Source organism: Delftia sp. WSY_12, assembly GCF_043104645.1.
Classification (GTDB): Bacteria; Pseudomonadota; Gammaproteobacteria; order Burkholderiales; family Burkholderiaceae_C; genus Comamonas; species Comamonas tsuruhatensis.
The window spans coordinates 166,283-278,013 of the sequence record NZ_JBICKW010000024.1 but is presented as its reverse complement, the minus strand read 5'-3'; the positions used below and the strand labels follow the sequence as shown (position 1 = coordinate 278,013).

Annotated in this window: 103 protein-coding genes and 1 pseudogene (1 of these 104 cut by a window edge); 54 read left to right on the top strand and 50 right to left on the bottom strand. The window is 68.7% G+C overall.

Annotated features, from left to right (window positions below; genetic code table 11):
- Positions 1–44: 44 nt before the first annotated feature.
- On the top strand, positions 45–1,334 hold the full coding sequence (locus ACF8LI_RS16190; protein ID WP_012202000.1) for a M20/M25/M40 family metallo-hydrolase: 1,290 nt from the start codon (positions 45–47) through the stop codon (positions 1,332–1,334).
- Between the two features lie 446 nt (positions 1,335–1,780).
- On the opposite strand, the gene ACF8LI_RS16185 is transcribed toward ACF8LI_RS16190, so the two are convergent.
- Together ACF8LI_RS16185 and ACF8LI_RS16180 are read right to left on the bottom strand one after the other, a co-directional pair.
- Positions 1,781–2,782, bottom strand: a complete 1,002-nt coding sequence (locus ACF8LI_RS16185) for a tripartite tricarboxylate transporter substrate binding protein (RefSeq protein WP_013799975.1) — start codon at positions 2,780–2,782, stop codon at positions 1,781–1,783.
- A 71-nt stretch (positions 2,783–2,853) separates the two neighbouring features.
- Positions 2,854–4,062: a CaiB/BaiF CoA-transferase family protein gene (locus ACF8LI_RS16180; protein WP_013799976.1), complete on the bottom strand. Its 1,209-nt coding sequence runs from the start codon at positions 4,060–4,062 to the stop codon at positions 2,854–2,856.
- Between the two features lie 129 nt (positions 4,063–4,191).
- Between ACF8LI_RS16180 and ACF8LI_RS16175 the strand changes: the two genes are divergently transcribed.
- Entirely contained in the window at positions 4,192–5,097 is a 906-nt protein-coding gene (locus ACF8LI_RS16175; protein WP_016447304.1) for a LysR family transcriptional regulator, read from the top strand.
- Here the strand turns inward: ACF8LI_RS16175 and ACF8LI_RS16170 are convergent.
- Together ACF8LI_RS16170 and ACF8LI_RS16165 are read right to left on the bottom strand one after the other, a co-directional pair.
- Complete coding sequence (locus tag ACF8LI_RS16170; protein WP_013799978.1) at positions 5,087–6,511, bottom strand: FAD-binding oxidoreductase; 1,425 nt, start codon at positions 6,509–6,511, stop codon at positions 5,087–5,089. The genes ACF8LI_RS16175 and ACF8LI_RS16170 overlap by 11 nt on opposite strands.
- Before the next feature lie 82 nt (positions 6,512–6,593).
- Positions 6,594–6,953 (bottom strand): EF-hand domain-containing protein, encoded by a 360-nt coding sequence (locus ACF8LI_RS16165; RefSeq protein WP_043789497.1) that lies wholly within the window; start codon positions 6,951–6,953, stop codon positions 6,594–6,596.
- Positions 6,954–7,132: 179 nt separating this feature from the next.
- Here ACF8LI_RS16165 and ACF8LI_RS16160 point away from each other — a divergent pair, with 179 nt between their 5' ends.
- The 4 genes from ACF8LI_RS16160 to ACF8LI_RS16145 all read left to right on the top strand — a co-directional run bounded on the left by ACF8LI_RS16160 (position 7,133) and on the right by ACF8LI_RS16145 (position 10,399).
- Positions 7,133–7,705, top strand: a complete 573-nt coding sequence (locus ACF8LI_RS16160) for a cob(I)yrinic acid a,c-diamide adenosyltransferase (protein ID WP_047472321.1) — start codon at positions 7,133–7,135, stop codon at positions 7,703–7,705.
- 18 nt (positions 7,706–7,723) lie between these two features.
- A complete protein-coding gene (locus ACF8LI_RS16155) occupies positions 7,724–8,629 on the top strand; it encodes a LysR substrate-binding domain-containing protein (RefSeq protein WP_016452275.1) in 906 nt (301 codons plus the stop codon).
- Positions 8,630–9,075: 446 nt separating this feature from the next.
- Entirely contained in the window at positions 9,076–9,729 is a 654-nt protein-coding gene (locus ACF8LI_RS16150; RefSeq protein ID WP_047472320.1) for a hypothetical protein, read from the top strand.
- A gap of 49 nt (positions 9,730–9,778) precedes the next feature.
- Entirely contained in the window at positions 9,779–10,399 is a 621-nt protein-coding gene (locus tag ACF8LI_RS16145) for a hypothetical protein (protein ID WP_392413339.1), read from the top strand.
- Between the two features lie 19 nt (positions 10,400–10,418).
- Here ACF8LI_RS16145 and ACF8LI_RS16140 read toward each other — a convergent pair whose 3' ends face one another.
- Positions 10,419–11,654 carry a D-amino acid dehydrogenase gene (locus tag ACF8LI_RS16140; RefSeq protein ID WP_392413405.1) on the bottom strand — a complete coding sequence of 412 codons (1,236 nt, stop codon included), beginning with the start codon at positions 11,652–11,654 and terminating at the stop codon, positions 10,419–10,421.
- A gap of 222 nt (positions 11,655–11,876) precedes the next feature.
- Between ACF8LI_RS16140 and ACF8LI_RS16135 the strand changes: the two genes are divergently transcribed.
- On the top strand, positions 11,877–12,758 hold the full coding sequence (locus tag ACF8LI_RS16135) for an amino acid ABC transporter substrate-binding protein (protein WP_012202010.1): 882 nt from the start codon (positions 11,877–11,879) through the stop codon (positions 12,756–12,758).
- 14 nt (positions 12,759–12,772) lie between these two features.
- Positions 12,773–13,534: an aspartate/glutamate racemase family protein gene (locus tag ACF8LI_RS16130; RefSeq protein WP_160851031.1), complete on the top strand. Its 762-nt coding sequence runs from the start codon at positions 12,773–12,775 to the stop codon at positions 13,532–13,534.
- Here the strand turns inward: ACF8LI_RS16130 and boxA are convergent.
- From boxA to ACF8LI_RS16110, 4 genes are all read right to left on the bottom strand, one after another.
- The gene (gene boxA, locus ACF8LI_RS16125; protein WP_392413336.1) at positions 13,528–14,859 is read right to left on the bottom strand and encodes a benzoyl-CoA 2,3-epoxidase subunit BoxA; all 1,332 of its coding nucleotides are present in this window, start codon (positions 14,857–14,859) and stop codon (positions 13,528–13,530) included. The two genes, ACF8LI_RS16130 and boxA, sit on opposite strands and share 7 nt — an antisense overlap.
- A gap of 26 nt (positions 14,860–14,885) precedes the next feature.
- Positions 14,886–16,313 (bottom strand): benzoyl-CoA 2,3-epoxidase subunit BoxB, encoded by a 1,428-nt coding sequence (boxB, locus tag ACF8LI_RS16120; protein ID WP_043823400.1) that lies wholly within the window; start codon positions 16,311–16,313, stop codon positions 14,886–14,888.
- Between the two features lie 38 nt (positions 16,314–16,351).
- Positions 16,352–18,022 (bottom strand): 2,3-epoxybenzoyl-CoA dihydrolase, encoded by a 1,671-nt coding sequence (boxC, locus tag ACF8LI_RS16115; protein ID WP_278534300.1) that lies wholly within the window; start codon positions 18,020–18,022, stop codon positions 16,352–16,354.
- Positions 18,023–18,216: 194 nt separating this feature from the next.
- Positions 18,217–19,131, bottom strand: coding sequence for a helix-turn-helix transcriptional regulator (locus ACF8LI_RS16110; RefSeq protein WP_012202015.1), 915 nt, complete (start codon positions 19,129–19,131; stop codon positions 18,217–18,219).
- Positions 19,132–19,305: 174 nt separating this feature from the next.
- On the opposite strand from ACF8LI_RS16110, the gene ACF8LI_RS16105 reads away from it, so the two are divergent.
- Genes ACF8LI_RS16105 through ACF8LI_RS16080 form a run of 6 tightly spaced genes read left to right on the top strand, consistent with a single transcriptional unit; the run spans position 19,306 to position 25,562 of the window.
- Positions 19,306–20,862, top strand: coding sequence for a benzoate-CoA ligase family protein (locus ACF8LI_RS16105; protein ID WP_392413334.1), 1,557 nt, complete (start codon positions 19,306–19,308; stop codon positions 20,860–20,862).
- Positions 20,863–20,920: 58 nt separating this feature from the next.
- Positions 20,921–22,084 carry an ABC transporter substrate-binding protein gene (locus tag ACF8LI_RS16100; RefSeq protein WP_392413333.1) on the top strand — a complete coding sequence of 388 codons (1,164 nt, stop codon included), beginning with the start codon at positions 20,921–20,923 and terminating at the stop codon, positions 22,082–22,084.
- A gap of 50 nt (positions 22,085–22,134) precedes the next feature.
- Positions 22,135–23,007 carry a branched-chain amino acid ABC transporter permease gene (locus ACF8LI_RS16095; RefSeq protein WP_013799989.1) on the top strand — a complete coding sequence of 291 codons (873 nt, stop codon included), beginning with the start codon at positions 22,135–22,137 and terminating at the stop codon, positions 23,005–23,007.
- A gap of 3 nt (positions 23,008–23,010) precedes the next feature.
- The gene (locus tag ACF8LI_RS16090) at positions 23,011–24,105 is read left to right on the top strand and encodes a branched-chain amino acid ABC transporter permease (RefSeq protein ID WP_392413332.1); all 1,095 of its coding nucleotides are present in this window, start codon (positions 23,011–23,013) and stop codon (positions 24,103–24,105) included.
- Positions 24,098–24,856 carry an ABC transporter ATP-binding protein gene (locus ACF8LI_RS16085; protein WP_126311553.1) on the top strand — a complete coding sequence of 253 codons (759 nt, stop codon included), beginning with the start codon at positions 24,098–24,100 and terminating at the stop codon, positions 24,854–24,856. The genes ACF8LI_RS16090 and ACF8LI_RS16085 overlap by 8 nt, the downstream gene beginning before the upstream one ends.
- Entirely contained in the window at positions 24,849–25,562 is a 714-nt protein-coding gene (locus ACF8LI_RS16080; protein ID WP_392413329.1) for an ABC transporter ATP-binding protein, read from the top strand. The genes ACF8LI_RS16085 and ACF8LI_RS16080 overlap by 8 nt, the downstream gene beginning before the upstream one ends.
- Before the next feature lie 32 nt (positions 25,563–25,594).
- Here ACF8LI_RS16080 and ACF8LI_RS16075 read toward each other — a convergent pair whose 3' ends face one another.
- The 5 genes from ACF8LI_RS16075 to ACF8LI_RS16055 all read right to left on the bottom strand — a co-directional run bounded on the left by ACF8LI_RS16075 (position 25,595) and on the right by ACF8LI_RS16055 (position 30,786).
- Complete coding sequence (locus ACF8LI_RS16075) at positions 25,595–26,440, bottom strand: nucleotidyl transferase AbiEii/AbiGii toxin family protein (protein WP_392413328.1); 846 nt, start codon at positions 26,438–26,440, stop codon at positions 25,595–25,597.
- Positions 26,437–27,051 (bottom strand): type IV toxin-antitoxin system AbiEi family antitoxin domain-containing protein, encoded by a 615-nt coding sequence (locus tag ACF8LI_RS16070; protein WP_016447321.1) that lies wholly within the window; start codon positions 27,049–27,051, stop codon positions 26,437–26,439. The genes ACF8LI_RS16075 and ACF8LI_RS16070 overlap by 4 nt, the downstream gene beginning before the upstream one ends.
- 101 nt (positions 27,052–27,152) lie before the next feature.
- Positions 27,153–27,626 (bottom strand): hotdog fold thioesterase, encoded by a 474-nt coding sequence (locus ACF8LI_RS16065; protein ID WP_012202024.1) that lies wholly within the window; start codon positions 27,624–27,626, stop codon positions 27,153–27,155.
- A gap of 130 nt (positions 27,627–27,756) precedes the next feature.
- Complete coding sequence (locus ACF8LI_RS16060) at positions 27,757–29,271, bottom strand: acetyl-CoA hydrolase/transferase family protein (RefSeq protein WP_012202025.1); 1,515 nt, start codon at positions 29,269–29,271, stop codon at positions 27,757–27,759.
- A gap of 207 nt (positions 29,272–29,478) precedes the next feature.
- Positions 29,479–30,786: a solute carrier family 23 protein gene (locus tag ACF8LI_RS16055; RefSeq protein WP_392413326.1), complete on the bottom strand. Its 1,308-nt coding sequence runs from the start codon at positions 30,784–30,786 to the stop codon at positions 29,479–29,481.
- Between the two features lie 195 nt (positions 30,787–30,981).
- On the opposite strand from ACF8LI_RS16055, the gene ACF8LI_RS16050 reads away from it, so the two are divergent.
- The 7 genes from ACF8LI_RS16050 (at position 30,982) to minE (ending at position 38,252) form a co-directional block, all read left to right on the top strand.
- Positions 30,982–33,045, top strand: coding sequence for an acetoacetate--CoA ligase (locus ACF8LI_RS16050; protein ID WP_392413324.1), 2,064 nt, complete (start codon positions 30,982–30,984; stop codon positions 33,043–33,045).
- A gap of 88 nt (positions 33,046–33,133) precedes the next feature.
- Positions 33,134–34,291, top strand: coding sequence for an acyl-CoA dehydrogenase family protein (locus ACF8LI_RS16045; protein ID WP_392413322.1), 1,158 nt, complete (start codon positions 33,134–33,136; stop codon positions 34,289–34,291).
- Between the two features lie 84 nt (positions 34,292–34,375).
- Positions 34,376–35,392: an acyl-CoA dehydrogenase family protein gene (locus tag ACF8LI_RS16040; protein WP_392413320.1), complete on the top strand. Its 1,017-nt coding sequence runs from the start codon at positions 34,376–34,378 to the stop codon at positions 35,390–35,392.
- Between the two features lie 24 nt (positions 35,393–35,416).
- On the top strand, positions 35,417–36,205 hold the full coding sequence (locus ACF8LI_RS16035) for a crotonase/enoyl-CoA hydratase family protein (protein ID WP_126311557.1): 789 nt from the start codon (positions 35,417–35,419) through the stop codon (positions 36,203–36,205).
- Positions 36,206–36,373: 168 nt separating this feature from the next.
- Complete coding sequence (minC, locus tag ACF8LI_RS16030; RefSeq protein ID WP_392413318.1) at positions 36,374–37,120, top strand: septum site-determining protein MinC; 747 nt, start codon at positions 36,374–36,376, stop codon at positions 37,118–37,120.
- A gap of 49 nt (positions 37,121–37,169) precedes the next feature.
- On the top strand, positions 37,170–37,982 hold the full coding sequence (minD, locus tag ACF8LI_RS16025) for a septum site-determining protein MinD (RefSeq protein ID WP_016452260.1): 813 nt from the start codon (positions 37,170–37,172) through the stop codon (positions 37,980–37,982).
- Between the two features lie 6 nt (positions 37,983–37,988).
- Entirely contained in the window at positions 37,989–38,252 is a 264-nt protein-coding gene (gene minE / locus ACF8LI_RS16020; RefSeq protein WP_016447328.1) for a cell division topological specificity factor MinE, read from the top strand.
- A 19-nt stretch (positions 38,253–38,271) separates the two neighbouring features.
- Here minE and ACF8LI_RS16015 read toward each other — a convergent pair whose 3' ends face one another.
- The 3 genes from ACF8LI_RS16015 to ACF8LI_RS16005 are packed head-to-tail and all read right to left on the bottom strand — an operon-like array spanning position 38,272 to position 40,989.
- On the bottom strand, positions 38,272–39,609 hold the full coding sequence (locus ACF8LI_RS16015) for a sensor histidine kinase (RefSeq protein ID WP_392413316.1): 1,338 nt from the start codon (positions 39,607–39,609) through the stop codon (positions 38,272–38,274).
- Complete coding sequence (locus tag ACF8LI_RS16010) at positions 39,599–40,279, bottom strand: response regulator transcription factor (protein ID WP_013800000.1); 681 nt, start codon at positions 40,277–40,279, stop codon at positions 39,599–39,601. Before ACF8LI_RS16010 ends, ACF8LI_RS16015 begins: the two co-directional genes overlap by 11 nt.
- Entirely contained in the window at positions 40,279–40,989 is a 711-nt protein-coding gene (locus ACF8LI_RS16005) for a PepSY domain-containing protein (protein ID WP_392413314.1), read from the bottom strand. The genes ACF8LI_RS16010 and ACF8LI_RS16005 overlap by 1 nt, the downstream gene beginning before the upstream one ends.
- 148 nt (positions 40,990–41,137) lie before the next feature.
- Between ACF8LI_RS16005 and ACF8LI_RS16000 the strand changes: the two genes are divergently transcribed.
- Positions 41,138–42,337 carry a DUF5666 domain-containing protein gene (locus ACF8LI_RS16000; RefSeq protein ID WP_099735020.1) on the top strand — a complete coding sequence of 400 codons (1,200 nt, stop codon included), beginning with the start codon at positions 41,138–41,140 and terminating at the stop codon, positions 42,335–42,337.
- On the opposite strand, the gene ACF8LI_RS15995 is transcribed toward ACF8LI_RS16000, so the two are convergent.
- The 18 genes and pseudogenes from ACF8LI_RS15995 to ACF8LI_RS15910 form a co-directional block, all read right to left on the bottom strand.
- Positions 42,334–43,749 (bottom strand): amino acid permease, encoded by a 1,416-nt coding sequence (locus ACF8LI_RS15995; RefSeq protein WP_216294548.1) that lies wholly within the window; start codon positions 43,747–43,749, stop codon positions 42,334–42,336. The genes ACF8LI_RS16000 and ACF8LI_RS15995 overlap by 4 nt on opposite strands.
- Positions 43,750–43,958: 209 nt before the next feature.
- The gene (locus ACF8LI_RS15990) at positions 43,959–44,462 is read right to left on the bottom strand and encodes a flavin reductase family protein (RefSeq protein WP_016452255.1); all 504 of its coding nucleotides are present in this window, start codon (positions 44,460–44,462) and stop codon (positions 43,959–43,961) included.
- A 190-nt stretch (positions 44,463–44,652) separates the two neighbouring features.
- Positions 44,653–45,288, bottom strand: a complete 636-nt coding sequence (locus tag ACF8LI_RS15985; RefSeq protein ID WP_016447334.1) for a PolC-type DNA polymerase III — start codon at positions 45,286–45,288, stop codon at positions 44,653–44,655.
- A 44-nt stretch (positions 45,289–45,332) separates the two neighbouring features.
- Positions 45,333–45,821 (bottom strand): homoprotocatechuate degradation operon regulator HpaR, encoded by a 489-nt coding sequence (hpaR, locus tag ACF8LI_RS15980; protein ID WP_016447335.1) that lies wholly within the window; start codon positions 45,819–45,821, stop codon positions 45,333–45,335.
- 86 nt (positions 45,822–45,907) lie between these two features.
- A complete protein-coding gene (locus tag ACF8LI_RS15975) occupies positions 45,908–46,729 on the bottom strand; it encodes an aldolase/citrate lyase family protein (RefSeq protein WP_012202038.1) in 822 nt (273 codons plus the stop codon).
- Between the two features lie 18 nt (positions 46,730–46,747).
- The gene (locus tag ACF8LI_RS15970; RefSeq protein WP_016452253.1) at positions 46,748–48,202 is read right to left on the bottom strand and encodes an NAD-dependent succinate-semialdehyde dehydrogenase; all 1,455 of its coding nucleotides are present in this window, start codon (positions 48,200–48,202) and stop codon (positions 46,748–46,750) included.
- Positions 48,203–48,247: 45 nt separating this feature from the next.
- On the bottom strand, positions 48,248–49,081 hold the full coding sequence (gene hpaH / locus ACF8LI_RS15965; protein ID WP_392413311.1) for a 2-oxo-hept-4-ene-1,7-dioate hydratase: 834 nt from the start codon (positions 49,079–49,081) through the stop codon (positions 48,248–48,250).
- A 173-nt stretch (positions 49,082–49,254) separates the two neighbouring features.
- On the bottom strand, positions 49,255–49,683 hold the full coding sequence (locus ACF8LI_RS15960; protein WP_097204787.1) for a 5-carboxymethyl-2-hydroxymuconate Delta-isomerase: 429 nt from the start codon (positions 49,681–49,683) through the stop codon (positions 49,255–49,257).
- Positions 49,684–50,502: an extradiol ring-cleavage dioxygenase gene (locus ACF8LI_RS15955; protein ID WP_392413308.1), complete on the bottom strand. Its 819-nt coding sequence runs from the start codon at positions 50,500–50,502 to the stop codon at positions 49,684–49,686.
- A gap of 1 nt (position 50,503) precedes the next feature.
- Entirely contained in the window at positions 50,504–50,830 is a 327-nt protein-coding gene (locus ACF8LI_RS15950) for an aromatic ring-opening dioxygenase subunit LigA (RefSeq protein WP_203400213.1), read from the bottom strand.
- Between the two features lie 22 nt (positions 50,831–50,852).
- Positions 50,853–51,848, bottom strand: a pseudogene (locus ACF8LI_RS15945) (tripartite tricarboxylate transporter substrate binding protein); the annotation flags it as partial.
- Between the two features lie 42 nt (positions 51,849–51,890).
- Positions 51,891–53,348 (bottom strand): 5-carboxymethyl-2-hydroxymuconate semialdehyde dehydrogenase, encoded by a 1,458-nt coding sequence (gene hpaE / locus ACF8LI_RS15940; RefSeq protein WP_016447341.1) that lies wholly within the window; start codon positions 53,346–53,348, stop codon positions 51,891–51,893.
- 27 nt (positions 53,349–53,375) lie between these two features.
- Positions 53,376–54,137 carry a fumarylacetoacetate hydrolase family protein gene (locus tag ACF8LI_RS15935; RefSeq protein WP_392413306.1) on the bottom strand — a complete coding sequence of 254 codons (762 nt, stop codon included), beginning with the start codon at positions 54,135–54,137 and terminating at the stop codon, positions 53,376–53,378.
- Positions 54,134–54,814, bottom strand: a complete 681-nt coding sequence (locus ACF8LI_RS15930) for a fumarylacetoacetate hydrolase family protein (RefSeq protein ID WP_392413304.1) — start codon at positions 54,812–54,814, stop codon at positions 54,134–54,136. The genes ACF8LI_RS15935 and ACF8LI_RS15930 overlap by 4 nt, the downstream gene beginning before the upstream one ends.
- A gap of 174 nt (positions 54,815–54,988) precedes the next feature.
- Positions 54,989–58,666, bottom strand: coding sequence for an IPTL-CTERM sorting domain-containing protein (locus ACF8LI_RS15925; protein ID WP_392413302.1), 3,678 nt, complete (start codon positions 58,664–58,666; stop codon positions 54,989–54,991).
- Between the two features lie 216 nt (positions 58,667–58,882).
- Positions 58,883–59,305: a universal stress protein gene (locus tag ACF8LI_RS15920; RefSeq protein WP_016447345.1), complete on the bottom strand. Its 423-nt coding sequence runs from the start codon at positions 59,303–59,305 to the stop codon at positions 58,883–58,885.
- A 63-nt stretch (positions 59,306–59,368) separates the two neighbouring features.
- Complete coding sequence (locus ACF8LI_RS15915; protein WP_016447346.1) at positions 59,369–60,259, bottom strand: metallophosphoesterase; 891 nt, start codon at positions 60,257–60,259, stop codon at positions 59,369–59,371.
- A gap of 49 nt (positions 60,260–60,308) precedes the next feature.
- Positions 60,309–61,268, bottom strand: coding sequence for a LysR family transcriptional regulator (locus ACF8LI_RS15910; RefSeq protein WP_016452246.1), 960 nt, complete (start codon positions 61,266–61,268; stop codon positions 60,309–60,311).
- A 147-nt stretch (positions 61,269–61,415) separates the two neighbouring features.
- Here ACF8LI_RS15910 and ACF8LI_RS15905 point away from each other — a divergent pair, with 147 nt between their 5' ends.
- On the top strand, positions 61,416–61,835 hold the full coding sequence (locus tag ACF8LI_RS15905) for a hypothetical protein (RefSeq protein WP_016447348.1): 420 nt from the start codon (positions 61,416–61,418) through the stop codon (positions 61,833–61,835).
- Positions 61,836–62,128: 293 nt separating this feature from the next.
- Here the strand turns inward: ACF8LI_RS15905 and ACF8LI_RS15900 are convergent, their stop codons facing one another.
- Positions 62,129–63,994, bottom strand: coding sequence for a phosphoenolpyruvate carboxykinase (GTP) (locus ACF8LI_RS15900; RefSeq protein ID WP_016447349.1), 1,866 nt, complete (start codon positions 63,992–63,994; stop codon positions 62,129–62,131).
- Here ACF8LI_RS15900 and ACF8LI_RS15895 point away from each other — a divergent pair.
- Entirely contained in the window at positions 63,978–64,229 is a 252-nt protein-coding gene (locus ACF8LI_RS15895; protein WP_126311565.1) for a hypothetical protein, read from the top strand. The two genes, ACF8LI_RS15900 and ACF8LI_RS15895, sit on opposite strands and share 17 nt — an antisense overlap.
- Before the next feature lie 92 nt (positions 64,230–64,321).
- Here ACF8LI_RS15895 and ACF8LI_RS15890 read toward each other — a convergent pair whose 3' ends face one another.
- Together ACF8LI_RS15890 and ACF8LI_RS15885 are read right to left on the bottom strand one after the other, a co-directional pair.
- Complete coding sequence (locus tag ACF8LI_RS15890) at positions 64,322–64,471, bottom strand: hypothetical protein (RefSeq protein ID WP_016447350.1); 150 nt, start codon at positions 64,469–64,471, stop codon at positions 64,322–64,324.
- A 90-nt stretch (positions 64,472–64,561) separates the two neighbouring features.
- A complete protein-coding gene (locus ACF8LI_RS15885; protein WP_016447351.1) occupies positions 64,562–65,761 on the bottom strand; it encodes a threonine ammonia-lyase in 1,200 nt (399 codons plus the stop codon).
- A 135-nt stretch (positions 65,762–65,896) separates the two neighbouring features.
- Between ACF8LI_RS15885 and ACF8LI_RS15880 the strand changes: the two genes are divergently transcribed.
- Both ACF8LI_RS15880 and ACF8LI_RS15875 read left to right on the top strand, forming a co-directional pair.
- Complete coding sequence (locus ACF8LI_RS15880; protein ID WP_133074117.1) at positions 65,897–66,925, top strand: AraC family transcriptional regulator; 1,029 nt, start codon at positions 65,897–65,899, stop codon at positions 66,923–66,925.
- Positions 66,926–67,032: 107 nt separating this feature from the next.
- Positions 67,033–68,145 carry a siderophore-interacting protein gene (locus ACF8LI_RS15875; RefSeq protein WP_392413300.1) on the top strand — a complete coding sequence of 371 codons (1,113 nt, stop codon included), beginning with the start codon at positions 67,033–67,035 and terminating at the stop codon, positions 68,143–68,145.
- A gap of 45 nt (positions 68,146–68,190) precedes the next feature.
- Here the strand turns inward: ACF8LI_RS15875 and ACF8LI_RS15870 are convergent, their stop codons facing one another.
- Complete coding sequence (locus ACF8LI_RS15870) at positions 68,191–69,711, bottom strand: class I adenylate-forming enzyme family protein (protein ID WP_016452243.1); 1,521 nt, start codon at positions 69,709–69,711, stop codon at positions 68,191–68,193.
- Between the two features lie 45 nt (positions 69,712–69,756).
- The gene (locus ACF8LI_RS15865; protein WP_310040446.1) at positions 69,757–71,451 is read right to left on the bottom strand and encodes an acyl-CoA dehydrogenase family protein; all 1,695 of its coding nucleotides are present in this window, start codon (positions 71,449–71,451) and stop codon (positions 69,757–69,759) included.
- Between the two features lie 45 nt (positions 71,452–71,496).
- Between ACF8LI_RS15865 and ACF8LI_RS15860 the strand changes: the two genes are divergently transcribed.
- The gene (locus ACF8LI_RS15860) at positions 71,497–72,150 is read left to right on the top strand and encodes a TetR/AcrR family transcriptional regulator (RefSeq protein ID WP_016452241.1); all 654 of its coding nucleotides are present in this window, start codon (positions 71,497–71,499) and stop codon (positions 72,148–72,150) included.
- A 26-nt stretch (positions 72,151–72,176) separates the two neighbouring features.
- Here ACF8LI_RS15860 and ACF8LI_RS15855 read toward each other — a convergent pair whose 3' ends face one another.
- From ACF8LI_RS15855 to ACF8LI_RS15845, 3 genes are all read right to left on the bottom strand, one after another.
- The gene (locus tag ACF8LI_RS15855) at positions 72,177–73,355 is read right to left on the bottom strand and encodes a cell wall metabolism sensor histidine kinase WalK (protein WP_016447357.1); all 1,179 of its coding nucleotides are present in this window, start codon (positions 73,353–73,355) and stop codon (positions 72,177–72,179) included.
- The gene (locus ACF8LI_RS15850) at positions 73,340–74,065 is read right to left on the bottom strand and encodes a response regulator (RefSeq protein ID WP_016447358.1); all 726 of its coding nucleotides are present in this window, start codon (positions 74,063–74,065) and stop codon (positions 73,340–73,342) included. Before ACF8LI_RS15850 ends, ACF8LI_RS15855 begins: the two co-directional genes overlap by 16 nt.
- 132 nt (positions 74,066–74,197) lie before the next feature.
- A complete protein-coding gene (locus tag ACF8LI_RS15845; RefSeq protein ID WP_392413297.1) occupies positions 74,198–75,202 on the bottom strand; it encodes a fimbrial protein in 1,005 nt (334 codons plus the stop codon).
- A 348-nt stretch (positions 75,203–75,550) separates the two neighbouring features.
- On the opposite strand from ACF8LI_RS15845, the gene ACF8LI_RS15840 reads away from it, so the two are divergent.
- From ACF8LI_RS15840 to ACF8LI_RS15800, 9 genes are all read left to right on the top strand, one after another.
- Entirely contained in the window at positions 75,551–77,020 is a 1,470-nt protein-coding gene (locus ACF8LI_RS15840) for an efflux transporter outer membrane subunit (RefSeq protein WP_061287509.1), read from the top strand.
- Complete coding sequence (locus ACF8LI_RS15835) at positions 77,017–78,171, top strand: ABC transporter permease (RefSeq protein WP_016447361.1); 1,155 nt, start codon at positions 77,017–77,019, stop codon at positions 78,169–78,171. The genes ACF8LI_RS15840 and ACF8LI_RS15835 overlap by 4 nt, the downstream gene beginning before the upstream one ends.
- A 15-nt stretch (positions 78,172–78,186) precedes the next feature.
- Positions 78,187–78,945, top strand: coding sequence for an ABC transporter ATP-binding protein (locus ACF8LI_RS15830; protein ID WP_016447362.1), 759 nt, complete (start codon positions 78,187–78,189; stop codon positions 78,943–78,945).
- The gene (locus ACF8LI_RS15825) at positions 78,942–79,886 is read left to right on the top strand and encodes an HlyD family secretion protein (RefSeq protein ID WP_392413295.1); all 945 of its coding nucleotides are present in this window, start codon (positions 78,942–78,944) and stop codon (positions 79,884–79,886) included. Before ACF8LI_RS15830 ends, ACF8LI_RS15825 begins: the two co-directional genes overlap by 4 nt.
- The gene (locus tag ACF8LI_RS15820; protein ID WP_016452236.1) at positions 79,879–80,583 is read left to right on the top strand and encodes an MtnX-like HAD-IB family phosphatase; all 705 of its coding nucleotides are present in this window, start codon (positions 79,879–79,881) and stop codon (positions 80,581–80,583) included. The genes ACF8LI_RS15825 and ACF8LI_RS15820 overlap by 8 nt, the downstream gene beginning before the upstream one ends.
- 174 nt (positions 80,584–80,757) lie before the next feature.
- Entirely contained in the window at positions 80,758–81,699 is a 942-nt protein-coding gene (locus ACF8LI_RS15815) for a carboxylesterase (RefSeq protein ID WP_016447365.1), read from the top strand.
- Positions 81,689–82,057, top strand: a complete 369-nt coding sequence (locus tag ACF8LI_RS15810) for an EamA family transporter (protein WP_012202070.1) — start codon at positions 81,689–81,691, stop codon at positions 82,055–82,057. Before ACF8LI_RS15815 ends, ACF8LI_RS15810 begins: the two co-directional genes overlap by 11 nt.
- A gap of 1 nt (position 82,058) precedes the next feature.
- Complete coding sequence (locus ACF8LI_RS15805) at positions 82,059–82,553, top strand: multidrug efflux SMR transporter (protein ID WP_016452234.1); 495 nt, start codon at positions 82,059–82,061, stop codon at positions 82,551–82,553.
- Positions 82,546–83,775 (top strand): DegT/DnrJ/EryC1/StrS family aminotransferase, encoded by a 1,230-nt coding sequence (locus ACF8LI_RS15800; RefSeq protein WP_392413293.1) that lies wholly within the window; start codon positions 82,546–82,548, stop codon positions 83,773–83,775. The genes ACF8LI_RS15805 and ACF8LI_RS15800 overlap by 8 nt, the downstream gene beginning before the upstream one ends.
- Before the next feature lie 36 nt (positions 83,776–83,811).
- Here ACF8LI_RS15800 and ACF8LI_RS15795 read toward each other — a convergent pair whose 3' ends face one another.
- The 3 genes from ACF8LI_RS15795 to ACF8LI_RS15785 are packed head-to-tail and all read right to left on the bottom strand — an operon-like array spanning position 83,812 to position 87,153.
- Complete coding sequence (locus tag ACF8LI_RS15795) at positions 83,812–84,717, bottom strand: arginase family protein (RefSeq protein ID WP_016447368.1); 906 nt, start codon at positions 84,715–84,717, stop codon at positions 83,812–83,814.
- Positions 84,699–85,772, bottom strand: coding sequence for a GNAT family N-acetyltransferase (locus ACF8LI_RS15790; protein ID WP_133074028.1), 1,074 nt, complete (start codon positions 85,770–85,772; stop codon positions 84,699–84,701). The genes ACF8LI_RS15795 and ACF8LI_RS15790 overlap by 19 nt, the downstream gene beginning before the upstream one ends.
- A gap of 7 nt (positions 85,773–85,779) precedes the next feature.
- A complete protein-coding gene (locus ACF8LI_RS15785; protein WP_016447370.1) occupies positions 85,780–87,153 on the bottom strand; it encodes an aspartate aminotransferase family protein in 1,374 nt (457 codons plus the stop codon).
- A 280-nt stretch (positions 87,154–87,433) separates the two neighbouring features.
- On the opposite strand from ACF8LI_RS15785, the gene ACF8LI_RS15780 reads away from it, so the two are divergent.
- The 5 genes from ACF8LI_RS15780 (at position 87,434) to ACF8LI_RS15760 (ending at position 92,091) form a co-directional block, all read left to right on the top strand.
- On the top strand, positions 87,434–89,851 hold the full coding sequence (locus tag ACF8LI_RS15780; RefSeq protein ID WP_252653093.1) for a TonB-dependent hemoglobin/transferrin/lactoferrin family receptor: 2,418 nt from the start codon (positions 87,434–87,436) through the stop codon (positions 89,849–89,851).
- A gap of 172 nt (positions 89,852–90,023) precedes the next feature.
- Entirely contained in the window at positions 90,024–90,512 is a 489-nt protein-coding gene (locus tag ACF8LI_RS15775) for a hypothetical protein (protein WP_012202078.1), read from the top strand.
- A 6-nt stretch (positions 90,513–90,518) separates the two neighbouring features.
- Positions 90,519–91,328: a DUF4198 domain-containing protein gene (locus ACF8LI_RS15770; protein ID WP_343740362.1), complete on the top strand. Its 810-nt coding sequence runs from the start codon at positions 90,519–90,521 to the stop codon at positions 91,326–91,328.
- Between the two features lie 80 nt (positions 91,329–91,408).
- Positions 91,409–91,771 carry a type II toxin-antitoxin system RelE/ParE family toxin gene (locus ACF8LI_RS15765; RefSeq protein ID WP_016452228.1) on the top strand — a complete coding sequence of 121 codons (363 nt, stop codon included), beginning with the start codon at positions 91,409–91,411 and terminating at the stop codon, positions 91,769–91,771.
- Entirely contained in the window at positions 91,771–92,091 is a 321-nt protein-coding gene (locus ACF8LI_RS15760) for a helix-turn-helix domain-containing protein (protein WP_016452227.1), read from the top strand. Before ACF8LI_RS15765 ends, ACF8LI_RS15760 begins: the two co-directional genes overlap by 1 nt.
- Positions 92,092–92,098: 7 nt before the next feature.
- Here the strand turns inward: ACF8LI_RS15760 and ACF8LI_RS15755 are convergent, their stop codons facing one another.
- From ACF8LI_RS15755 to ACF8LI_RS15745, 3 genes are all read right to left on the bottom strand, one after another.
- Entirely contained in the window at positions 92,099–94,030 is a 1,932-nt protein-coding gene (locus tag ACF8LI_RS15755) for a RecQ family ATP-dependent DNA helicase (protein ID WP_017405658.1), read from the bottom strand.
- A gap of 220 nt (positions 94,031–94,250) precedes the next feature.
- On the bottom strand, positions 94,251–95,402 hold the full coding sequence (locus tag ACF8LI_RS15750) for an acyl-CoA dehydrogenase family protein (protein ID WP_392413289.1): 1,152 nt from the start codon (positions 95,400–95,402) through the stop codon (positions 94,251–94,253).
- A gap of 9 nt (positions 95,403–95,411) precedes the next feature.
- Positions 95,412–96,668: a CaiB/BaiF CoA transferase family protein gene (locus tag ACF8LI_RS15745; RefSeq protein WP_392413287.1), complete on the bottom strand. Its 1,257-nt coding sequence runs from the start codon at positions 96,666–96,668 to the stop codon at positions 95,412–95,414.
- A gap of 94 nt (positions 96,669–96,762) precedes the next feature.
- Here ACF8LI_RS15745 and ACF8LI_RS15740 point away from each other — a divergent pair, with 94 nt between their 5' ends.
- From ACF8LI_RS15740 to hutG, 13 genes are all read left to right on the top strand, one after another.
- Positions 96,763–97,653, top strand: coding sequence for a LysR substrate-binding domain-containing protein (locus ACF8LI_RS15740; RefSeq protein WP_046240486.1), 891 nt, complete (start codon positions 96,763–96,765; stop codon positions 97,651–97,653).
- A 272-nt stretch (positions 97,654–97,925) separates the two neighbouring features.
- The gene (locus ACF8LI_RS15735; protein WP_013800043.1) at positions 97,926–98,900 is read left to right on the top strand and encodes an ABC transporter substrate-binding protein; all 975 of its coding nucleotides are present in this window, start codon (positions 97,926–97,928) and stop codon (positions 98,898–98,900) included.
- A gap of 18 nt (positions 98,901–98,918) precedes the next feature.
- Complete coding sequence (locus ACF8LI_RS15730) at positions 98,919–99,803, top strand: ABC transporter permease (protein WP_016447378.1); 885 nt, start codon at positions 98,919–98,921, stop codon at positions 99,801–99,803.
- Positions 99,803–100,582 carry an ABC transporter ATP-binding protein gene (locus ACF8LI_RS15725; protein WP_012202086.1) on the top strand — a complete coding sequence of 260 codons (780 nt, stop codon included), beginning with the start codon at positions 99,803–99,805 and terminating at the stop codon, positions 100,580–100,582. The genes ACF8LI_RS15730 and ACF8LI_RS15725 overlap by 1 nt, the downstream gene beginning before the upstream one ends.
- 26 nt (positions 100,583–100,608) lie before the next feature.
- Positions 100,609–101,379: a histidine utilization repressor gene (gene hutC, locus ACF8LI_RS15720; RefSeq protein WP_026062963.1), complete on the top strand. Its 771-nt coding sequence runs from the start codon at positions 100,609–100,611 to the stop codon at positions 101,377–101,379.
- A 113-nt stretch (positions 101,380–101,492) separates the two neighbouring features.
- Positions 101,493–103,064, top strand: coding sequence for a histidine ammonia-lyase (gene hutH / locus ACF8LI_RS15715; RefSeq protein WP_133072620.1), 1,572 nt, complete (start codon positions 101,493–101,495; stop codon positions 103,062–103,064).
- Between the two features lie 39 nt (positions 103,065–103,103).
- A complete protein-coding gene (gene hutU, locus ACF8LI_RS15710) occupies positions 103,104–104,837 on the top strand; it encodes a urocanate hydratase (RefSeq protein WP_016447381.1) in 1,734 nt (577 codons plus the stop codon).
- 23 nt (positions 104,838–104,860) lie between these two features.
- Positions 104,861–105,421: a HutD family protein gene (locus ACF8LI_RS15705; protein WP_046982624.1), complete on the top strand. Its 561-nt coding sequence runs from the start codon at positions 104,861–104,863 to the stop codon at positions 105,419–105,421.
- A gap of 29 nt (positions 105,422–105,450) precedes the next feature.
- A complete protein-coding gene (gene hutI / locus ACF8LI_RS15700) occupies positions 105,451–106,746 on the top strand; it encodes an imidazolonepropionase (protein WP_392413284.1) in 1,296 nt (431 codons plus the stop codon).
- Positions 106,747–106,757: 11 nt separating this feature from the next.
- Entirely contained in the window at positions 106,758–108,146 is a 1,389-nt protein-coding gene (locus ACF8LI_RS15695; RefSeq protein ID WP_392413282.1) for an FAD-binding oxidoreductase, read from the top strand.
- Positions 108,143–109,288: a histidinol-phosphate transaminase gene (locus ACF8LI_RS15690; protein WP_392413280.1), complete on the top strand. Its 1,146-nt coding sequence runs from the start codon at positions 108,143–108,145 to the stop codon at positions 109,286–109,288. Before ACF8LI_RS15695 ends, ACF8LI_RS15690 begins: the two co-directional genes overlap by 4 nt.
- Positions 109,285–110,685: a formimidoylglutamate deiminase gene (locus tag ACF8LI_RS15685; protein ID WP_392413278.1), complete on the top strand. Its 1,401-nt coding sequence runs from the start codon at positions 109,285–109,287 to the stop codon at positions 110,683–110,685. Before ACF8LI_RS15690 ends, ACF8LI_RS15685 begins: the two co-directional genes overlap by 4 nt.
- Positions 110,686–110,699: 14 nt before the next feature.
- On the top strand, positions 110,700–111,563 hold the full coding sequence (gene hutG / locus ACF8LI_RS15680) for an N-formylglutamate deformylase (protein WP_016447387.1): 864 nt from the start codon (positions 110,700–110,702) through the stop codon (positions 111,561–111,563).
- On the opposite strand, the gene soxR is transcribed toward hutG, so the two are convergent.
- On the bottom strand, positions 111,564–111,731 hold the 3' end of the coding sequence (gene soxR / locus ACF8LI_RS15675) for a redox-sensitive transcriptional activator SoxR (RefSeq protein ID WP_012202096.1). The gene runs 336 nt beyond the window's last position; the window shows 168 of its 504 coding nt (coding positions 337–504); the start codon falls outside the window, past its right edge — the gene reads right to left on this strand; it ends in the stop codon at positions 111,564–111,566.

The following is a 111,731-nucleotide window of genomic DNA, read 5'->3' as shown; positions in this document are numbered from 1 at the left end:
TGCTATCGTGCAGGCACAACTTTTTCAACACAGGAGACCTGTCCATGCGTTCCGCCTTCGCACCGCTTTCCCTCATGTTCCGCAGCGCCCCGCTGGCGCTGGCCCTTGCCATGGCCGGCCTGTCCGGCAGTGCCCTGGCTGCGCCCAAGGCCGATATCCAGGCGCTGGCGCAAAAGCACCAGCAGCCCTTGCTGGACACGCTGCGCGACCTGGTGCACATCGAGTCGGGCAGCAAGGACATGGAGGGCGTGGAGCAGATCGCCAACTACGTGGCCGGCAAGCTGCGCGAGCAGGGCGGCAAGGTCGAGATCCTGCAGCCCACCGACGTCTACCGGCTGGGTGACACGCCCGAGAAGATCGGCCCCATGGTGCATGCCGAGTTCAAGGGCAAGGGCACCAGCCGCATCATGCTGATCGCCCACATGGACACGGTCTACCTGCGCGGCATGCTCAAGGACCAGCCGTTTCGCATCGACGGCGAGCGCGCCTACGGCCTGGGCATTGCCGACGACAAGCAGGGCGTGGCCCTGATCCTGCACACCGTGGCCATGCTGCGCCAGCTGGGCTTCGACAACTACGGCACGCTGACCGTGCTGATGAACAGCGACGAGGAAATCAGCTCGCCCGGCGCGCGCAGCACCATCACGCGCATGGGCGCCGAGCAGGATGCGGTCTTCTCGTTCGAAGGCGGCGGCACCGACGGCGGCGTGCGCCTGGCCACCAGCGGCATCGGCGCGGCCTACCTCAAGGTCGAGGGCAAGGCCTCGCACGCGGGCGCCAAGCCCGAGGACGGCGTGAACGCGCTGTACGAGCTGTCGCACCAGCTGCTGCAGATGAAGGACCTGTCCAAGCCCGAGACCGGCCTCAAGCTCAACTGGACCGTGGCCAAGGCCGGCACCAACCGCAACGTCATTCCCGCCGAGGCCACGGCCCAGGCCGACGCCCGCGCGCTGCGCGTGGCCGACTTCACGGCGCTGGAGCAGGCCATGCAGGCCAAGGTGGGCCACAAGCTGCTGGACGCCAGCAAGGTGCAGCTCAAGTTCGAGGTGCGCCGCCCGCCGCTGGAGGCCAACGAGGCCTCGCGCAGCCTGGCCAAACAGGCGCAGACCATCTACAGCGATGAGCTGGGCCTGAAGATGAGCGTGATGGAAAAGGCCACGGGCGGCGGCACCGACGCGGCGTTTGCGGCGCTCAAGGCCAAGGGTGCCGTCATCGAGGGCTTTGGCCTGAGCGGCTACGGCGCGCACTCCAATGATGCGGAGTATGTGCAGCTGAACACCATCGTGCCCCGCCTGTACCTGGCCACGCGCATGATCATGGATCTCTCCAAGTAAGGGTCGGCTATCAGGCTGCACTCCTGCGTTAAGCCAAAGCCAGACGGTGGCTTGAGTCGCTTTTTCTGACCCTGCCGGGTGGTTGTTTTTCGAGGCCGGGTTTCGGCCCGGCAGCCGACTGCCCTTTCTTGTTTCGCCAAGAAAGGTCAGGTCAAAGAAGGCGACCGAATGTCCGCGACCCCTTCGCTTCGCTGCGGGGCAACCTGCGTCGTGGCGGTTGCGGGGTTCGCCGTGAAACTCTCTTCGCGCTACGCGCTACGTTCAAACATCACGGCGAGTCAGATCACGAAGCAGTCCTGTCCTTCGGCAGGACTGCAACCCCGCAACCGCCACGACGCAGGCGCGGCCACACGGGAGTGAACAGCGGGCGCCGAGCCTTGTGGACGTAAAAAAGGGCATGCCTTGCGGCATGCCCTGAAGGCGCATCGTGGGGCGCTCTGTGTTCTTTACTGCGAAGAGATGTTCTTGTCTTTCGCGATCTTGCTCCAGCGCGTGAAGTCGGCATTCAGGCGTGCCTTCATGGCCGCGCCGTCCTGGTAGGTGGCGATGGCGCCTGCGGCCAGCATCTTCTTTTGCAGCTCGGGCTCGGCCAGGATGAGCTTGAGTTCCTGGTTCAGGCGCTGGACCACGGCGGGCGGCGTGTTCAGCGGGGCGATCAGGCCGCCCCAGGTGTCGGCGTCGAAGCCGGGGAAGCCCTGCTCGGCCACCGACTTCACGTTCGGCAGCAGCTGCTTGGCCTTTTGCGAGCTGACGGCAATGGCGCGCAGCTTGCCCGCCTGGATGTGGGGCAGGGCCGCGACCACGTCGGCGAACATCACGGCGATCTGGCCGCCGATCAGGTCGGTCACGGCCGGCGCGCTGCCGCGGTAGGGCACGTGCTGCATGTCGAAGCCGCCCAGGTCCTTGAGCTGCTCCATGGACAGGTGGCCGAAGCTGCCCGTGCCCGAGCTGGTGTAGTTCAGCGCCGGCTTGGCCTTCTTGGCGTGCTCGATCAGCTGCTGCAGGTTGGTCACGTCCGGCAGCTCGCGCGGGTTGATGACGATGGCCATGGGCAGGTCATAGACCGTGGCCACGGGCAGGAAGTCCTTGCGCACGTCGTACAGGTTGTTGTTGAACAGCATGGGCGCCAGCAGCGCGGGCATGCCGAACATGGACAGCGAATAGCCGTCGGGCTGCGACTTGATGAAGGCCGCCGTGCCCACCGAGCCCGAGGCGCCGGGGCGGTTGTCGATGACGATGGTCTGGCCCAGGCGCTCGGTCAGGCGCTGCGCGACGATGCGCGCGGCCGTGTCGGTGGGGCCGCCGGGCGGGAAGGCCACGGTCAGCTTGATCAGCTTGTCGGGCCACTGGCTCTGGGCCCGTGCGGCGGGGGCCAGCGTGGCGATGGCGGTGGCGCAGGCGGCGGAAAGGATCTGGCGGCGCGAGGCCTGGAAGGGGGTGGAAGTCATATGTCTCCTCAAGCGGGAAGGGGTGGAAATGAGAGCCGTGGAGCGGTCTGGGTGGGAACGTCTGCGCGCTCTCAGATGATGTTTTTGGCGCGCAGCGCGGCGCGGGCCTGTTCGTCCAGGCCCAGGCGCTGCTGCAGCACCTCGTCGGTGTGTTCGCCTTGGTGCGGCGGCGGGCGGCGCACGGGCAGGCGCTGGCCGTCCAGCGCATAGGGCGGGGCCAGCACGGACTGGCTGCCGGCCTCGCTGTCCTCGAAGCGGTGCAGCAGGCCGGCGTCGGCCGTGCGCTGCGAGTTCAGGGCCTCGAACAGGCCCAGCACCTCGCCGCAGGGAATCTGCGCGGCCGTCAGGCATTCGAGCAGTTGGGCGCGCGTGAAACGCAGCAGCTCGGCCTGCACCAGCGGCATCAGCAGATCGCGGTTTGCCGAGCGTGCGGTATTGGTGGCAAAGCGCTCGTCGGCGGCCCACTCGGGCTTGGCGATGACGTCGGTGCAAAAGCGCTGGAACTGGCCGTTGTTGCCCACGGTGATGACCAGAGGGCCGTCGGCCGCCTCGAACACGCCGTAGGGCACGATGGACGGATGGGCGTTGCCGAACTTGGGCGGGTCGCCGGCCTTGAGCAGGGCCTCCATGCCGTAGTAGCTGGTGATCATCAGGCCGCAGTCGTACAGGGCCATCTGCACATGGCGACCGCGCCCGCTGCGCTCGCGCTCGTAGAGCGCGGCCAGGATGGCCTGGGCCGAGTACATGCCCGTGAACATGTCCACGGCGGCCACGCCGAACTTCAGCGGGCCCTGGCCCTGCTCGCCGTTCATGGCCATGATGCCGGACTCGCCCTGCACCACCAGGTCGTAGCCGGGCCGCGTGGCCTCGGGGCCGCTGCGCGAGTAGCCCGAGATGGAGCAGTACACCAGGCGCGGGTTCAGCTGCGACAGCTGCTCGTAGCCCAGGCCCAGCTTCTCGGCGCCGCCGACCTTGAAGTTCTGGATGACCACATCGCTGTCGGCCGCCAGCTCGCGTGCGATGCGCAGGCCCTCTTCGGCCTGCAGGTCCAGCGTGACCGAGCGCTTGTTGCGGTTGGCGCTGTTGAAGTAGGAGGTGTTGCGCTGGCCCACGCGCACGCCCCAGTCGCGCGTGTCGTCGCCGCGGCCCGGGTGCTCGACCTTGACGACATCGGCACCCAGGTCGGCCAGCGCCATGGCACACATGGGGCCGGCCAGCACGCGCGAAAGATCCAGGACGCGCACGCCGTCCAGCGGCAGGGAAGAGGGGAGAGCACTCATGCGAAACCTTGTCGAACCACGAAAACCGCAACGGGCCGGTGATGCCCGGGCAGGCCCGCATTCTTCATTCGTTTATTGACTTTGACAATCGTGCTAAAAAATGGACATTGTGTGTACTGAGGTTTGACAATGGATCTGGGCGGACTGTCCCTGCTGGTGGACATCATCGAAGCCGGCAACCTGAGCCGCGCCGCCGTGCGCCTGGGCATGAGCCGCGCCAACGTCAGCCACCGGCTCAACCAGTTCGAGCGCCAGATCGGCCAGCAGCTGCTGCGCCGCACCACGCGCCAGGTCGAGCCCACCGAGCTGGGCCTGCGCCTGTACGCGCATGGCCGCGCGATACGCCAGGAGGTCATGGCGGCGGCCGAGTCGGTGGACAGCCTGGGCCAGAGCCTGCAGGGCACCGTGCGGCTGAGCGTGCCCAGCGGCTACGGCCAGCTGCAGATGTCGGGCTGGCTGACGGAGTTCATGCGCATGCACCCGGGCATCACGCTGGAGGTGATCTTCGACAACGACATCGAGGACCTGATGCAGGGCGCGGTGGACTTCGCCGTGCGCGTGATGACCGAGCCGCCCGAAAGCCTGGTGGCCTGCAAGCTTGGCGATGTGCTCTACGAGGCCTGCGCCACGCCGCAGTTCCTGGCGCAGCATGGCCACCCCGACTCGCTGCTGGCGCTCAAGCGCGTGCCGCTGATCACCTCGGCGCTCACGGGCCAGAAGCTGCGCACGGCCGGCATGAACGGCGCCCGGCCCACCGAGCTGCGCATACGCCCGCGCCTGATGTCGCCCAACTTCCACTTCCTGCGCGATGCCGTGCTGCAGGGCCTGGGCGTGGCCGTGGTGCCGCGCTACATGGTGGCGGCCGAACTGGCCAGCGGCGCGCTTGAGCGCCTGCCGCTGCCGCCGGGCAGCCTGGACTTTCTGGCCACGCGCCAGTACCTGCTGTACATGCCGTCCCACTACCAGACGCGGGCCATCACCACGCTGATCGACTTCCTGCGCGAGAAAGCCGCGGCGGAGGGACTCAGAGGCTGAAGATTTTCCCGGGATTCAGGATGTTCTTCGGGTCCAGCGCCTGCTTGATGGAGCGCATCATCTGCACCGCGCCGTCGCCGGCTTCCTCGCGCAGGAAATCCATCTTGTGGATGCCCACGCCATGCTCGCCCGTGCAGGTGCCGCCCAGCGCAATGGAGCGCGACACCAGCTGGTGGTTGAGCTGCTCGGCGCGCGAGCGCTCGTCCTCGTTGTCCGGGTCGATCAGGTAGCCGAAGTGGAAGTTGCCGTCGCCCACGTGGCCGACGAGGAAGTAGGGAATGCCGCTGTCGTCGGCCTCGCGCACCGAGTCCAGTAGCGCATCGGCCAGGCGGCTGATGGGCACGCAGGCGTCGGTGGTGATGCAGCGGCAGCCGGGGCGGCTGGAGACAGCTGCGAAATAGGCGTTGTGGCGGGCCGTGAACAATCGCGTGCGGTCCTCGGGACGCTCGGCCCATTCGAAGGCGTTGCCGCCGAACTCGCCCGCAATGTCCTGCACCATCTCGGCCTGCTCCTTCACGCCCGTGGGCGAGCCGTGGAACTCCATCAGCAGCATGGGCTCCTCGCGCAGCGTGAGCTTGCTGTAGGCATTGACCATGCGCACCGAGTTCACGTCCACCAGCTCCACGCGGGCAATAGGCACGCCCATCTGTATTGTCTGGATCACCGTGCGCACGGCGGCCTCGATGCTGGGGAAGGAGCAGATGGCCGCGCTCACGGCCTCGGGCAGCGGGTACAGGCGCACCGTGATCTCGGTGACCACGCCCAGCGTGCCTTCGCTGCCCACGATCAGGCGCGTGAGGTCATAGCCCGCGCTGCTTTTCTTGGCGCGCGTGCCGGTGCGCATCAGCTCGCCGCTGGCCGTGACCAGTTCCAGCGCCAGCACGTTCTCGCGCATGGTGCCGTAGCGCACGGCATTGGTGCCGCTGGCGCGCGTAGCGGTCATGCCGCCGATGGAGGCATCGGCGCCGGGATCGATGGGGAAGAAGAAGCCCGTGTCCTTGATGGCATCGTTGAGCTGCTTGCGCGTGATGCCGGGCTGCACGGTGACCGTCAGGTCCTCGGTGTTGACCGAGAGAATGCGGTTCATGCGGCTCAGGTCCAGGCTGATGCCGCCCTCGACGGCCAGCAGATGGCCTTCGAGCGAGGAGCCTGCGCCGTAGGGGATGACCGGCACGGCATGCTGGTCGGCCAGCTTCAGCGCGTCCTGCACGTCCTGCGTGCTTTCGGCAAAGACCACGGCCGCAGGCGGGGGCGCCTGGATGGCGCCCTCGTCGCGGCCGTGCTGTTCGCGCACCGCCAAAGCCGTGGAGCACTGGGCGCCGAAACGCTGGGCCAGGGCTTGGAGAAAGGCTTCGGGGATGGGGCGCTGAGCGAAGTCAGGCTGCAGGCGGACGGGGGCGACAGGGGCGTTCATCGGTGTTCTCCAGGGGCAACCGGAAAGAATACCACCGGCCCTGTCGCCCAACCGTGTGGGTCAGCCGCCAGGCATCCGGGTGTCAGCGCGGCTGGACAGCCTTGCTGAATTCATCGCGCGACAGCGATCCGTTCTTGTCGGCATCGATCTGGGCGAAATTGCTGCTCACGGCGGGCAGGGCCTCGGCCTCCTTCTTGCTCAGCTTGCCGTCCCGGTTGGTGTCGGCGCGATCGAATGCGGCTTGCACCTCGTTGGCGCCGCCCGCTGGTGCTGCGGGTGCTGGCGCAGATTGCACGCCTGCTGCCGAGCCGCCGCCAAACGTCGGCTGCGGTGCCGTGGACGGAGCCTGCGCCATGGCAGCAACGCTGCCCAGCGAAATGGCCGCGAACAACATCACGCTGCGGATTTCAAAACCGGAGACTTTGCGCAGTTGAGAGGTCATGTGTCGAACTCCTTGTCGAACGTGGAACATGACTGCATTCCACCTGCTGCAGCGCAGCAGGGCCAGCACTTTTGCCGGCTGTTGCCTGCTACAACATTTGCGTGCCGGCTGTAACGCACAATCAGGTGATGGGCCGTCACGGGTCCTGTTTTTCACCCCGCATCGCCAAGGAGAACCCCATGGGCAACCGTTTGACACAGATCGCCACGCGCACCGGAGACGACGGCAGCACGGGCCTGGGCGACAACACGCGCGTCTCCAAGAACAGCGGCCGCCCGCACGCCATGGGCGATGTGGACGAGCTCAATTCCCACATCGGCCTGCTGCTGTGCGAGGCCCTGCCCGAGGACGTGCGCGAGCTGCTGGTCGATGTGCAGCACCAGCTGTTCAACCTCGGCGGCGAGCTGTCCATTCCCGGCTATGAACTGCTCAAGGACGACGCCCTGCTGCAGCTCGATGAAGCGCTGGCCCACTACAACGCGCAGCTGCCCCGGCTGCAGGAATTCATCCTGCCGGCTGGCAGCCGCGCAGCGGCCCAGGCCCATGTCTGCCGCACGGTGGCACGCCGTGCCGAGCGCATGGTGGTGGCGCTGGAGCAGGGCGAGGCCATGCGGCCCGCGCCGCGCCAATACCTGAACCGCCTGTCCGACCTGCTGTTCGTGCTGGCACGCGTGCTCAACCGCATGGATGGCGGCGACGACGTGTACTGGAAAAGCGAGCGGCTGGCGCGCGCGCAGTCCGCTCAAGAGTGACCGTGCTGAGGACGGCCCATGCGCCTGCGCCACATCGAGGTCTTCAATGCCGTCATGCAGACCGGCAGCGTCAGCGCTGCCGCACGGCTGATCAACATCACCCAGCCGGCCGTCAGCCGCACCCTGCAGCATGCGGAGCTGCAGCTGGGCTTTGCGCTGTTCCAGCGCGCACGCGGGCGGCTCACGCCCACCAATGAGGCGCTGGCGCTGTTCCCCCACATCGAGAAGCTGTTCGAGCAGCTCGACGAGGTCCAGCGTCTGGCCGACAACCTGCGCCATGGCCGGGCAGCGGACCGGCTCACCGTGCTCACCGTCTTCGCGCTCAGCCGCGAGGTGCTGCCGCGCGCCGTGGCCGGCTTTCGGCGCCGCCACCCGCAGGTGCAGGTCCATGTGCAGGCGCTGCACACGCCCCAGGTGGTCTCGGCCCTGCTGCTGCAGGAGGCCGACGTGGGCTTCGTCATCAGCTCCGTGGGCCAGCCCGCGCTGGAGCATGAGCTGCTGGCCGAGGTGGACATGTTCTGCGTGCTGCCCAAGGGCCTGCTGCCGCCCTCGCGCGTGCGCGAAGAGGGGATGGAGCTCAAGGACCTGGCCGAGCTGCCCGTGGTCGCTCTCGATGCGCGCGACCCGCTGGGCATGCGCCTGGGCCAGGCCTGCCGCGAGCATGGCGTGGGCCTGTCGCCCGTGGTCACCGTGCAGACCTACCACGCGGCCCTGTCCATGGCCGAGTACGGCCTGGGCGCCGCCATCATGGACGGCTGCACCGCCCTGGCCGCCGACCGCCGCAAGGTCCATGTCGTCCCCCTGCTGCCGCGCATCACCGTGGGGGTGAATGCACTCAGCCTGCCCCAGCGGCCAGGGTCGGTGCTGGCACGGGCAATGACCGAGGAAATGCGCAAGGCCTTGCGCGAGTTGCTGGCTGGTTGAGGCCGTTCATACAAGCATGCCTGCTGGACTGCGGCTGGTGCGCCGTGGTCATTGGCACGATCGATTGTCAAATTCAACTGAATTCTCATGATCGATTGATTTGTTAATGAGAATTATTCACAATCATTACCCGGGATCTGACAACTGCATCGTCATGAAGGGGGGTCATGAGAAATTCAGGAGCTTTGCTTCCGCGCTGGCAGGTCGTTGCCTGGGCATGCGCTACTCTTGCCTTTGCCGGTGGGCTGGCGCTCATCTTTTTTGCCGAGCCAGCGCCTGAGGTCAGGCATGCACAGGTGAGTGCAACCAAGCCACCTGCGCAAGCTTCCGGGCCTGCTGCGCCAGCACCTGAAACTCCCGCTCCACCGGCGATCGCTTCCGTACCGGCGCCCGTGCCGGTGGCGCCCCCCACGGCACCTCGAGCCAAGGCGTTTCCTGCCGTTGTCGTGGATGCATCGGCGGAGATTCTGTACAACCGGCTTGCCCGCAGCGAGGTCACGCTGGACCAGGCCGGCGAAGTCGCCAAACTCCACAAGGCATTGGAGCGTTGCTGGATGGTGTCCCTCTACGGGCGCATGGCGCAGTGGGCTTCCCCGGCTTCCGATCCTGCAGGACATGCGATGGCCCAGACTCTGCTGCGTGAGGAAGGGGCCAAGGCGCGGCCCGGCTGCGGTGAGCTTCCCGAGGACGCATATGCCAGGGCAGATGGATGGACCGCCCTGCTAGCGGCCCAGGGCGATCCCCAGAGCATGATGAATTACGGGGGGGCCTACTGGACCCGGGATCTGGAGCATGTGATGAAGGACCCAGAGCGCCTCGACGAATTCCGGCGCACCACCCTGGCCTACCTCAATGCCCTGATCGACCGAGGCTATGTCGATGCGCTGATCATGATGGCCTCCATCCGATACAACCCCACATGGGGAGAGCCGCGGCCGGCCGAGGTATGGGCCTACTTATATGCCAATGCCAAAGCCAGCGGCGATGTGTCCTTGCAAGCCAATTTGCTTCAGAGCATAGACCAGCGGGTGCCGCCGGAAGGGCGCCAGCGTGCGACTGATATGGCTCAGGAGCTAGTGAGGAGATGCTGTGGTGGCTAGTCAGACAACATCAATCTCACCACGCCTCTCCGAAACGTGGCGCTCACTGGTGATCATCGCGCTTGCCGCATTGCTCATTGCCGCGAGTTGGCGTGGCGTATCCGACACCCAAGAAGATCCGCGCGGTTGGAACGATGCCGATATTGCTAAATTTATCTTGGGGACGGTCAACTCATCGTTGTCGATTGGACAATGGAAGCGTGGAGATACGGTGACCATCTGTCAGGCAGGATCCAGCAGATGCATTTTGGTGGTCTACGCCAACATAATGTCTCACGACGCTTGGCTTAAAGCACGCGACACCGACTCACGGAATGCGCCGCCCGATGTTTCGCTTTGGGAGCGCTTTCTCAAGTGGTTTTTGGGTCGAGGCGGCGTGCCTTCAACGGTTTCGCTGGACACGCTTATCGCTGAGTGGGGCGAAGTGCCACCCGGGACGGTCACGGTCGAACCACTGCGGCCTGATGACACGCTGACAAAGTGCACTGGCTGCCATGGTTCGGATTGGCAGCAAATAGCCCAGCGGCCGTCATGGGAGCCGTTGCGAAGTGTGAAGGCCAGCGGTTGGCTTGCCTTGATTGGCGCCGCAGCCATGTCGGTGGATGCCCGACATGGCTGGTCCAAGGACGACTGGCAACTCGTACGGAGATTGAGTGGCGACATGACATAGGTGGCTGCGGGACCGGGTTCTACAGATCGTCCGCCTCCATCTGCCCCACCAGCCTCTGCGCCGAACCGAACGCCAGCGTCAGCCCCAGCGCGCCATGCCCCGTCTGCAGCCACAGGTTGCGCGGACCGCCGCGCTGGCGGCCGGTGAGGGGCAGGCCGGTGGGTGTGGCGGGGCGCATGCCGGTCCAGGGGTGGAGGTTGCCGTCCAGCGGCAGGTCGGCGAAGACCTCCTGCGTGGAGCGGCGCAGGCTGGCGATGCGGCGCGGGTCGGTGCGCGTGTCCCGGCCCACGATCTCCACCATGCCGGCCACGCGCAGGCGTTCGCCGATGCGTGCGAAGACGACCTTGCGTGCGGTGTCGGTGACGCTGACCCGGGGCGCGGCGTGCGGCAGCTGCGCGGCGGCATCGGCGGTGATGCTGTAGCCCTTGAGCGGGTAGACGGGAATGCGCAGGCCCAGCTGGCGCGCGTGGACCGCGCTTTCCCAGCCGCTGGCCAGCACGTAGTGGTCGGCATGCAGCGGCAACGGGCCTGCGGCGGTGCGCAGGCCGGTGATGGCGTCGCCTTCGCGCTCGAAGCCCTGCAGCTCCACGCCGTAGCGCAGTTCGGCGCCGCGTGCGGTGAGCCGGGCGGCCAGTTGTTCGCACAGCAGGCGGCAGTCGGCGGCGGCCTCGCTGGGCGTGTGTACGGCGCCTGCAATGCGCTGCGCGTAGCCGGCGAGCGCGGGTTCGATGCGCGCCACTTCGGCGGCGTTGACGATGCGCTGCGGCGCGCCGCCCAGGCCCGCTTGCAGTGCCACCTGCTGCGCGGCGGCATCCAGCGCCTGCTGGGTGGGGTAGAGCACCAGCTTGCCCGGCGTGTGCAGGTCGCAGGCCAGTGCCTCGTCGGCCTGGAGCGACTCGAAGGCCTGGCGGCTTTCGGCGGCCAGGGCCAGCAGGGCGCGCGTGCCTTCGGCCGAGGCATGGGCATTGCAGGCGCCCAGGAAGCGCAGTCCCCAGGCCCATTGCGCGGGGTCGGCGCGCAGGCGGAAGGCCAGCGGCGAATCCTTTTGCAGCAGCAGGCGGGGCAGCATCTTCCAGATGCCGGGATCGGCCAGCGGCTGCACGTAGGAATAGCTCAGCTGCGCGCCATTGCCGCCGCTGGCGCCCTGGGCGGGGCCCGGTGCGCGGTCCAGCACGGTGATGCGATGGCCGGCCCGCTGCAGCGCCCAGGCCGTTGCCAGGCCGACGATGCCGGCGCCCACGATGCAGACATGCATTGATCGTTTCTCCATGCAGCCGCACTGTAGGCCGCGCGCGGCAGGCCGGGCCATGGCATTTGGCACAGGGGGTATGCATGCAGGTTATGGCTGCGGGCCGCTGCCCAGTGCAGGGGGACCACCCATAACCGGCGGGCATGGACCGGCCCGATATTGTCATTCCGCAAAGGCCGCCGCCCTTCCTACACTGGCCGCACATCCACCAAAGACGAGGAGACAAGCATGCAACTTCACACCACCGCGCTGTGCGCGGCCCTGGCCCTGGGAGGCCTGGCTGCGGCCCATGCCGACACGCTGGCCAAGGTGCGCGACAGCGGCCGCATCACGCTGGCCTACCGCGAGTCCTCCGTGCCCTTCAGCTACCTGGACAACGGCAAGCCCATCGGCATGACGGTGGAGATGTCCCAGGCCGTGGCCGAGGCCGTGAAGAAGGCGGTGAACCGGCCCGATCTGAAGGTGCAGTGGCAGGCCGTGACCTCGCAGAACCGCATGCCGCTGCTGGCCAACGGCACCATCGATCTGGAATGCGGCTCGACCACCAACAACACGGTGCGCGGCAAGGAGGTGGCCTTTGCCATCAACCATTTCTACACGGGCACGCGGCTGCTGGTGAAGAAGAGCTCGGGCATCAAAAACTACGCCGACCTCAAGGACAAGACCGTGGCCATCACCACGGGAACCACCAACCTGCAGGTGCTGCGCAAGGCCAATGCCGACAAGGCCTGGGGCATGAACATCGTCATGGCCAAGGACCATGCGGACGGCTTCCTGCTGGTGGAGAACGACCGCGCCGCGGCCTTCGGCATGGACGACATCCTGCTCTTCGGCCTGATCCCCACGGCCAAGAACCCCGGGGACTTCGAGGTGGTGGCCGACTCGCTGCAGGTCGAGCCCTATGCCTGCATGCTGCGCAAGGACGACCCCCAGTTCAAGCAGCTGGTCGATGGCGTGATCGGCGACATGATGAAGTCGGGCGCGTTCGCCAGGCTTTATGACAAGTGGTTCATGCAGCCCATTGCCCCGAGGAACGTGGCCCTGGGCTTGCCGATGAGCGAGCAATTGCAGAAAAACCTGCAGGACCTCAGCGACAAACCTGCTTTTTGATTTCGGATCGCAGCATGCAGCAGCAGCTTCAGCCCCCGCGCGCGGTGGGCATTCTCGGGGGCATGGGACCGGCCGCAGGCGCGGATTTCGTGCGCCTGTTCGTGCAGGCCTGCACGGCGCACCTGCAGCAGCAGGGCCTGCCCGTGCATGACCAGGCCTATCCCGAGCACTGGCTGGTGCAGTTGCCCATGCCCGACCGCAGCGCGGCGCTGCGCGCGGACCCGCAGTCGCCCACGGGGCCGGCCCAGCACCTGCTGCAGGGCGTGGGCCGCATGGCGGCGCTGGGCGTGCGCAGCGTGGCCCTGGCCTGCAACACGGCCCATGCCTGGCATGGGCAGCTGCAGGCGCTTTTTCCGCAGCTGCATGTGCTGCACATTGCGCGCCAGGCCGCCCTGCACCTGCAGGCCGGCGGCGCGCAGCAGGCCATCGTGCTGGCCACGCAGGGCACCTATGACAGCGGCCTGTACGACGCGGCACTGGCCGAGTGCGGCATCACCGCGCTGCAGCCCGATGCGCAGGGCCGCGCGCGGCTCATGCAGGGCATCTACGACGGCGTCAAGCAGGGCGACATGGACCTGGCCGCGCGCTGCTTCGGCGAGGTGCTGGCCCCGCTGCTGCAGCGCCATGGCGATGTGCCCGTGATCATGGGCTGCACCGAGATCCCGCTGGCCCTGCCGCAGTCGCCGCTGGCGCGCGGTGCCGAGTTGGTGGACCCTGCCTGGATACTGGCCCAGGCCCTGGCCAGCGATGCGTATGGGCCTGTAGCGATTCAATAAGTCTCCAGATGCAGCCGGCCTTCGCGCTTGAGGCGTGTACCGATCTGTTCCCAGTCCAGCCCGGCTTGCTGCGCCACGTCGCGCAGTGCCAGCACCACGCCTTCCTCCATGCTCTTGAGCCCGCAGACGTAGAAGTGCGCGTTGTCGTCGCGCAGCAGGGCTGCCAGGTCGGCCGCACGTTCGCGCAGCAGGTCCTGCACGTAGCGCTGGGGCTGGCCGGCCACGCGCGAGAAGGCCAGGTTGTTGTCGATGAAGTCGCGCGGCAGGCTTTGCAGCGGGCCGAAGTAGGGCAGCTCCTGCGGCGTGCGTGCGCCGAAGAACAGCATGAGCTTGCCGCCCTCGAACCTGCCGCTCTTGCGCAGCCGCCTGCGCCATTCGGTCATGGCGCGCATGGGGGCGCTGCCCGTGCCCGTGCAGATCATCACGATGTGCGAGCGGGGATGGTTGGGCATCAGGAACGACTGGCCGAACGGGCCTATGACCTGGACCCTGTCGCCGATGCGTGCGTCGCACAGGTAGTTGCTGGCCACGCCGCGCACGGGGCGGCCCTGGTGGTCCTGGGTGACGCGTTTCACGGTCAGCGCCAGGTTGTTGTAGCCGGGCCGCTCGCCATTGCGCGCACTGGCCACCGAGTACTGGCGCGCCACATGCGGGCGGCCCTGGGCATCGGTGCCGGGTGCAATGACGGCGATGGACTGGCCTTCGAGCACGGGGAACGGCTGGCTGCCGAAGTCCAGCACGATGTGGTGGGTCTCGCTGTCGAAGCCCGCCTCCGTGCAGTTGAGGTTGCCGACCACGGTGGCCGTGACGGGGCTCCTGGGGCCATGCAGGTTGGTGTACGGATGGGCGGCCGACCAGGGCGGCACGGTGGCGCCGTAGCTGGCGCTGCGCAACACCTGGGTATCGGCCTTGTCGTCGGGCCGGGCCGCATCTGCACCGCGCGTGGCGGCCGCCGCGATCACGGCCTGGGCCTGGCTCAGGTCCTCGGCGGCAGGTGCGTCCCCTGTGTCCTGTGCCTGGGCCCGTGCCTGGACCAGCGCCTCAGGCGGCAGCTCCTCGGGCAGCTCGTCCCAGAGCAGCTGCTCGGCCACGGGATAGGCGCTTGCCAGCGGCACCTTGCGCCAGTTGTCGATGGCGCCCGTGGGGCAGGGCGAGACGCAGTCCATGCAGCCGTTGCACTGCTCGGCCAGTACCACGTAGTTGCGGTCATCGTGCGTGATGGCGCCCACGGGGCAGGTGGCCTCGCAGGTGTTGCAGCGGATGCAGATCTCCGGGTCGATCAGGTGCTGCGTGAGGATGCCGTGTTCTACCAAGGCGACTGTCATGGGCGACTCCCTGCTGGCGCGGCGCTTCAGTTGAAGCGCACGTATTCGAAATCCACGGGCTGGCGGTTGATGCCCATGACCGGCGGCGCGATCCAGCCCGCGAACTGGCCCGGCTCCACGCAACGGCCCATGAGCGAGGCGACGAAGGCGCGGTCGGCGTCCGAGGGCAGCCATTCGGCCTCGCGCATGCGCCATTCCTGCTCGCTGACCACGCGGCCGTCGGGGCTCATGCGCACGCCGGCCAGCGCGCCGATCTGGCGGTTGAAGGCCTTGTGCGGCACGGTGAGGCGGAAATCGATGCCGGCCTTTTCCATGACCTTGTTCCAGCGGCCCACGCCCGCGTTGGAGTCCTTGATGTAGTCGTCGCGCAGCACCTCGTTGAGCGCGTTGAGCATGGGCACTTCCTTTTCCTGCAGCCTGCCGTCCACCACTTCCAGCACCTTGTAGTGCTGGTCGTGCAGGCGGTGGTCGTCCGCGCGCTTGCCTTCCTCGTAGCGGCCCTTGAGGCCACTGCTGTAGAAGGTGGCGGCATTGCTGGACTGGTCGGCGCCGAACAGGTCGATGGTCACGCTGTAGTGGAAGTTCAGGTAGCGCTGCAGCGTGGGCAGGTCGATCACGCCGGCCGCGCGCAGGCGGCCCACGTCGTCGGTACGCAGCTCGTTCATGACCTGGCAGGTGCGCTGCAGCACGCGCGAGACGCCGGACTCGCCCACGAACATGTGGTGGGCCTCCTCGGTCAGCATGAACTTGGTGGTGCGCGCCAGCGGGTCGAAGGCGCTCTCGGCCAGCGCGGCCAGCTGGAACTTGCCGTCGCGGTCGGTGAAGTAGGTGAACATGAAGAAGGACAGCCAGTCGGGCGTCTTCTCGTTGAAGGCGCCCAGGATGCGCGGGTTGTTCTCGTCGCCCGACTGGCGCTCCAGCAGGGCCTCGGCCTCCTCGCGGCCGTCGCGGCCGAAGTGCTTGTGCAGCAGGTAGACCATGGCCCACAGGTGGCGGCCTTCCTCCACGTTGACCTGGAACAGGTTGCGCAGGTCGTACATGGACGGCGCGGTCAGGCCCAGGTGGCGCTGCTGCTCCACCGAGGCGGGCTCGGTATCGCCCTGGGTGACGATGATGCGGCGCAGGTTGGCGCGGTGCTCGCCGGGCACGTCCTGCCAGGCCTTCTCGCCCGCGTGGTCGCCGAAGTGCACCTTGCGGTCGGCCTCGGCAGGGTTGAGGAAGATGCCCCAGCGGTAGTCGCGCATCTTCACGTGGCCGAACTGGGCCCAGCCCTGGGGGTCCACGCTGATGGCGGTGCGCAGGTAGACGTCGTAGTCGGTGGAGCCTTCGGGGCCCACGTCGCCCCACCAGTTCAGGAAGTTGGGCTGCCAGCTCTCCAGCGCGCGCTGCAGGGTGCGGTCTTCGCCGAGGTTGACGTTGTTGGGGATCTTCTCGCTGTAGTTGATGGCGCTCATGGTGGGGTCTCCGTGGATGTTTCGGGGCGTGCCTGCGGTCAGACGCGGTTGAAGTCGAAGCCGGCCTTCTGGCCCGTGCCGTAGAGCTTGAGAGCGCCCTTGTCGCCCACGGCATTGGGGCGGTTGAAGATCCAGTTCTGCCAGGCCGACAGGCGCCCGAAGATGCGCGTGACCATGTTCTCGCGGCTGGCAAAGCGCAGGTTGGCCTCCAGGCCCGTGAGCGCATCGGGCGACATGGCGGCGCGCTCTTCCATGGCGATGCGGATCTCGTCGTCCCAGTCGATGTCGTCGGGCGCGGCCGTGACCAGGCCCAGGGCCAGGGCCTGGTCGCCGTCCAGCGCGCGGCCCGTGGCGGCGCGCGCGGCCTCCAGCGGTGCGGCCTCCTCGTAGAAGCGGCGCTGCAGGCGCGACTGGTCGTTGACCAGGGGCAGCAGGCCGAAATTGAACTCGTCCAGCTGGATGCGCGGGGCGCGCTCGGTGTCATCGGGCAGCACCAGCATGTAGGCGCGATCGGCCGCGAATGCCAGCTCGGCCAGCATGCCCACGAAGCAGGAGCCGGGCTCGATCAGCGCGAACAGCGTGCGCGAGGACACATCCAGCCGCGCAAAGCTGCGGCGCAGCAGGCCCAGCGTCTCGCGCGCCAGCCAGTGGTCCTGGTGGGCCAGCAGGGCTGCGTCTGCGGCCAGCACGGCGGCGGCATCGCCTTCGGTCTTGAGCAGCCAGGTGCCCACGTCCAGCTCGTTGGTGCGCAGGTGCAGGATGGCGTCGTCCAGCTCGCGGCCCATGGCCAGCGGCCACCAGGCGTCGCCGGCCTGCTCGATGGCTTCGAGGGTGGCGGGCTGCGGACCCTGCCCAAGCGTGGGCGCCTTCACGGTCAGCGTGGCGCTGCGGCGCGCGCGGTCGATCTGCACGCTGACATGGCGGTAGTGCAGCGCGTCGTCCGTGGCCTCGCGCTCCAGGCGCGTGAGCGTGATGCCCTGCGCATTGGCGGGGCGCGTGCTGCCTTCGGCCAGGCGCTGCGCGCGTTCGGCCACCACGGCCTCGAACTGCGCGGGCTTGGCCACGGCATCGACCAGGCGCCAGTCCACGGCGCGCTGGCCGCGCACGCCTTCGACGCTGGTGCAGAAGATGTCGGCCAGGTCATGGCGCACATGGCGCTTGTCGGTCACGCGCGTGAGGCCGCCCGTGCCGGGCAGCACGCCCAGCAGCGGCACCTCGGGCAGGGAGACGGAGGAGGAGCGGTCGTCGATCAGCACGATGTCGTCGCAGGCCAGGGCCAGCTCGTAGCCGCCGCCCGCGCAGGCGCCGTTGACGGCGGCCAGGAACTTCAGGCCCGAGTGGCGCGAGCTGTCCTCGATGCCGTTGCGCGTCTCGTTCGTGAACTTGCAGAAGTTCACCTTCCAGGCATGGCTGGACACGCCCAGCATGAAGATGTTGGCGCCCGAGCAGAAGATGCGGTCGCGCCCGCTGGTGACGATGACGGTGCGCACCTGCGGATGCTCGAAGCGGATGCGGTTGAGCGCGTCGTGCAGCTCGATGTCCACGCCCAGGTCGTAGCTGTTGAGCTTGAGCTTGTAGCCGGGCCGTATGCCGCCGTCCTCGGCGATGTTCAGCTGCATGCGGGCGATGGCGCCCTCGACGGTGAACGACCAGTGGCGGTACTGGGCGGGCTCGGTGCGGTAATCGACAGTGGGGCTGGACGGGTGCATGGACGGCCTCCTGGATGAAAAATAGTGCAGTCGCAGATACGGTGCAGGCACAATTATGCAGATTCATTCGGAAAATGCACGCAACAACACGCACGATAGTGCGTGTTTTGGCCATATCCAGGGTAAACACCAGCCAGCACAGGCGAAAAAAATCCAGGCCTGGGGCCTGGATGCCGTGGGTTGCTGCCGCCGTCTCAGCGTGCGGGCAGGAACAGTGCCTTCAACTGATCGAAGCTCTGCTCCAGCGTCTGGCCGCTGGTATCCACCACATGGTCGGCCTTGGCATAGAAGCCGGCGCGGCCTTCGAGGATGCTGCGCAGATCGTCCATGGCCTCGGGATTGGCGGCCATGGGGCGGGTGTCGCCCTGGGCCACGACGCGGGCCATGTGCTCCTCGGGCTGGGCCTTGAGCCAGACCGTGGTGCAGTGCGACAGCAGCTCGTTGAAGGTGGCCGGGTCGGAGACGATGCCGCCCGGCGTGGCGATGACCACGTCGCTGTAGATCTGCACGGCTTCCTCCAGCGCGCGGCGCTCGTAGCGGCGGTAGGCGTTGGCACCGTACAGGTCGTGGATGGCGCGCACGCTGCAGCCCGCAATGCGCTCGATTTCCTGGTTGAGTTCGAGGAAGGGCACGCCCAGCTGCTCGGCCAGCATGCGGCCCAGCGTGGACTTGCCCGCGCCGCGCAGGCCGATCAGGGCGATGCGCGTGTGGCGCTGGCGGTCGCTGGGCGCCGTGCCCAGCAGCTCGCCCGCGGCCAGGCGCACGCGGCGCAGGTCCTCTTCATTGCGGCCTTCCAGCAGTTCGCGGATCAGCAGCCATTCGGCGCTGGTGGTGGTCACGTCGCCCAGCAGCTCGGCCATGGAGCATTGCAGGGCCTGTGCAATATGGTGCAGGACCAGCACCGACACATTGCCCGTGCCGTATTCGAGGTTGGCCAGGTGGCGCTCCGAGACATCGGCCGCCGCCGCCAGGGCGCGCCGCGTCATGCCCCGGCGCGAGCGCAGGCTGCGCACACGCTCGCCCAGCGCCTGCAGCACCTGGTTCCTGGGGGCTTCTGAGAGGGAATCCGCCGCCCCGGCGGACTGGGCTGCCGTCTCGAACTGGTCCATAGAGTTTCCTTGAAGAGGGCGTGAATGATAAACAGTCGGGGTTAACACCAGCCATGCAATATAGTGCTTGACGCTCGATGGTGTTCTAACTATCTTTCTGATGCACGCACAATATTGCATGTTGTGCGGAAGATCACAAGTCGGGCCGGATGCCCGATGTCGAAGGAGACCCCGATGATCGACTTCACCCAGCCCTTCAATTTCGCCGCGCACCTGTTCGCGCTCAATGAGGGGCGGCCCGGCAAGATCGCCTACATCGACGACCACGGCACGCTGAGCTACGGCCAGCTGCAGCAGCAGGCGCAGCGCATGGCCAGCGGCCTGCTGGCGGCAGGCATCCACCGCGAGGAGCGCGTGCTGCTGCTCATGCACGACCGCCATGAATGGGCCGTGGCCTTTCTGGGCGCGCTGTATGCGGGCGTGGTGCCGGTGGCGGTGAACACCTTGCTCACGGCCGACGACTACGCCTACATGCTGGGCCACAGCCGCGCCCAGGCCGTGCTGACCTGCGATGCGCTGCTGCCCCTGCTGCGCCAGGCGCTGGACCGGGCGCCCAACGAGGTGCGCCATGTCTGGGTGGCCGGCGATGAGGCGGCGGCGCGCGCCGCAGGCTTTGCGCCGATGCAGCCCTGGCTGGCGGCGCAGCCGCCGCTGCCCGCACCGGCGCCCACGCTGGGCGATGACCCGGGCTTCTGGCTGTATTCCTCGGGCTCCACGGGCAAGCCCAAGGGCGCGGTCCACACGCATGCCAATCCGTACTGGACGGCCGAACTCTATGGCGGCCCGGTGCTGGGCCTGGGCGAGGGCGACATCTGCTTTTCCGCCGCCAAGCTCTACTTCGCCTACGGCCTGGGCAATGCCCTGAGCTTTCCGCTGAGCGTGGGCGCCACCGTGCTGCTGATGGCCGAGCGGCCCACGCCCGAGGTCACCTTCGCGCGCTGGGTGCAGCACCGGCCCACGGTGTTCTTCGGCGCGCCCACGGGCTTTGCGGGCATGCTGGCCTCGCCGCTGCTGCCCGCGCGCGAGCAGGTCAGCCTGCGCATGTGCTCCTCGGCCGGCGAGGCGCTGCCGGCCGAGATCGCCCAGCGCTTCAAGGCGCATTTCGGCGCCGACATCGTGGACGGCATCGGCTCCACCGAGATGCTGCACATCTTCCTGTCCAACCGGCCCGGCGACATCCGCTACGGCACCACGGGCAAGCCCGTGGACGGCTATCGCGTGGAGCTGCGCGGCGAGGACGGCCGCCCCGTGGCCGATGGCGAGGTGGGCGACCTGTTCATCCAGGGCCCCAGCGCCGCCCTCATGTACTGGGGCAACCGCGACAAGACGCGCGAGACCTTCCAGGGCGGCTGGCTCAAAAGCGGCGACAAGTACGTGCGCGACGCCGATGGCTACTACACCTATGCCGGGCGCAGCGACGACATGCTCAAGGTCAGCGGCATCTATGTCTCGCCCTTCGAGGTCGAGGCCACGCTGATGCAGCACCCGGCCGTGCTGGAGGCCGCCGTGATCGGCAAGACCGACGCCGACGGCCTGCTCAAGACCAAGTCCTTCGTCGTGCTCAAGGACGGCTGCAGCGCCACCGAGGCCGAACTCAAGGCCTTCGTGAAGCAGCGCCTGGCCGCCTACAAGTACCCGCGCTTCATCGAGTTCGTGGACGAACTTCCCAAGACCGCCACCGGAAAGATCCAGCGCTTTCGCCTGCGTGAACGCGAGGCCAGCGTCGGCTGAACAGCCCCTTCCGATTCCCCTGACAAAAGCAAGACCCATCGACCACAAGGAGACACGCATGAACACCGATCGCAAACACTGGGCAGCCCTCGCCCTGACGGCCTCCCTGTCCTGCGGCGCATATGCGCAGGACAGGATCAAGGTCGGCTTCATGCTGCCCTACAGCGGCACCTATGCGGCACTGGGCTCGGCCATAGAAAACGGCTTTCGCATGTTCGTGAACGAGCAGAGCGGCAGGCTGGGCGGGCGCGAGATCGAGTTCTTCAAGGTCGATGACGAGTCCGATCCGGCCAAGGCCACGGACAACGTCAACCGCCTGATCAAGCGCGACAAGGTCGATGTGCTGGTGGGCACCGTGCATTCGGGCGTGGCCATGGCCATGGCGCGCGCGGCCAAGGAAAGCGGCACCGTGCTCATCGTGCCCAATGCGGGCGCCGATGCGGTCACGGGCGCCATGTGCGCGCCCAACATCTTCCGTTCGTCCTTCTCCAACTGGCAGTCCTCCTATCCCATGGGCGTGGTGGCGGCCAGGCAGGAAGGCAGGAAAACCGCCATGACCATCACCTGGAAATACGCGGCCGGCGAGGAGATGACCAATGCCTTCAAGGAAGGCTTCGAGAAGGAGGGCGGCAAGGTCAGCAAGCAGCTCACCGTGCCCTTTCCCAACGTGGAGTTCCAGGCCCTGCTGACCGAGATCGCGGCTGCCAGGCCCGATGCGGTGTTTGCCTTCTTCGCGGGCGCGGGCGCCGTCAAGTTCGTCAAGGACTACCACGCGGCCGGCCTGCACAAGACCATCCCGCTGTACGGCTCGGGCTTTCTGACCGACGGCACGCTGGAGGCCCAGGGCGAGGCCGCCCAGGGCGTGCTGACCACGCTGCACTACGCCGACGAGCTGGGCACGGAGCGCGACCGGCGCTTTCGCTCCGCCTATGCCCAGGCCTACAAGCTGATGCCCGATGTGTATGCCGTGCAGGGCTACGACGCCGCCCAGATGCTGGGCGTAGGCCTGAAGGCGGCGGGCGGCGACATCGCGAAGAAGGCCGAGTTCCGCCAGGCCCTCGAGAAGGCCACCATCCCCAGCCCGCGCGGCGACTTCACCATCAGCAAGTCGCACAACCCCGTGCAGGACATGTACCTGCGCAAGGTCGTGGGCAAGGAGAACCAGCGCATGGGCGTGGCCATCAAGGCCCTGGGCGATACCGGCCGCGGCTGCCGCATGTGAGGCGCGGGGCGCACTCATACGGACGAATACGCACGCATACGGACATCGCCATGGACCTTGCCACCTTTCTCGTGCAGTGCCTGAACGCCGTCCAGTACGGGCTGCTGCTGTTCCTGCTGGCCTCCGGCCTGACGCTGATCTTCGGGATCATGGGCGTGATCAACCTGGCCCATGGCAGCTTCTACATGATCGGCGCCTACATGGCCTTTGCGCTGTCCCCGCTGCTGGGCCAGCACTTCATCACCATGCTGCTGGCGGGCGTGGCGCTGACCGTGGTGCTGGGCTATGCGCTGGAGTGGGCCTTCTTCAGCTACCTCTACGAGCGCGAGCACCTGCAGCAGGTGCTGATGACCTTCGGGCTGATCCTGGTGTTCGAGGAGCTGCGCTCGCTGCTGGCGGGCAACGACGTGCATGGCGTGCCGCTGCCCGGCTGGCTGTCGGGCAGCTTCTCGCTGGGCGGGCTCATGAGCTATCCGTGGTACCGGCTGTTCGCCTCGGGCGTGTGCCTGCTGGTGGCGCTGGCGCTGTACTGGGTGGTCAACCGCACGCGCCTGGGAATGATGGTGCGCGCGGGCGCCAGCAACCGCGACATGGTGCGCGGCCTGGGCATCGATGTGAAGCGCCTGTACCGCATCGTCTTCGCCATCGGCGTGGCGCTGGCGGCACTGGCGGGCATGATCGCCGCGCCCATGAGTTCGGTCTATCCGGGCATGGGCGGCAACGTGCTCATCATCTGCTTCGTGGTGGTGGTGATCGGCGGGATCGGCTCGATCACGGGCGCGCTGCTGGCCTCGCTGCTGGTGGGCTTTGTCGATACCTTCGGCAAGCTGTTCTTCCAGGAGCTCAGCGGCATGAGCGTCTACCTGCTGATGGCGGTGGTGCTGGTGTGGCGGCCCCAGGGCCTGATGGGGCAAAGGAGCTGAACAATGGCCGTATCCAATCCTTCTCCTGCCCTCCTGGCGGCCGCCGTGCAGCCCCTGCAGCCTGTGCAGCCTGTGCAGCCCGTAGAGATGCCGCAGCGCGCCTGCCGATGGCAGGCCTGCGCCGTGCCGCTGGCCTGCGTGGCGCTGCTGGCGCTGGCCGGCCCCTGGTGGTCGGACTATCTGTCGGGCCTGGTGGTCAAGACCATGATCCTGGCCATCTTCGCGCTCAGCCTGCAGCTGCTGGTGGGCGGCACGGGCCTGGTGAGCCTGGGGCATGCGGCCTTCATGGGCCTGGGCGCCTATGCCGCCGTGCTGTCCGCAGGCAACGAAGGCGGCAGCCTGTCGGCCATGCTGGGCTGGGCGCTGCTGGCCTCGGGCGGCTATGCGCTGCTGGTGGGCCTGCTGAGCCTGCGCACGCGCGGCATCTACTTCATCATGGTGACGCTGGCCTTCGCACAGATGGCCTACTTCGTGGTCCACGACACGGGCATCGGCGGCGGCAGCGATGGCATCTACCTGATGGCCCGGCCCGCGCTGGGCGCCATCGACATGGAAATCCCGCGCGTGCAGTACTACCTGGTGCTGGCGGCCCTGGTGCTGGTCTATGCCTTCCTGGCCGGGCTGCGCCAGTCGCGCTTCGGCGCGGCGCTGGCGGGCATACGCGTCAACGAGCAGCGCATGCGTGCGGCCGGCTTCACCACCTACGGGTACAAGCTCGCGGCCTTCGTGCTGGCCGGCATGCTGGCCGGCGTGGCCGGCTTTCTGCTGGCGGTGCGCGATGCCGTGGTCAACCCCGAGCTGCTGTCCTGGCACCACTCGGGCGAGGTGCTGCTGATGGTCATCCTCGGCGGCCTGGGCTCGCTGCGCGGCGCCGTGCTGGGCACGGTGGCCTTCATCGCGCTCAAGGAGGTGCTGTCCACGCATGCCATCGTCGGCCCCATGGCCGACCACTGGCAGCTGAGCCTGGGCCTGGCCATCATCGTGCTCGTGGCCCTGCTGCCGAAAGGACTGATGGGGCTGATCGGGCTGGCGGGCCTTGCACGGCAACGCGCTGGAGTGCACAACGAGGTCCATCACAAGGAGGCCGGACATGGCTGATGCGGCACTGCTTTCGGTGCGCGGCCTCACGCGCCGCTTCGGCGGGCTCACGGCCGTGGGCGGCGTGGACCTGGACCTGCACGAGGGCGAGGTCCATGCCGTGATCGGCACCAACGGCGCGGGCAAGTCCACCCTGGTCAACATGCTCTCGGGCGAACTGGCGGCCAGCGCGGGGCGCATCGCGCTCGCGGGCCAGGACGTCACGCGCATGCCCCAGCCCCGGCGCGCGCGTGCCGGCGTGGGCCGCAGCTACCAGCGCACCACCATCTTTCCCGAGTTCTCGGCGCTGGAGAACTGCCGGCTCGCGGCCCAGGCGCAGATGGCGCTCAGGCCCTGGCAGCTGGGCCTGTCCGCACAGCGCTGCGCGGACAGCCTGCGCCAGGCCCATGCGGCCCTGGAGCGTGCGGGCCTGGCCGGGCAGGCGCTGGCCGTGGCCGGCACGCTGAGCCACGGCGCCAAGCGCCAGCTTGAAGTGGCCATGTGCCTGGCCACCGGCCCGCGCGTGCTGCTGCTGGACGAACCGCTGGCCGGCATGGGCGCCGAGGAGACCGAGCGCATGCTGGCCCTGCTGCAGGAGCTCAAGCGCGGCCACGCGGTACTGCTGGTCGAGCACGACATGGACGCCGTGTTCCGCATCGCCGACCGCATCACCGTGATGGTCAATGGCAGCGTGGTGGCCACGGGCACGCCAGCGCAGATCCGTGTCGATCCCGTGGTCCGTACTGCGTATCTGGGAGAAGACCATGACTGAGCCCATGTTCGCCATCGACGAGCTGCATACCTACTACGGCGACAGCCACATCCTGCAGGGCGTGAGCCTGGCGCTGGGCGCGGGCCAGGCCGTGGGCCTGCTGGGGCGCAACGGCATGGGCAAGACCACGCTGATCCGCACGCTCATGGGCTATGTGCCCGCGCGCCGCGGCCGCCTGCGCGCCGATGGCCGCGACTGCACGGGCGCGCCGCCCGAACGCATGGCGCGGCTGGGCATTGGCTATGTGCCAGAGGGGCGCGGCATCTTCCCCAATCTCAGCGTGCGCGAGAACCTGGTCATGAGCGCCCGGCCCGGCTTGCAGGGAGAGCGCCACTGGACGCTGGAGCGCGTGCTCGACACCTTCCCCCGGCTCGCGGAGCGCTTGTCCAACGGCGGCGACCAGCTCTCTGGCGGCGAGCAGCAGATGCTGTCCATAGGCCGCGCGCTGATGACGCACCCGCGCCTGCTCATCCTCGACGAAGCCACCGAAGGCCTGGCCCCCCTGGTCGTCGCCGAAATCTGGCGCGTGATCGCCGCCATCCGCAGCACCGGCATCTCCACCCTGATCGTGGATCGCGACTACAAAAAGGTCCTGGCCCACACCGACCGCGCCGTGGTCATGGCCAAGGGCCGGCTGGCGCTGCAGGCCGATTCGCGGGAGCTGCTGGCGCAGCCGGAGCGCCTGTCGGAGTTGCTGGGGGTTTGAGATGGTGGTGGGCGGAGGACTTCCAGGCGGTATCAGAAGATGCCGCATTGCTGGAATTCCTCTCGCAGCCTTGCCACGACAGGGGCCAGTTCCAGCGCTTCAAGCCGGTTCTTCTTCAGGAAGGCGGCCCACTGCGCCTGCTTGGCCGCATCGCTGCTGAAACCATCGCTCAATCCGGCAGGCAGGCCTGCGGGCAGCGCGAGTTGGCGGCGCTCGAAGGTCGCTGCCGTGGCACGCCGCAGTTCGGCAGGGTCCAGCGTGCCTTCGGTCATCAACACCCAGAGATCGAAGTAGTCCTTCATCCGGGTATTGGCCATGCCCAGCAGGCATATCGCGTGGAGTTTTTCGGCCACCACGGTGTACTTGGGGTAGCTGCGCAGTTGCGGTGCGGGCAGGCCGTCGAGCAGCACGGGGTAGCGGATGGTTTGTGGCGATGGTGTCACGGCATCGCCGAAGCCTATGTCCACCTGCAGCGTGATGCGTGCACCGTCCAGCGTGGCGCGCAGGTCAATTCGTACTCCGCCATAGCCTGCTTCCTTGCGGATGGCGGTTCCACGCACCGATGCGGCATCGAAGGCAATGCCGTCGTCCACGGCAATCCCGCAGATCTCGCGGAAAGCGCTCACCGCCGAGTCAACGTCGTCCAGGCCAAAGCCCAGCAGATCGGCGTCGCGGGTCGGCCTGTGCGGCTGCTCGTACCAGATGGCAAACAGCAGTGCACCCTTGAGCAGATAGCTATCCGCATGGGGCGAGATGGACAGGCGGTACAGCAGACGCTCCAGGCCATAGTGGGTGAGCGTGAGGTTGAAGTCCTGCCGGCGGGCGTCCGCGCATTGCTTCAAACGTGCACGGATCGAGGCTGCGATATCGCGGCTCATGCGGCGATGCTTTCAAGGTAGGGGCGCATCACATTGCTGACGCGGTCGATGGCGGCGTAGTGCCAGAGCGCGTCGGCCGTCAGCTTGCGCTGCGCCCATCCGTCGCGCAGTGCTTCCAGCGCCACATCCAGGCCGATCTTGTTGCGGTACTTGAAGCAATCGGCCACGGTCTTCGATGCGTTGAAGACGGCGACACCGACGCCATCGATCTGCAGGGTTTCCACGCCTTCGGACAGTGCCGCACCGGACATGCGGATGGCGCGCAACGCAGGCTGGTCTATGCGAGGCGTGGGCGAGTGATGGGGAATGGCCATCCACACCTCGAAGGGTGCCTGCGTTCCTATGCCGTGGACCCGCAGCGCGGACAGCAGGCAGACCACGCCCTGCGGCACGCGCAGGGCCACTTCCGCCAGCGAGCGGTGCTCGCTGAGCGGCCGGCCCGGCAGGCTGTACAGGCCGCGTGCAACGCGTTCAAGGCGGCCTGCCGCGACCAGCCGGCTCAGCGCCATGGTCGGCAGGCCAAGCGCGGCAAGGTCGCGTGCGCGCAGCAGCGGCCGTTGTTCGGCCAGTGCCAGAACGGCTTGTTCGAGCGCGGAGCCAGGAGCGGGCATGCCGGAGTCTGTTGTATTGATTAGGCAATTATCAATAACTGAAGAAGAAATACAACGGACAACAGCAACGTGACCGAGACGGTTCCCGGTCCATCAAGCGGTCAGGGCTGGGCCGCCACCGGCGGCTGCGCCGCGAGCTTGACGTTCTGCGCATGCGTGGGCGGCAGCAGCGCCATGGTCAGGCTGCAGGTGCAGGTCAGGCGGCCGGTTTCGTCATGCAGTTCGATGGCCCAGACATGGGTGGTCTGGCCCAGGTGCACGGGGCGGGCCGTGCCCGTGACCCAGCCCTGGCGCGCGGCGCGCACATGGTTGGCCGAGACGTTCAGGCCCACGCTGCGCCAGCCCTCGGGGATGGAGCAGGCCGCGGCCACCGAGCCCAGGGTCTCGGCCAGCACCACGTTCACGCCGCCGTGCAGGATGCCGTAGGGCTGGCAGGTGCGCTGGTCCACGTGCACGCGGCCGCGCAGGAAGTCGTCACCGATCTCGGTGAACTCGATGCCCAGGTGCGAGACGGCCGTGTCGGCGCTCAGCGAGGTGATGTCTTCAAGGGTGAAGCTGCGCTTCCAGATCGGCATGGGAGAAGTCCTGTGGGTGCAACGAAAAAGACGGCGCCGGGGGCCGTCCTTGCATGCTACGCCAGTCCAGGCAGCCATGCCGATGGCTGCCTGTAGCCCAGGAGACTGCACGCTAGCGCGCTTGCGCGGTTCAGGCGCGCATGTCGCCCGTTTCGACAAAGCGCTGGTGCCAGCTCAGCGCTTCGCCCAGGATGTGCGGCGTGTGCAGCGCGCCCTGGCGCTGGGCGCGGTCGAAGTAGTCCTGCAGCTGGGGGCGGAAGTCGGGATGGGCGCAGCGGTCGATGATGACCTGGGCGCGCTTGCGCGGCGACAGGCCGCGCAGGTCGGCCAGGCCCTGCTCGGTGACGATGATCTGCGTGTCGTGCTCGGTATGGTCCACGTGCGAGCACATGGGCACGATGCAGCTGATCTTGCCGCCCTTGGCCACCGAGGGCGTGACGAAGAAGGACAGGTAGCCGTTGCGCGCGAAGTCGCCCGAGCCGCCGATGCCGTTCATCATCCCCGTGCCCATGACGTGGGTGGAGTTGATGTTGCCGTAGATGTCGGCCTCGATCATGGAGTTCATGGCGATCACGCCCAGGCGGCGCACCAGCTCGGGGTGGTTGCTGATCTCCTGGGGGCGCAGGATGATGCGCTCGCGGTAGAAGTCGATGTTCTCCTCGAAGTCCCTGTAGGCGCTGCCGGACAGCGAGATCGAGGTGGCCGAGGCGCGGCTCATCTTGCCTGCGCGCAGCAGGTCCAGCATGCCGTCCTGCAGGACCTCGGTGAAGCCCAGCAGGTTCTCGAACGGCCCCGTCAGCAGGCCGGCCAGCACGGCGTTGGCCACGTTGCCCACGCCCGACTGGATGGGCAGCATCTCCTTGGGCAGGCGGCCCATCTTCATCTCGTGCGCGAGGAAGTCGATGATGGACGCGGCGATCAGGTTGGAGTTGGCGTCGGGCTGGGCGAAGACGTTGTCGCGGTCGCCCTTGTGGGTCTCGACCACGGCGACCACCTTGGCCGGGTCCACGCGCAGGTAGGGCTCGCCGATGCGGTCATCGGCATGGGTCAGGGCAATGGGCACGCGGCGCGGCGGGATGGCCGTGCCGTAGTAGATGTCGTGCATGCCTTCCATCTTGGCCGGCGGCTTGGTGTTGACCTCCAGGATCACCTTGTCGGCGATCTCCAGCCAGGTCTTGTTGTTGCCCACGGCGGTGGAGGGGATGAGGCGTCCGTCCTCGGTCACGCCCAGCACCTCGACCACGGCCACGCTCATGGGGCCCAGGAAGCCGAACCACGCATGCTGGGCCACGTGGGACAGGTGCATGTCGATGAAGTCGATCTCGCCGGCATTGATCCTGGCGCGGCAGGTCGGGTCGGTGTTGAAGGGCAGGCGCTGGCCCAGTGCGCCGGCCTCGGCCAGGGCGCCGTCCATCTCGGCGGCCGTGGAGGCGCCGGTCCAGACATTGATCTTGTAGGGCCGGCCGGCCGCGTGTTCGCTCTTGGCGTGCTGGGCGATGGCCTGGGGCAGGGCCTTGGGGTAGCCCGCGCCCGTGAATCCGCTCATGCCGACGTTGACGCCGTGGGGGATCAGGGCGGCGGCCTGCTCGGCCGTCATGGTGCGCGAAAGGAATTCTGGGAAACGTACGCGGTCTGCGAGGGACATCTATGGCTCCGGCTGACGGCTCGCGCCAGCCGGCAGGGTGCCGCAGCGCTGGCTTGCAAGCCTAAAAAAAACCGCCCCATGCAAGAACGCAAGGGCGGTATATCTCCGGAAACCGATGGTAGCAGCGCTGGCAGCGGCCCTCGGGTTTCCCCGTAAAGGCCCTGCCGCGCAGTCAAAGGCTCAAAGAATGTTTGCGTGTGCTCACATTCAACGAATCAGTGGCTGATCGTCGCGTGCGTGATCCAGCAGCGCGTACAGGATGATGGCGCCGAAAGTCGCGGTCCCGATGCCGCCCAGCGCGAAGTCGCCGAACTTGAGCGTGAAGTCGCCCGTGCCCAGGATCAGGGTGATGGCCGCCACGATCAGGTTCTTGTTCTGCGAGAAGTCCACGCGGTTGTCCACCCAGATCTTGGCGCCGGCCACGGCGATCAGGCCGAAGACCACGATGGACACGCCGCCCATCACGGGCAGCGGGATCGCTTGGATCAGCGCGCCGAACTTGGGCGAGAAGCCCAGCAGCACGGCCAGGACGGCGGCCACGAAGAACACGGCCGTCGAGTAGATGCGCGTGGCGGCCATCACGCCGATGTTCTCGGCATAGGTGGTCACGCCGGTGCCGCCGGCCGCGCCGCTGACCATGGTGGCCACGCCGTCGCCGATGAAGGCCCGGCCCATGTACTGGTCCAGGTTCTTGCCCGTCATGGCGGTCACGGCCTTGATGTGGCCCAGGTTCTCGGCCACCAGGATGATGACCACGGGCACGATGAGCACCATGGCCGGGCCGCTGAACACGGGCGCGTGGAACTGGGGCAGGCCGAACCAGGCGGCATTGGCCACGCCCGACAGGTCCACGGGCTTGCCCATGCCCAGCACATTGGTGAACAGGCCGTACAGCAGGCTGGCGGCGATCAGGCCCACCAGGATCAGCAGGCGCTGCACCATGCCGCGCGTGAACACGGCCACCAGGCCCACGCAGACGAAGGTCAGGGCCTGCATCCACGACTCGAAGTTGTTGGCCGCCATGTTCTTGACGGGGATGGCCGCCAGGTTCAGCCCGATCACGGCCACCACGGCGCCCGTGACCACGGGCGGCATGAAGCGCTCGATCCAGCGCGTGCCCACCATCTGCACCACCAGGCCGATCAGCGCATAGACCGCGCCGCAGGCAATGATGCCGCCCAGCGCCACTCCGATGTTGCCGTTGGCGCCCTTGCCGCCATAGGCCGTGGCTGCGATCACCACGCCGATGAAGGCAAAGGACGAGCCCAGGTAGCTGGGCACCTTGCCGCCCGTGATCAGGAAGAAGATCAGCGTGCCGATACCGCTCATGAGCACGGCCACGTTGGGGTCGAACCCCATGAGGATGGGCGCCAGCACGGTGGAGCCGAACATGGCGATCACGTGCTGTATGCCCATCAGCCCGGTCTGGGGCCAGGGCAGGCGCTCATCGGGGCCGATCACGCCTCCCCGTTGCAGCTGGTCGGCGGATTTCTCCGTCCATTGGAAAAGGCCCATGTGGCATCGCTCCTTGTAAAAAATTGGCGCGATATTAGAGGCATTTGTTTTCTGGCAGGAGGGGGCGAGCGGAAATTTTTTCCCAGTGTTTGTGCGCAGATACGCGATCCGGCCCGCAGACTTTGTCGCCCAGGTGCCAGGCTAATGGCTTTCCCGTCTGGGCTCGCGGGCAGCGCGCGCGTACCGTGGCCGGTCATGAGCCATACCCCTGCCTTCATCCCCCAGATCCGCCTGTACCAGGACTGGCTGCGCGAGCGCCACGGCCTGCAGTTCGACAGCTACGACGCGCTGTGGCGCTGGTCGGTGACCGACCTGGACGCCTTCTGGCAAAGCGTCTGGGACTACAACGCGCTGCAATCGCCTACGCCGCACACGGCCGTGCTGGAGCGCAACACCATGCCCGGCGCCCAGTGGTTTCCGGGTGCCCAGATCAACTACACGCGCCAGGCGCTGCGCCATGTGGATGCCGCCCATGCGGCCGGCATGCCCGCCGTGGTCAGCCGCAACGAGACGGGCCGCCACCGCGAACTGTCCTGGCCCGAGCTGCGCCGCCAGGTCGCCGCCCTGGCCCTGCACCTGAAGGCCCAGGGCGTGGGCCGCGGCGACCGCGTGGCTGCCTACCTGCCCAACATCCCCGAGGCCATGGTCGCCCTGCTGGCCACGGCCAGCCTGGGCGCCGTCTGGAGCATTTGCGCGCCCGACATGGGCACCAACGCGGTGCTGGACCGCTTTCGCCAGATCGCGCCCAAGGCGCTGATCGCCGTCGATGGCGTGCACTACGCCGGGCGCGATATCGACCGCATGGCCGTGCTGGCGGAGCTGCGCGCAGGCCTGCCCAGCGTGGAGCATGTGGTCCTTGTGCCCAACCTGGACCTGCAGGCCAGCCTGGCCGATGCCGCCGACTACGGCCAGGTCACGGCCCGCGACGACGCGGCCACGGCGGCCTTCGAGCCCGAATGGCTGCCCTTCGACCACCCGCTGTGGATCGTCTACTCCAGCGGCACCACCGGCCTGCCCAAGCCCATCGTCCACGGCCATGGCGGCATGGTGCTGGTGGCCCTGCAGCTCAAGGCCCTGCACAACGACGTGGGCTGCAGCTACCGCCCCAACAGCTGGGGCGAGCGCTACCACTGGTACAGCTCCACGGGCTGGGTGATGTGGAATGCCCAGGTCTCGGGCCTGCTGGGCGGCACCACCTGCGTGATCTTCGACGGCAGCCCCGGCGGCAGCAAGGACAGGCCCGACTGGGGCGTGCTGTGGCGCTTCGCGGCCGAGACCGGCGTGACCAGCTTCGGCTCGGGCGCGGCCTTCTACGCCAACTGCATGAAGGCCGGCGTGGACCTGGCCCAGTGCGGCGACCTGTCGCGCATCCGCAGCCTGGGCACCACGGGCTCGCCCCTGTCGCCCGAGGTGCAAAGCTGGGGCACGGCGCAGTTCGCAGGCATGGGGCGGCCTGACATCTGGTGGAACAACATCTCGGGGGGCACCGACTTCGCGGGCGCCTTCATCGGCGGCCACCGCGAACTGCCGCAGCAGCCGGGCATCATGCAGTGCCGCCAGCTGGGGGCGGCCGTGGAGGCCTGGAACGAGCAGGGCCAGCCCGTCATCGACGAGGTGGGCGAGCTGGTCTGCACCCAGCCCATCCCCTCCATGCCTCTGTACCTGTGGGGCGATGCGGACGGCAAGCGCTACCTGTCCAGCTACTTCGACATGTACCCGGCCGGCCATGGCCGCGCGCCCGGCGGCGGTGACGGCCCCGCCGCCATGGGCCCGGTCTGGCGCCACGGCGACTGGATACGCATCCTCCCGGACGGCGGCTGCATCATCTACGGCCGCAGCGACGCCACCATCAACCGCCACGGCCTGCGCATGGGCACCAGCGAGATCTACAGCGCCGTCGAGGCCCTGCCCGAAGTGCTGGACTCCATGGTCGTGGACCTCGAATACCTGGGCCGCGAAAGCTACATGCCGCTGTTCGTGGTGCTGCGCCCGGGCGTGGATCTGGACGACGCCCTGCGCGCGCGCCTGCAGGACGCCATCCGCCAGGCCCTGTCGCCGCGCTTCGTGCCCGACGAGATCGTGCAGGTGGCCGAAATCCCGCGCACGCTCAGCGGCAAGAAGCAGGAGCTGCCCATCAAGAAGCTGATGCTGGGCCAGCCGCTGGACAAGGTGGTCAACAAGGAGGCCATGGCCAACCCGGGCTGCCTGGACTGGTACGTGGGCTTTGCGGCGCAGCATGCCAAGGCACAGGCTGCCTGATATTCAAACGGTATCAGTGGCTCGGTTTTTAATATTGGACTGCGACAGACCGGCTGCCTAGAGTGGGGTCCAACCATGGAGCCCTGCAATGAGCGTGCTTGATTCCCTTGCCCTGACCCGCATCCCCGCCGAGGACGAAGCCCTGCGCGCCGAGGTGCGCGCCTTCCTCGCCCAGGCCATAAGCGGCCTGCCGCCCCATGTGCGTGCGCGCTCCTGGGGCGGCTACAGCGCCGAATTGAGCCGGCAACTGGGCGAAAAGGGCTGGATAGGCGTCACCCTGCCGCGCGAGTACGGCGGTGGCGGGCGCAGCGCCTTCACGCGATACGTGCTGGTGGAGGAATACCTGGCCTGCGGCGCGCCCGTGGGCTCGCACTGGATTGCCGACCGCCAGAGCGGCCCGCTGATCCTCAAGTACGGCACCGAGGCGCAAAAGCAGTTCTACCTGCCGCGCATCTGCCGGGGCGAGGCCTTCTTTTGCATCGGCATGAGCGAGCCCGGCGCGGGCTCGGACCTGGCCAGCGTGAAGACGCGCGCCGTGCCGAACGGCAAGGGCTTCGTGCTCAACGGCCAGAAGATCTGGACCACCAACGCCCACCACTGCCACTACATGATCGCCCTGGTGCGCACCTCGGGCGAGGCGGGTGACCGGCACAAGGGGCTGTCCCAGGTCATCGTGGACCTGTCGCTGCCGGGCGTGACCGTGCGGCCCATCACCGACCTCTCGGGCGACAGCCATTTCTGTGAAGTCTTCTTCGACAACGTGCAGCTGCCGCCCGGCGCCCTGATCGGCCAGGAAGGCCAGGGCTGGGAGCAGGTCACGGCCGAGCTGGCCTTCGAGCGCAGCGGGCCCGAGCGGCTGTTCTCCAGCATCGTGCTGTTCGACGAATGGCTGGCCTGGCTGCGTGCAACGGGCGAGCGCAGCGAAGGCGCGCTGCGCCTGGCCGGCCGCGTGTTCACCGAGCTGGCCCCGCTGCGCGCCATGTCGGTGGCCGTGCAGGACAAGCTGGTGCGCGGCGAAAGCCCCATCGTCGAGGCGGCCCTGGTCAAGGAGCTGGGCACGACGCTGGAGCAGTCCATTCCCGCCGCCATTGCCGACGACCTGTTCGCACGCGAGGCGTCCGAGGTTCCGCTGGAGCTGCTGCGCACCCTCAACTACGTGACGGAGGTGGCACCTTCGTACTCGCTGCGCGGCGGCACGCGCGACATCCTGCGCGGAATGATCGCGCGTGGCCTCGGCCTGCGTTGAATAAGGTTCCCCCTGAGTTGGGGCGCGCCAGTTTCAAACGGAACGCCCAAGGCCTGGCGTCATGTGTCATGAATGGAGAGAGACATGGAAGACGATTTGTTTGCCGATGCCGCACGCCAGCTGCTGCAGGGCGAGTGCACGCCCGCGCGGGTGCGCGCCATCGAGGCCGGGGGCTCGCCCCGGGCGCTGTGGCAATCGCTGGAGCAGGCCGGCTTTGCCGATGCCCTGGTGCCTGAGCACGCGGGCGGCGCGGGGCTGGCGCTGGCGCAGCTGTTCGATGTGTGGTCGCTGGCCGGCGCCCATGCGCTGCCCGTGCCGCTGGGCGAGACCATGCTGGCGCGCGCGCTGCTGGCTGGCGCGGGGGCGGAGCGTCCACCAGGCGCCATCGCGTTGGCGCAAGGCCTGCTCCAGCCGGATGGCAGCCTGCACTGCGCACCCGTGCGCCTGGGCGCGGTGGCGGACAGCGCGCTGGTGCAGCATGCGCAGGGCTGGAGCCTGCTGCCCGTGGCGCAGGCGCAGTCCGAGCCGGCGGCCTTCTGCCTGGACGTGAACCTGCGCTGGAGCGCCGATCAGGTCCGCGCAGCACCTGCTCCCGCTATCGCCCTGCCGGATGGGCTGGACCTGCGCACGCTGCAGGCCGGCCTGGTGGCGGCGCAGCTGGCGGGCGCGCTCATGGAGGTGTTCCAGCGCACGCTGCAGTACGCGAACGAGCGCCAGCAGTTCGGGCGCCCCATCGGCAAGTTCCAGGCCATACAGCACCAGCTGGCGGTGATGAGCGAGCATGTCTTCGCCGCGCGCATGGCGGCCCGGCTGGGCTGCGCGGGGCAGGGCATCTTCCCCGATCGGCTGCGCGTGGCCGTGGCCAAGGCGCGCTGCAGCCAGGCCGCGCTGGTCGTGGCCGAGGCGGCCCACGCCATCCACGGCGCCATGGGCTTTACCGAGGAATACGACCTGCAACTGTTCACGCGCCGCCTGCATGCCTGGCGCCAGACGGCCGGCTCCGAGTCGTACTGGCACGGTGTGGCAGGCGCCGCGCTGGTCCATGGCCACGCGGGCAGCACGCTGGACCTGATCCGTTCGACCACCGACATCACCGCATAAACCCTTGCTCAAGGAGTCTTCTCCATGTCCTTTCTGAACATCGCCCGCGACGGCGCCATCTGGACCCTCACCATGAACCAGCCCGAGACGCGCAATGCGCTCACGGGCAACACGGCCGTGGAGGAATTCGTGCAGGTCTGCGACGAGATCCGGCGCGACGCCTCGGTCAAGGCCGTCATCCTCACGGGCGCCGGCCCCATCTTCAGCTCGGGCGGCAACGTCAAGGACATGCAGCGCTTCTTCGACGACGCGCTCACGCCCGACGCCATCCGCGAGGAGTACCGCCAGGGCATACAGCGCATTCCGCGCGCCCTGACCCAGCTGGACGTGCCCGTGATCTGCGCCGTCAACGGCCCGGCCATCGGCGCGGGGCTGGACCTGACCTGCATGTGCGACATCCGCATCGCCAGCGAGACGGCCACCTTTGCCGAGAGCTTCGTGCGCGTGGGCATCGTCCCCGGGGACGGCGGCGCCTGGCTGCTGCCGCGCGCCGTGGGCCGCGCCAAGGCGGCCGAGATGGCGTTCACGGGCGAGGCCATCGACGCGCAGGAGGCCCTGGCCTGCGGCCTGGTCAGCCGCGTCGTGCCGGCCGACCAGCTGCTGCCCACGGCACGCGCGCTGGCCGACAAGATCGCCGCCAACCCCGGCGCCGTGATGCGCATGACCAAGCGCCTGCTGCGCGAGGGCGAGCACAGCACGCTGGAATCGCTGCTGGAGCTGTCCGCCGGCTACCAGGCCCTGGCCCACAAGACCGCCGACCACCGCGAGGCCGTGATGGCCTTCGTGGAGAAGCGTAAGCCCCGGTTTCAGTGACCGGGCCCGCCCGGCCCCCGCCACGGGGGCATGGGCCGTGTGTGACACAACACAAATGGACACTCCCCGGTGCCGGCCTCCCGGCGGGAGTGGGCGCCCATGTACTGCACACACAGTACACTTTGCGCGTCGAGAGGCAACTCTCCCATCCACCGCACTCCCAGTCCCATGGCCGTTGAAACGACGAGTACTGCCCGCCCCAGCTTCGACTTCAAGAGCGCGCAGCTGCCCGTGGTGGCCGTGACCCTGCGGGATACCGACGTACGTGCGCTCGTGGCCGACCTGGCCCAGCGCCTGGCCGACGACCCGGATTTCTTCGACAACGACCCCGTGCTGATCGACCTGGCCCATGTGCGCGAGGCCGAGGAGTCCATCGACTTCGCCGTGCTCGTGGAGGCGCTGCGCTTTCACCGCACCGTGCCCGTGGCCGTGCGCGGCGGCAGCCCCGCGCAGATGGAGGCGGCGCGTGCCGCAGGCCTGGCGCCCGCGCCCGAGGCCGCACCCGTGCGGCCCTCGGTGCCCGAGATCGAGATCCAGGAAGTCGTGCGCGAGATCGAGGTGGTGCGCGAGGTGCCTGCTCCCCAGGCCGACGCCCTCATCGTGGACAAGCCGCTGCGCTCGGGCCAGCGCGTCTATGCGCGCGGCACCGACATCGTGGTGCTGGCCATGGTCAGCTATGGTGCCGAAGTCATCGCCGACGGCAACGTCCATGTCTACGCGCCGCTGCGCGGCAGGGCCATCGCCGGGGCGCGCGGCAACACCGAGGCGCGCATCTTCAGCACCTGCATGGAAGCACAGCTGCTGTCGATTGCCGGCATCTATCGCACAATCGAGACCGATCTCCCCGCGGATGTGGCCGCCAGGCCCGCCAAGGTGCGTCTCGACGGCGAGAAAATCCTCATCGAGCCGGTATGACACCGGACCCTTCTTCTTTGCTCTCCAGTCTTTAAGGAACCGTGCAAACATGGCCAAAATAGTCGTCGTGACCTCCGGCAAGGGTGGCGTGGGCAAGACCACCACCAGCGCCAGCTTCGCATCGGGCCTCGCATTGCGCGGGCACAAGACCGCCGTCATCGATTTCGACGTGGGCCTGCGCAACCTGGACCTGATCATGGGCTGCGAGCGCCGCGTGGTCTACGACCTGATCAACGTCATCCAGGGCGAGGCCAACCTCAACCAGGCCCTGATCAAGGACAAGCAGTGCGACAACCTCTTCGTGCTGGCCGCCTCCCAGACGCGTGACAAGGATGCGCTCACGCAGGACGGCGTCAAGAAGATCCTGGACGACCTGGCAGGCATGGACTTCGAGTACATCGTCTGCGACTCGCCGGCCGGCATCGAAAGCGGCGCGCTGATCGCCATGCACTTCGCCGACGAGGCCCTGGTCGTGACCAACCCCGAAGTCTCCTCCGTGCGCGACTCCGACCGCATCCTGGGCATGCTCAGCTCCAAGACCGCGCGCGCCATTGCGGGCGAGAGCGTCAAGGAACACCTGCTGATCACGCGCTACAACCCCAACCGCGTGCAGGACGGCCAGATGCTGTCGCTGGAGGACATCCAGGACATCCTGCGCATCGAGCTGATCGGCGTCGTGCCCGAGTCCGAAACCGTGCTGCAGGCCTCCAACCAGGGCATTCCCGCCGTGCACATGCAGGGCTCGGACGTGGCCGAGGCCTACCAGGACGTGGTGGCACGCTTCCTGGGCGAGGAAAAGCCCATGCGCTTCACCGAAGCGCAAAAGCCCGGCTTCTTCAAACGCATGTTCGGGGGGAGGTAAGCGGCCATGTCCATGCTCTCTTTCCTGCTCGGAGAAAAGAAGAAGACGGCCTCGGTGGCCAAGGAGCGCCTGCAGATCATCCTCGCGCGTGAGCGCGTGGGCGGCAACGGCGGCGGTCCCGACTACCTGCCTGCGCTGCAAAAGGAGCTGATGGCGGTGATCTCCAAGTACGTGGACATCGACGTCAACGACATCAAGGTGCACCTGGAGCGCCAGGAAAACCTGGAAGTGCTCGAAGTCAAGATCGAACTGCCCGACGCCGCGCGCTGAGCGCCGCCCGGCGCCGTGCTCAGCCCAGGCGCAGCGTGCAGCGCAACCCGCCCAGCGGGCTCGGCCCCATCTCCAGCGATCCACCATAGGTCTCGGCGATGTCGCGCACGATGGCCAGGCCCAGGCCGTGGCCCTGGGCCTGTTCGTCGAAGCGGACACCGCGCTCCATGGCCTGCGCGAGATGCTCCGGCGCCAGGCCTGGGCCGTCGTCATCGATCTGCAGCAGCGTCGTCGTGCCATCCTGGCACACGGCCAGCGTGACGCGGCTGCGCGCCCACTTGCCGGCGTTGTCCAGCAGGTTTCCCGCCATCTCCTCCAGGTCCGAGGCCGCGCCGCGCCAGCGCAGCCCATGGCCGGGCAGCGGCGTGGAGGTCTGGATGGACCAGGACAGGCGCCGCTGGGCGTGGATCTGGCGCATGGCATCCAGCAGCCGGGCCAGCACCTCATCCAGCGCCACGCTGCCCGCGCTGCCGGCGCCGCTGGCGAAGCGCGCCAGATGGCGGTCGATGGTGTGGGACATGGCCTGTACTTGGTCACGCAGCCACGGGCCATCGACCTGATGGCCGCGTGCCTGGATGCCGAGCACGGCCAGCGGCTTCTTGAGCGCATGGCTCAGGTCGGCCGCCTGGTGGCGCGCGCGCTCCACGACCTGGGCATTGCGCTGCAGCACCTGGTCCACGGCCTCGGCAATCGGGTCCAGGTCGGGGCCGAAGTGCCGCCCCAGTTGCGTGCGTGTGCCGTCTTCCATGTCCTGCAGCGCCTGCTGCAGGCTGCGCAGCGGCTGCAATCCCAGGCGCACCAGCGCCACCGTGCACAGCAGCAGCGCGGCGACCAGGCCCAGCTCGGTGACCAGCAGGATGCGGTCGATGCGGCGCCATTCCTGGCGCGTACCGTCCAGCGGGCCGAAGACGTGCAACTGCACGCGCTGGCCCGCGACATCGAAGCTGCGGCGCAGGCCCAGCAGTTCGCGCCCCTGCGGCCCGCGCAGCGACAGCAGCGTCTCGCTGCCCTTGTTCCGGGGCCAGGGACGGGCGTCGTCCAGCTCCAGGCTGTCGTCCCAGACCGAGCGCGACTGCTGCAGCCGCCCGTCCTGCTCCAGTGTCCAGTACCAGCCCGAGAAAATGCGGCCGAACTCGCCGCGATTGAGCCGCGTGCCCTGCCCGGTCAGGGGCCCCGGGGACTGCAGCTCGGCCTGCAGCCGCTCGGCGCGGTCCTGCAGGCCGGCCTTGAAGCTGCGCAGCACCGCATCGTGCAACTGCTCGCGCAGCAGCCAGCTGGCGGCCGTGCCGCAGGCCAGCGTGGCCACCAGGCTCAGTGCCAGCAGGCGCTCCGACAGGCCCCAGTGCCTAGGACGCATGGTCGCCGCTGGCCTGCTGCAGGCGAAAGCCCCGTCCGCGCTCGGTATGGATCAGGCCATGCGGGGACAGTTTGCGGCGGATGCGGCCGACCAGCACGTCCACGGTGTTGGAGTCCGGGTCCAGGTCGCGTGCGTAGACATGCTCGCTGATGTCGGCGCGGCTGACGAGCTGTCCATGCCGGTTGGTCAGAAAGCTCAGGATGCGTTGCTCCTGCGCGGTCAGCGCAAGCGGCCGACCTTCGAGCGTGAAGCGGTCTGCCATGGTGTCGTAGGCCAGCGGGCCTATCTGCACCAGGGGCCGGCTGCCGCCTGCTGCGCGCCGGTGCAGCACGCGCAGCCGCGTGACGACCTCCTCGTGCAGAAAGGGCTTGGTCAGGTAGTCGTCCGCGCCGGCCTGGAAGGCCGTGAGCTTGTCGCTCCAGCGGTTGCGGGCCGTGAGCACCAGCACGGGAAAGGAGCGGCCCTGCTCGCGCCAATGGCGCAGCACCGAGACGCCGTCCTGTCCTGGCAGCCCCAGGTCCAGCAAGGCGGCGTCATAGTGTTCGACGCTGCCCAGTTCCTGGGCAAGGCGGCCGTCCGCGCAGCACTCGGCCAGCATGCCGGCCTCCTGCAGGATGGCCTGCAGGCCTGCAGCAAGATCGGCGTCGTCTTCGACGATGAGCACCCGCATCAGCGCAGTCCGTCCTCTTCGATGGGCTGGCCGCTGTACGCATCCACATGCACTTCGATGCTGCGGCCGGCGCTCAGCTGCAACTCGACCTCGTAGTAGGCGCGCTGCCGGACGTCGATCTTGAGCTCGGCCTCTGTGGCGCGGGCCTGGTACTTGCGCTCCAGTTCCTCAAGAATGCGCGGCAGCGGTTGCAGCGTGGCGGCCTGCTCCCGGCTCAGGACAGGCTCCGCCAGGATGCGGCCCGTCTGGGCGTCGGCGCGCAGCAGCTGCTCACGGCCTTCGCGCGTGAGCAGCTGGATCTCGTAGTAGGGCCTGGGGCTGCGCGTTTCCTCCAGCTCGATCTGCAGCACGGTGCCGGGATGCAAGCGGGTGACGGCTGCCGCCACGGCGGACATGGGTATCAGCACGGCGGTGGTCGCGCCCGGCCGGGGGATGTCCTGTCCCGTGACTGCATCGATATAGATCTCCGTGCGCTGGCCATTGGCGAGCTTGATTTCGTACCAGCGCCGGCCGTCGGCGCCGCGCTCGAGTTCGATGTCGATGACGCGCCCTTTGTGGCGCTGCTGCACGTCCTGGAGGATTTCCGCCAAGGGCCGCAGGCGCTTGGACTGCACCTCGCGGCGCACGCTTTCATGCTCCGCTGGCGTGGTGGCAGAGGCGGGCGCCAGCGGCAGGGCCAGCAAGGCAGCAATTGCGAGGCGGAGTTTCACGGCCACGCATCTTATGTGCACGTTCTTAAACAGTGCATGAACGCGCCATTCATGCGCGGTTTAGGCGCCTTTGCCGACACTGCAGGCGGTTGCACCGATGGCCCCGCCGCGGTGCCTTTTCATCTGTTTCTTTCTGGCATCGAACACCATGCATTTTCTTCGCTTTTCCCGCTCCGCCCCGCCATTGCACCGGGCCCTGGGCGCTGGCGCGCTCTCGCTGTCCGTGCTGCTGGCCGCCTGCGGCGGTGGCGGCGGCGGGGCTGACAAGCCCGCCCCCACGCCGGTCACTCCCAGCGCCAGCTATGCGTCGGGCACCATTGACGGCTTCGGCTCCATCCTGGTCAATGGGGTGCGGTATGACGAGCGCCAGGCCCGGATCACCGATGGCGATGGCGTCCTGCTGGCCAGCGATGCGCTCAAGCTGGGCATGGCGGTCCATGTCACGGCTGACCCCGTGACCACCGGCAGCGATGGTGTGGCGCGCGCCATGGCCCGCCAGATTCTTGTGCGCAGCGATCTGGAAGGTCCGTTGAGCGCGGTCGTGGGCGACCGGCTGACCGTACTGGGCCAGACCGTGATCGTCGATGCGGCCACGGTGTTCGAGGACGGCCGCGCGGCGGCGCTGCAGGTCGGCCGTGTGCTGGAAGTCCACGGCCTGCGCGATGCGCAGGGCCGCATTCTTGCCAGCCGCATCGAGATCGAGGATGACGCCGACGAGCCCTGGCGCCTGCGCGCGCCTGTGGATGCCGTTGACATGTCGCGCCGCACCCTGCGCATCGGCGAGGCCGTCGTCAACTGGAGCGGCGTGCAGGTTGCCGCCGCGCTGGCTGCCGGCGACGTGGTCAGCCTGCGCCTGGCGCGCCAGCCCGATGCCGCCGGCCTGTGGGTGGCCACCGCACTGTCGGTGCAGCGTCCCACGCTGCCCGAACAGGCGGGCGTGGAGGCCGACGTCACCGGCCATATCACCCGCATGGACTCGCCGACCCGCTTCGTCGTGGACGGCCTGAGCGTGGACGCGGGCAGCGCCACACGCCTGCCCGCCGGCCTTGCCGTGGGCGACCTGGTCGAGGTCGAGGGCATGTTCCAGGACGGGGTGCTTCGCGCCTCCGAGGTCGAGCGCAAGCTGCGGCTGGACAGTGACGATGGCTTCGAGATCGAGGGCCGCATCACCGCTGTCGACAGCCTGGCCGGCATCTTCGAGCTGCGCGGCGTGCGCGTGGACTATCGCAATGCGCGCTTCGAGGATGGCAGCGCTGCCCAAATTGCCGTGGGGCGCGTGGTCGAGGTCAAGGGCCGGCTCTCGGTCGATGGCGCGATGGTGGTGGCCACCGAGGTCGAGTTCGACTAAGGGTTCGCGTTCGCCGCAGGCCGCATCGCCTCGCTCTGCGCACGCGCGGCGGCGGGGCGTACCCACAGCAGGTAGGCAGCGCCCAGCAGCACGATCCACAGGCCGCCCACGACCAGGGCTGCACGGGTGTGGGGGAAGTAGCCGAGCACGCCCAGCACCAGCAGCATGAAGCCGATGGCCGCCAGCGGCGCGGCGGGCCACAGCGGGACCGGGAACTTCAGCGCGGCCACCTGCTGCGGGCTCATGCGGCGGCGCGCCGCGAACTGCGACAGCAGGATCATCAGCCAGACCCAGACCGTGGCGAAGGTGGCGATGGAGGCGATCAGCAGGAACACGTCCTCGGGGATCAGGTAGTTCAGCACCACGCCGGCCAGCAGCGCCACGGCCATCACCACCACCGTCATCCAGGGCACGCCATGGCGCGAGACACGGCCGAAGCCGGCGGGGGCCTGGCCCTGGTGCGCCATGCCGTAGAGCATGCGGCCGGCGCCGAAGATGTCGCTGTTGATGGCCGACACGGCCGCCGAGATCACCACGATGTTGAGAATGGTGGCGGCCGAGGAAATGCCCAGGCCGCTGAAGATCTGCACGAAGGGGCTGCCCTGGCTGCCGATCTGCGGCCAGGGGAAGATGCTCATCAGCACGAACAGCGTGAGCACATAGAACAGCAGGATGCGCAGCGGCACGGCGTTGATGGCGCGCGGGATCACGCGCGCCGGGTCCTTGGCCTCGCCGGCCGAGATGCCGATGATCTCGATGCCTCCGAAGGCGAACACCACCACCGCCAGCGAGGCAATCAGGCCCGAGACGCCATTGGGCATGAAGCCGCCGTGCACCCACAGGTTCTGCACGCCGGTGGGTGCCTGGTCGGCCGCCATGCCGAAGCCGAACACCATGATGCCCAGGCCGCCGCCGATCATGGCGATGATGGCCGCCACCTTCAGCAGGGACAGCCAGAACTCCATCTCGCCGAACACCTTGACCGAGCACAGGTTGAGCGCGCCGATGAAGCAGACGATGGACAGCACCCAGATCCAGCGCGGCACCTCGGGAAACCAGAACCCCATGTAGATGCCGAAGGCCGTCACGTCAGCCAGGCAGACGATGACCATCTCGAAGGTATAGGTCCAGCCCGTGACGAAGCCGGCGAACGGCCCCAGGTAGTCGCTGGCGTACTGGCCGAAGGAGCCGGGCACGGGGTTGTGCACGGCCATCTCGCCCAGCGCGCGCATCACCATGTAGACCGCCGCGCCCGCCAGCAGGTAGGCGATCAGCACCGAGGGCCCCGCCTGCTGTATGGCCTTGGCCGAGCCGTAGAACAGCCCCGTGCCTATGGCCGAGCCCAGTGCCATGAAGCGGATATGGCGGGCCGACAGCCCTCGGTGCAGGCTGCCTGCAGATGGTGAACTCATGCGCTGTCTCCCCCCGTCATTGGTGAAATGGCTGCCGCATCCACAGGCTTCATCAGCCTGCGGATGGGTCTGCGATCAGATGTATAAGCCTGTATATACAATATGCGCAGACACCGATTTCCCGGACCGGGGATTACCCGGAGGCGGGAAGGAACGGGAATGGGGGAGTGGCCGAAAGAGGCGAAGAGAGTGCCGCCGCGGGCCCGGGCTCAGCCCAGGCCGCCCGTGTGCATGCGGCCTGCGTGGTACAGCAGCGGCGTGTGGCCGGCCTGGTGGCTGCACTGCTCGACCTCGCCGATGAAGATCACATGGTCGCCCTCTTCATGGCGATGGCGGTTGCGGCACTCGAAGACGGTGGTGGCTTCGGTCAGCAGCGGCACGCCTTGTGCCGAGCTGCGCCAGGCAGTGTTGGCGAAGCGGTCCACGCCCTTGCGCGCGAACAGCTCGGCCAGGGGCTTTTGCGAGGCCGACAGCACATGGATGGCGTAGTGCGAGCAATGCTGGAACACGGGCAGCGAGGCCGCCGACAGCGCCATGCTCCACAGCACCAGCGGCGGTGTGAGCGAGACGGAGTTGAACGAGCTCACGGTGACGCCCACCGGATGGCCCTGCGGGCTGCGCGCGGTGACGATGGTCACGCCCGTGGCGAACTGGCCCAGCGCGTCGCGGAACTCGCGCGACGAGAACGGGGCCTGAGGGGCCAGGTTGGCCATGGCGGCAGGAGGCAGGGCGGAATTCACGGGTGCGAGAACCAGGCGGCAGCAAGGCGGCAGCAGGGCTGCCGCGTTTGGGACGGGCGCCCGTAGCCGGGCAGCAACCGTGCATTATGGGTGCGGATGCCGGCAGATGCGGCCGATGGGGATTTGGCCAGGGAGGTCTTTGCCTTGCGTGCGCCGTGCCGGCTCACAGCGCCATGCGCATCTGGGCGGGCGCGGCGTTCTCCTGCAGCCAGCCTGCCATGCGGGCGCGCGCGCAGCGCTGCAGCCGCATCAGCAGGGCATGCTCGGGCCAGGCCAGCGCATAGCGCCGGCACAGGTCCTGCTGCATGCGCGCCAGCAGGGCGGCGGCCATCTCGGCATCGGCCAGCGCCCGGTGGGCACGCTCGGCCACGGGCAGGCCCAGGTGGGCGGTGAGCCGGCTCAGGCTGTGGCTGGGCGCGTCGGGATAGATGCGGCGCGACAGCAGCACGGTGCAGGCAAAGGGCTGGGGCGCGGCCTCGCCGGCCAGGGCCAGTTCGGACTGCCAGAACTTGCTGTCGAAGGCCGCGTTGTGCGCCACCATGGGCGCGCTGCCCACGAAGCGGGCGGCATCGCGCATCACCTCCTCGGCGGGCGGCGCGGCTGCGACCATGGCATTGGTGATGCCGGTCAGCCGCGTGATGAAGGGCGGTATCCAGGCACCCGTGCGCATCAGGCTCTGGAAGCGGTCCACGACCTGGCCGCCCTCGATCAGCACGATGGCGACCTCGGTGGCACGCGCGCCCTGGGCGGGCGCCATGCCCGTGGTTTCAAAGTCGATGACGGCAATCGGCTGCGGCATGGGGCGATTGTGCCCGGCAGTGCCCGACCGGCGTGCCGGGGCGGCTATTCCTCGGCCTGGCTGCCGTCGGCCGCGCCCAGGCGCTGCACGACCTGGTCGAGCAGGGCGTAGAGCTGCTCGATCTCTTCATGGCCCACCAGGCGCTCGATCTCGGCATAGGTCTCGGAGGAATGCGGCGCGATCTCGGCCACGATGGCGTGGCCGGCCGCCGTGAGCTCGAACTCGGCGCCGCGCATGTCGCTGGCGTGGCGCGAGCGCTCCACCAGCTGCCGGCCTTCCAGCGTCTTGAGCAGGCGCGAGAGGCTGGGCATGCTGATGTAGGTGGCCTGCGACAGCTCCATGGGCCGCAGCCTGTGCGTGACCGCCGCCATGGCGCGCAGCACGCGCCACTGCTGTTCGGTCAGGCCATGGGCGCGCAGCATGGGCCGAAAGCGCACCATGACCGATTCGCGTGCGCGCAGCAGCGCCATGGGCAGGGAGCGCGAGAAGGCGCGCAGCGGCTCGGGGGCAAAAGAGGTCGTGGTCTGGGGCATGTTCGGCAGCATCTGTCGGCTGGATTCTATGCAGCCGCCGCTCCCTCCTCGGAGCGGCGTTGCGCGCGCCTTGTCAGGCCGGGGCCTCAATAGGTCTGGCTTTTCGGCGCGGGGGCCGCTGCCTGCTTGAAGCGCGCAGCCAGCGCGCTGGTGGCCTGCACCAGCACGCTGGTGTCCAGGCCCACGGCCGTGAAGGTGCAGCCCAGCTCCAGGTACTTGCGCGCCAGGGCCTCGTTGGGCGTGAGGATGCCGGGCGCCTTGCCGGCGCGGCGTATGCGCGCGATGGCGTCGGCAATCGCCTCCTGCACCTCGGGATGGCCGGGGTTGCCGATGTGGCCCATGGAGGCCGACAGGTCGGCCGGGCCGATGAAGACGCCGTCCACGCCCTCGGTGGCGGCAATGGCGTCCAGGTGGGCCAGCGCCTGGCGCGTCTCCACCTGCACCAGCACGCAGACCTGGGCGTTGGCTTCATGGGCGTAGTTGGCGCGCCGGCCCCAGGCCGATGCGCGTGCGCCGCCCATGCCGCGGATGCCGCCCTGGCCGTCGGCCTGCGGATAGCGCGCGGCGCGCACGATGCGTGCGGCCTGCTCGGCCGTGTCCACCATGGGCACGAGCAGGGTCTGCACGCCGATGTCCAGGTACTGCTTGATCAGCATCTCGCCGACCTCGCCGTGTCCCATGGGCACGCGGGCAATGGCATGGCTGTCGGGATAGGCCGCGATGGCCTGCAGCTGCGCCAGCAGGGTGCGCGTGTCGTTGGGCGAATGCTCGCCGTCGATCAGGAGCCAGTCGAAGCCGGCGCCCGCGCAGATTTCCGCCGAATAGGCGTCGGCCAGGCCCAGCCACAGGCCGATCTGGGGTTGGTCGGCCGCAATGGCGGCCTTGAAGCGGTTCACAGGTGTCTGCATGGTGTGATTGTCCGGGCCTCAGTGGCCCATGCACAGGTACTTGGTGCTCAGGTATTCCTCTATGCCGGCGGCGCCGCCCTCGCGGCCCATGCCCGACTGCTTGACGCCGCCAAACGGCGCCACGGCCGTGCTGATGATGCCGCTGTTGATGCCCACCATGCCGTACTCCAGCGCCTCGCCCACGCGCCACACGCGGCCCACGTCGCGGGCGTAGAAGTAGGCGGCCAGGCCGTACTCGGTGTCGTTGGCCATGCGGATGGCCTCTTCCTCGGTCTTGAAGCGGAACACGGGCGCCACGGGGCCGAAGACCTCTTCCCTGGCAATGCGCATGCGGTCCGTGGCGTTGGCCAGGATGGTGGGCTCGTAGAAGGTGCCGCCCAGCGCATGGCGCTTGCCGCCCAGCACGACCTCGGCGCCGTTCTTCACGGCGTCGGCCACCAGCTCCTCGACCTTGTCCACGGCGGCCTGGTCGATCAGCGGGCCCTGGCCCACGCCGGCCTCCAGCCCGTTGCCCACCTTGAGGGCCTGCACGGCGACCTTGAGCCTGGCCATGAAGGCGTCGTACACGCCGTCCTGCACCAGCAGGCGGTTGGCGCACACGCAGGTCTGGCCGGTGTTGCGGTACTTGGAGGCCATGGCGCCTTCCACGGCGGCATCGAGGTCCGCGTCATCGAAGACGATGAAGGGCGCGTTGCCGCCCAGCTCCAGAGACATCTTCTTGAGCGTGGGCGCGCATTGCTCGGCCAGCACGCGGCCCACTTCGGTGGAGCCCGTGAAGGTCAGCTTGCGCACGGCCATGCTGGCCGTGAGCACGCCCCCGATGGCGCGCGAGGAGCCCGTGATCACGCTGAACACGCCTTCGGGAATGCCGGCGCGCTGGGCCAGCTCGGCCATGGCCAGGGCCGACAGCGGTGTCTGCTGCGCGGGCTTGACGATGATGGTGCAGCCCGCCGCCAGGGCGGGCGCGACCTTGCGCGTGATCATGGCGGCCGGGAAGTTCCAGGGCGTGATCGCGGCGCAGACCCCCACGGGCTCCTTGGTCACGATGATGCGCTTGTCGGCCCAGGGCGCGGGCACGGTGGAGCCGTAGATGCGGCGCGCTTCCTCGGCAAACCACTGCACGTAGGAGGCCGCATAGGCGATCTCGCCGCGCGACTCGGCCAGGGGCTTGCCCTGCTCGCTGGTCATGATCAGGGCCAGGTCCTCCTGGTTCTCCATCATCAGCTCGAACCAGCGATGCAGCAGGCGCGCGCGGGCCTCGGCGGTCTGCTGCTTCCAGAGGGCGAAGGCGCGCTCGGCGGCGGCGATGGCGCGCTGCGTCTCGGCCTCGCCCATGCGGGGCACATGGCCGACGGCTTCGCCCGTGGCGGGGTTGTGGACGTCGATGCGGCTGCCATCGTCGGCGGCCAGCCATTGGCCGTCGATCAGGCAGAGGTTCTTGAGCAGGCTGGGGTCGCGCAGTGCAAGCGGCATGGGAAATCTCCAATAAGGGCGGGGCAGGCGTCGGGACGACGGCGCCTAGACAAAACGGAACTGCAGCCGGCCCAGCGGGCCGTAGTCGGCATCGAACAGGTCGCCAGGCTTGGCGGCCACGGGGCGCGTGAACGAGCCCGCCAGCACGGTCTGGCCGGCCTCCAGGGCTTCGCCCCAGGGCGAGAGCTTGTTGGCCAGCCAGGCCACGCCGATGGCGGGATGGCCCTGCACGCCGGCAGCCAGGCCGGTCTCCTCGACCACGCCGTTGCAGCGCAGTATGGCTCCGCACCAGGGCAGGTCTATCACCTGGGGGTCAGCGCGGCCGGCGCCGGTGACGATGCCTGCATTGGCTGCGTTGTCGCTGATGGTGTCGTAGACCTTGCGCATGGCCTTGGTGTGGCGGTCGAACTGCTCGATGCGCGCGTCGATGATCTCGATGGCCGGCGTCACATGGTCGGTGGCGTCCAGCACGTCCTGCAGCGTGATCTCCCTGCCGCCGGGCAGGCCCGGGCCGCGCAGCGGCGCCTTGAGCACGAAGGCCAGCTCCACCTCCACGCGCGGCGCGATGAAGTGGGCGGCCGGGATGTCCAGCACCTGGCCCGGCGTGCAGCGGTAGAGCATGCTGTCGAGCAGGGTGCCGTAGTCGGGCTCGTCGATCTGGCTCGATATCTGCATGGCGCGCGAGGTCAGGCCGATCTTGTGGCCTATCACCTTGCGCCCCGCCGCGATCTGCAGGCGCACCCATTCGCGCGAGACGCGGTAGCCATCCTCCACGGTCATGCCGGGAAAGCGCTTGGAGAAATGCTCGACCTGCACGCGCGTCTTCTCGCTGCGGTCCAGCTCCTGGGCCAGTTGGGTCAACAGTTCTTGGGTAAACATTTTTTCAGTTATTCAGTACGTTGTTGCTTCACTTGAGGCGTTTGATACTGGCGCGCTCCAAAGGAGGGACACCGAGGAAGGGCCGTCCCGCACCGAGGGTGTCGTCCCCCTCCCGCGAAGCGAGAGAGGGCGCCGTGCAACGGGGGAAGGCGCGAAGCGACTCAGGGGGTGGCTCACCCGAACAGAGGGTGGAGGGTGCTGTGCTTGCCGTCATACACCTGGCCCGGGCTTTCATCGACCTGCACGGTCAGGCCCAGGTGGCGCTGCGCGAACAGCGGCTGCAGATGGCGGCGCGCGCAGGCCAGCAGGGCGTCGCCGGCCTGCTGCTGCACGGCGGCCGAGCGGCCCCGGCCCATGCGCAGGTTGATGTAGATGAAGCCGTAGTCGCCATCGCCGCCGGCCGCACGGCCCGCGGCCCCGCCATCGGCCACGGCGCTGTGCGGCGCGGGGTAGGCCAGCACGCGCGTGCCGCCCGTGGGAAAGACCTGGGCGCCGTCTTCGGCACGCACGGTGAGCATGGTGTCGGCCAGGGCGCGGCACAGCTGCGTCATGTCGGTGTGCGCGTCCAGGCTGGCCGTGTAGAGGATGACCACGTGCGGCATTCAGGCCACCTCCATGGTGGCGGCCGTGCAGCTCACGGCGAAGATGGGAATGGGCTGGCAGTACAGCACCTGGCCCGCGCCGCGCGCGGCGGCGGCCACGGCGATGAAGCTGCGGATCTCGAAGCCGCCATGGCCGCCGTCGCGGTAGGTCTCGGCGTCGGTGTACGACAGCAGCGCGTCCCGGTCGTTGCGGCACCAGCGGTCCATGAACTGCTGGTCCCACTCCCAGTTGACCTTGCCCGAGTCGGGCGTGGCCGGCCAGTGCGAGATGCCGCCCGTGCCCACGATGGCGATGCGCTCGGGCGCCTTGTCGCAGGCGCGGCGCAGGGCCTCGCCAAAGGCCCAGGCGCGGTGCAGCGGCGTCAGCGGCGGGCCCTGGCAGTTGATGTTGACGGGGATGATGTCCTTGTCATAGGCCGGCGTCAGAAAGTGCAGCGGGACCATGATGCCGTGGTCGAACTTCCACTCCTCGGCAAAGGCCACGTCCACGGTCTGCATGACCTCGGTGATCAGGCGCCGCGACAGCTCGGCATTGCCGGGAATGCGGTGGCGCTCTATGCCCAGCCAGGCCGGGTCCTCGATGGGCCCTTCGTAGTGGTCCGCCATGCCGATGGCATAGGCCGGCATGTTGTTCATGAAGAAGTTGGCGAAGTGCTCGGCCGCGATGACGATCACGGCGTCGGGCCGGGCCGCCTCCAGCCGTGCGCCCATGTCGCGGAAGGCGGCATGGAAGGCATCCCTGGTGGCCGGATCGGCCAGGTGTGCGCGGCCCGTGATGCCGGGCGCGTGGCTGCAAACGCCTGCAAATACCAGACTCATCTCAAACTCCTGCGATCTTTTCGTTGGTTCCGGTGGTCATGGCGTAGACGCCCGCGCGCACCGGTCCGTGCTTTTGCACGCCGTCGCGCATGGCCTGCAGGTAGTCGGCCCAGGGCATGCCCAGCAGCGGCGCGAAGTGCATCAGCAGCTGGCCGTTGCAGCCCAGCACGTAGAGCTTGCCGATGTCGCCGTGGAACATGGCTTCGTACTCCTCGGGCTCCAGCGCGTACTCGGACAGCAGCGCGGCGCGGTCCTCGGCAAAGCGCCGCTGCACCTCTGGCTCGCGGTTGAGCTGGAACAGGAATTTCTGCATGGTGTACAGGCTCATGGCGTCTCCCGGTGATCCGGCCTCAACCCAGCGTGATGTTGGCGCGGCGGATGATGGCTTCGTACTTGGCGATTTCGCTGGTGACGAAGGCTGCGAACTGCTGCGCCGTGCCGGCCTGCGAGACGATGCCGCCGCGCGCGAAGGCATCCACCACGGCGGGCTCGGCCAGGGCCTTGACCACGGCGGCGTTGATGCGCTGCACCAGCGCATCGGGCGTGGCGCCGGGTGCCAGCAGACCCTGCCAGGAGTTGGATTCCAGCGCCACGCCCTGCTCGGCCAGCGTGGGCACCTGGGGAGCGAACTGCGAGCGCTGGCGCGTGGCCATGCCCAGGGCCACCAGCTTGCCGCTTTGCACATGGCCACGGAACTCGGGCCAGTTGCCGAACATCACGTCCACCTGGCCGCCCAGCAGGTCGGCCAGCGCCGGACCCTGGCCCTTGTAGGGGATGTGGACCATGTCGATGCCCATCTCCTGGCACAGCAGCGCGCCCGACAGATGGGCCGAGGTGCCGTTGCCGAACGAGGCATAGCTGAGCTCGCCGGGCCTGGCCTTGGCGCGGCTGCGCAGGTCCGCCAGCGTCTTCAGGCCGCTGCCCGGGTGGGTGGCCAGCACATGCTCGGACAGGCCCATCAGCGCCACGGGCTTGAGGTCGCGCGTGGTGTCGTAGGGCAGGTTCTTCACCAGCGTCTTGTTGGCCGTGAAGCTGTTGGCCACGCACACCAGGGTGTAGCCGTCGGCCGGCTGCTTGGACACATAGTCCACGCCGATCACCGTGCCCGCGCCGGGCTTGTTCTCCACGATCACAGGCTGGCCCAGGGACTTGCCCAGCTCGGTGCCCACCAGGCGCGCCACCAGGTCGGTGGTGCCGCCCGGCGTGAAGGGCACGATGATGCGCAGCGGCTTTGCGGGCCAGGTGCCGGACGCGCTGCCGGGCTGGGCCTGGGAAAGGCCCGGGAGCATCAGCGCTGCGGCCGTGGTGGCTGCGGTGGATTGCAGGAAATGGCGGCGTTGCATGTCTTGTCTCCTCGGTTCTCTTTGTCGTTGTCGCTGGTCGCCCGTTCAGACGCCCCAGTGCGGAATATGGTGCGAGCCCAGCGAGACGGCCACGTTCTTGGGCTCGCAGAAGACCTCGTAGCTCCAGCTGCCGCCCTCGCGGCCCGTGCCCGAGGCCTTGGTGCCGCCGAAGGGCTGGCGCAGGTCGCGCACGTTCTGGCTGTTGACGAAGCACATGCCGGCCTCGATGGCGGCGGCCACGCGGTGGGCTCGGCCCACGCTCTCGGTCCAGACATAGCTGGACAGGCCGTACTGGATATCGTTGGCCAGGCGCACGGCCTCGGCCTCGTCGCTGAAGGGGATGATGCAGGCCACGGGGCCGAAGATCTCGTCCTGGGCGATCTGCATGCGGTTGTCCACGTCGGCAAACACCGTGGGCAGCACGTAGTTGCCCTTGCGCACGCGCTCGGGCAGCACGGGCGCGTCCAGGCCGCCGCACAGCATGCTGGCGCCTTCCTTCTGGCCCAGCTCGATGTAGTGGCGCACCTTGGCCAGGTGGCTGGCGCTGATCATGGGGCCGACGATGGTGGACTCGTCCAGCGGGTCGCCCACGGTGATCTTCCTGGCGCGCTCCACGAAGCGGTCCACGAACTTCGCATAGATGCCCTTTTGCACCAGGATGCGGCTGCCGGCCGTGCACCGCTCGCCGTTGTTGGAGAAGATCATGAACACGGCCGCATCCAGCGCGCGCTCGAAGTCGGCGTCGTCAAAGATCACGAAGGGGCTCTTGCCGCCCAGCTCCATGCTGAACTTCTTGAGGCCGGCGGCCTGCACGATGCGGTTGCCGGTCTGGGTCGAGCCCGTGAACGAGACGGCGCGCACATCGCGGTGGCGCACCAGGGGCTCGCCCGCGTCCTTGCCGTAGCCGTGCACCAGGTTGAGCACGCCGGGCGGAATGCCGGCCTCCAGCGCCAGCTCGCCCAGGCGCGCGGCCGTCATGGGCGACAGCTCGCTCATCTTGAGCACGGCCGTGTTGCCGAAGGCCAGGCAGGGCGCCACCTTCCAGGTGGCCGTCATGAAGGGCACGTTCCAGGGCGAGATCAGCGCGCACACGCCCACGGGGTGGAACAGGGTGTAGTTCAGGTGCGTGGGCGTGGGATAGGTATGGCCGTCCACGCGCGTGCACATCTCGGCAAAGTAGTAGAAGTTGTCGGCCGCGCGCGGCACCAGCTGCTTGCCGGTCTGGGCGATGACCTGGCCGCAGTCGTTGGTCTCGGTCTGCGCGATCTCGGGCACATGGCGGGCGATCAGGTCGCCCAGCTTGCGCACGATCTTGGCGCGTTCGGTGGCGGGCGTGTTGGCCCATTTCGGGAAGGCGTTCTTCGCGGCGGCGACGGCGGCCTGCACCTCGGCCTCGCCGCCAGCGGCAACCTCGGCCAGCACCTCCTGGGTGGCGGGGTTGACGGTCTCGAAGTAGTCCTTGCCGGCGACGGCCTTGCCGTCGATCAGGTGGTCAATGCGCATGGGGATTCCTTGGCGTGTGCGATGGGTTCAGGAGGCGGCCGGCGCGTCGCCGACGATGGTGTTGACCAGGCGGCCCAGGCCTTCGATCTCGGTGACGATCTCGTCGCCCACGCGGGAGTCGGCCACGCCGTCGGGCGTGCCGGTGAGGATGAGGTCGCCGGGGTTCAGCGTCATGAAGCCCGACAGATGGGCGATCAGCGAGGGGATGTCATGCACCATGTCGCGCGTGCTGCCGTCCTGCTTGAGCTCGCCGTTGACCCAGCTGCGCAGGCGCAGGTTCATGGGGTCGGGCACATCGGCCGCATCGACGAACCACGGGCCCACGGGCGTGGCGCCGTCGCGGTTCTTCACGCGCAGGTTGGGCCGGTAGAAGTTCTCCAGGTAGTCGCGTATGGCGTAGTCGTTGGCCGTGCAGTAGCCGGCGACCACGCCGTAGGCGTCTTCGCGGCGCACGTTGCGGCAGGTCTTGCCTATGACCACGCCCAGCTCGCACTCGAAGTGCATGTAGGTCACGTCGGCGGGCCGGTACGTGCGGCCGTGGTGGCCGTTCAGCGTGTTCGGGCCCTTGAGGAAGACCAGCGGTTCCTCGGGCGCCTTGTTGAAGGCGATTTCCTTGGCATGGTCCGCATAGTTCAGGCCCAGCGCGAAGACCGTGCCGAACTGCAGCGGCGGCAGCCACTGCACGGCGGTCTCCGCCACCAGGCGGCCATCGGGCAGCTGCACCTGTCCGTGCGGGCCTTCGGTGACCTGCAGGGTCTGTCCTTCGAGGATGACGCGTCCGTGCTTCATGCTGCTGCTCCCTGTTCTGCCGCCACCGAATGCGTGAGCCGGCCCAGGCCGGGCACCTCGATGACCACGCGGTCCCCGGGCCGCGCCAGCGGCGCGCCCTCGCCCGGGCCCAGCAGCAGCACGTCGCCGGGCGACAGCGTCATGAATTCGGTCACGTCGGCCAGCAGCCTTGCGGGCGGGCGCACCAGGTCGGCAAAGCCGCGCTGCCAGACCTGTTCACCATTGATGGACACCGTGAGCGTGGCCGCCTGTGCGTCAAAGCCTGTGCCGCGAACGAGGGCGCCCAGCGGGCAGAAACCGTCGCGGCAGCGCTGGCGGATGGCGGGGCGGTAGTAGTTCTCGTGCGGCAGCGTGAGGTCGCTGGCGATCAGCCAGCCGGCCACATGGTCCAGGGCCGTTGCTTCGCTGACGCGCGTGGCGCTGCGGCCGATCACCAGGCCGATGCTGGCATCGACGCGGACCTCGCCGGGATCGGCCGGCACGGCCACCGCAGCGCCATCGCGCGCCCAGGTGTTGCGCGGCTTCAGGTAGAGCACGGGGGCGCGCGGAGCGGCCTTGTAGGGCGCGCTGTCGAACTGCGGCGACAGGCGCTGCACGGTGGCCTGCTGGTTGAGCAGCGTGCCGTAGACCGTGCCCAGCGCAAGGCCGTCATCCAGGAGAAAGGGCTGAATCTGCATGGTGTGGATTTAGTTAACGTGGTAATTATTGTTTTTGCAACAAGCCCCGTCAACACGGTGGATTCAGGGTTTTCCCAGGCCGCAGCAAAAAGCCCCTGCGCGGCGAACCGTGCAGGGGCTTGAAGGGGCACCGGGCGCTGCCGGTGTTGGCGGGGGGGCTGGCCGGTGCTGGCGTCAGCCGCGGCGGCGGCGCAGTGCGGCCATGCCGCCCAGGGCCAGCGCCAGCAGCGCCTGGGCCAGTGTGGACAGGCCGGGCACGGGGGTGGCCGTGGCGCCGGGCGGCAGGGCCGCAGGCGCGGCCACCGCCACGGGGTCCACGATGACGCCGTTGACGGCTAGGTCGCTGTCGCCCGTCTGCCCGTCGGTGATGTCGAAGCTTACCGAGCGGCGGTCGGGTGCGAAGCGGTAGGCCGACGCGGCCAGCTCATACCAGTGCGCCGTGGGCGTGGCGGCCGTGGGGCCGTACTTCCAGAGCGTGGCCTGGGCGGGCGCGGCTTCAGGCAGGTCCATGCGGATGGTGGCCATGGAGCCCGGCGTGCCGCCCATGAGCACGAAGCTCAGGCTGCCGTAGGGCAGGCGCAGGTTGCCCGGCAGCGGGCTTTGCGAGGGCGCAGGCTGAAAGCCTGCCGAGTTCGAGGCGAACTGCCATTGGTCCGCACCCACATTGCCCGTGCCGTTGCTCACGCCCGCCGTGTTGCTGCCCGTGCCGATCTGCGTGCCGATGGGCACAGGCTTGCTCAGGGCCAGCACAGCCGGCGCGCTGGCCGTGCCCGATGCCGGCAGGTTGACCGCATGCACGCGGTAGCTCACGGCGGGGTCCAGGCCGGTGAAGGACAGCGTGGCAGCGGTATTGGCCGCGGTGCTGACCGTGTTGCTGGCAGGGGCCGGCAGGCCGGCGGCATCCAGGCCGGCCATGACCTGTTCCCAACTGGGGACGGGCGCATTGGCAGGCAGGGCCACGGCGCGCAGGCTGCCGGCCACGCTGGGCGTGGCCTGGACCACGGCCGATGTCTGGTCCACGGCCTGGGCGGACAGGGCCACGGTGGACAGGGCGGGTACCGCCAGGCTGTCCAGGCGCGCCTTTTTCCAGGCGGCATGGGGCAGGTCCTTGGCCACGGTGCCATCGCCGTAGAAATCGGCATCGCCGCAGTCGCTGAGGATGTCCACGCTGCCGCCCGCATCCAGGCTGGCGGGCATGGCGCCTATGCCTTCGGCCGAGCAGGCGGTGTGGGGCGCGGTGATGGCGGCCAGGTCGGCAGCGCGCGGGCGCAGGTTCAGGGCCAGGCCTGCGCCGTTCACGCGGCCATCCCAGGAATAGAGCTGGAAGTTGCGCGGCGCGGTACCCGTGGCGCTGGCCGAGGGACCGGCAATGATCAGGTACTCGCCAGCCGCGTTCTTGCGGATTTCGCGGATGCCGCGGCCGCCCAGGTCCAGGCGAATCGGCTGGCCCATGGACGCGCTGCCCTTGCTGCCGCCATCGGCCGCAGGCAGGGCCGCGAAGTTGGTCACGGGCACGATCAGCGCATGCGTGCGGCCCGTGGCGTCGTCGGCCGTGACGGCGGGCGCGCCCGGCGCCGGCACCAGCGGCGCGCGAAAGCCCAGCCATGCGGCGCCGTCGTCGGGGCTGGTGGACATGCCTTCGATGGAAAAGCCGCTCATCGTCTCGGCCTCGGGCGCCTTGGTTGCACCGCCGTCCGAGCTGGCCACCAGGCCCAGGTAGTTGGCGGCAAGGCCGTCATGCGCGGCCGCGTCCCAGCTGCGCAGGTCCTCGCGCAGCCAGCGGTAGTAGCCACTGGCGGTCAGCGCCGTGGAGGCGCCGGAGCCGGTCACATCCATCGCCGCCAGGCGCCAGCGGTCGGTGCGCGACTTGCCGCTCTTGTTGTTGGAGTGCGAGCCCGCCACGTACACGCGGCTGCCCAGGGCAAAGCTGGCCTCGATGTCCATTTCCTCGTCGCTCTTGCAGCTGTCCAGGCCCGTGAGGCCGGGGGCGGTGCAGGCGGCGGCATCGGCCAGGCCCAGGGCGGTCCTGTCCAGCATCAGCGGCTGGATGGGCAGCCCGCCGGCCGGGCCATAGGCCGAGAAGGAGTTGCCGGCCGGCAGCGCATTGCCCGAGGCATCCTGGGCAGGCGCCTCGTCGTCGCCCACCAGCATGGTGGCGGCATCGATGACGATGGCCGTCGATGCGTCCGAGCGCCCGGCCAGCCAGCGCGGGCTGGTGTTGGCTGCGGTGTTGGCCGAGGCCGCGTACTTGATGGTGCGGCTGACGGAGGCGCCGCCCGCGTTGGTCAGCGTGACGGTGATGTCGGCATAGCCCACGCCCGTGGGCGTGATCCTGAGCACGGCGTTGCCGGCCTGGTTGGACGCGGCCAGGCCGGCGTCGGCCACCACGGCCTGGTTGCTCGAACGCGCAGTGACCTGTACGCCGCCAGCGCCCCCCGCATCCTGCACCGTGAAGCCGATGCCTGCCGAGGCCAGCGGGTCGTTGGCGTCGCCGACCACGCCGGAAAACGCGGTCAGTTCGGGCAGCGAGGCCGTCGGCGGGGCCGAGGCCATGAAAGGCACGCTCACTGCAGCCGTGCTCCCGCCGAGGCCGTTGACGGCGCGCACGCGCAGCGTATAGCTGCCGGGCTGCAGGCCTTCCAGCGCCTGGCTGTTGCCCAGGGCCACGGCCGTGGAGGCTACCGATGCAAAGCTGTCCTGCGACAGCTCCACCACGTAGTAGGCTGCGCCCGGCACGGCGTCCCAGGCGGCCGTCACGCGGTTGCCGGCCGGGGTGGCCGTCAGGTTGGAGGGGGCGGCGGGCACGGTCGCCGGCACGGTCTCCAGCGGGGCCCAGGCCACGCCATAGAACACGCCGTCCTGCGGCGCGGCGATGGACTCGGCCGTGCCCGACAGCGTGCCGGCGTAGCCGCCGTGATCGAAGGCGCGGTACAGGCGGCCCGTGGTGTCGGTGGCCATCAGCATCACATTGCCGCCGCCGGTATCGAAGGCGGCCAGGCCGTGGACCTTGGACAGGCCGGCAATGGAGCCTGCGGGCTGCCAGCTGGTGCCGTCCATCGAGAGGCGGAATTTCCGGATGGCGCCGGTATCGTTGTCCGCCACGTAGACGGTGTTCGCCAGGGCGGGGCCGCCATCGAGTTGCAGGAAGGCGATGCCGCGGTAGGTGGAGGGCGTCAGGCCCGCCAGGGGCAGGGCCGTCTGGATGCCCGTGGTCGGCAAATTCGTGCCGATCTGGTTGAGCGAGCCGCCGTTGATGGCGGCGATCAACTGGCCGCCGGCGACCGCCAGGCCCTGGACATTGCTGCTGTTCAGTTGGGAGATGCCCGTGCCGTCGGCAGCCACATGCCAGATGCCGTTGTTGGCCGTGGCCGTACCCTTGCCGCTGGCCCAGACGGCGCCGCAGTCGCTGCTGGCTGCTGCGCGGATGGTGTCCTTGCTGAAGGCCGTGGTGCCGAGCGGGCGCAGGCTTTTCACGTCGGAGTCGAACCCCACCACGGCCACGGCGCGCGGGGCCGCCGCTGCCGTGACGCCGTTGGGCTCGGTGCCGCCGGTGGCCACGGCATAGCCGGGAACCACCAGGCACAGGCCATTGTCCGAGCGGTTGAGCAGGCCTTCCGAGCCCTTGCTGCTGGCCGTCAGCGGCGTCGCTCCGCCTGACAGCGGCAGCGATTGCACCAGGGTGCCGTCCACGCGGTACTCATCCAGGAACACGGGCAGCGCGCCTGTGCCCGTGCCCACGCGGTAGGCCACCAGGTTGCCCGGGGTGAAGGGCGCGGACCATGCAGCGCCACACAGGGCCAGGCAGGCCGTTGCAATCGCCTTGTGCCGCCAATCCAAAGTACTCGCGCGCATGCTCACCATCCCCCTGTGTGACAAATCGCGCGACTGTAAGAGGCGGCTGTGACAGCCCGGTGACGGCAGGCCCGCAGGATGGTGGGAAGGCACCATGCAAAAAAAGACGGCTCCCTCAGGGGAGCCGTCCTTGCCTCATTGCGCCGTGATGCCCGCGCTTTGCTTTTTCTGGTTATGGGCGCTGCGTGTGCACGGGGCAGCGTATCGCGCGGTCGATCAGCGGATCAGCAGCACAGGCACCTGGCTGCCGGCCAGCACCTGGGTGCTGACCGAGCCCATGACCAGGCGGCCCAGCGTGCCGTGGCCATGCGTGCCCATGACCAGAAGGTCGAACTTGCCTTCTTCGGCCGCCTTGATGATGGAGTCGGCAATCGGGCCGACCTTGCTCAGGCGGGCTGCCTGCACGCCGTGCTCGGCCAGGTAGCTGCACACGGGGTCCAGCACCTTGGTCGACTCCTCGGCGTAGTACTCGTCCACCACGTCCTTGCCCAGGGCGGCGCGCGCGCGGGCCGGCAGCTGGGGCTGGACGGTGATGGCGCTGTAGCTGTGGGCCGAACCCAGGATCTCCGGGTGCGAGGTCAGGTAGGCCAGCATCTTCTGGGTGTAGGGGCTGCCATCGACAGCGAGCAGGATGTTCATGAAGGTCCTCCTTGGGTATGGCCCGAGACTAAGCCCAAGCCGGGGTGGAGTGCTTGATCCAGGTCAAGCACGGGCCGGTGCCTCTGCCGCCCCTGCGGTCGCGTGCACCGGCAACTCGATGGTAGAGCGCGGCGAAAACCCCTCCTGCTCGCCCTTGCGCGCGTAGCCCAGCGGGTTGGCCACCACGCGGCAGCGCCAGGCGCTGCCATCGCCGCGCAGGCCCTCGGCCACATAGTCGCTGGGCGAATGCAGGTGGCCGTGCAGCCACAGATCGGCAAAGGGCAGCAGTTCATCCAGCACGTTGCAAAAGCCGGCCGTGCCCGGCACCAGGCCGTAGCGCGGGTCGGCGCTGCGCAGGCTGGGCGCGAAATGCGTGACGGCCACCGTGGGGCCATCGAAGGGCCTGGCCAGCGCCTGGCGCAGCCATTGCTGGCAGACCAGCGACTGCTCGCGCATGGGCTCGGCCAGGAAGGGCTCGCCGTCGCGCGTGCCGCCGGTCTTTTGCAGGTAGAAATTGGCGGCGCGAAAGGCCTTCTCGCGCAGTTTGAGCAGCCGGGCCAGATCGGTCACGCCTTCATGCATGGACATGGCGTCGTAGTCGCTCCACAGCGTGGTGCCCACGAAGCGCACGCCGTCCAGCACGGCCGTCTCGCGCTCCAGCCAGACCATGCCCATGCGCTCGCAGGTGGCACGCAGGCGGGCGTGGGCGGCGTCGAAGTCCTGCATGTCGTACTCATGGTTGCCCGGCACGAAGATCACGGGGCAGGGCCAGCCCGCGTACTGGGGCAGGGGAGAGAAGCGCTCCAGCCCGAAATCCTGGCCCGGCAGCAGGCTGCCGCTCTGGTAGGAGCCTATGTCGCCGGCCAGCACCAGCACGTCGGCATCGGGTGCGGGCTCTGCGGTGAAATGCGGATGGGCCTCGAGGTGCAGGTCGGACAGCAGCTGGATCTTCATGCGGCCAAGTGTAGAACCTGCGCTGGCGCGGGCGCCCCGCAAACGGCGCTCAGGTGTGCGGGAAGGTCGCCTCTGCAGAGCGCGTGAGCGTGCGCAGCAGCCAGTCGTAGGCCTGAGGATGCTGGCCGCGCCGGCGCCACAGCGCGTCCACGTGCACGGGCTGCACGTCGAAGGGCAGCTCGCGCAGCACCAGCTTGTCGGCCATGCCGGTCACGGGCACGAAGTGGCGCGGCAATATGGTCAGCAGGTTGGAGGTCATGACCACGCGCCCGGCCGTGAAGAACTGGTTGACGGTAAGCACCACCTGGCGCGTGCGGCCCAGCGAGGCCAGGGCCTCGTCGATGAAGCCGAAGGAGCGGCCCGAGAAGCTCACCAGCATGTGGCGCGCCGCGCAGTAGTTGTCCAGCGTCAGCGGCACATCGGCCAGCGGATGGCCCTGGCGCATCACGCACAGGTACTCGCCTTCATACAGGCGCCGGCTGTCGAAGGCCACCAGGGCGCCCGACTGCGCGCGCGCCGTCAGGTCGGCCAGCGCGGCGGGGAAGTAGCCCACGGCCATGTCGGCCTCGCCGGCCTCCAGCAGGCTGCGCGGGTCGCGCGTGGTCAGCGGCAGCACGCGGATGCCGATGCCGGGCGCCTCGCGCTCCAGCAGGCTGAACATGGGAGGAATCAGCGTGGCGGCCGTGGCGTCGGCCATGGCCAGCACAAAGGTGGCGGTGGCGGTGGAGGGGTGGAATTCGCCTGGCGTCAGCGTGTCCTGCAGCTGCTGCAGCGCCTCGCGGATCACGGGCCACAGCGCCAGCGCGCGCGGCGTGGGCTCCACGCCCTGGCCCTGGCGCACCAGGAGCTCGTCGCCCAGCGCCTCGCGCAGGCGGCGCAGCGCATTGCTCACGGCCGGCTGGGTGATGGCCAGCTTGTGGGCCGCCCGCGTGAGGCTGCGCTCCGCCATCACCTCGTCGAAGACGCGCAGCAGGTTCAGATCCAGTGTGCGGAAGTTCAGGGCGGACATGGCCGTGGCAGCGAGCGCTGAGTCATCACTGGTGTGAATGCTACAGATTCAAGATATAAATTTGAAGAACTCTAGGGTAAACCCTATAGTTACCCCTAGTCGCCCGCCACGCCGTCAAAAGCGGCCATTTAACTGGGTTTATCTGCCATGAGCAACTTCATTTACAACTCCTACTGTGTCGAGCACCCTGGTGTGGTGCATGTCTATCAAGCCGCCGACGACCGCAAGAGCGCCGTCAAGCGTTTCTCCGGCAAGCGCGGCGCCAGCGCCCTGCTGCTCGCTGCCCTGGTGGCCGCGCTGATGGTGGTGGTCAACGAGGTCGCCCACAACTGGACCGACGGCCACATGCTGGGCGCCTGGGTCGTGCTGTGGGTTGCCGCCTTCATGGGCCTGGCCCTGTTCTCCGCCCCCGCCCGCCGCGCCGCCATGATGGCCCGTGCCGGCTACCGCGCCTGGACCGAGAGCCGCCAGCAGGCCGCCGCTGACGAGCGCATCTGGAACGCCGCCCTGCAGGACGCCCGCCTGATGGCCGACCTGGCCCGCGCCATGGATAGGCAAGGTAGCTGATCTCTGCCTGGGGTGCCTTGCGGCGCTCCTCCAAAAAAAGCCGCTGCCCACAAGGCGCGGCTTTTTTGTTGTCTGGGGGCGTCGTTGAAACGCCACAAAAAAAGCCTCGCACTGCGAGGCTTTTTCCATGGGTCGAGAGCTACTCAGGGATTCATTGTTCTGTGCATCTTCCACAGTCCATGAAACTGGCGCTGCCCCAAGCAAGGGGCACCGAGGAAGGGCCGCCCCGCACCGAGGGTGCCGTCCCCCCGCGAAGCGAGAGGGGGAAGCGGCGTAGCCGCTCAGGGGGAGCTTTATGTCCCCAGGCGCTTTTCCAGTTCGGCCTTGGTCACCAGCAGCTCCTGGGGCAGCTTGTGGGCCAGCTTGTCGAAGTGCTCGGTGTGCAGCTGCATTTCCTCGGCCCAGGCGGCCTTGTCGATGCTGGTCACGCTGGCGAACTGGTCGGCGGAGAAGTCCAGGCCGGTCCAGTTGATCTCGGCGTACTGGGGCGCAATGCCGAAGGCGGTCTGCTCGCCCTGTGCCTGACCTTCGAGGCGGTCGATCATCCACTTGAGCACGCGCATGTTCTCGCCGTAGCCGGGCCAGACGAACTTGCCGTCGGCATTCTTGCGGAACCAGTTGGTGGTGAAGATCTTGGGCAGGGCCGCGCCCTGGGCCTGGATCTTGGCGCCCAGCGTGAGCCAGTGCTGGAAGTAGTCGCTCATGTTGTAGCCGGCAAACGGCAGCATGGCGAAGGGGTCGCGGCGCACCACGCCCTGGGCGCCGAAGGCGGCGGCCGTGGTTTCCGAGCCCATGGTGGCGGCCATGTAGACGCCTTCGGTCCAGTTGCGGGCCTCGGTCACCAGCGGCACGGTGGTGGAGCGGCGGCCGCCGAAGATGATGGCGTCGATCTTCACGCCCTTGGGATCGTCCCAGGCTTCGTCCAGCGCGGGGTTGTTGGTCGCGGCCACGGTGAAGCGGGCGTTGGGGTGGGCGGCCTTGGCGCCGGTCTCGCGGGCGATCTGGGGCGTCCAGTCCTTGCCTTGCCAGTCGATCAGGTGATCGGGCAGCTTGCCGGTGTCCTTGTCCATGCCTTCCCACCACACGTCGTTGTCGTCGGTCAGCGCGACGTTCGTGAAGATCACGTTCTTGTCGAGGCTGGCCATGCAGTTGGGGTTGGTGTGGTAGTTCGTGCCCGGGGCCACGCCGAAATAGCCGGCTTCGGGGTTGATCGCGCGCAGCGAGCCGTCGGCCTGGGGCTTGATCCAGGCGATGTCGTCGCCGATGGTGGTGACCTTCCAGCCTTCGAAGACCTTGGGCGGCACCAGCATGGAGAAGTTGGTCTTGCCGCAGGCGCTGGGGAAGGCCGCAGCCACGTGGTACTTCTTGCCTTCGGGGTTGGTCACGCCCAGGATGAGCATGTGCTCGGCCAGCCAGCCCTGGTCGCGGCCCATGGTGGAGGCGATGCGCAGCGCAAAGCACTTCTTGCCCAGCAGGGCGTTGCCGCCGTAGCCCGAGCCATAGCTCCAGATTTCGCGCGTCTCGGGGTAGTGGACGATGTACTTGGTCTTGTTGCAGGGCCAGCTGGTCTGGTCCTTCTCGCCTTCGGCCAGGGGCGCGCCCACGGTGTGCACGCAGGGCACGAACTCGCCTTCCACGCCGATCACGTCATACACGGCACGGCCCATGCGGGTCATGATCTTCATGTTGACGGCCACATAGGCGCTGTCGGACAGCTCCACGCCCACGTGGGCGATGGGCGAGCCCAGCGGGCCCATGGAGAAAGGCACCACATACATGGTGCGGCCGGCCATGCAGCCGTCGAACAGCGGCTGCAGCGTGGCGCGCATCTCGTTCGGGGCCATCCAGTTGTTGGTCGGGCCTGCGTCTTCCTTGTTGGCCGAGCAGATGTAGGTGCGGTCCTCGACGCGCGCCACATCGGACGGATCGGACCAGGCCAGGTAGCTGCCGGGGCGCTTGACGGGATCGAGCTTCTTGAAGGTGCCGGCATCGACGAGCTGCTGGCACAGCTGCTCGTATTCCTCCTGCGAGCCATCGCACCAATGGATTTTGGCGGGCTTGCACAGTGCGGCCATCTCGGCCACCCAGGCGATCAGGCGGCTGTTCTTGACATAGGCGGGGGCCTGGATGTTCAGGCCTTGCATGACGGGTGCGTTCATCGCGGAGCTTCCTTCAATTGAAAAAACCAGTTTTTCAAAGGGGACGCGCCTGCTGCACCGCGCCAACTTTGAGAAACGGGCTCTCGTTCAGTCGGCGCGCGAAGGAAGCTCTTCTCTGGGCGGCGAAGCGGCGCTGGCGGAAGCTGGCGGCGCACCGGCTGGGGATTCGATTCTAGGGAGCGGTCACGAATTTGTCAGCAAACGAATGGCAAAAACTATGCATTCTATGCATTGAAGTATGCAATATGAACGATGAAATTGCCTGTTGAAAAGGCAAGCAAAAAGCCCCGCAAAGCGGGGCCTGGTGCAGGGGCAGGAGGGCCGGATTCAGGCCATGTTGACGGCAATGAAGGCCAGCAGAAACATCAGCACGGCGCCTGCCAGGGGCAGGATGACAGGCATGTAGGGGACGACGGCCTCGGTGGCGTCTTCGGGGGCCGGCTGCTCGCCGTGGTGCGCTGCGGGATCGTGCGTCATGCAAAAGCTCCTGGCTTGCCAATGGGGATGCCTGATTCTAGGCAGGCCTGTCCCCTGGCGCCTTCGGGGAAAGCCATGACACCGGGCCTGCTAGACGGCATTGACCTGCATGCCTTCGGCCTGAAGGGCGGCTATGACCTCGTCGATATGGGCCTTGTTGCGCGTCTGCAGCACCAGCTCGATTTCCACGCTCTGCGCGGCCAGCATGGTGAAGGCGCGCTGGTGGTGGACTTCCTCGATATTGGCGCCCGCTGCAGCCACTGTGGCCGTGATGCGCGCCAGCACGCCGGGCACGTCGCGCGCGCTGACCTTGATGCGTGCCAGCCGCCCGGAGCGCACCATGCCGCGCCCGATGATGGCCGCCAGCAGCAGCGGATCGATATTGCCGCCCGACAGGATCATTCCCACCTTCTTGCCCGCAAAGCGCTGCGGATGGCGCAGCAGCGCGGCCAGGCCTGCGGCGCCCGCGCCCTCGACCAGGGTCTTCTCGATCTCCAGCAGCATGAGCACGGCCTGCTCGATATCGCCCTCATCGACCAGCAGCATGTCGTCCACCAGGCGTGCCACGACTTCCTGCGTGATCGCGCCGGGCTGGGTGACGGCAATGCCTTCGGCGATGGTCGAGGTGCCCATGGGCAGCTCGGCCTGGCGCACGGCATTGAACATGGACGGAAAGCGCTGGGTCTGCACGCCGATGATTTCGATGTCCGGGTTCAGCCCCTTGGCCGCCGTGGCCACGCCCGCGATCAGGCCGCCGCCGCCAATGGCCACGACCAGCAGGTCCAGATCCGGCTGCTCGGCCAGCATTTCCAGCGCCAGCGTGCCCTGGCCCGCCGCGATCTGCTCGTCGTCATAGGGGTGGACAAAGCACAGGCCCTGCTGCTCGGCCAGCGCGTAGGCGTGCTGGCGCGCCTCGGCCAGGGAGTCGCCGTGCAGCACGACCTCGGCGCCGAAGCCGCGCGTGCGCTCCACCTTCACCCCCGGGGTGAAGCGCGGCATGACGATGACGGCACGCACCCCCAGGCGCTGCGCGTGGTAGGCCACGCCCTGGGCATGGTTGCCGGCGCTCATGGCGACCACGCCGCGTGCGCGCTCCTCGGGCGAGAGCTGGGCCAGCTTGTTGAGGGCGCCGCGTTCCTTGAACGAGGCCGTGAACTGCAGGTTCTCGAACTTGAGATACACCTGCGCGCCCGTGATCTGGGACAGCGTGCGCGATTCCACGCAGGGCGTTTCGAGCACGGCGCCGCGCAGGCGGCCGGCGGCGTTCTGGATGTCTTGGAGGCTGAGCATGGCGCATTGTGGCGCACACGCGGGCCTGCGCGCGCCAGGCCATGCAATGGATTCCCCGCAGCCAGCGTGGTGCAGGGGGCTTTCATAAAATAAGAATCATTCTTGTCTGTGGGGCGCGCACCGCTCCGGCTGGCCATGGCTTTCTCCTCTGTCCAAACACCTGCACGCCCTCCGCGCTGGCTGGGGCGGGGCACGCTGCGTGCCTGTGACTTCAGCGGGCCCGACTACCGCATCCTCGATGCCGAGGTCACGGCGCAGGATGCGCTGCTGGCCGGGCACCTGCAGGCCTGGCAGGTCCAGCCCGGCCTGTGGCTGCATGGCGTGGAAGCCCGCGACCTGCGCACCATGAGCACGCGTTCGCCGGCCGTGCCGGGCCTGCACATGGTCGTGCTGCTGGAGGGGTGCGTGGACGTGGCCTTCGGCAACCAGGGCCTGCAGCTGCAGGTGGCGCCCGCCAGCGCCGCCGGTGCTCATGTGCAGGCCTGCGGGGCCGTCATCCACACGCGGCCCGGCGACATGTTCATGCGGCAGTGGCGGCGCGGAAAGTTCGAGCGCAAGCTCAGTATCACCGTGCAGCCGCAGTGGTTTGCTGCGCAGACCCTGCCCATGGCGGCGCCGCCGCTGCTGCAGCGCTGGATGGAGCAGCAATTGCTGGCCATACGGCCCTGGCAGCCCTCGCCGCGCGCCGTGGCGGTGGCCGAGCAGATCATCCAGCTGGCACGCGAGGGCTCGGCGCCCTTGCTGCTGGCCAGCCGCACGCTGGAGCTGGTGCACGAGGCCGTGCAGTCCCTCGAGGCGCCCGAGCCCGATCCGGCGCAGACCGTGCCGGGCGTGCTGGGCGTACGCGAGCACCGGCGCATGGCGCGCCTCAAGGCCCTGCTGGACAGCGGCGGCGACGGCTGCCGCACGCTGGCCGAGATCGCACGCGAAGTGGGCCTGAGCGCCAGTGCGCTGCAGCGCCAGTTCCGCCTGGCCTATGGCTCCAGCATCGACGAGTACCGGCGCGAGCAGCGGCTGGCGCGCGCCTGGGCCGCGCTGGAGCAGACGGGCTGCAGCGTGGCCGAGGTCGCGCATGGGGCCGGCTATTCCAGCGCGGCCAACTTTTCCACGGCCTTCAAGCGCCGCTTCGGCATCTCTCCCAAGCTGGTGCGTGCCCGGGTCTGACGCCCGGCGGGCGTCTTTGGCGCGTGGCGCAAACATCGGCAGGCCTGCCGCAAAGCCTGCTTGCGCCAGGCGGTGCTGCAATCTGGCAAAAGAAAGGACATACGCGAATGACACAGCTGCAGGCGCGCACCTCGGTGCACATGGACAGGCCCGACGAAGCCATTGCCGCCATCGTCGGGCACATGCAGGAGCACGACATCACCGTGCGCCGCGAAGGCACGCGCTGGGTGGCCGACTACGAAGGCGGCCGGGGCCAGCTGTGGCTGGAGGGCCGGCAGGTGCATGCCGAGGTGGCGGCACCCGGCGTGGAGCTGCTGCAGGACATGAAGCTCATGCTGGCCCACCTGCTGCTGGAGGCCACGGGCGCCGCCGACGGCTCCCTGGCCTGGGAGGGTGACGGCGCCGCGCTGCAGCGCCCGCCGGCCTTCCGCGTGCTGCAGGTGCTGGCCGTGCGCGATCTCACGCCGCACATGCGCCGCGTGCGCTTTGCCTGCGACGACATGGCGCGCTATGCGCAGGACACCCACATCCACGTCAAGCTGCTGTTTCCGCAGCCGGGCGTGACCGAGCCCCAATGGCCCACGCTGTCGGCCAGCGGCCTGCTGCGCCTGCCCGAGGGTGACATGCGCCTGGACATGCGCACGTACACCATGCGTGCGATGGGAATGGCCCAAGACGGCGCCGACGGATGGATCGACGTGGACTTCGTGCTGCACGAGGATGCAGGCCCCGGGTCGGCCTGGGCCGCGCGCGCCCAGCCGGGCCAGCGCATCGGCATGACCGGCCCCGGCGGGCGCACGGCCACCCCGGCCGACTGGATGCTGCTGGCCGGCGACGACACCGGCCTGCCGGCCATGCTGCGCATTGCGGCCGCCCTGCCGGCGCACACGCGCGGCCATGTGTTTGCCGAAGTCCAGGGCCCGCAGGACGAGCAGCCCGTGCAGGCGCCCGCAGGCCTGCAATGGCACTGGCTGCACCGCGGCGCTGCCGAGGCCGGGACCACCACGCTGCTGATCGACGCGCTGCGCGCCGTGCGCTGGCCGGATGCGTTGGCCGGTCATCCCGCCAGCCGCTTCGTCTGGGCCGCTGGCGAGTTCGACACCGCCCAGGCCGTGCGCCAGTGGGCGCGCGAGGAGCGCGGGCTGGAAAAGCACGAGCAGCTGGTCGTGGCCTACTGGCGGCGGGGCATGAGCGAGTCGGATTTCAAGGCCGCGAAGTAGGCCGCCAAGTAGGCCGCGAAGCAGGCCACGCAGGAGGCCGGCGCCTCAGGGGGCGCTGCGCTCCTGACGCAGCAGGAATTTCTGCAGCTTGCCTGTGGGCGTGCGCGGCAGGCTGGCCGCAAAGACGAATTCACGCGGGATCTTGTAGCGCGCCAGCCTGTCGGCCAGGAATTGCTGCAGCGCCTCGGTATCGGGCGCGGTCTCGCCGCGCAGCACCACATGGGCGATGACGGTCTCGCCCCATTCGGGGTGGGGCCGGCCCACGACGGCGACGTCGGCGACCTGGGGATGGGCCGAGATCGCGTCCTCCACCTCCTTGGAATACACGTTCTCGCCACCCGTGATGACCATGTCCTTGGTCCGGTCCACGATGAAGAGATAGCCCGCGTCGTCCAGGCGCGCAAGATCGCCCGTGCGGTACCAGCCGCCCGGTGCGAAGGCGGCAGCCGTGGCCTGGGCGTCGTGCAGGTAGCCGTCCATCACGCTGCCGGTGCGCAGCCAGATCTCGCCGGTGTCGCCCGGGCTGGCATCCTCGCCGTCGTCGCGCACCACGCGCATGTCCACGCCGGGCAAGGCCACGCGGCCTATGGAGCCGGCCCGCTCCACCTGCTCCTCGGGGTAGAGCGTGGTGCCCGTGGGGCCGGTCTCGGTCATGCCGTAGACCTGGTAGAAGCGGTCGCTGCGGTAGGCCGTGGCCAGCTTGCGCGCCATGTCGGCGCCGATGGGGCCGCCGCCGTAGACCCAGGCGCGCACGCTGCTCAGGTCGTAGCGGGCAAAGTCGGGCAGCATCTGCAGCGGCGCGAAGTAGGAGACGGGGGCGCCGAAGTACAGCGTCACGCCCTCGTCCTGCACGGCCTGCAGGAAATGCTGCGGGTGGTACTCGCGCAGCAGCACCACGGTGCCGCCCATGTACAGCGTGCCGCCAAACCAGTTGTTGAGCGGCGAGGAATGCCAGATGGGCATGGCCATCAGCGTGCGTTCCTCGCGCGTGATGGACAGGCCCAGCGCGGCCGTGATCGCCGCCAGCGTGACGGCGCGGTGGCTCAGCAGGCAGCCCTTGGGCCGGCCCGTGGTGCCGGAGGTGTAGAGCACCTGGGCGATGTCGCCATCGGCGGGCCGCGCGCCTTCCAGGGGCCTGGCGGCCGCCACCAGCGTGTCCCAGTCCTGGACACCCGGGACGGCCTCTTGCGCCTCGGTCACAAGGCGGGCGCAGGGGTGTGGCGCGGCGGCGACCACGGGCGCGAGTGCGGCGTCAAACACCAGGGCCTTGCACTGCGCGTGGCCGAGGATGTACTGCAGCTCGGGCGCCTGCAGCTTGTGGTTGACGGGCACCAGCGCGGCGCCCAGGCGCCAGGCGCCGAACAGGGCTTCGACAAAGCCCGGCGTGTTCAGGCACATCAGGGCCACGGTATCGCCCCGGCCCACGCCCTGGGCCTGGAGGACGGCGGCAGCGCGCTGCGAGCGCCGCTGCATGTCGGCATAGCTGATGGAGGCGCCGCGGTCGCGCAGAAAGGCCTTGGCAGGCGTCTTGCGCACGGCGCTGTCGAAGGCGTCGAGCAGGTTCATGTCTTGTCTCCTTGTGCTTTGTTGTGTGGCGGGCCGGCCACCGCTTCAGGCGGGCAGCGCGCGCTGCAGGATGGCGGCAATGTCCAGGCCTGCGGGATCGAAGGCGCCCGCCACCATGGCGCCCTGCTGCGCGCCCAGGCGCGTGGCGATGAAGCCGTCGGCCATGGCGGGCGGCGCATGGCGGCGCAGCAGGCAGGCCTGGGCCAGCAGCACCAGGTCCTGCACCAGGCGGCGTGCCTGGGCCTCGAGCTGGTCAGGCGGGCCGGACAGGCGCCGGGCCAGCGACTGCGCCTGCTGCAGAAGCGCGGGCTCGCCCGCCGCCGTGTCGATCAGGTCCTGCAGCAGCAGCTGCGCGCCGTCGGGCTCGCGCGAGATGGCGCGCAGCACGTCGAGGCACATGACGTTGCCCGAGCCTTCCCAGATCGAGTTCACGGGCGCCTCGCGGAACAGGCGCGCCATCACGCCCGTGTCCACATAGCCGTTGCCGCCCAGCACCTCCATGGCCTCGCCCGTCAACTCCACGCCGCGCTTGCAGACCCAGAACTTGGCCGCCGGCGTCATGATGCGTTTCCAGGCGCGCTCCAGCGGATCGCCCTCGTCGCCTCCACGCTCATAGGCCTGGGCCAGGCGCATGGCGATCTGCAGCGCGGCCTCGCTCTCCAGCGCCAGGTCGGCAAGCACGCTGCGCATCAGCGGCTGCTCGGCCAGCCGCTTGCCGAAGACGCTGCGCCGGCGCGCATAGGCCAGGGCCTGCACCGTGGCCGAGCGCAGGATGGCGGCGCTGCCCAGCACGCAGTTCAGGCGCGTGTAGGTGGCCATCTCGATGATGGTGGGAATGCCCCGGCCTTCCTCGCCCATCAGGATGCCCCAGGCGTCCTCGAACTCCACCTCGCTGCTGGAGTTGCTGCGGTTGCCGACCTTGTCCTTCAGGCGCTGCACGCGCACCGCATTCTTTGTGCCGTCGGGGCGCCAGCGCGGAACGTAGAAGCAGGCCTGCCCACCGCCTTCCCCCATGCGCGCCACCACCAGGTGGGCATCGCACATGGGGGCCGAGAAGAACCACTTGTGGCCGCGCAGCAGGTACTCGCCGCCGCGCCCGCCGGCGTGCACCGGCATGGCCACCGTGGTGTTGGCGCGCACGTCGGAGCCGCCCTGCTTCTCGGTCATGCCCATGCCCAGCCACATCGATGCCTTGTCGGCCACGGGCAGGTCGCGCGGATCGTATTCGTGGCTGAACAGCTTGCCCTGCAGCTGCTGCCACAGCGCCGGTTCCTTTTGCAGCAGCGGGATGGCGGCCGTGGTCATGGTGGCCGGGCACAGCGTGCCCTGTTCGACCTGGCCATGCAGGTAGAAACCTGCGGCCCAGGCGCTCCAGCGGCCCGCGCTGCTGTCCTCGAAGGGCAGGGAGATCAGCCCCTGCTGCCGGTATAGTCCCAGCAGCGTGTGCCAGCTCGGGTGGAACTCCACGGCGTCGATGATGCGGCCGCGTGCGTCGAAGCGGTGCAGCTCTGGCGTGTGGCGGTTGGCCTGCTCGGCCAGCTCCCAGGTGGCGCGCTCGCCCAGCTGCTGCGCATAGCGCGACAGCGAAGGGATGTGGCGCGCAGCGCCGCTGCGCTGCAGGGCCTCGGCCAGGGCGGGGTCGGCCTCCAGCAGGTTGAAGTCGGTGAGTTCGTCGACCTGGTTCAGGACGTCGTGCGTGTTCCAGGTGTGCCCTGTCTGCAATGTCTGGCCGGTGCTCATGCGTGTCTCCGTGATCGTGGGTCTCAACGCAAAAGTCTAGGAAAAATGCCCAGCAAAGGTGTTCGGGTTTCACGGCAGCAGCCGCAGCCGCCCAAAGTGCGGCGCCGCCCCCTGCAATCGCGCGCGCAGGCCACCTCGCAGGCGCTGCAGGACGCCTTTGTTCGGCTTGTGATCGAGCAGGGCTACGAGCGCACCACGGTGCGCGAGGTGGCGGCCGTGGCCGGCGTGGGCCTGGGCACCTTCTACGAATACTTCGGCAACATGGACACGCTGGCGGCCATGTGCATCCACCGCCAGGTGCAGGCCCTGCATGCCCAGGGACTGCAGACGCTGCAGGGATGCGCCGGCATGGCGCCGGCCACGCGCGTGGACCGGCTGCTGGACACCTTGGTGGACGGCATTGCGCGCGAGGCGCCGATGTGGGCTGCGCTGTTCATGCTCGAGCGCAAGGTGTCCGCGCCCGAGCCCTTCCGGCGCCACTACCAGGCCTATGTGCAGCTGTGGGCCATGGCGCTGCAGGACTGCGATCCGCCGTTGCCCGAGCCGGCCCAGCCCCTGGCGCGGCTGCTGCACACGATGACCTATGGCTGGGTGTCGCAGTCGCTGCTGGCGCTGGGGCCGCAGCAGACGCCGCAGCAACTGCGCGAGCCGCTGGGCTGGGCCATTCATGCGCTGCTGCGCAAGGCGCAGGCTGCGTAGTCCCTCAGGGCCCAGGGGCCCGAGACTCAGATGCGCGGAAAGCGCAGCGTGAAGCGGGCGCCGCCCCGCTCGGAATCGTCGGCCTCCACGCTGCCGCCCTGGGACAGGGTCAGCGCCTTGACGATGGACAGGCCCAGGCCAGAACCCTCGCGGCGGCGCTTGCCGGGCACCTGGGCAAAGCGCTGGAAGGGATGGGCGCGCAGCTCGCTGGGCAGGCCGGGGCCTGCATCGCTGATGCGCAGCACGGTCCAGGCGCGGCCTTCGATATCGGACTCCACCGTGAGCGCCACGCCCAGCCAGGCGCCGCTGGCCGCATGGCGCATGGCGTTGCTGACCAGGTTGGAGAGGATCTGGCGCATGCGGTCGGCATCGGCGCGGATGTCGGTCATGCCTTCGTCGGTGGGGCCGGGCAGGGACAGGTCCAGCTGCATGCCGTGCTGCTGCAGCTGGGGGTGGAGCTGGTCCAGCGTCTCGGCCACCAGCAGGGTCAGGTCCATGCGCTGCTTTTGCAGCGAGAGCTGGCCTGCATCGGCCATGGACAGCGTGTGCAGGTCGTCCACCAGCCGGCCCAGGTGCTCGACCTGGGACAGCAGGGTGTTCAATTCGGTGTCGTCCGCCGCGATGACGCCATCGCAGATGGCATGCAGTCGCGCCTGCAGCACCGTCAGCGGCGTGCGCAGCTCATGCGAGATCGAGGCCGCCGTGGCGCGGCGCTCGGTCTCCAGCGTCTCCAGCGAATCGATCATGCGGTTGAAGGCCTCCACCATCTCGGCCATCTCGCCGTGGGCCTTGCCGGGCAGGGCGCGCGCGCTGAAGTCGCCCAGCTCCACGCGCTTGGCCACCTCGACCATGGACGCCAGGGGCCGCGTCACCAGGCGAGACACCCAAAAGCCCACGGCCAGTCCGAAGGGCAGGCACACCAGCAGGCCGATGACCAGCGACCATTTCTCGCCGAACAGCAGATCGCCCGTCCAGTACTGGCCATAGATCTGCATGGCGCGCGGGCTGTCCTCCAGCGACTGGGCGTTGAGTTCGTCCAGCTCGATCTGCACGGCCGGCGGCAGGCTGTTGTAGAAGTCGCGGTACTGGATCTCGGAGAACACCAGCACGCCGATGGCCAGCAGGGCGATGGTGCTGAGCACGGTGGCCGTGATCCACAGGCCGAAGCGCACCCAGATGCGGTTGGGCCTCAGTCCCAGGGCCATAGCCGGTAGCCGATGCCACGCACGGTTTCGATCAGGCCTTCCTGGCCGGCCAGCTGCAGCTTGCGGCGCAGCTTGGACAGGTGCGAGTCGATGACGCGCTCCAGCGCATCGCTCTCGGGCAGGCAGTGCTCGATCAGGTGGGAGCGCGAGAAGCAGCGCCGGGGCTGGGCCGCCAGGCAGGCCAGCAGGCGGAACTCGGTCAGCGTCAGGGGCAGCGGCAGGGCGCGGCCCTCGTTGTCGTAGACCACGGCGCTGTGCGCCTCGGTATCGATCTCGATGGGGCCCACGCGGATGGGCGCGGGCGCCGGGTTCTTGCGCGCCTGGGTGCGTCGCAGCACGGCGCGCACGCGGGCCACGACCTCGGGCGGATTGAAGGGCTTGACCACGTAGTCGTCGGCGCCCAGGCGCAGGGCCAGCAGCTTGTCCACATCGTCGGCCAGGGCCGTGACCATGATCACGGGCGTCTGGCTGTCATCGCGGATGGCGCGCAGCACGTCGATGCCATCCATGCCGGGCAGGTGGATGTCCAGCAGCACCAGGTCGGGCCGCAGCTGGCGGAACAGCTGCAGCGCCTCCTGCCCGTCCGAGGCCATGCGCGAACGCAGCCCGTCCCGCTCGAGATAGGCCGTCAGGATGCTGGCGATGGCGGGCTCGTCTTCGACGACGAGCACGAGGGGGGTGGTTGCCGTTGGCTGTGCTGTGGAGTTCATGGGAAAGCTGGCAGGGCCAAGCGCACATTATGGTGCGATGCCCTGCGAGCCGCAGCCCTCCATATTGGCTCCACGAAGTCTGCAATCGCGCGCAAGGCTGGCGCTGTTCATTTCCTGCAGTCCCATCAGCGGCTATTGGTAGCTCATCGTGAAGGTCGCCCTGCCATAGGCCACGCCAGGTGTCACGCTGCCGGCTGTCTGCACCAGGCGCGCGCTCAGCGGAATCTTCAGGCTGTTCTGCCCCTGTGCGACCTGGCCCGCATTCCATTGGTTGGCATTGCCCAGGTTGCCGGAGTCGGGGCCGAAGCTCACGGGCACGTTGTTTCTCAGTACCTGTATGCCGACACCCCGGGCCTTGGAGTTTTGGGCCAGCGTCAGCGTGCTCGATCGGTTGGTCGCCTGGGTGGCATCCGTCAGCGTGACGAAGGCGGTCAGGCGTGTATTGGCTTCGCCTCCCGCGCAGGTCAACTCGATGCTGAAGTCCTTGGCTGCCGTGACGGTCCCGATTCCCTTGAAATCGGCGAACGGGGCGGGGGCCATGGTCACGTCGATCTTGCCCGTGGACACCCGGCAGGTCGGCGGCCTGGGGCGGCTGCTGACGTTGACGGTGATGCCACTCGAAAAGAATACCGTGGCCAGCAAGTCACGGGCATTGCTGGTCCCAGAGTAGATTCGTGCGAAGCTGCCATTCAGGAAACCGCCAGATGTGAGTTCCCCGGTTTTCACGAGCTCGAGGGTCATGTTGTTGCTTGGCAGTGAATGGAATATGCCCTGTTTCAGCATGGACCCGGAATAAGGCGCGGCTCTTTCCCACGTGATTCTCATGCCCAGGTTGGGAATGGAGGTGGAATATATTCCACCGCTTTCCGTTCCAATGCCTTCTATGTAATAAAAATCATTGTCGCAAGAAATGTGGTAGCTGCCGGCCCCGGTATTTTGCAAAGCCATTGTCCTGGAATAGACAACGCTGCCAATCGGATAATTTTCGTTGACGATGGTGGGGGTGTTGGCCGAACCCGGAAACTGGGCATTCCAGCCCTGGGAGGAACAACGGGCCCAGGATGAAATAGGGGCCATGAAGAAAATCAAGAGGAGCGGCATGGCCAATGCATGGCGCAAGATGGCTGTGAAAGGCATGCTGTGGACTCCAGCCAGGAAGATATGGATCAATGTCCTTGGGACAGGCGGCACCGGGCGCGATATCCGGTCAATATACCGACCTGTATGCGGCATTGGAATCGGAGTGTTCTGAAAATAAACTCGGAATCATCCGAGTCCGCGGTAATCTGGCGCGGTCCGCGACTGACTCCCACCCGGGATGGGCAAGAGAGGCTTGCGCACGGCGCCGCGTTCTCCATGTTTCCTCCATAAAGCCTGCAACCTCGCGCAAGCTTGGCCGCGTCCAATGGCTATCCGGGGACATGGTTCCCTGGCCTCGTTTTCCCGGTCCTCCCCCTCGATCATCCCCTCCCGCCTGTCCATCCCGTGAACCACGCCGCCGCGACGCAACGCCTCTCCAGCCTGTGCCTGGGCGCCGCCCTGGCGCTGGCCGGCTGCTCATCGCCGCCCCCGGCACAGCTCGACGGCTCGGTGCCTGCGCAGTGGACACAGCCCCTGCCCGCCGCCGCGCCGGGCGCATCTGGCTCGGCCGCCGCACCCGACCTGCAGGGCTGGTGGAAGGCCTGGGGCGATGAATCCCTCAACACCCTGGTCGAGGAGGCGCTGGCCGCCAACCTCGATCTGTCCCAGGCCCAGTCGCGCCTGCGCCAGCAGCGGCTGCTGGCGGGCACGGCCGGCGCTGCCTTCCGGCCCGTGTTCACGGCCGGTGCGCGCACGCTGCAGGACATCGCAGCCATCGACTCGTATTTCCACGCCAGCATCGACGTGAGCTGGGACCTGGGCCTGTTCGGCGCCCGCGAGGCCGGCGAGCGCAATGCCGCAGCTGCCGTGCTCGATGCACGGGGCCGCCTGCAGGCAGCGCGCGTGGCCCTGGTGGCCGACGTGGTGCACCGCTACCTGGACATCCGCATGGCCCAGCGCCAGCTGGCCCTGATCGACGAGCAGGCGCAGCTGGATGCGCGTGCCCTGCAACTGGCCCAGGTGCGCCAGCAGCAGCGCCTGGGCACGGCCGAGGCCGTGCGCCAGCTGCAGTTGCAGGCCGGCCAGAGCGCTGCTCTGCGTGCGGGCCTGCGTGAAACCCAGGCCCGCAGCGCCCACATGCTGGCCGCACTGCTGGGCCGCACACGGCCCGATGCGCAATGGCTGCAGGCCGATGCGACAGCGCCGCTGCCCGGCCCGCAGGCGCTGGGCGTGGCGGTCCTTCCGGCCGACCTGCTGCGCACGCGCCCCGACATCCAGGTGGCGCAGGCCGGCGTGGAACGCGCCGCAGCCGAGCAGGGCATTGCGCAAGCGGCGCTGTACCCGCGCTTCGTGATCGGCGGCTCGCTGCTGTATTCGTTCAACATCACCCAGAACCTGCGCACGACGCAGGACAACGCGCCCACCTTCGGGCCGCAGATCGACATTCCCCTGTTCGACTGGGGCCGCCGCCGCTCGCAGGCCGATGCCAGCGAGCTGGCGCTGCAGGCTGCCATCCAGGGCTACCGCCAGAGCGTGCTGGACGGCGTGGCCGAGGTCGAGTCCGCACTGGCCGCCATCGGTGCCCAGCGCCAGCGCATCGCCGCGCTGCAGGACTCGCAGCAGGTGCTTGCCGAGCGCGAACGCGTGCAGCACCAGCGCCAGAAGCTGGGCCTGGACAGCGAGTTCGGTGGTCTGGCGTCCCGGCGCGCCGCATTGCAGGCGCGCAGCGAGCAGACCACCGCCCTGGCCGCCCATGCCCTGGCCTATGTGGCGCTGTACAAGGCCCTGGGCGGCGCGCCGCTGCCTGCCGAGGACAGGCCGGAGGACGATTCCGGCAACGGCCCTGCGCCCGTGGCTCAGGGGGCATCCTCATGATCGCGCTGGCGCGCAAGACGCTGGTGCACGAGTGGCGCCGGTTCATTCCCTCCGTTTTCGCGGTGGGCTTCTCCGGCGTGCTGCTGGCCATGCAGGCCGCGCTGGTGCTGGGCATCTTCGGATCGGCCGCGCTGTATGTGACGGCGTCCTCGGCCGATCTGTGGATCGGCTACCCGGGCACGCAGAGCGTGAATTTCGGCCGCACCATCGGCCGCGACGTGGACATGCGCCTGCGCATGGACCCGGACATCACTGCCGTCGAGCCCTACGTCTGGGTCGATGGCGACTGGCGCTCCAGCACGCCGGCCGGCGGCGCGGCCAGCGAACACGGCGGCGGCGTGTCGGTCTACCTGTCCGGCATTGCCACCGATGATGCCTCCATGCTGTTTTCCCGCGTGCTCCAGCCCTGGCAGCGGCAGCGCCTGCGCGAACCCGGCGCCGTGATCGTGGACCGGGCCGACCTGCAGACGCTGGGCGCCAGCGAGGGCGGCGTGGCCTGGGTCAACAACCACCGCGTGCAGGTGGTGGCCGCCGTGGACGGGCTGCGCGGCCTGGGCGGCGTGAACGTGCTGGCCTCGCTGGCCACGGCGCGCGAGATTGCCGGTGACCCGGGCCAGGGCAGCACCTACTTCGTGGCGCGCGTGCGCCCCGGCGCCTCGGCCAAGGCCGTCCAGCAGCGCCTGAACCAGTCCACGCCCAGCTTCGGCCCCTACGAGGCATGGACAGCCAAGGAATTCGCGCGGCGCTCGCAGCGCTACTGGATGTTCGACACGGGCGCCGGCGCGGGCGTGCTGTTCATGGCCGTCATCGTCTGCCTGGTGGGCTCGGTGGTCACCAGCCAGTCGCTCAAGGCTGTGGTGGCTGCCTCGTCGCGCGAGTACGCCGTGCTCAACGCGCTGGGCGTGAGCCGCGCGGCCCTGGGCCGCGTGGTGGTGGAGCAGGCCTGCTGGATCGGCGGCCTGGGCTTCGTGATGGCCGCGCTGGCCAGCGCCGTGCTGCTGGCCGTGGCCACGGCCTACCGCGTGCCCGTGGCGCTGAACGCATCGGCCGTGCTGGCCTGTGCCGTGCTGGTGGCCGTGCTGTCCCTGCTGTCGGGCCTGGGCGCCATGCGCAGCCTGCTGCGCGCCGACCCGGCCACGCTGCTGCGCTGAAGACTTCCATACACCATGAACGTGATGAATGCCTCTTCCCCCGCGCCCACGGCGGTGCCTCGCACGGCGCCCAGCCTGGAAGCCGTGCGGCTGTGCAAGTCCTTCCTGTCGGGCATGGTCAGCGTGCAGGTGCTGCAGGGCCTGTCGGTATCGCTGTACGCGGGCGAACTGAGCCTGATCTCTGGCCCTTCGGGCTGCGGCAAGAGCACCCTTCTGTCGCTGATGTCGGGCCTGCAGGCGCCGGACAGCGGCTACGCCATGGCGCTGGGCGAGGACCTGGGCAAGCTGGGCACGCGGGCGCTGGAGAAGTTTCGCCTACGCCACACGGGCTTCGTCTTCCAGGGCTTCAACCTGTTCCCGGCGCTGACGGCCATCGAGCAGGTGCAGCTGCCCCTGGGCTACATGGGCCTGCGCAGCGACGAGGCCCTGCGCCGCGCGCAGCAGGCGCTGGACGAGGTCGGCCTGTCCCACCGCGCCCACATGCGCCCGGCCGAACTGTCGGGCGGCGAAAAGCAGCGCGTGGCCATTGCGCGCGCCATGGCCAAGGCGCCGCAGCTGCTGTTCGCCGACGAACCCACGAGCGCGCTGGATGCCGAAAGCGGCCAGCGCGTCATCGACATCCTGCACCGCGCGGCGCGCAACCATGGCACGACCGTGCTGTGCGTGAGCCATGACCCGCGCCTGGTGCGCCATGCCGACCGCGTGCTCGGCATGGAGGATGGCGCCATCCGCAGCGACTGGCGCCAGACCTCCCCGTTGAAGGAAAAACAATGAAGCACCCCCTGAGCGGCCTTGCCGCTTCCACTGCCGGACTGGCTGCGGCGCTGGCCGCCGCCGCGCTGCTGGCGGGCTGCGGTCCTTCGCACGATGCGCCCGCCAATGCGGGCCAGGCCAGCTCCAGGGCGCAGCAAAACGGCCCGGCGGCAGTGGCCGTGGCGCGCGGCAAGATCGAGGTGGAAGGCGGACTGCTGGACCTGTCGCCCGCCGTGGCCGGCGTGGTGCAGCAGCTGTCCGTCAAGGAAGGCCAGTCCGTGCAGCGCGGCCAGCTGCTGCTGAGGCTGGCCGACGAGACGGGCCAGGCCGACCTGGCCGTGGCCGAGTCCGAGGCCCAGCTGGCCAAGGCCCGCCAGAAGGCACGCGCCGCGCGCCTGCCCCAGCTCAAGCAGACCCTGGCGCGCTGGCAGGCAGCGGCCCGCGAGGGCGCAGCCGACGCGCAGAACGTGGACGAGGCCGCGCAGGCACTGCGCGATGCCCAGGCCGAGATCGACGTGGCCGCGGCCGAGGCCCAGGTGGCGCAGCGCAAGCTCGAACAATTGCGCGCCCAGCACAAGCGCCAGGAACTGCGCGCGCCCGAGGCCGGCACCGTGGTGCGCCTGGCCACCCACGCGGGCAGCCAAGCCGTGCCCGGCACGCCGGCCGTGGTGCTGCTGCCGCAGCGCCCGCTGCAGGTGCGCGCCGAAATCAACGAAAGCTTCGCCGCCGCCGTGCGCGAAGGCATGCGTGCCACGGTGACGCTGGATGCCGATGGCGCCGCACAGCAGCAGCTGCCTTCGGCACGCGTGCTGCGCATCAGCCCCGTCTATGGCACGGCGCGGCTGCAGGACGACCAGCAGCGCGGGCCGGTGCGTGTCATCGAATGTGTGCTGGTCTTCGAGCAAGCTCCCGCCGCCGCCGTGCGCGTGGGCCAAAACGTAAGGGTGCAGTTCCATGAATAAGCGCATTCCCCTGTATCTGGACACCGCCGCGCCCGGCTGGATGGTGCAAAGCGATTTCGACGGCACGATCAGCCTGCTGGACGTGACCGACACCCTGCTCAACCGCTTCGGCAAGCCCGGCTGGCAGGAGCTGGAAGACGCCTGGGAGCGCGGCGAGATCGGCTCGCGCGAATGCATGAAGGGCCAGGTCGCGCTGCTGGACATGGACGAGGCCGAGCTGCGCGCCCACCTGGACACCATCGAGATCGATCCCGGCTTCGCCGGCTTCGTGGCGGCCGCCCAGGCCCACGGCATGGTGGTGCAGGTGGTCAGCGACGGCATCGACTACGCCATACGCCATGTGCTGGAGCGCCATGGCCTGGGCCATCTGCAGGTCATCGCCAACCGTCTGGTGCCGACCGGCGAGCGCAGCTGGCGCCTGGACTCGCCCTGGGCCAGTGCGCAGTGCGCGCGCGCCAGCGGCAACTGCAAGTGCGAGCGCCTGGCCGAGCAGCAGGCCCAGCATGGCCGCGTGCTCTATGTGGGCGACAGCACCTCGGACTTCTGCGTCTCGGGCCGGGCCGACTTCGTGCTGGCCAAGTACAAGCTGATCGCCCACTGCGAAAGCCGGGGCATCGCCCATGCGCCCTTCGAGCATTTCGAGCAGGCCACGGCCTTGCTCGACAAGGTCGTCCTGGGCCTGGAGGCGCTGGCATGACATACCACCCCCTGAGTCGCTTCGCGCCTTCCCGTTGCACGGCGCCCCCCAAGGGGGACGACACCTTCGGTGCGGGGCGGCGCGGCCGGCCAAGGCCCTTCCTTGGTGTCTCTGGCTTCAGGGCACGCCATTTTCATGGTCAGAGGGCGACGCGCAGCGTCATGGAAAATTGACATGAATTTGAGTGATGGGCTCTCCCTGGTTCAGCGCAGCGAGCCTGCCACGGGGCTGGACAGCGTCTGCGTGACCGAGCATGAATTCGTCATGCCCGGCACGGGCGCTGCCGCGCGCACCGGCGTGCTGCTGGTGCACGGGCTCACGGGCACGCCGGCCGAGATGCGCCTGCTGGCCAAGGGGCTGAACAAGCAGGGCTTCACCGTCTATGCGGTCCAGCTGGCCGGCCATTGCGGCAGCATGGAAGATCTCGTGGACACGCGCTGGACCGACTGGCTGGCCAGCGTGGAAGGCGGCCTGCAGCGGCTGTCGCAGCATGTGGACCATGTGGTGGTCGGCGGCCTGTCCATGGGCGCCGTGCTCTCGCTGGCCGTGGCCCAGCGTCATCCCGACAAGGTGGACGGCGTCTGCGCCCTGTCCACCACCTTCCGCTACGACGGCTGGAGCATCCCCTTCTACACGCGCCTGGCCTTTTTGCTGCCGCTGTTCCGCGCGCTGGGCATTGGCCGCCGCAGCGTGTTCATGGAGCAGCCGCCCTACGGCATCAAGGACGAGGCCCTGCGCGCACGCGTGGTCGAGCAGATGCACTCGGGCGACAGCGCGGCGGCCGGCCTGCCGGGCAATCCCTGGTGGTCCATCATCGAGCTGCGCCGCCTCTCGGCCCACGTGCTGGCGCGCCTGCCCCAGCTGCGCTCGCCCTGCCTGGTCATCCATGCGCGCAACGACGACATCTCGTCGGTGGCCAACGCCCACGACATCGTGCACGGCGCCAGCCAGGCCCATGTCGAGCTGGTGCTGCTGGACAACAGCTACCACATGGTCACCATCGACCGCGACCGCCGCACCGTGATCGCGCGCACCACCGAGTTCGTGGCGCGCATCGCCAGCGGCGCCGCCCCCCGCGAAGGCCGGGCTGTGGAGGCTGCGCCGCATGGGCAGTGATCTCTCGCCGCTGGTCATCACGCTGTGGGTGCTGAACGTGCTGGTGGACAGCGGCGGCCAGCTGGCCTTCAAGGCCGCTGCCAGCCAGCCCGGTGACCTCGACGGCCTGGCACGCTGGCGCTTCATGGCCTCCAGGCCCTGGCTGTGGCTGGGCGTGGGCTGCTATGTGGCCGAGTTCGTGCTGTGGCTGGCCTTTCTCTCGCTGGTGCCGCTGTCCGAAGGTGTGCTGCTGGGCTCCATCAACATCGTGGCCATCATGATCGCGGGCCGGCTGCTGTTTGCCGAGAAGCTGGCACCCATGCGCGTGGCAGGCATCGTTCTGGTGTCCATAGGCGTCGCCATCGTGGGCCTGCATTGAAATGAAGCGCTTTTATTTCATCGGCTTTCTGGTGCTCATGGCCTTCGACACGCTGGCCCAGCTGAGCTTCAAGCAGGCCGGCAATGCGGCGCTGCCGCTGGAGTTCTCGGTGGACTGGCTGGCGCGCGTGTTCGGCCAGCCCTGGATCTATGGCGCCTTCGTGGGTTACATCGGCGCCTTTTTCTCGTGGATGACCTTGCTCAAGCGCGCGCCCATCGGCCCGGCCTTTGCGGCATCGCACCTGGAGATTCTTTCCGTGCTGGCGCTGTCGTACTGGCTGTTCGACGAGCGCATAGGCATGCCCCAGATCATCGGCTGCCTGTTCATCGTGGCCGGCATCGCCTGCCTGGCCGTCAGCGAGACGCAGGAGGCCGAGGGGCCCGGCGCAGACGATGACACGCCGGGCCATGCGGGCGGCAACCCGGGCGCGGGTTCGGCCAGCGCGGGTGCCGCGCATCTGGCGGCCTCGGCCGAGCACGGCACGCACCGTGGCTGAACGCATGCTGCCGCCCACGGCGGGCCTGCCACTGCGCGCGGCCGACCTGCTGCCCTGGGGCGACGCGGACCTGGCGACGGCGCTGGCGCAGTGGCTGGGCGTGCCCGCCGTGCAGCTTGAATGCTCTGGCACCTCGGCGCTGATGGTGGCGCTGCAGACCCTGCGCCGCCTGGCGCCGGGCCGCAGCGAAGTCATCGCACCCGCCTATACCTGCCCGCTGGTGGCCCTGGCCGTGGCGCACTGCGGCCTGCAGCTGCGCCTGTGCGATCTGCATGCCGACACGCTGGACATGGACCCCGCGCGCCTGCGCGCCCTGTGCAGCGGACGCACCCTGGCCGTGCTGCCCACGCATCTGTGCGGCCGCGTGGCCGACGTGGACACGGCCCTGGACTGCGCGCGCGCCGTGGGTGCCTGGGTGGTGGAGGACGCGGCCCAGGCCCTGGGCGCGCGCCTGCGCGGCGAGCCCGTGGGCTGGCAGGGCGATGTGGGCTTCTACAGCCTGGCCGTGGGCAAGGGCCTGACCACCTTCGAGGGCGGCGTGCTGCTGGCGCGCGACCCCGCGCTGCGCGAGGCACTGCGCGAGACACATGCAGCCAGCGTGCGCCAGGACCGGGGCTGGGAGTTGCGCCGCAGCCTGGAGCTGCTGGGCTATGCGGCGCTGTACCGCCCCGCCGGGCTGGACCTGGCCTATGGCCGCCCCCTGCGCGATGCGCTGTCGCGCAGCGACTGGGTGCAGGCCGCCGGCGATGATTTCGACGACGCCATTGCCCGCCATGAACTGGGCACCTGGCGCCGCCGCGTGGGCCGGCGCGCACTGGCGCGGCTGGCGGACTTCCAGCAGCAACTGCAGCGCCAGGCGCGCGAGCGCGGCGCCTGGCTGTCGGCCATCGATGGCATCGAGGTGGTGGGCGACACCGTGCCGGGCGCGCAAGGCGTCTGGCCCGTGCTGCTGCTGCGCCTGCGCGATGCCGCCACGCGCGATGCGCTGCTGCGCGCGCAATGGGGGCGGGGCTGGGGTTTGTCGCTGCCCTTCGTCCATGTGCTGCCCGACTATGGCCGCTACGACCATGTGCTGGGCCTGGCGCGCCAGGACGTGGTGGACCAGGGGCGTGACTGGGCACGGCGCCTGGTGGCGGTGGGCAACAGCCTGTGGTTCGACGACGCGCGCTTTGGCGATCTGGTCCAGGTGCTGGAAAGCGCCATGAAGCAGGCCGCCGCCTGACCTCGCAGCACCGGTCGCCGCAGCTCCGGTGGGGCCTCAGCCGGCCTGCTGCAGACGCTCCACCAGGCGCTCGTTGAACGCATGCTGGCCCAGTTGCCAGGTGGCCAGCGTCTGCGCGCCGATCTGCGTGTCCTGGCCGTCACCCGCGCTCATCCAGCGCTTCCACCAGGTCGCGTAGCGCCAGGAAGACACATCGCCCGTGATGTCGCTGCCCACGATCTGGCCGGACAGCGCGCCAATGATGTCCATGGCTTCGCTCTCCAGCATGCGGCCCTGGTCCCAGTTGGTGCGCACCACCTCGGGCGCGAACACGTCCTTGTCGATGCTCAGGTAGGTGGGCTGGGCCTGCTCGCGCAGCATGCGCGCCAGCGTGCGCGACAGCTCGGCCACGCTGGCAAAGCTGCGAAAGGCCGAGTCCACGCCCAGGCGGCGCGCCCAGCCCGTGTCCACGCCCGCGCTCCAGTAGCTCAGGCGGCCGGCGCGCAGCGGCGTGAGGTAGTTCTCCCAGGCGTGCGCGCGGCCGATGTCGCCGGAGGTGATGCCGGCCACGTGCACATGCGAGACGGCCGGATGCAGGGCCACGCGGCGCACCCAGGAGCCGCAGTGCACGCCCCAGGGAAAGCGCATGTTGTCGGGGTGGTTGTCCAGCACGACCACGCGCAGCGGCCGGCCTGAGGACAGGGCCCGCGCCGCGATGCAGCGCTCGATCAGCGGCCAGCTCAGATGGTGGAAGTCGCCGCTGCCCATGAGGGCCGTGCCATGCGCGGCGGGCAGTTGCGCATCGAGCGCCGCGCGGAACCGCGCGAAGCGCCGCAGGCCGCAGCCGAAGCGCACCTGCTCCTGCCAGTGCTGCAGCGGCAGGCGCAGCTCGCCGGGCAAGGACCCCACCGAGCCATCCACATCCAGCACGACCGGCTGGGCATTCAGTTCTGTTCGCTCCATTGGCGATCGCTTTCGAAGTGGCCGGCAAAGCGCCGGCCCAGTGCGCGCAGCAGCGGGTTGCGGATGAAGACCGCATGCTGCGTGAAGGTGAAGCTGGCGCCCAGCTGGGCCTTGACCTCGGGATCGGTCCAGCCGGCCACGTAGTGGCTCAGGCCGCGTTCGATGGCGTATTCGAGGTTGACCATCCAGCTCACGAAGTAGAGGTTGGCCTCGCGTGCGGCCGGGTAGGACAGGCCGATGTACTTGTCGATCAGCTTGCCGCCGTGCTCGAAGCACAGGTTCCAGCCCAGCAGCGCGCCGGGCGTGCCGTCGTCCTGCAGCGCGCGGTACTCGAAGACGAGGCCGCCGTTGCCTGCATCGCGCAGCACGGCCGCGAAGAAATCGCGCGTGAGCCTGTCGAAGTGGATCTCGCTTTGCGCATACACCGCATCGAACAGCGCGTAGTAGGCATCGACGCAGGCGTCATCGGCAAAGGCCGCGCCCGTGGGAATGCGCTGCACCTGCAGCTGCGCGCGGCTTTTGAGCTTGCGGCGCAGGTTCTGGCGGCGGCTCCTGGACAGGCGCGCAAGGTACTCGTCCAGGCTGGAAAAGTCGATGGGCACATGGGCCAGGGCCTGGCCTTCGACCAGGATGAAGCCCGCATCGGCCAGGGCCTGCGCCAGCGCCCGTGCATGGGCGTTGTCGGCGTCCGGCAGCAGCGGGGAATCCTGGGGCAGGTCCTTGACGATGGTCAGCATGCGCCGGCCTGCGCGCGCACGCAGCGCGGCAGCCTGCTGGGCGGCAGGGATGCCCATGGGCAGCACGGCGTACTCGCTGACCGTGGTGCCCACGAAATCGGTGGACAGGCGCAGCCGGCGCGACAGCCAGCCGCCACCGGGCAACGACAAAAGACGCGCCTTGAGCGCGTCGTCCGCCGTGGTCAGAAGATCGAAGGGCGCCGTGAAGGCCGGCGCCGGCCAGTCCTGCAGCAGTGCGAAGCCCTCGGGAGGATGGGCCGCGAACTGCGCGAGCAGGCCTGGGGGTTCGAGCTGGTTGTGCAGGCGCTCTGCGGGCATCGCGCCTTCAGGCCGCCTTGGCTTTCGTGAGCAACTGGTCCAGCAGGACCATGGCTTCGTCGATCTCGGGGCGCGAGATCATCAGCGAGGGCGCGAAGGTGATCACGTTCTTGTAGTAGCCGCCCACGTCCAGCACCAGGCCGCGTTTCTGGCCCTGGTATTCCAGGCCGCCTTCGAGGCCGATGTCCACCATCTTGTCCAGCAGCGCCTTGTTGGGCGTGAAGCCGTCTTCGGTGCAGATCTCGGCGCGCAGCGCCAGGCCCAGGCCGTCCACATCGCCGATTTCCTTGTGGCGCTTTTGCAGCTCCTTGAGGCCTTCGAGGAAGTAGGCGCCCGATTCGCGCACCTGGCGGCCGAAGTCCATCTCGTGGGTCATCTTCATGACTTCCAGGCCCAGGGCCGTGCCCAGCGGGTTGGAGGCGAAGGTGGAGTGGGTCGATCCCGGCGGGAAGATGGTGGGGTTGATCAGTTCCTCGCGCGCCCACAGGCCCGACAGGGCGTTGAGGCCGTTGGTCAGCGCCTTGGCGAAGACCAGCACGTCGGGCTTGACGCCGAAGTTCTCCACCGACCACAGCGTGCCGGTGCGCCAGAAACCCATCTGGATTTCATCGACCACCATCAGCACGCCGTGGTCGTCCAGCACCTTCTTGAGGCCCTTGAAGAAATTGGGCGGCGGCACGACGTAGCCGCCCGTGCCCTGGATGGGCTCCACGTAGAAGGCTGCGTACTCGCACTGGTTGGTCTTGGGGTCCCAGATGGCGTGGTATTCGTTCTCGAACTTGCGCGCGAATTCCCGGACGATGGAGTCCGCGTATTCCTCCGACGTCATGCCCTTGGGGCGGCGGAACGGGTAGGGGAAGGGGATGAACTGCGCGCGGTCGCCGAAGTGGCCGTAGCGGCGGCGGTAGCGGTAGCTGGAGGTGATGCTGGAGGCGCCCAGCGTGCGGCCGTGGTAGCCGCCCTCGAAGGCGAACATCAGGCTCTTGCCGCCGCTGGCATTGCGCACGACCTTGAGCGAGTCCTCGATGGCCTGGGCGCCGCCCACGTTGAAGTGCACGCGGCCGGCATGGCCCCACTTGCGCTCCGCATCCTGGGCGATGAACTTGGCCAGCTCGATCTTGGTGGGGTGCAGGTACTGGCTGGCGACCTGGGGCAGGGTCTGCAGCTGCTCGATCATCTTCTGCTCGAGGCGCTTGTTCTTGTAGCCGAAGTTCACGGCCGAATACCACATCTGCAGATCGAGGTAGGGCGTGCCGGCCTCGTCGTACATGTAGCTGCCTTCGCAGCCCGAAAAGATCTTGGGGGGATTGACGTAGTGGACGGTATCCCCGAACGAGCAGTACTTGGCTTCGTCGGCCAGGAGTTGGGCGTTATTGGTCACAGCAAAGGGCTCCAGATATTCAGCCGCCGCAGTGTGAGCGGGCAATCTTGCTGCGCTGTCGAGTCTTTGTGTGGGGTTTGTGGAGGAGGTCCGCGCGGGACCGTGATCTGTCCCTGTGACGTAAATGATACAAAACAAATGATAATCATTATCAATTGGTGGGAGAATCGCGGAAAGCCAGCAGGAAGAAATCACACCCGGGGGGAATCAATGGTCTCGCAAGAGCACTCCGCGAAGAGGTCGGCAGCTAGCCAGCAACCCTCGTTCCCCGATTCCTGCCATGGCTCCATCTTCACGCTCCTGCGCCCCTGTCTCCCTTTTCTGGAATCCCTGCGCTGCGCCGGCCTTGCGGCCCAGCCTGCTGGCCGTGGCCGTGCAGGCCGCCGTGATCGGCCTGGCCACGTCCGGCGCCTGGGCCCAGCCCCGGCCTCAGGCCCTGGACGATGAGGCCCGGCTGATGGCGCAGGCACCCACCAAGGCACTGGCCCAGGTCGACGTGGTCGACACGGCCGAGCCCGCGCAGCGAACCCCGGGCGCCTCCACCACCGTCAGCGGCCCGGCGCTGGAGCAGGCCGGCAGCATGGCCGACGTGGTGCGCTACCAGCCCCTGGTCTCCGCGCCGGGCACGGCCTCGGGCACCAGCCGCAACCGCAGCAGCTTCGACCGCTCGGGCACCACGGGCTACAACATCCGCGGCATCGAGGGCAACCGCATCGGCATGGATGTGGACGGCGTCGAGATGCCCGACGCCACCACGCGCCCCTATGTGAGCCGTGTCGGCGCCAACACCTTCGGCGTGGGCCGCGACTTCATCGATCCGGAAATGTTCTCGGGCGTGGACATCCACTCCGGCACCACCACGGCGCGGCGCGCGGCCGGTGGCATCGGCGGCTCGGTGGGCTTTCGCACCAAGTCCGCCGAGGACTACCTGGTGGGCGGCAAGACCTCCTACCTGGGCGGCAAGATCGGCCACGATACGGCCGACCGCTCCTGGAACGAGAGCTTCACGGCCGCTGGCCGCTCGGGCGACCTCGACGGCCTGATCGCCTACTCGCGCCGCGACGGCCACGAGACGCGCAACCACAGCGCCATCGTCAACAGCTATCCCGACGACTGGAACTCCAACGCGCTGCTGCTCAAGGGCGGCCTGCGCATCAACCCGGCCCACCGTCTGGTGCTGTCGGCCGACCTGTACCGCCGCAAGAACGACACCTCCTTCCACGGCTGGGACACCACCAACACCAGCATCACCGAAAGCTCGCGCCAGAACAGCGACACCAGTCGCAACACGCTGCAGCTGCAGCACCTGTGGACACCGGCCGGCGCCTGGGTGGACCAGCTGGACACGCGGCTGTACTTCCAGAACACGGACACCAACGACGTCACCGACACCACCACGCTGGCCACGGGCGCCAAGGTGCACAACGTCTCCGGCAATGAGACGCGCACCTGGGGTTTCTCGAGCACGGGCGACAAGCGCATCGACCGCCACCGCCTGAGCTTTGGCGTGAATGCATCGACCCAGGACACGGAGCGGCCGTGGAACGTTTTCGCTACCGGCACGCCCGTTATGAAGCCCCAGCCCGACACCACCACCCGCCGCTACGGCGCCTTCCTGCAGGACGAGATCAGCTTCCAGGCCGGCGGCCGCCGCCTGGCGCTGATTCCCGCGCTGCGCGTGGACCGCGTGGAGATCAAGACACGCGACCTGGACAACTTCGTCTCGGGCGTGCTCACGGCCGCCGATGTGGAAAAGATTTACGGTGGCACGCGCGGCAACACCATCCTCAGCCCCAGCCTGGCCCTGGTCTATGACCTCACGCCCACGTTCAGCGCCTATGCCCAGTTCAAGCGCAGCGGGCGCGCGCCCTCGGCCGGCGAGATCTTCGGCTCGTGGAACATGGCCAGCAACTACAACGCGGCAGGCCAGTACGCCCTGGTGGGCAACCCCAACCTGAAGGAGGAAAGCAGCAATGCCTTCGACTTCGGCCTCAAGGGGTCGCCCACGCCGGGCGTGACCTTCAACAGCTCGGTCTTCTATACCAGGTACTCCGACTTCATCGCCTACACGCGCTACCTGCGCGCGGGCCGTCCCGACCTGTTCGTCAACGTGCCCGCCCACATCGGCACCATCTACCAGGCCGAGAACCGCGACAGCGCAAAGATCTACGGCTTCGAGGCCAGCGCGCGCCTGGACCACGGCCAGTGGATGCCCGCCGCCAGGGGCCTGTACTCCACCTGGGCGCTGGGCATCAGCCGCGGCACCTCCAAGTCCTACTACGCAGGCGACAAGGATGTGCCGCTGGACAGCGTGCTGCCGCGCAAGGCCATCGTCGGCGTGGGCTATGACGCACCAGCCCGGCAATGGGGCCTGAACCTGACCGGCACCTTCGTCGCGGGCAAGCAGGCCGTGGCCACCAACCGCGACAGCTACCAGAACGCGGGCACCGGCCTGACCGACTCGACCACCGAGCTGTTCCGCGTGCCCGGCTATGCCATCTTCGACCTGGCCGGCTACTGGCAGGTCGCAAAGAACGTGCGCCTGAACGCCGGCATCTACAACCTGGGCGACAAGCGCTACTGGGACTATTCCAGCACCCGCAGCCTGCAGCCCGGCGTGGCGCGCGACCGCCGCGACATCGAGCTGCTGAGCAACCCGGGCCGCACCTTCGCCGTGTCCATGAACGTTGCGTTCTGAGCACCCTGCGCACCATGCCATTGCATCCACGCCACCTTCACTTGCCGCGTGGCGCGGATCCGAGGAGTTTCTCCAGGGGCCGGCCGGCCTTCCCTACAGCGGCGGTGTCGGCCGGAAAGCCTCCACCACCATCGCAGCCGCCGCTGTATCTGCCTACTTCAGGAGTCGTTTCATGATCGAGTTCTCTCTGTCCCACCGCATGCTGGCCGCTGCCGGCCTGGCGGCCCTGCTCACCGCCTGCGCATCGCCCACGGCACCGTCCGCCAGCGGCCCGGCCCAGCCTGCGGGCGGGCATGGCCAGTCTGCCTTCATGGGCAGCTACGACGCCAACCGTGATGGCGTGGTCACGCGCCAGGAGTACGACACCGTGCGCAAGCAGCGCTTCCTGGCCGGCGACACCAATGGCGACGGCTGGCTCAGCGAGAAGGAGTACGTGGACGAGTTCGAGGCCCGCCTCAAGCAGCAGTACGCGGGCCGCCAGCCCGACGAGCGCTATGCCCAGTCCATGAAGCAGGCCCATGTGCGCTTCGGCATCGTGGACAGGAACCGCGACGGCAAATACACCGTGGAAGAAGACATGGCCATCGCCGAACGCAGCTTCAAGGAAGCCGACGTCAATGCCGATGGCGTCGTGGACAAGAACGACGTCAAGAAGCCCTGAGCGGACATGGCCAAAACCCCATCCAAGCGATTGGCCTGGTGGCTGCCGCTGCTGTCGGCCGTGTGCATCTCCGCCCAGGCCCACACGCCCTACCTGCTGCCCACCAGCTTCGAGGCTTCGCCCCGGGCCGTCATCAGCGTGGACGCCAGCTTTGCCGACAAGTTCTTCATCCCCGAAGTGGCTTTTGGCGAAACGCGCTTCGCCGTGACGGCGCCCGACGGCTCGGTCACGCCCATGGCCGATGTGCGCCAGTTCAAGACCCGCACCGTGGCCGAGCACCAACTGCCCGACGAGAAGGGCACCTACCGCGTGAGCACCGGCCCGCGCCTGGGCGCCATCTTCCGTTCGTGGGAGCGCAACGGCAAGGTCGAGACCGCGCGTGATCCCGCCACGCCCACGCCGGCCGATGCCAGGCTGCTGAGCCACTACCAGTCGCTGTCGGTCTCCGAGACCTACATCACGGTGGGCAAGCCCAGCCGGGCCGCGCTCGCGCCCTCAGGCAAGGGCCTGGAGATCGTGCCCGTAACGCATCCGGCCGACCTGTTCGCGGGCGAGAAGTTCGACTTCACCGTGCAATACGATGGCAGGCCGCTGGCCGCGCAGAAGGTGGAAATCTTCCGCTCGGCCATGGACCTGGCCAGCCAGCACAGCGTGGACGCGCTGACCACCGATGGCCAGGGCCGCATCTCCTATGCCCTGCCCAAGTCCGGCATCTACCTGGCCCTGGTGCGCTACCGAGCCGACGCCCCCGCCGGCGCCGCCGCGCCGCAGTACGGCAACAACTACACGCTGACCTTCAGGGTGCTGGCGCAGTGATGACGAGAGCCCGCTGATGCGGGCTCTTCTTTTTGCTGGATGCAAGCATGGAGAAATTTATATCTGAACGGATATAATTCATGACGAACCAACGCAAACTGCTGTACTGGGAAGGCTCATCGAAGAAAGACTTCAAGGACTTCCCCATCGGCGTTCAGAAGGATATGGGCGTGGCGCTGTTCGTTGTCCAGTTGGGCGGCATGCCGAACTCGGCCAAGCCGTGGAAAGGGCTGGGACCAGGCGTATATGAGCTGGTCGAAGACCACAGGGGAGACGCTTTCCGTGCCGTCTACAGTGTCCGTATCGGCGACGCCGTCCATGTGCTCCATGCGTTTCAGAAAAAATCAAAATCCGGCATTGCCACGCCGCAGCCTGACGTGGATCTGATCGAGAAGCGTTTGAAGTCCGTACTGGCCCGCCATGGCGCGGGCGGGAGAACATGATGCATCGCCAGGATTCTTCGCAGGGAACAGCCAATGTGCTGGTCGATCTGGGCTTCGAGGACGCACAGGAACTGTCGGCCAAAACCGTGCTGGCCATGAAGCTCAACGAGCTGATGGACAAGCGCGGGCTCAGTCAGACCGAGGCTGCAGGCATTACGGGCATGACGCAGCCCAAGATTTCCCAGGTCCGGCGCTACAAGCTGCAGAACATCTCTCTGGAGCGCCTGATGCAGGCGCTGGTGTCGCTGGACCAGCAGGTCGAGATCGTCGTGCGGCCTGCGCGCCGTGCGCACGCGGCCGGCATCACGGTGGCGCCCTGAAGTTCACTCAACCCGTGGCCACCACCCGCAGCACCTCGGCGCCATAGGCGTCCAGCTTCTTGGCGCCCATGCCGCTGATGCCCTGCAGGTCGTCCAGCGAGGCCGGGTTGCGCTCGGCAATGGCGGCCAGCGTGGCGTCGTGGAAGATCACGTAGGCCGGCAGGTTGTGCTCGCGCGCGACTTCGGCGCGCCAGGCCTTGAGGTTGATGAAGCGCACCTGGGCATCAGGCCCCAGGCTGGCGGCGGCCGCGTTGGGCTGGGTGGCGCGCTTGGAGGTGCGCGTGCGCGGCGCTGCGACGGCCTCGCGCAGCTGTACCTGGACATTGCCGCGCAGCACTTCGCGCGAGCCTTCGGCCAGGCACAGGGTGTCGAAGCTGTGGCCGCTGTTCTCGCTGGTGATCTTGTGCAGGCCCAGGGCGCCGGTGGCCAGCAGCTGGCGCATCACGCCGCGCAGCTGGGGCTCGCTGTAGTCCTTGCCCAGGCCGAAGGTGGAGATCTTCTCGTGCCCGTACTGGCGCACCTTCTCGGTGTCCTTGCCGCGCAGCACGTCCATGATGTGGCCCGCGCCAAAGGTCAGCTGGCTGGCCTCGTGCACGCGGTAGATGGTGGACAGCAGCTTGCGCGCGGCGTCCGTTCCATCCCACAGGGCCGGGGGCTCCAGGCAGTTGTCGCAGTTGCCGCAGGCGGTCTTTGCCACGCGCTGCAGCGGCCGGCCTTCAATGTCCGTCTCTGCGTCTTCTCCCGGTGCGCCCAGGCCGTACTGCTCGCCGAAGTAGGCCAGCAGCCGCACGCGGCGGCAGTCCGTGGCCTCGGCCAGGCCCAGCAGGGCATCGAGCTTGCCGCGCATGACCTGCTTGAAGGTGTCCTCGGCCGGGCTTTCGTCGATCATGCGGCGCTGGTTGACCACGTCGGACAGGCCGTAGGCCATCCAGGCGTCGGCGGGCAGCCCGTCGCGGCCTGCGCGGCCGGTTTCCTGGTAGTAGCCCTCGATGTTCTTGGGCATGTCCACGTGCGCCACGAAGCGCACATCGGGCTTGTTGATGCCCATGCCGAAGGCGATGGTGGCGACGATGACGATGCCGTCCTCGCGCAGAAAGCGGTCCTGGTGCAGCTGGCGCGTCTCGAAGGGCAGGCCCGCGTGGTAGGGCAGGGCGGGCACGCCGGCCTGGCTCAGCGTCTGGGCCAGCTCCTCCACGCGCTTGCGCGACTGGCAATAGACCACGCCGGCCTCGCCCTCGTGCTCGCGCTCGATGAAGCGCAGCAGCTGGTTGCTGACGTCCTTCTTCTCGGCGATGCGGTAGCGGATGTTGGGGCGGTCGAAGCTGCTGACGAAGTGCCGTGCGCTCTCCAGCTGCAGCCGCTCGACGATGTCGGCGCGCGTCAGCGCATCGGCCGTGGCCGTGAGCGCAATGCGCGGCACGCCCGCATAGCGTTCGTGCAGCACGCTCAGCGCGCGGTACTCGGGCCGGAAGTCATGGCCCCACTGGCTCACGCAGTGCGCCTCGTCGATGGCGAACAGCGACAGCTTGCCCTGGGCATGCAGGTCGTCGAGCAGGCCCAGGAAGCGCGGCGTGTTCAGGCGCTCGGGCGCGGCATACAGCAATGTGATGTCGCCGCTTTGCAGGCGCCATTCGACTTCCTGCGTCTCGTCATAGGACAGCGTGGAGTTCAGGTAGGCGGCGCTGACACCGGCCTCGTGCAGCGCGCCCACCTGGTCGTGCATGAGCGCGATCAGCGGCGACACCACCACCGCCACGCCGTGGCCCTGCTGCTGGCGCACGATGGCCGGCACCTGGTAGCACAGGCTCTTGCCGCCGCCCGTGGGCATGAGCACCAGCGCATCGCCGCCGGCGACCACATGCGAGACGATGGCCTCCTGCGGACCGCGGAATTGTTCGTAGCCGAACACGGCTTGCAGGACGGAATGCGCGGCGGACAACGGAGGCTTCTTTCGGCAGGGGCGGCTGGCGCGGGAGGGGGCGGGATGCGGGCGCTTCCCGCAACAAATGCGCTGCGGCCCGAAGGCCGCAACAGCCGCCATTTTGCGCCCCCTCGCAAGGTCCAGGGAAGACCTGGGGTTTGAACCGCTCTGCATCAACGGCCTTTTCCGGGCGCGAGGGTGCCATTTTCAGATTTCTCCTAGCCACCCGCTGCTGCATTCAGCTGCCGGCCAGCACCCCGCGCGCAATGATGCTGCGCTGCACTTCGGACGAGCCCTCGTAGATGCGCAGGATGCGCGCATCGCGCACCAGGCGCTCCAGCGGCATTTCGCGCGTGTAGCCGTAGCCGCCGTGGATCTGCAGGGCTTCGTCGGTGACGAAGCCCACCATTTCGGATGCATGGAGCTTGGCCATGGCCGAGTGCTGGGTGAAGGGCTGGCCTGCCTGGCGCAAGGCCAGGGCCTGCATGGTCAGTGCCCACGATGCCTCCAGGCGCAGCTTCATGTCTGCCAGCTTCCACTGGATGCCCTGTTTCGTGGCCAGCGGCTCGCCGCCGACCAGGCGCTGATTGGCCCATTGCGCTGCGGCGGCCAGGGCGGCCTCGGCCACGCCCAGGGCGGTGGCCGCCACGTCCAGGCGGCTGTTGTCCAGGACCTTCATGGCCGTCTTGAAGCCTGTGCCCTCGGCGCCCAGCCGGTGGCTGGCAGGCACGCGCACGCCGTCCAGCGAGACCTCGAAGGCATGGCCGCCGCGGATGCCCATGAGTTTTTCGGGGGCCGAGACCTGGATGCCAGGCAGATCGCGCGGCACGATGAAGGCGCTGACGCCGCGCGCGCCGGCCTCCATGTCGGTCTTGGCGAAGACGACCATGAAGCGCGCCTCGGCGGCGTTGGAGATGAAGTGCTTGACGCCCGTGATCAGATAGTCGTCCCCATCGCGCACGGCGCGCGTGCGCATGTCGGCCGGGTGGGAGCCGCCGCGCGGCTCGGTCAGCGCAAAGGCCGCCAGCCATTGGCCGCTGGCGCAGCGCGGCAGCCACTGCTGGCGCTGGGCGTCGTCGCCGCCGATGAGCACGGCGTCCGTGCCCAGGTAGTGGGCGCCGATCATGGACGAGGTGGCCGCGCAGGCGCGCGAGATGGCCACCAGGGACAGCAGCATGGCCGTGGGCGTGACGCCGGGGCCGCCCAGGGCCTCGGGCAGGTTCATGCCCATCACGCCCAGGGCCGACAGGCCCGGCACATGGCAGGTGGCGGACAGCGCCTCTTCGTCCATGCGCTGCGCCAGCGGGGCGAGTGCGTCGTCGGCAAAGCGGGCCACGGCATCGGCAATGGCGTGGTCGTCGGCGGTGGTGCCCAGTCGTTGGAAGTTCATGTCGGTTGCTCAATGTGATGGGGAAGAGGGGACTGCGCCTGCGGTGCCCAGGGCACCGGATGCGCGCAGCGCGGCAATGGCTTCGGCTCCCCGGCCCAGCCACTGCGAGAGCAGGGCCTCGGTGTGCTCGCCCAGGGCCGGTGCGCGCTCGGCGCGGTTGGGTGCGGCGCCGCTGAAATGCACGGGCTGGGTGGGCAGGCGCAGGCCGGGCAGGCGCGGGTCCTGCACCGCGCCGAGCAGGCCGCGTGCCTGGCTCTGGGGCGACTCCAGCGCCTGGGCAATGTTCCAGATGGGGGCGGCGGGCACGCCGGCCGCATCCAGCGCGGCCACCACCTGCGCCACTTCATGCCTGCCGGCCCAGGCCTCGATGGCCTCGCGCAGCGCGGGTTCGTGGGCCGAGCGTGATTCATCGCTGGCAAAGCGCGGGTCGCCGGCCAGGCTGCCCAGTTCCATGGCCTGCAGGGCGGCGGCGAACAGCTTGTTGTTGAGCACGGCCAGCGCGAAGTGGCCGTCGCCTGCGCGGTACACGCCGAAGGGGGCCGACAGCGGATGGCGGTTGCCTACGCGGCGCGCGGGCCGGCCCGTGAACAGGTAGCGCGCCACCGAGGTGGCCAGAAAGCTCAGCGTGGTGTCGAACATGGCCACGTCCACCTGCTGGCCCTGCCCGGTGGCACGCGCCTGCAGCAGCGCGGCCAGCGTGGCCCAGGAGGCGAACAGGCCGGCCACCACGTCGCTGACGGCCTCGCCCACGACGGTGGGCGCGCCATCGGGCTCGCCCGTGGCCTCCATGAGGCCGCTCATGGCCTGCACGATGATGTCGTAGGCCGGCCGGTGGGCCAGCGGCCCGGTCTGGCCGAAGCCCGAGACGCTGACATAGACCAGGCGCGGATTGAGCGCCCGCAACTGGCTTGCCCCTATGCCCAGGCGCTCGGCCACGCCGGGCCGGAAGTTCTCCACCACCACGTCCGCCTGGGCCGCCATCTCGTGGACCAGGGCCACGGCCTCGGGGTGCTTGAGGTCCAGCACTAGGCTTTGCTTGTTGCGGTTCATCACCGTGAACAGCGCGCTTTCTCCGTTGTTCATGGGGCCGATGGCGCGGTAGTCGTCGCCCTGCGGCGGCTCGATCTTGACGACCTCGGCGCCCAGGTCGGCCAGCAGGGCCGTGGACAGCGGCCCGGCCAGCACGCGCGTGAAGTCGAGGATGCGCACGCCGTCCAGCGGGCGGGCGGTACTGGCAGGGGCGGGGGGCGAGGCGGATTCGGTCATTGATGCAGCCATGGACAGGTGGTGGATGGCTGCATGCTGGCCCGCAATTGAATCAATGGAAAATATTCAATCCTGATGCAATGCATTCAAAAAGATGATCCATATCAGCCTCCGGCAGCTTGAGTACTTCGTGGCCGCTGCACGCCATGGCAGTGCGGCGCGCGCGGCAGAAGCCATCGGCGTGTCCCAGCCGTCCATCTCCAAGGCGATTGCCGACCTGGAGGCGCAGTGGGGCGAGGCGCTGTTCGTGCGCCGCCATGCCAGGGGGCTGGATCTCACGGCGGCCGGCGCGGTGCGCAGCCGCGATGCCCAGGCGCTGCTGGACGGCGCACGCAGCCTGCAGGGGCCGCGCACGGCGGCGGTGGCGGGCGTGCTGCGCCTGGGCTTTCTGAGCACGCTGGGCGCGCGCTGGGTGCCGGCGCTGCTGGCGCAGATGCAGCGCCGCCATCCCGGCATTGCACTGGAGCTGGTGGAGGGCGATATCGCCTCGCTCACGCAGCAGGTGGAGCGCGGCGAGCTCGATGCGGCCCTGCAGTACAACACGGGCCTGGCGCGTCCCCGCATGGAGCTGCTGCCCGTGGCGGCGTTGCCGCCCTATGTGCTGCTGCCGCATCGCCATGCGCTGGCGGCCAGGACCAGCGTGAGCCTGGCCGAAGTGGCGGCCCACCCGCTGGTGCTGATCAACCTGCCGCACAGCCGCGAGTATTTCCTGTCGCTGTTCCGCGAGGCCGGCGTGACGCCGCTGGTGGCCCATGAGTTCGCCTCCATCGAGATGCTGCGCTCCATGGTGGCCAATGGCCACGGCCTGAGCGTGCTGACCACGCGACCGGTGGTGGACCGCGCCCACGATGGCCAGCGCCTGGCCTGCCGCCGCATCCGGGGCCGCGTGGCCCCCCAGCCCGTGGTGCTGGCCGTGCCGGCGGGCAATGCCTCGCCGCTGATTGCACCTTTTTTGAAGGTGGCGCGGGCTGTGATTGCACCGTAGCGGCGCGCCGTGCGGTGGCCTGCACCACGGTGGTGAATCGCGACCAGGGACTTTCCCCAGCTTGTATGGACAAGATGGGTTGGCACGGTGCTTGCTCTCGCTCTCTGTGTTGACCGCAGATGGATGCAGGTTTCCGCCCTTGCCAGGTTTGCCGGGTAATCCTGTATATACATGTTTGATCGGCAAAAACACACTTCGGGCTTCCGCACCGGTCTGCCCGCGGACCCCGAAACTGCCATTGCCAACTTGCTTTCCCGACCGAGGAGTGCCACATGAGTTCGATCCCCACGTTCCGCCGCCTGCCCCTGGGGCCGCTGGCCGCCGCCCTCTGCCTTGCCGCCGCACTGCAGCCCGCTGCCGCGCAGGAGACCAAGATCACCCTGGGCATGTCGGGCTGGACCGGCTTCGCGCCGCTGACCCTGGCCGACAAGGCCGGCATCTTCAAGAAGAACGGCCTGGCGGTGGACCTGAAGATGATTCCGCAGAAGGACCGCCACTTGGCCCTGGCCTCGGGCGCCATCCAGTGCGCGGCCACCACCATCGAGACGCATGTGGCCTGGAACACCAACGGCGTGCCCATCGTGCAGATCTTCCAGATGGACAAGTCCTATGGCGCCGACGGCATTGCCGTGCGCAATGACGTCAAGGGCTTTGCCGACCTCAAGGGCAAGACCGTGGCCGTGAGCGCGCCGGGCACGGCGCCGTACTTCGGCCTGGCCTGGATGCTGCACAAGAACGGCATGACCATGAAGGATGTGAAGACCGTCTCGCTGGAGCCCCAGCCTGCGGCCCAGGCCTTCGTGGCCGGCCAGAACGATGCGGCCATGAGCTACGAGCCCTACCTGTCCACCATCCGCGCCAACCCGGCGGCGGGCAAGATCCTGGCCACCACCATCGACTACCCCATGGTTATGGACACCGTGGGCTGCGATCCCAAGTGGCTCAAGGCCAACGCCGCCGCCGCCAAGGCCCTGGCCCAGTCGTATTTCGATGCGGTGGCCATGATCGAGGCCGACAAGACCAAGTCCTTCGAGATCATGGGCACGGCCGTCAAGCAAAGCGGCGAGCAGTTCGGCAAGTCGGCCTCCTACCTCAAGTGGTCCGACAAGGAAGCCAACCAGAAATTCTTCGCCAACGAGCTGGTGCCGTTCATGAAGGAATCGGCCGTGATCCTCAAGGAGGCCGGCATCATCCGCTCCATCCCCGAGAACTATGGCGTGATGTACGACGCCAGCTTCATCCAGTAAGCCCGCCAGGGGATGACCATGCAAGCCGCATCCACTTCCGCAGTCCAGCCGGCTAACAAGCCCATGACCCACGCCACACCGCACGCTCCCGCGCCCGCCGCGGCGCCAGCCCCCGTCCGCCGCCGCCGCATGGCGCCGCTGGAGCCCGTCAGCCCCACGGCCAAGTGGGTGCTGGGTGTGGCCTTCTTCGTGCTGTTTTTTCTCGTCTGGGCGGCTGTGACGCTGGGCGGCTTCGTCTCCCCGACCTTCCTGGCCAGCCCCATGACCATGGCGCGCGAGGGCGTGCTGCTGTTCACCGAGTACGGCTTCCTGCACGACATCGGCATGACGGTCTGGCGCGTGATGGGCGGCTTCATCCTGGCCTCGGTCGTGGCCGTGCCGCTGGGCATTGCCATGGGCGCCTGGAAGCCGGTCGAGGCCTTCTTCGAGCCCTTCGTGTCGTTCTGCCGCTACCTGCCGGCCTCGGCCTTCATCCCGCTGCTGATCCTGTGGGCCGGCGTGGGCGAGACGCAGAAGCTGCTGGTCATCTTCATCGGCTCGGTGTTCCAGATCACGCTGATGGTGGCCGTCACCGTGGGCGGCGCACGCAAGGACCTGGTGGAGGCCGCCTACACGCTGGGCGCCTCCAACACCGGCGTGGTGCGCCGCGTGCTGATTCCGGGCGCCGCGCCCGGCATTGCCGAGACGCTGCGCCTGGTGCTGGGCTGGGCCTGGACCTATGTGATCGTGGCCGAGCTGATCGGCTCGTCCTCGGGCATCGGCCACATGATCACCGACAGCCAGGCGCTGCTGAACACGGGCCAGATCATCTTCGGCATCATCGTGATCGGCCTCATCGGCCTGGTGTCCGATTTCATCTTCAAATCGCTGAACCGTCGCATGTTCGAGTGGAGCACCCTGTGATGAATCTGCTGTCCATTCAAGGTGTTTCGCGCACCTTCACCAGCCACAAGGGCACGAGCACGCAGGCCTTGCTGCCTGTGGATTTCGAGGTCCGCGAGAACGACTTCGTCACCATCCTCGGCCCCTCGGGCTGCGGCAAGTCCACCATGCTGCGCATTGCGGCGGGGCTGGATTTCCCGACCACGGGCCAGGTGCTGCTGGACGGCCGCGCCGTGGACGGGCCGGGCGCCGACCGGGGCATGGTATTCCAGAGCTACACGCTGTTCCCCTGGCTGACGGTGGCCCAGAACATCCGCTTCGGCCTGCGCGAGAAGGGCGTGAGCGAGGCGCTGCAAAAGGAGCGCAGCGACTACTTCATCGCCAAGGTGGGGCTGCGCGGCTTCGAGAACCACTTTCCCAAGCAGCTGTCGGGCGGCATGCAGCAGCGCACGGCCATTGCGCGCGCGCTGGCCAACGATCCCAAGATCCTGCTCATGGACGAGCCATTCGGCGCACTCGACAACCAGACCCGCGTGCTCATGCAGGAGCTGCTGCTGGGCATCTGGGAGGCCGAGCGCAAGACCGTGATGTTCGTCACCCACGACATCGACGAGGCCATCTTCATGGCCAACCGCGTGGCCGTGTTCAGCGCGCGGCCGGGCCGCATCAAGGCCGACATCCCCGTGAACCTGCCGCATCCGCGCCACTACACGGTCAAGACATCGCCCGAGTTCATGGAGCTGAAAGCCCGGCTGACCGAAGAGATTCGCGCAGAGTCGCTGGCTGCTGCTGCACACTGACGCTTTTCATGACCACTGCCCACACCATGTCTTCCCGCTCCACGGCTTCTCGTCTTTCCGCAACGACGGCGGAGGTGCCCATGGCCCTGTACCAGCAGGTCAAGGACCATGTGATGCGCAAGATCGCCGATGGCTCGCTGTCGGCCGGCGAGCGCGTGCCGTCCGAGCAGGAGCTGGTGCAGGAGTTCGGCGTGGCCCGCATGACGGCCAACCGCGCGCTGCGCGAGCTGGCCGAGCAGGGCGTGATCGTGCGGGTGGCCGGCGTGGGCTCCTTCGTGGCCGAGGAAAAGCCGCAGTCCACGCTGCTGCGCATCGCCAACATCGCCGAGGAAATCCGCCAGCGCGGCCATGACCACCGCTTCGAGCTGATCAGCGTGCGCCGCGAGTCGGCCTCGCCCGAGGCGGCGGCTTCGCTGCAGCTGTCCGCCGGCAGCTCGGTGTTCCACCTGCAGGGCGTGCATTTCGAGAACGACGTGCCCGTGCAGCTGGAAGACCGCCATGTGAACCCGCGCATGGCGCCGGACTTCATGGAGCAGGACTTCTCGCTGATCCAGCCTTCGGTGTACCTGGTGCGCAACGTGCCCTTCGACCAGATCGAGCATGTGGTGGACGCCATGCTGCCCACGCCCGAGCAGGCACGCTGGCTGCAGATGGAGACCGACCAGCCCTGCCTGACGCTGACGCGCCGCACCTGGTACCTGGGCACGCCCGTGACCTGGGTGCACTGCGTGCATCCGGGCATGCGCTACCGGCTGGGCAGCCGCTTTCGCACCGACGGCGGATCGCACGACGGCTGAGGCCGGAAAGGCGGGGTTCCCGCTCTTGCGCTGTTCCGCTTCGATTGATATTGTATAGACAGGCATAGACATCCATCCTGGCACATCCTTCCAGACACCGACAGGGCATCACCATGAACACCATCACGACTCCCGGCCTCACCTCCCGTCCCGGCACCGCGCTGACGCTGCAGCCCGGCCAGGTCAGCCTGGCCCAGCTGCGGGCCATACAGCAGGGCGGCGTGCGCCTGTCCATGGCGGCGCCCGCCTACGAGCGCATGCGCGCCGCCCAGGCCCATGTGCAGCACATCGTGGATGAGGACCAGGTCGTCTATGGCATCAACACCGGCTTCGGCAAGCTGGCCTCCACCAAGATCGCCCATGACCGCCTGGCCGAACTGCAGCGCAACCTGGTGCTGTCGCACAGCGTGGGCACGGGCGAGCCGCTGCCTGACGCCGTGGTGCGCCTGGTGCTGGCCACCAAGGCCGTGAGCCTGGCGCGCGGCCACTCGGGCGTGCGCCCCGAGCTGGTGGACGCGCTGCTGGCCCTGGCCAACGCCGACGTGCTGCCCGTGATCCCCGCCAAGGGCTCGGTGGGCGCCTCCGGCGACCTGGCGCCGCTGTCGCACCTGGCCTGCGTGCTGATCGGCGAAGGCCAGGCCAAGATCGATGGACAGGTGGTGTCCGGCACCGAGGCCATGCGCCATGTGGGCCTGGAGCCCTTCGTGCTCGGCCCCAAGGAAGGGCTGGCCCTGCTCAACGGCACCCAGGTGTCCACGGCCCTGGCCCTGGTGGGCCTGTTCCAGGGCGAGAGCGTGTTCGCCGCCGGCCTGGTGGCGGGCTGCCTGACGCTGGAGGCCATCAAGGGCTCGGTCAAGCCGTTTGACGCCCGCATCCACGAGGCCCGCGGCCAGCTTGGCCAGATCGCCGTGGCCGCCGCCGTGCGCGAACTGCTGGACGGCAGCGCCATCGACACCTCCCACCCCCACTGCGGCCGCGTGCAGGACCCGTACTCCATCCGCTGCGTGCCCCAGGTCATGGGCGCCTGCCTGGACAACCTCAGCCATGCGGCCCGCGTGCTGGTGATCGAGGCCAACGCCGCCTCGGACAACCCGCTGGTCTTCGACAACGGCGACGTGATCTCGGGCGGCAACTTCCATGCCGAGCCCGTGGCCTTCGCGGCCGACATCATCGCCCTGGCCCTGGCCGAGATCGGCGCCATCTCCGAGCGCCGCATGGCCCTGCTGCTGGACACCGGCCTGTCGGGCCTGCCGGCCTTCCTGATTGCCGACAGCGGCGTGAACTCGGGCTTCATGATCGCCCAGGTCACGGCCGCCGCCCTGGCTGCCGAGAACCAGTGCCTGGCCCATCCCAGCAGCGTCACCAGCCTGCCCACCTCGGCCAACCAGGAAGACCATGTCTCCATGGCCACCTACGGCGCGCGGCGCCTGGGCGAGATGGCGCGCAACACCGCCGTCATCGTGGGCGTGGAGGCCATGGCCGCCGCCCAGGGCATGGACTTCGACCGCAGCCTGAGCAGCTCCGAGCTGATCGAGGCGCAGTACGCGCTGATCCGCAGCCAGGTTCCCCATCTCGACCGTGACCGCTACCTGGCACCCGACATCGAAACCATGCGCCAGTGGGCGCTTGCCACGGACTGGCCCCAGGCCATCGTCCGCCACCTGCCCAGCCACCAGGCTGCCTGAACCCCGCAACCGCTCACCCCCCGCACCCAGGAGATCGCCATGAACGCCAACGACGCCATCCTCAACGCCAACGCTGCCACGGCTGCCACCAATCCCCGCTATGACGCCAGCCGCGTCATCCGCGCCCCGCGCGGCAGCGAACTGCACTGCAAGAACTGGCTGGCCGAGGCCGCCTACCGCATGCTGCAGAACAACCTGGACCCCGACGTGGCCGAGAACCCCAAGGCCCTGGTGGTCTACGGCGGCATCGGCCGCGCGGCGCGCAACTGGGAGTGCTATGACCAGATCCTGGAGTCGCTGAAAAAGCTGGAGGCCGACGAGTCGCTGCTGATCCAGTCGGGCAAGCCCGTGGGCGTGTTCAAGACGCACGAGAACGCACCGCGCGTGCTGCTGGCCAACTCCAACCTCGTGCCCCAGTGGGCCAACTGGGAGCACTTCAACGAGCTGGACCAGAAGGGCCTGTTCATGTACGGCCAGATGACGGCCGGCAGCTGGATCTACATCGGCGCCCAGGGCATCGTGCAGGGCACGTTCGAGACCTTCGTCGAGGCCGGCCGCCAGCACTACAACAACGACCTCACGGGCAAGTGGATCCTCACGGCGGGCCTGGGCGGCATGGGCGGTGCCCAGCCCCTGGCCGGCGTGCTGGCCGGCGCCTGCGTGCTGGCCATCGAATGCCAGCAAAGCAGCATCGACTTCCGCCTGCGCACGCGCTACCTGGACAAGCAGGCGCGCGACATCGACCACGCGCTGGAGCTCATCGCCCAGCACACGGCTGCGGGCGAGGCCATCTCCATCGGCCTGCTGGGCAATGCCGCCGAAATCCTGCCCGAGCTGGTGCGCCGCGCAAAGGCCGGCGGCGCCCGCCCCGACATCGTGACCGACCAGACCTCCGCCCATGACCTGATCAACGGCTACCTGCCCGTGGGCTGGACCGTGGACGAGTGGCGTGCCGCCGCGGCAGACCCGTCGCGCCATGCCCAGCTCAAGGCCGCCGCCGCCCAGGGCTGCGCCCAGCACGTGCAGGCCATGCTGGACTTCCAGGCCATGGGCATTCCCACGGTGGACTACGGCAACAACATCCGCCAGGTGGCCCTGGACCAGGGCGTGAAGAACGCCTTCGACTTCCCCGGCTTCGTGCCCGCCTACATCCGGCCGCTGTTTTGCGAGGGCAAGGGCCCGTTCCGCTGGGTGGCCCTGTCCGGCGACCCCGAGGACATCTACAAGACCGACGCCAAGATCAAGGAACTGTTCCCCGACAACAAGCACACCCACCGCTGGCTGGACATGGCGCGCGAGCGCATCAGCTTCCAGGGCCTGCCCGCGCGCATCTGCTGGCTGGGACTGGGCGAGCGCCACAAGGCGGCCCTGGCCTTCAACGAGATGGTGAAGAACGGCGAACTCAAGGCCCCCATCGTGATCGGCCGCGACCACCTGGACTGCGGCTCCGTGGCCAGCCCCAACCGCGAGACCGAATCCATGAAGGACGGCACGGACGCCGTCAGCGACTGGCCGCTGCTCAACGCCCTGCTCAACACCGCAGGCGGCGCCACCTGGGTCAGCCTGCACCACGGCGGCGGCGTGGGCATGGGCTACTCCCAGCATGCGGGCGTGGTCATCGTGGCCGATGGCACGGACGAGGCCGCCGCCCGCCTGGGCCGCGTGCTCTGGAACGATCCGGCCACCGGCGTCATGCGCCATGCGGATGCGGGCTACGACATTGCCGTGGCTGCGGCCAAGCGCCATCAGCTGAACCTGCCCATGGTCAAGTGAGCCGCTTGCAGGACACCACGGCCATGCAGCGTTTCGACCTGAACCAGATCGCCGCCAGCCCCTGGAAGAACGGGGGCGGCAGCACGCGCGAGATCGCCTGCTGGCCGCCCGGGGCGGGCATGGAGGCCTTTGGCTGGCGCATCAGCGTGGCCACCATTGACCAGCCCGGCCCGTTCTCGGCCTTTGCGGGCGTGGACCGGCAGATCATGCTGCTCGATGGCGACGGCGTGCACCTGCGCGGCGAAGGCATCGACCATGTGCTGGACGCGCGCTGGCAGCCGTTTGCCTTCTCCGGCGATGTGGCGCTGGGCTGCTCGCTGCTGGGCGGCACTTCCACTGACTTCAACGTGATGGCGCGGCGCGGCCGGTGGCGGGCGCAGGTCCAGGTGCTGGACAGCGCTGCCGACGCCGGCCGCGCCGACGCCGGCCTGTGCATGGTGCTGCAGGGCGACTGGCAGGCGGATGGCGCTGCGCTCATCCCCGGCCAGGGCCTGTGGTGGAGCGCGCCGCAGCCCGACCCGCAGCAGCTGGTGCCGCAGACCGACGACGCGCGGCTGGTGCAGGTGCTGCTGCAAGCCTGCTGACGACCCACGACATCCAAGGAATCCCCCCCATGACCGAGCCCCACGCACCCGCTTCTGCATCCGCTTGCGCACTCGCTCCATCCTCTTCGGCCGACGGCTGCTGGCAGAACCTGCGCCTGGCGCCTGAGATGTTCGAGGCCGGCCAGGCCGTGGGTGACGGGGAGGATGCCTGCATCGTGGTGCAGCAGGGCCGCGTGGCCTGGGTGGGGCCGCAGCAGGCCCTGCCGCCCGCATATGCGGCCCTGCCGCGCCATGACGGCCAGGGCATGCTGGCCACGCCGGGCCTGGTCGATTGCCACACCCACCTGGTCTATGGCGGCGAGCGCGCCAACGAATTCGCCATGCGCCTGGACGGCGCCAGCTACGAGGAAGTGGCACGCGCCGGCGGCGGCATCGTCTCCAGCGTGCGTGCCACGCGCGAGGCCAGCGAGGACGAGCTGTTCGCCCAGGCCCTGCCGCGCCTGCAGCAGCTGCTGGACGAGGGCGTCTGCGCCATCGAGATCAAGTCGGGCTACGGCCTGGCGCTGGAGCACGAGCGCAAGCAGCTGCGCGTGGCCCGGCGCCTGGGCCAGGCCCTGGGCGTGACCGTGCGCACCACCTTCCTGGGCGCGCATGCGCTGCCGCCCGAGTACGCAGGGCGCAGCCAGGACTACATCGACCTCGTCGCCGGCACCATGCTGCCCGCGCTGGCGGCCGAGGGCCTGGTCGATGCGGTCGATGTGTTCTGCGAGCGCATCGCCTTCTCGCTGGCCGAGACCGAGCAGGTCTTCCAGGCCGCACGCCGCCTGGGCCTGCCCGTCAAGCTGCATGCCGAGCAGCTGTCGAACATGGAGGGGGCGGCCCTCGCGGCCCGCTATGGCGCGCTGTCCTGCGACCACATCGAGCACCTGTCGGAAGCAGGTATCGCCGCCATGCGCGGCGCGGGTTCCGTGGCCGTGCTGCTGCCCGGCGCCTACTACACGCTGCGCGACACCCACATGCCGCCCATCGCGGGCCTGCGCGCCGCGGGCGTTCCCATGGCCGTCTCTACCGATCACAATCCGGGCACCTCCCCCTGCCTGAGCCTTTTGCTCATGGCCAACATGGCCTGCACCCTGTTCCGGCTCACCGTGCCCGAGGCCCTGGCGGGCATCACCCGCCATGCCGCGCGCGCCCTGGGCCTGCAGGACGAGCATGGCCTGATCGCGGCCGGCCGTCCCGCCCACTTCGTGCTCTGGCCCGTGCGCCATGCGGCCGAGCTGGCCTACTGGTTCGGCAGCAAGCCTGACTGCACCATCGTGCGACAGGGCCGCATCGTGCGGACCCGCGGGCAGGGGAGCCACTGAAAGCCTGTCCCATGCCCCATGCACTGTTTCTCGATGAATTGATTTCCACCCTGGGCGCCGAAGTGGCGCAGCGCGGCGACGATGTGCCCGCGCGCTACCACACCGACTGGAGCGGCACGCCGCCCCAGCGCCCGCTGGCCCTGGTGCGCCCGCGCAGCACCGACGAGGTCAGCGCGCTCATGCGCCTGTGCACGGCCCACCGCGTGCCTGTCGTGCCCCAGGGCGGGCTCACGGGCCTGGCCGGTGCGGCCGTGCCCGTGCCGGGTGCGGTGGCCGTCTCCATGGAGCGCATGAATGCCATCGAGGACGTGAACGCGCGCACCGCGCTGATGACCGTGCAGGCCGGTGCCACGCTGCAGGCCGTGCAGGAGGCGGCCGTGGCCGCAGGCATGGTCTTCGGCGTGGACCTGGGCGCGCGCGGCAGCTGCCAGATCGGCGGCAACGTGGCCACCAATGCGGGCGGCAACGGCGTGCTGCAGCACGGCATGATGCGCGAGCAGGTGCTGGGCCTGGAGGTGGTGCTGGCCGACGGCACGGTGCTGCCCATGCTGCGCCCCATGCTCAAGAACAACACGGGCTACGACCTCAAGCAGTTCTTCATCGGCTCGGAGGGCACGCTGGGCATCGTCACGCGCGTGCTGCTGCGCCTGCGCCCCGCGCCCCAGGCCCGCGCCACGGCCCTGGTGGCCGTGCCGGACTTCGATGCGGCGCTGTCCGTGCTCTCGCGCATGCAGTCGCGCTTTGGCAACGGTGTGGCGGCCTTCGAGCTGATGTGGGACAGCTTCATCCAGGCCTCCATCCGCTGGCAGAAGCTGCAGCCGCCGTTTGGCCAGGCGCATGCGCTGCTGGCCCTGATCGATGTGGACGGCAAGGACGAGGCCACGCTGCGCGCTGACGTGGAAGAGGCCCTGGGCGAGGCCATGGAGGCCGGCGAGGTGGCCGATGCCGTCATCGCCCAGTCCGTGGCACAGGCGCGCCAGCTGTGGAAGCTGCGCGAGGCGCCGGCCGAGCTCAACACGAACATGCATCCGCCCGTGAACTTCGACGTCAGCCTGCCCCAGGCCGACATCGGCCGCTTCGCCGATGCCTGCCGCGCCGCGTTCGACGCGCGCTGGCCCGCCCACCACACGCTGTTCTTCGGCCATGTGGGCGACGGCAACCTGCATGTCTCGGTGGACGGTGCCACCGCCAACGGCGACTGCGAAGGCGTCGAGGCCGCGCTGTACCACCTGGTCGGCGAGTTCGGCGGCAGCGTCTCGGCCGAGCACGGCATCGGCCTGCACAAGAAGCCCTATCTCGGCGCCAGCCGCACCCCGGCCGAACTGGCCGTCATGCGCGCCATCAAGCAGGCGCTGGACCCCCTGCATCTGTTCAACCCCGGCAAGGTATTCGACCTATGAACGCTCCCGCCCTCCACGCGATCCACACCCTGGCACGCCCCGAAGTGCCGCCGCTGCCGCCCTACAACGCAGGCCTGTCCTCCGAGGCCGTGCGGGCGCGCTACGGCGTCACCGAGATCGCGCGGCTGGCGAGCAACGAGAACCCCTTTGGCGCCAGCCCCGCCGTGGCCCGCGCCCTGGCCGACCTGGCCCTGCATGTGGGCACCTATCCCGATGCGCAATGCACGGCGCTGCGCGCGGCCATCGCGGCGCGCACCGGCGTGCCGGCCGAGGCCATTGCCGTGGGCAACGGTTCCGAGGACATCCTGCAGATGCTCTGCCAGGCGTTTCTCTCGCCCGGCGACCGCGTGCTCACCCAGCGCCCGGCCTTCGGCCTGCACGAGATCTACCCGCGCATGATGGGCGCCCGCGTCGAGCTGCTGGAGCTGACGCCCGCGCTGGACTTCGATGTCGATGCCTGGTGCCAGGCGCTGGCGCGCGGCCCCAAGATCGCCATGCTGGCCAATCCCTCCAATCCCGTGGGCTGCATGTTCAGCGCCGGGGATTTCGCGCGCCTGCTGGACGCCACGCCGCCGCAGACCCTGCTGGTGGTGGACGAGGCCTACTACGAGTACGCCCTGCACGCAGAAGGCTACCCCGACGTGCTGGCCCTGCTGCGCGGCCGCGCCATGCCCTGGATCGTGCTGCGCACCTTCTCCAAGGCCTGGGGCCTGGCGGGCCTGCGCGTGGGCTACGGACTGGCCAGCGACGCGGCCCTGGTGCAACTGCTGGACCGCGTGCGCACGCCCTTCAACGTCAACCAGGCCGCCCAGGCGGCGGCGCTGGCGGCCTGGGGCGACGAGGACTTCATGCAGCGCGGCGTGGCCGAGACCGTGCGCCTGCGCGATGTGCTGGCGCAGCGGCTGGCCGCCCTGCCTGCACTGCCCGCACTTCGGATGGCGCCTTCGGCCGCCAACTTCCTGTTCATCGACATCGGCCGCCCCAACGGCCCCGTGAACGAGGCGCTGCTGGCCCGGGGCCTGATCGTCAAGCCCTGGAAGGAGCCGGGCTTCGAGCACTTCATCCGCGTCTCCGTGGGCACCGAGGCCGACAACGAACGCTTCGTGCGCGCGCTGGCCGAGATCCTGGAGGCCGGGCAATGAGCGGCATCGACCCGACACCCGACAGCCGCACGCTGTTCGCCGAGCATGCGCTGCTGCCCACGGGCTGGGCGCGCAATGTGCTGCTGCGCTGGGATGGCGCAGGGCGCCTGCAGGCCGTACAGGCCGACGCACAGCCCGGCAACGGGCCGCGCGCGCCCGGCCCCGTGCTGCCCGGCATGCCCAACCTGCACTCGCATGCCTTCCAGCGCGCCTTTGCGGGCCTGACCGAATACCGCGCCGAGGCCCAGGACAGCTTCTGGAGCTGGCGCGACCTCATGTACCGCTTTGCCGCGCGCATCACGCCCGAGTCGCTGGAGGCCATCGCCACCTGGCTGTACGTGGAGATGCTGGAGGCCGGCTACACCTCGGTCTGCGAATTCCACTACGTGCACCACGACCGGGATGGCCGGCCCTACGCCGACGACGCCACGCTGTCCCTGGCCCTGCTGCGCGCCGCGCGCAAGGCCGGCATGGGCATCACCCTGCTGCCCGTGCTCTACCAGACCAGCGGCTTCGGCGGCAAGCCGCCGCGCGCCGACCAGGCGCGCTTCATCCGCAGCACCGACAACATGCTGGCCCTGCTGCAGCGCCTGCTGCCCGAGGCGCGCGCACAGGGCGCGGCCCTGGGCCTGGCGCCCCACTCACTGCGCGCCGTGCCGCCCGACAGCCTGCGCGTGGCCGTGGAGGGCCTGACGGCGCTGGACGCGCGCGCGCCCGTCCACATCCACATTGCCGAGCAGACCCAGGAGGTGGACGACTGCCTGGCCTGGAGCGGCCAGCGCCCCGTGCAATGGCTGCTGGAGCATGCCCCCGTGGACGCACGCTGGTGCCTGGTCCACGCCACCCACATGACGCCCGGTGAATACGCGGGCGCCGCGCGCAGCGGCGCCGTGGCCGGCATCTGCCCCACCACCGAAGCCAACCTGGGCGATGGCATCTTCGACATGCCGCAATGGCTGGGCCACGGCGGCGTCTGGGGCGTGGGCTCGGACAGCCATGCCTGCGTCAATGCGGCCGAGGAACTGCTGATGCTCGAATACAGCCAGCGCCTGTCGCTGCGCCAGCGCAATGTGCTGGCCGGCCCCGACCCGCAGGTGGGCACCGCGCTGTGGACCGCTGCCGTGCAGGGCGGTGCCCAGGCCGCAGGCCGCCCCGTGGCCGGGCTGGCCGTGGGCCAGCAGGCCGACTTCCTGGCGCTGGACGCAGACCATGTGGCGCTGGCCGGCCTGCCGGTGCAGGCCATGGTCTCGGCCCATGTCTTCGGCAGCCACCGCAGCAGCGCCCTGCACAGCCTGTGGGTGGGCGGCGAGCGCCGCGTGCAGGCCGGACGGCATGCGCTGCACGAGGCGGCAGCCCGCGGCTTTGTCGCGGCCCGCGCGGCCACCCTGCAATCCTGAGGCCCCCGCATGCCATGGGCCCGCGAAACCCGCCAGAAACGTTCCAGAATCACGCCATGACCGATACCGCTCCCCCTCCCTTCGTCTTCCACCAGGGCACGGCGCCGCTGCTGATCTCCATGCCGCATGCGGGCACCCATGTGCCGCCCGACATCGCCGCGCGCCTGACCGAGGAAGCCCGCCACGTGCCCGACACCGACTGGCACCTGCCGCGCCTGTACGAGTTCGCCAAGGCCATGGGCGCCTCCATCCTCGTGGCCACGCATTCGCGCTATGTGGTGGACCTGAACCGTCCGCCCGATGGCGCCAGCCTCTACCCGGGCCAGAGCGTCACCGGCCTGTGCCCCGTGGACACCTTCGACGACACGCCGCTGTACGCCGACCCGGCCGATGTGCCCGCGGACGCCGAGATCGCCGCGCGCCGCGAGGCCATCTGGGGCCCGTACCACGCACAGCTGCGCGCCGAACTGGACCGCCTCAAGGCCGTGCACGGCACCGTGGCGCTGTGGGACGCGCACTCCATCCGCTCGGTGCTGCCGCGTTTCTTCGAAGGCAAGCTGCCCGACCTGAACCTGGGCACCGGCAAGGGCACGAGCTGCGCGCTGGAACTGGCCGAGCATCTGCTGGCCATTGCGCAGACCGCGCCGGGCCACACCGCCATACTCAACGGCCGCTTCACGGGCGGCTACATCACGCGCCACTACGGCCAGCCCGAGGCCGGCATCCACGCCGTGCAGCTGGAGATGACGCAGTGCAGCTACATGCAGGAAGCCCTGCCCTTCGACTACCTGCCCGAGCGCGCCGAACAGATCCAGCCCACGCTGCAGCGCATGCTGCAGGCGGTGCTGGACTTCGTCACGACACGGCGCGTGTCCTGATCAGCCTTCGTCGTGGCAGTGGCCCGGGCAGGGCCCGCCCATGGCCACGGGCGGCGGGTCGCCCAGCCAGCGGCGTGGCCCCGGGCCGTTCTGTGCGCACAGGTCGCCGGGGTTGTGCAGCACGCAGTGGCGCAGTGAGAGGCAACCGCAGCCAATGCACTGGTCCAG

Coding starts and splice junctions, on each gene's coding strand:
- ACF8LI_RS16185 (WP_013799975.1), bottom strand. CDS start 2,782: ATGACTTCCACCCCCTTCCAGGCCTCGCGCCGCCAGATCCTTTCCGCC.
- ACF8LI_RS16175 (WP_016447304.1), top strand. CDS start 4,192: ATGGATCTGGGCGGACTGTCCCTGCTGGTGGACATCATCGAAGCCGGC.
- ACF8LI_RS15890 (WP_016447350.1), bottom strand. CDS start 64,471: ATGACGCACGATCCCGCAGCGCACCACGGCGAGCAGCCGGCCCCCGAA.
- ACF8LI_RS15735 (WP_013800043.1), top strand. CDS start 97,926: ATGAGTTCGATCCCCACGTTCCGCCGCCTGCCCCTGGGGCCGCTGGCC.
- ACF8LI_RS15910 (WP_016452246.1), bottom strand. CDS start 61,268: ATGTCCGCCCTGAACTTCCGCACACTGGATCTGAACCTGCTGCGCGTC.
- ACF8LI_RS15865 (WP_310040446.1), bottom strand. CDS start 71,451: ATGAGCACCGGCCAGACATTGCAGACAGGGCACACCTGGAACACGCAC.
- ACF8LI_RS15805 (WP_016452234.1), top strand. CDS start 82,059: ATGAAGCGCTTTTATTTCATCGGCTTTCTGGTGCTCATGGCCTTCGAC.
- boxA (WP_392413336.1), bottom strand. CDS start 14,859: ATGACAGTCGCCTTGGTAGAACACGGCATCCTCACGCAGCACCTGATC.
- ACF8LI_RS16170 (WP_013799978.1), bottom strand. CDS start 6,511: ATGAACGCCCCTGTCGCCCCCGTCCGCCTGCAGCCTGACTTCGCTCAG.
- ACF8LI_RS15825 (WP_392413295.1), top strand. CDS start 78,942: ATGAAGCACCCCCTGAGCGGCCTTGCCGCTTCCACTGCCGGACTGGCT.
- ACF8LI_RS15955 (WP_392413308.1), bottom strand. CDS start 50,502: ATGAGTCTGGTATTTGCAGGCGTTTGCAGCCACGCGCCCGGCATCACG.
- ACF8LI_RS16015 (WP_392413316.1), bottom strand. CDS start 39,609: ATGCGTCCTAGGCACTGGGGCCTGTCGGAGCGCCTGCTGGCACTGAGC.
- minD (WP_016452260.1), top strand. CDS start 37,170: ATGGCCAAAATAGTCGTCGTGACCTCCGGCAAGGGTGGCGTGGGCAAG.
- ACF8LI_RS15820 (WP_016452236.1), top strand. CDS start 79,879: ATGAATAAGCGCATTCCCCTGTATCTGGACACCGCCGCGCCCGGCTGG.
- hutH (WP_133072620.1), top strand. CDS start 101,493: ATGAACACCATCACGACTCCCGGCCTCACCTCCCGTCCCGGCACCGCG.
- ACF8LI_RS15835 (WP_016447361.1), top strand. CDS start 77,017: ATGATCGCGCTGGCGCGCAAGACGCTGGTGCACGAGTGGCGCCGGTTC.
- ACF8LI_RS16165 (WP_043789497.1), bottom strand. CDS start 6,953: ATGACCTCTCAACTGCGCAAAGTCTCCGGTTTTGAAATCCGCAGCGTG.
- ACF8LI_RS16155 (WP_016452275.1), top strand. CDS start 7,724: ATGCGCCTGCGCCACATCGAGGTCTTCAATGCCGTCATGCAGACCGGC.
- ACF8LI_RS16010 (WP_013800000.1), bottom strand. CDS start 40,279: ATGCGGGTGCTCATCGTCGAAGACGACGCCGATCTTGCTGCAGGCCTG.
- ACF8LI_RS15915 (WP_016447346.1), bottom strand. CDS start 60,259: ATGAAGATCCAGCTGCTGTCCGACCTGCACCTCGAGGCCCATCCGCAT.
- ACF8LI_RS15705 (WP_046982624.1), top strand. CDS start 104,861: ATGCAGCGTTTCGACCTGAACCAGATCGCCGCCAGCCCCTGGAAGAAC.
- ACF8LI_RS16040 (WP_392413320.1), top strand. CDS start 34,376: ATGGAAGACGATTTGTTTGCCGATGCCGCACGCCAGCTGCTGCAGGGC.
- ACF8LI_RS15730 (WP_016447378.1), top strand. CDS start 98,919: ATGCAAGCCGCATCCACTTCCGCAGTCCAGCCGGCTAACAAGCCCATG.
- ACF8LI_RS16140 (WP_392413405.1), bottom strand. CDS start 11,654: ATGCATGTCTGCATCGTGGGCGCCGGCATCGTCGGCCTGGCAACGGCC.
- ACF8LI_RS15950 (WP_203400213.1), bottom strand. CDS start 50,830: ATGAGCCTGTACACCATGCAGAAATTCCTGTTCCAGCTCAACCGCGAG.
- ACF8LI_RS15970 (WP_016452253.1), bottom strand. CDS start 48,202: ATGCCGCTTGCACTGCGCGACCCCAGCCTGCTCAAGAACCTCTGCCTG.
- ACF8LI_RS16110 (WP_012202015.1), bottom strand. CDS start 19,131: ATGGACCAGTTCGAGACGGCAGCCCAGTCCGCCGGGGCGGCGGATTCC.
- ACF8LI_RS15725 (WP_012202086.1), top strand. CDS start 99,803: ATGAATCTGCTGTCCATTCAAGGTGTTTCGCGCACCTTCACCAGCCAC.
- boxC (WP_278534300.1), bottom strand. CDS start 18,022: ATGCACCCGTCCAGCCCCACTGTCGATTACCGCACCGAGCCCGCCCAG.
- ACF8LI_RS15905 (WP_016447348.1), top strand. CDS start 61,416: ATGAGCAACTTCATTTACAACTCCTACTGTGTCGAGCACCCTGGTGTG.
- ACF8LI_RS15880 (WP_133074117.1), top strand. CDS start 65,897: ATGGCTTTCTCCTCTGTCCAAACACCTGCACGCCCTCCGCGCTGGCTG.
- ACF8LI_RS16095 (WP_013799989.1), top strand. CDS start 22,135: ATGGACCTTGCCACCTTTCTCGTGCAGTGCCTGAACGCCGTCCAGTAC.
- ACF8LI_RS15685 (WP_392413278.1), top strand. CDS start 109,285: ATGAGCGGCATCGACCCGACACCCGACAGCCGCACGCTGTTCGCCGAG.
- ACF8LI_RS16080 (WP_392413329.1), top strand. CDS start 24,849: ATGACTGAGCCCATGTTCGCCATCGACGAGCTGCATACCTACTACGGC.
- ACF8LI_RS15810 (WP_012202070.1), top strand. CDS start 81,689: ATGGGCAGTGATCTCTCGCCGCTGGTCATCACGCTGTGGGTGCTGAAC.
- ACF8LI_RS15695 (WP_392413282.1), top strand. CDS start 106,758: ATGCCCCATGCACTGTTTCTCGATGAATTGATTTCCACCCTGGGCGCC.
- ACF8LI_RS16000 (WP_099735020.1), top strand. CDS start 41,138: ATGCATTTTCTTCGCTTTTCCCGCTCCGCCCCGCCATTGCACCGGGCC.
- ACF8LI_RS16190 (WP_012202000.1), top strand. CDS start 45: ATGCGTTCCGCCTTCGCACCGCTTTCCCTCATGTTCCGCAGCGCCCCG.
- ACF8LI_RS15990 (WP_016452255.1), bottom strand. CDS start 44,462: ATGGCCAACCTGGCCCCTCAGGCCCCGTTCTCGTCGCGCGAGTTCCGC.
- ACF8LI_RS15745 (WP_392413287.1), bottom strand. CDS start 96,668: ATGACCGAATCCGCCTCGCCCCCCGCCCCTGCCAGTACCGCCCGCCCG.
- ACF8LI_RS15985 (WP_016447334.1), bottom strand. CDS start 45,288: ATGCCGCAGCCGATTGCCGTCATCGACTTTGAAACCACGGGCATGGCG.
- ACF8LI_RS15875 (WP_392413300.1), top strand. CDS start 67,033: ATGACACAGCTGCAGGCGCGCACCTCGGTGCACATGGACAGGCCCGAC.
- ACF8LI_RS15930 (WP_392413304.1), bottom strand. CDS start 54,814: ATGCAGATTCAGCCCTTTCTCCTGGATGACGGCCTTGCGCTGGGCACG.
- ACF8LI_RS16035 (WP_126311557.1), top strand. CDS start 35,417: ATGTCCTTTCTGAACATCGCCCGCGACGGCGCCATCTGGACCCTCACC.
- ACF8LI_RS16070 (WP_016447321.1), bottom strand. CDS start 27,051: ATGCCCGCTCCTGGCTCCGCGCTCGAACAAGCCGTTCTGGCACTGGCC.
- hpaR (WP_016447335.1), bottom strand. CDS start 45,821: ATGCCCCAGACCACGACCTCTTTTGCCCCCGAGCCGCTGCGCGCCTTC.
- hpaE (WP_016447341.1), bottom strand. CDS start 53,348: ATGCGCATTGACCACCTGATCGACGGCAAGGCCGTCGCCGGCAAGGAC.
- ACF8LI_RS16180 (WP_013799976.1), bottom strand. CDS start 4,062: ATGAGTGCTCTCCCCTCTTCCCTGCCGCTGGACGGCGTGCGCGTCCTG.
- ACF8LI_RS16060 (WP_012202025.1), bottom strand. CDS start 29,271: ATGTCCCTCGCAGACCGCGTACGTTTCCCAGAATTCCTTTCGCGCACC.
- hutC (WP_026062963.1), top strand. CDS start 100,609: ATGTCTTCCCGCTCCACGGCTTCTCGTCTTTCCGCAACGACGGCGGAG.
- ACF8LI_RS15975 (WP_012202038.1), bottom strand. CDS start 46,729: ATGCAGACACCTGTGAACCGCTTCAAGGCCGCCATTGCGGCCGACCAA.
- ACF8LI_RS16085 (WP_126311553.1), top strand. CDS start 24,098: ATGGCTGATGCGGCACTGCTTTCGGTGCGCGGCCTCACGCGCCGCTTC.
- ACF8LI_RS16090 (WP_392413332.1), top strand. CDS start 23,011: ATGGCCGTATCCAATCCTTCTCCTGCCCTCCTGGCGGCCGCCGTGCAG.
- ACF8LI_RS16130 (WP_160851031.1), top strand. CDS start 12,773: ATGCAGCAGCAGCTTCAGCCCCCGCGCGCGGTGGGCATTCTCGGGGGC.
- ACF8LI_RS15780 (WP_252653093.1), top strand. CDS start 87,434: ATGGCTCCATCTTCACGCTCCTGCGCCCCTGTCTCCCTTTTCTGGAAT.
- ACF8LI_RS15885 (WP_016447351.1), bottom strand. CDS start 65,761: ATGCTCAGCCTCCAAGACATCCAGAACGCCGCCGGCCGCCTGCGCGGC.
- ACF8LI_RS16075 (WP_392413328.1), bottom strand. CDS start 26,440: ATGAGCCGCGATATCGCAGCCTCGATCCGTGCACGTTTGAAGCAATGC.
- ACF8LI_RS16100 (WP_392413333.1), top strand. CDS start 20,921: ATGAACACCGATCGCAAACACTGGGCAGCCCTCGCCCTGACGGCCTCC.
- hutI (WP_392413284.1), top strand. CDS start 105,451: ATGACCGAGCCCCACGCACCCGCTTCTGCATCCGCTTGCGCACTCGCT.
- ACF8LI_RS15770 (WP_343740362.1), top strand. CDS start 90,519: ATGGCCAAAACCCCATCCAAGCGATTGGCCTGGTGGCTGCCGCTGCTG.
- ACF8LI_RS15920 (WP_016447345.1), bottom strand. CDS start 59,305: ATGAACATCCTGCTCGCTGTCGATGGCAGCCCCTACACCCAGAAGATG.
- ACF8LI_RS15860 (WP_016452241.1), top strand. CDS start 71,497: ATGCCCAGCAAAGGTGTTCGGGTTTCACGGCAGCAGCCGCAGCCGCCC.
- ACF8LI_RS15845 (WP_392413297.1), bottom strand. CDS start 75,202: ATGCCTTTCACAGCCATCTTGCGCCATGCATTGGCCATGCCGCTCCTC.
- ACF8LI_RS16105 (WP_392413334.1), top strand. CDS start 19,306: ATGATCGACTTCACCCAGCCCTTCAATTTCGCCGCGCACCTGTTCGCG.
- ACF8LI_RS15995 (WP_216294548.1), bottom strand. CDS start 43,749: ATGAGTTCACCATCTGCAGGCAGCCTGCACCGAGGGCTGTCGGCCCGC.
- ACF8LI_RS15765 (WP_016452228.1), top strand. CDS start 91,409: ATGACGAACCAACGCAAACTGCTGTACTGGGAAGGCTCATCGAAGAAA.
- ACF8LI_RS16050 (WP_392413324.1), top strand. CDS start 30,982: ATGAGCCATACCCCTGCCTTCATCCCCCAGATCCGCCTGTACCAGGAC.
- ACF8LI_RS15855 (WP_016447357.1), bottom strand. CDS start 73,355: ATGGCCCTGGGACTGAGGCCCAACCGCATCTGGGTGCGCTTCGGCCTG.
- ACF8LI_RS15935 (WP_392413306.1), bottom strand. CDS start 54,137: ATGAAGCACGGACGCGTCATCCTCGAAGGACAGACCCTGCAGGTCACC.
- ACF8LI_RS15815 (WP_016447365.1), top strand. CDS start 80,758: ATGAATTTGAGTGATGGGCTCTCCCTGGTTCAGCGCAGCGAGCCTGCC.
- minC (WP_392413318.1), top strand. CDS start 36,374: ATGGCCGTTGAAACGACGAGTACTGCCCGCCCCAGCTTCGACTTCAAG.
- hutU (WP_016447381.1), top strand. CDS start 103,104: ATGAACGCCAACGACGCCATCCTCAACGCCAACGCTGCCACGGCTGCC.
- ACF8LI_RS15740 (WP_046240486.1), top strand. CDS start 96,763: ATGATCCATATCAGCCTCCGGCAGCTTGAGTACTTCGTGGCCGCTGCA.
- ACF8LI_RS15795 (WP_016447368.1), bottom strand. CDS start 84,717: ATGGAGCGAACAGAACTGAATGCCCAGCCGGTCGTGCTGGATGTGGAT.
- ACF8LI_RS16160 (WP_047472321.1), top strand. CDS start 7,133: ATGGGCAACCGTTTGACACAGATCGCCACGCGCACCGGAGACGACGGC.
- hutG (WP_016447387.1), top strand. CDS start 110,700: ATGGGCCCGCGAAACCCGCCAGAAACGTTCCAGAATCACGCCATGACC.
- ACF8LI_RS15900 (WP_016447349.1), bottom strand. CDS start 63,994: ATGAACGCACCCGTCATGCAAGGCCTGAACATCCAGGCCCCCGCCTAT.
- ACF8LI_RS15690 (WP_392413280.1), top strand. CDS start 108,143: ATGAACGCTCCCGCCCTCCACGCGATCCACACCCTGGCACGCCCCGAA.
- ACF8LI_RS15895 (WP_126311565.1), top strand. CDS start 63,978: ATGACGGGTGCGTTCATCGCGGAGCTTCCTTCAATTGAAAAAACCAGT.
- ACF8LI_RS15775 (WP_012202078.1), top strand. CDS start 90,024: ATGATCGAGTTCTCTCTGTCCCACCGCATGCTGGCCGCTGCCGGCCTG.
- ACF8LI_RS15960 (WP_097204787.1), bottom strand. CDS start 49,683: ATGCCGCACGTGGTCATCCTCTACACGGCCAGCCTGGACGCGCACACC.
- minE (WP_016447328.1), top strand. CDS start 37,989: ATGTCCATGCTCTCTTTCCTGCTCGGAGAAAAGAAGAAGACGGCCTCG.
- boxB (WP_043823400.1), bottom strand. CDS start 16,313: ATGAGCGCCATCAACTACAGCGAGAAGATCCCCAACAACGTCAACCTC.
- ACF8LI_RS15830 (WP_016447362.1), top strand. CDS start 78,187: ATGAACGTGATGAATGCCTCTTCCCCCGCGCCCACGGCGGTGCCTCGC.
- ACF8LI_RS15850 (WP_016447358.1), bottom strand. CDS start 74,065: ATGAACTCCACAGCACAGCCAACGGCAACCACCCCCCTCGTGCTCGTC.
- ACF8LI_RS15760 (WP_016452227.1), top strand. CDS start 91,771: ATGCATCGCCAGGATTCTTCGCAGGGAACAGCCAATGTGCTGGTCGAT.
- hpaH (WP_392413311.1), bottom strand. CDS start 49,081: ATGTTTACCCAAGAACTGTTGACCCAACTGGCCCAGGAGCTGGACCGC.
- ACF8LI_RS16135 (WP_012202010.1), top strand. CDS start 11,877: ATGCAACTTCACACCACCGCGCTGTGCGCGGCCCTGGCCCTGGGAGGC.
- ACF8LI_RS15790 (WP_133074028.1), bottom strand. CDS start 85,772: ATGCCCGCAGAGCGCCTGCACAACCAGCTCGAACCCCCAGGCCTGCTC.
- ACF8LI_RS16045 (WP_392413322.1), top strand. CDS start 33,134: ATGAGCGTGCTTGATTCCCTTGCCCTGACCCGCATCCCCGCCGAGGAC.
- ACF8LI_RS16055 (WP_392413326.1), bottom strand. CDS start 30,786: ATGGGCCTTTTCCAATGGACGGAGAAATCCGCCGACCAGCTGCAACGG.
- ACF8LI_RS16065 (WP_012202024.1), bottom strand. CDS start 27,626: ATGCCGATCTGGAAGCGCAGCTTCACCCTTGAAGACATCACCTCGCTG.
- ACF8LI_RS15925 (WP_392413302.1), bottom strand. CDS start 58,666: ATGCGCGCGAGTACTTTGGATTGGCGGCACAAGGCGATTGCAACGGCC.
- ACF8LI_RS15750 (WP_392413289.1), bottom strand. CDS start 95,402: ATGAACTTCCAACGACTGGGCACCACCGCCGACGACCACGCCATTGCC.
- ACF8LI_RS15870 (WP_016452243.1), bottom strand. CDS start 69,711: ATGAACCTGCTCGACGCCTTCGACAGCGCCGTGCGCAAGACGCCTGCC.